The organism is Chryseobacterium amylolyticum (assembly GCF_051011775.1).
GTDB lineage: Bacteria > Bacteroidota > Bacteroidia > Flavobacteriales > Weeksellaceae > Chryseobacterium.
Window position 1 is genome coordinate 403,700 of sequence record NZ_JBPCHX010000004.1, and the last position, 103,754, is coordinate 507,453.

The window sequence follows — 103,754 nt, forward strand, 5'->3', positions numbered from 1 at the left end:
TACTATAGGTACTTTTTATGAATTTCAAGATGACAATTTACACGAAGCTGCAAAATTTTATAAATTAAGTTTAGAGTTACCAAATGCACACGGATATGCTGCATACCGCTTGGGAGATATTGCTTTAGAATTAGAAGATAATTTTGATGAAGCAATTAAATTTCATGAAAAGGCTATTTCCATGAAGTTTAAGTTATCATTAAATTCTTTAGGCGATATTTATGCCGAGAAAGGAGATTACGACAAGGCTATTCAATATTATAATGAAGCAATTACTGCCAAAACCGGGGCACCTTACACGCGTTTAGCACGATTGTTTACAATGACCAGAAAACCGAAGGATGCAGAAAAAATGCTTTTACTAGCAATAAAAGCTAAAGAGGAGCACAGTAAAATAAACCTTGGCAGATTTTACTATCTAAAGCCAAGACCAAATTACAGGAAAGCAGAATTAGAACTTAGAAGTGCAATAAACGAAGGAAATGACGATGGGTATGTAGAACTAGCTCGAATGTTCTTAAAGATGAATCAAACTGAAAAAGCTATTGAAGTTCTTGAAGAAGGTGTTGAAAAAGGAAATGCTGATTCTGTACATCAGCTAGCACATGTGCTAGCGATAGAAAAGCAATATGACAGGTCAGATTTCATGTTTGAAAAAGCAAATGAGATGGGTGAACTTGATGCATTAGGATGCTGGGCTGAAACGATATTTAATGAGTTTAGAAACGATAAGAAGCAGTATGCCTTAGAACTGATACAAAAAGCACTAGACACAGATTTAGAACCTTCACCAAAATTAACATTATTACATGCTAAAATATTGCTCTGGAATGGAAAAGTAAATGAGTCTCTAGAAGTTATAAAGGAACCAATTCATAAGCTGATTGATGATATTGATACAAGAAGGGGCGAAACATTATACAACAAAATATTTGCTGATTTTGTAACATATTTTCTGTTGTTAATTGTTAAAAAAGAAAATACTATTTTATTGAATCTATTCAAAGAAATAGAAGATCTTGAAATGATTTTCAAACCAATTTATTTTGTTCTAATGGAAAATGTACAGGATGATTTCCCGAACGAATATTTGCGAGCAGGAAAAGAACTAAAAGAAACAATATATGAACTAAAGGAAGAATTAAAAATTTTAAAAGAAAATTTAGAGTAGAATGATATAGAATATTAGAAAATAAAAGTCCAAGAAATTCTCACCCTCCTTGAACTTTTGTTAATCTCTCCGAGTTAAGATACCTTAGAGAAATTTTAGATTTGTTATATTATAACGCACAAATATAATAAAAATTGTGTTTAAACAACATTTATAATAATTTCTTTAAGAGGTGGACTCTGCCACTACTAATATTTCTAGCAGAACTTTTTGGAATTAATTATTAATATAAACAAGTTTATAACAATTTTTATGCAGAACGCAACAATAAAATATTATCCCGTAGGAAACGGAGATAATTCATTAATCACTCTTGAAGACAAAACAACTATTATTGTAGATTGTAATATCAGAAACTGTGTAGACGATATCTTTGATGTAAAGAAAGATCTTTTAAAAAATCTTCAAAAAGACAATGGAATTCCATTTGTTGATGTTTTTATATTAACTCATGGAGATCAGGATCATTGCAGAGGATTTAAAACCCATTTTTACCAAGGAGACCCAAGAGATTATTCAGATGAAGATAAAAAGAATAATTTAATCCGTGTTGATGCAATGTGGTTTTCACCAATGATTGCAGAAAAGCATACTAATGAAGATGAAGATGCATATCAAAAAGAAGCAGAGAGAAGATTAGAACTTCACAGAAAAGGCTCTCCACAAAAAGATAAGCCCGGTAACAGAATCAGAATCATTGGTTATGATGGAAATAAGGACTATCAGGACTTAAATCACTTAAGATCTACTCCCGGAACCGTTGTTTCTCGCTTCAATGATAAAGACCAGAAGTTATTTTCTGTTTTTATTCATGCACCTTTTAAAGAACACTTGGAATCAGAAGGGGATGACAAAAAGAATTCCACAAGCATTGTGTTTCAGGCAAGATTTAAAAACAATGAATATCAACAAGACTTTTCAACATTAGCAATGTTCGGAGGAGACTCCGATCATACATCATGGGATATCATCTTGGACAAAACCAAGAAACATAATAACAGTAAGGCCTTGGAATGGGATTTATTTCTTTCGCCACATCATTGCTCTTGGTCATTTTTTAATGATCGTCCTCAAAACGAAAATCCAACTCCTAAAAAGACTTCTTTAGAAGCGTTGGATTATAGAAGAAATAATGCTAAAGTTATCGCATCCAGTAAAAAAATATTGGATGACGACGATAATCCACCTCACTATGAAGCAAAAAGTGAATTTGTTAAAAAAGTGGGTTCTTCTAATTTTTTAAACACTTCTACATACGAACTTATTAATAAAGTTCCTCAGCCTATCGTTTTTGAAATAACATCGTTAGGAGTAGTTAAGCCTAAGCAAGGAGAAGGCACAGCAAAAGCTGCTGGAACTGCAGCATTAGGAATTGTAAATACTACATCTAAATATGGAAGTCATGACATATAGCAGCACCCTGCAAAAATATTCCGGAGAAATAGAGAATCCTTATTTAAAGGATTCTCTAGCTTCGCTGGCGCGTTTAGCAGGAAGAAATCTTGATATTTTAGACTGGGGAAATCAAAGAATTGCAGTTCCGTTCGAAATTAATGTTGATCTTCCAAGTTTGGGCACTTATGGAAATATTGACATCAGACACATTGAGCCAATATTAATCGTTTTCAACATTATGGATTATCCCGAAAAAAGCCCCAGTATTTATACGGATAGACTTGATTTTCCAAAAAATAGTTTAGCTCATTTATATATCGCAAATAACAATCGACCACCAGCAATTTGTTACGTTCGGGAAAATGCTGATGAGTGGTATGCAAACAAAAGAATTAATGACGTAATTATTCGGATTAGTAATTGGTTCAGAGCAGCTGCGGTTGGTGATCTAAGTGAAGATGGAGATCAGTTTGAACCTTTACGACTTGAAGCATATTATAGTACTATTTTGTATGATTATGATATGATTGTTAAAAAAATAATTGAACAAAATCCTTTTCCTGTAAGCCAGAATTTATCTATCGCACAGTTCGAACAAATTAATCATGAAAATAAAAGATCATATAAATTTATAAGTCAACTGACTCCATCAAACTTTAAGTCATTGTTGAACGAAATCCAAGAAAATCATGAAAAAAATAAGGAAGATAAATCAAAAAGAGACTTATGTCTAGCATTTGTATTATGGAATGATGAAAAAGACGTAAGTGCAAAATATGAAATTAATCTTCCAAGAACTTGGAAAGATTTTGTAGTATTTTGTCAAAAATACTACATTTCTTATGAGCATTTAGAAAAACTAATCACAGAAGGCCCTTTTTTACCTTTCCCAGTCATCGTAGGTATCAAACGTCCCAAATCAATTATAGGTTACGCTCATGATTTTGAACTGTTAAATTTTGAATTCAATATCTCTGAAAATGACATTGTAGATGGGAAAATTTCTGGAAATTTTTCAATAAATATTTTATCGCACAATCAATTTTTAACAATACAGCAAGCTGAAAAAATTTCAGATTTTAAAAATGATTTAGGAAGAAGTGTTGTGTTTGGGTGTGGTGCACTTGGGTCAAAAATAGTAATGCATTTAGCCCGAAATGGTATTATAAAGCTAACATTATTAGATCCTGACGATGTATCATCACACAATTTAGTTAGGCATGCGCTTTTCGCTGATAGTATTGGTGAAAATAAGGCAAACGCATTAAAAAAGAAGATTAACGAATTGTATCCAGATCAAGAAACAGAAGTACGTTCAGGAGTTTCATTTAAGGACGGATTAATCTACGAAAAAAAGACTTTCGAAAAGTATGAATGGGTTTTTGATTTTACAGCATCTGAAGCATTTTTCAATAAACTTTCAGTATTACGAAGTCTTTCATCCTGTAAAATTGCAAGTGCATCAATTACAGATCATGGAAATTTAGGTTTATTATACAAAGAGGGAGTAAATAGAAACCCAAGAATTGATGATCTTCAAGTCTATCTACATTCTAGTGCTAGTGATATACCTAAAATTTCTGAATGGCTCAATAGAGAACAATTCGAAAATTCTAATAATTTATTAGTAAGAGTTGGAATAGGATGTAATTCCGAAACTACATTATTATCAGATGAAAAAGTGTCATCTCATGGAGCCTACTTTACTGGAGTATTAAAAAGAGAAATCACTTCATACACTGAAGAAGGGAAGATCTATATTCATAGAATTACAGATGACAATCATTACAAAATTGAGACAGAAGAGATGAATATTAAACCCTTTGACGTTTATTCTGCTGTGAATAGTGATTGGGAGATTAGATTTAAAAATGAAATTCTTGATTATGTTAAAAAGCAGGCAAACAAAGCAGGAAAAAGTGAAACCGGAGGTGTTTTTCTAGGACAATGCAATCATAAAACAAAAACTATTTATGTAACAGATCTACTTGAAGCACCGTCTGACAGCAAAGGAAATTCTTCAATTTTCCTTAGAGGATTTAAGGACTTATCAAATGAAATTGATCTAATTAACAAAAAAACAGGTGGTCAGATCGGATACATTGGAGAGTGGCATTCACATCCTGAAGGTCCTGATTGTCTCAGTTCAACCGATATGCAACGTGTCGGGGAACACAAGATAGAGCTAGAATCATTAAGAACACCATTACCAGTATTTCTATCGATAATTACTCCAAATGGTTTTTACCCATATATTTTTTAATATGCAAAATGAAGTTAATTTAAAAAGTAAAAACACAACGTTATTGTGGGTGTTTTTAGCAGCAAACATTATAATTATTCTGACTTTAATTTTTCCAAAGTTTCTTGAAAAATTTGATGTATTATTATGGACAAAAACAATAGGAGCAAGTATAGCTCCTATTATATTATTTTTACTAAATGGGTTATTATCTAGTCATCAAAAAGCAATTATAATTTTTTGGAAACTACAAGATCCTTTACCCGGTTCAATGGCATTTTCAGAATTAAGTAAAAAAGATTCGAGAATTGATGCCAAACAACTAAAGAATACATTTGGAAACTTACCAAAAAAACCATCAGAACAAAACAAACTTTGGTATAAAATATACAGAAAAAATTCTACTAACGCAGTAGTAGTAGATAGCCATCGAGCTTTCTTGTTAGCAAGAGATCTGACATCATTAAGTTTTTTACTAATGTTTTGCATGGGAGCTTTAGCACTTTTTTTTATTCTGCCAGTATATAAATATTATTACATGCTATTTCTAATCATGCAATATTTTGCAAACTTGATTAATGCTCGTAATAGAGGAAAAAGATTTGTAACAAACGTTCTTGCAGTTGAATCGACTGTTTTGTAATTGAAAATTTTAACCTTTAGTTAATATATTGTAAATATTCTTTGAAACTTAATATAGAATACTGGTCTGTATTTTTTACAGCATCACTGATCGCCTTATCAGAAGAAACAAAATATAATTTGTTACAATTTATTGTTTTAATCCCAGTATTCAACATTAATTGTATATCCCAAAGAAAATTGCTTCGACTATCTTCAAACATATTAAAATCACTGTTAATAACATTTTCAAATACCTTTTTATATAAAGTTATATATGCCGGAAAAAATTTCACAAACTCTATTGACATATCTCTTAACGTATTAACATCTAAAGATGTTGTAATTATATTTTCTTGTTGTAAGAGTTTATGGACTATTGCAATATAACCTCCTGCCAACTCCAATGAAGTTTCTTCAGATCTAATTTTATTAAGTAGTTTTGTTCTTTTACTCTTATCGTTCTTAAAGATATTCCAATCAACACTATCTAGATCATTATGCTTAATAAAAGATAACATAGTATTTGCAAAAACATTTTCAGCTTCCAATACATGCATCTTAATAAGATTAAGATTTTTTTGAAATTTTGTGAATATATAATTCGTAGGTTCCTTCGCAAGATGAAAAGCAATTTGTACAAGAGCCTGATAAGATTGTTCCTGCCTAGGAAGCATTTTATTAAAAAAGGACTTTGCAATTAGCATTTCCGGTCCAGCTAACATTCTATATGTCTTACCTTCATCCTGACTACAATGTAAATCCATCGCCTTTATTGCTTTTAGGCACTTATCAAATGCTGGATCATTTTTATCAGCAACATGCGCAAGTAATTCTTTTGCAACAATTGGACTTAATAAAGTTCCTATACCCAATCGCCTCTCTTTACTTTTAATTTTTTCAATATAGTTATCTAAATCATTATAATTTTATCTTGAACAAGATATCGATAAGCATTGGTATCAAAAATAACATTTTCCAAATGATATAATATTTTTATATAAATTTATTATTACTATTTTTTAGTTGGGTTTTCCAAAGGATGAAAGGCTGCTACTCTACCTGTTTCTAATATATGAAGAGCATAGTGGTTTCCATTAAAATATAAACTTTTATCACCATATAATCTAAAATCCTTGCCCTCTTTTAGTCTTTCATTAATTTGTGGAGTAAGACGATCAATAGCAATCTTCAAGATCCTTTTGATATCTTCTTGAGTATATTGAAATTTAGTTTTGGTTTCGTGATGTCCTTCGATTGCAAGTTCATCACAATGTCTCAAGTAAATATGTAAGAAACCTTCATAATCCCAATATATTGGTTTTTCCATATGAAAATATACAAGGCTTTCATCCTGAAACTGTACAGTTGACTTCATCAATTCTTTATATATTTCAGGATATTCCGTTTCAAAAACTTCTAATTTTTTATTCGTTGATCTTTTAATTTCATATTTGATAGCTTCTATTCTTTGCTCTCTTCGAGATTTTAAAAGATCATTAAATTCTGATAGTTCTTCGGGTTTAATTATTTTTGAATTAAATTTAGCTTCTAATTCATAAAGTCTGACAATTGACTTTAATGAGCCATCTGGATTCAAACTGTGTTCTTTTATAATATCAACATTTTGGGATTCAGGATCAAAAAATATTGACAATGCACAAAATCTCGCCCATTCATCATCGATTAGCTGTTCACCATGTTTAACTTTTTGGCCATATAACCAGAAAAAAGCACTATTAGGATCAAAATCTGTGGGATCAAAATTTACCGTAATTGTATTAGGAATTTCTTTTCTTCCTGGTTGGTCATAGCTTTTTACTTTTGGTAGATTAGTTGTTAATATCTGATATACATCACTTGACCTAAATCCTAATTCTTTTAATTCTATCTTTTGTTGTATTGTTAAATCTTTTTCTTGATCGCAATCAATTTTTATCAAGCCATCAGTTCTCTGAGTAGTATTTTGAGTAAGTAAGCTATCAAATTGCTCTCTTTCAGATTTTAAATATTTAATTATGCCTGATATATTTCTTCCGAATTTTTTTGCGCTTTCAGAAAATTTGTGAAACTCAATTGAAATATATTTGTCGTACTGACCATACATTGCGTAAAGATCTTCAGATGAAAATTGAAATTTTTCTTTTAGTTGATCATTAATATCTTTTTGAAATTTTTCTGTTTCAACCTTATACCATTCTATTTTTGCTTTCAGCTCTAATTTTTTAATAGTTTCGCTCTCTGGCAATCTTTTCAATTCTTCAATTGCACTCAATGATAGCCCATCAATCATATCACTTAACAAGTATAATGATCCATCAGTTATTTTATGTTCAATTCCAAACATGCACTATAGTTTTCTGGTTAAATATCAAATTTATAAAATTCTATTAAAATCTTGCATAACCAAAGTACTAATTTTAAAGAGATTACATTAAATATTCATCATTGTAAAATTCTGTTATTTATTTTTATAATAAGCGGAACTTTAATGTAATCATAAATACTACAAAGTTCCAATTCTAATAAAAAATTAAGATACAAAGGGAAATTTGAAATAAGGAACAACGAACGACAAGCGTTTTGAAGAAACGAGCAGTCTGAGGAAGTGACGACTGAAAAATTTAATGTATAGTAAAAAGCTTTTAATAAATAGTAAGCATTAAATACTTAACAATCATTCAAAAGTTGTTTTTTTAAAAAATATGCTTACTTTTAACATCGAAAAAACAGGGTAAAGAAAATCTGAACAGCTTATTAAGCAGGGTTTTAAAAATCTGAACAGTTTTTTCATTTTGAGTTAGAATAAACTCGTAAAAATCCATCTCTGAAATTTTAGAGATGGATTTTTGAATTAGTATATTTTTATAGTTGATATCTCTTATTATGTAGATCTGATAAATAATACTGTCTTATTTTATTTCCTAATAGTAATTTTTTTAATCTCATTCTCCTTTTTACAATTATAGCAACATAGCTTATTCTGAAAACATTTAATAAATTATGATACTTTTTAAGCGGCTTTTCTTGATTATTAATTTTGGTAATTGCATCATCTATTAAGCTTTGTATATTATGATATTCTTTAAAAGGAATTCTCAAGATATTTATTCTATTTTTCAAAGCATATCTATTTGAGTTTTTGATTCTATAAATCGCTTCTATGGAATAAAGCATTTTAATTACAATAATAGAAGTTTGTCTAATTATAATATAGTTGGAGAAGGTCAGGAGAAGGTTAGATTATTCTTAACAATCTTGATTGTAATGATAACTTTCAGTATATTTATATTTACAATTACAACTAATGTACGACACTTTAATTGAATACATCAATTCCCGGGTCTCCAGACCCTTAGCAGCTAATGAAATTAACATTATAAAAAATAATTTTGTTCCTTATAAACTCAAAAAACGGGAATTCTTTTTGCATGAAGGGGATGTAAGCAGTTATATGGGATTTCTTGCTAAGGGTTCCATGAAAAAATACAGTACAGATATTAAAGGTACCGAACATATCATAAGTCTTTATATTGAAGGCTGGTGGGTGGGTGATCGTGAAAGTTTTTCAAAGCTTTCACCCTCTTCCTTCAATATTGAGGCATGTGAAGATGCTGATTTATTGGTCTTAACAAAACAAGCCGGAGAAGAAGTATTCACACTTCCTATCATGAATGAACTTACCCGTCATTTGGACCAAAATTATTCTTTCGCCACTCAGAAAAGAATCAATGCTGCCATAAGTATGACAGCAGAAGAGCGATATAATATGCTCATTGATAGCTACCCTGAGTTTTCGCAACGATTTCCACAGCATCTGATTGCATCATATTTAGGTATTACGCAGGAAACGCTGAGCAGAATTCGATCCCGAGCGGTCAAAAAATAATCATGCTTTATTGACAATAGGAATTACCTTTGTCCCAATTAACTCAATCGCCCTAAGCATATTATCTTGACTCAGTCCGGGATTATCCATCTGAAATGTAAATCTTGATATACCGCCTAACGCCTCACTATGCCGTAAAATCTTTTCTGCAACTTCTTCTGGATCGCCAATAACATAAGCTCCGGCAGGAGCAGCCTGAACTTCAAACATATCCCGTGTAGGAGCAGCCCACCCTCTCTCCTTTCCAATTTTACCCATCATTTCCTGGTAACCAGGAAAATAGATATTTTTTGCTGTAGTTGTTGTATCCGCCACGAAGCCCAGCGAATGTAATCCTACTTTAAGCTTTTCCCGAGGATGCCCGGCTTTTTCTCCGGCTTCATAATATAAGTCTATCAATGGACGAAAACGATGCGTTTCGCCTCCGATAACAGCCACCATTAATGGAAGTCCCAGGATTCCGGCCCGCATAAAAGATTGTGGAGTTCCTCCTACTCCTATCCAAACTGGCAATTGTTCCTGTACCGGTCTCGGATATACTGCCTGTTGTTTCAGTTCAGGACGGAATTTCCCGCTCCAGGTCACAGTTTCATTATCACGGATTTCAAGAAGCAATTTAATTTTCTCTTCAAAAAGAGCATCATAGTCCTGAGTATTGAATCCAAATAAAGGAAACGCATCAATAAATGATCCCCTCCCGGCTACAATCTCAGCCCGGCCTTTGGAAATAATATCCAATGTTGCATATTCCTGAAATACTCTTACAGGATCAGCCGCACTAAGTACTGTAACAGCACTTGTCAGCCGAATATTCTTAGTCCTCGCTGCCGCTGCTGCCAATATTACTGCCGGAGACTCATCCAAAAATTCTTTGCGGTGATGTTCTCCAAGCCCAAAGACATGTAATCCGGCCTGGTCTGCAAACTCTATCTTTGACAACAAATTTTCCATAGCTTCAATATTTTTCTCTGGACGCAATAAGCCATCATACGCACCGGTAGCAATGAAGCTATCTATTCCTATTTCCATTCTAATTGATTTTGTATTATGAAATTTCCCTTATATAAAATATGATCTAATTTCCATTTTTTGAAGCTTTAAAACGATGACCTATATCAAGAAAAGTCTGGTGCTGTATGGTTAAACATTTTGCTTCCCCTAATCCTTATCAATACAAAACTTCTACTACAAATTATGAAGCCACATAAACATAGGTTCCAAAGAAAAATAAATTTAAAAACTAAAAATCAAACACATACACTCAAAACATCATCCAAATCTGCAAAAAAATGATTTAATGTTCCAGCCAGCAGTTCACCAAAATCCAAACGGTGCCATTTTTGATTTTCAGAGGCTTTTGTTTTTAGTAAGTTAAAAAATTGCCTAATTAATAATTTCACACTTAAAAAGCTCAAGTCATAACAGATATAAGCGTATTTGAATACTCAATAAAAAAAAAAAGAGAAACTTTAATTCTCTTCTGTACCTGCAGATCCCTGAATTCTCTTAATAATCAATTTTCTTAACCGATCTTCGTGCTGATCACCCCACTGTCCCAAAGCACTTACAACAGGAATCAGACTTTCACCAAAATCAGTTAAGCTATATTCTACTTTTGGAGGAACAACGGGATAAATTTTCTTGGTAACCAGCTCGTGGTCTTCCAGCTCTTTTAGCTGAATGTTTAAAACCCTCCGTGATGCATCCGGGATCTTACGCTGCAATTCACTTGGTCTTTTATGTCCCTGATAAATAAACCAAAGCAGGCGTATCTTCCATTTGCCGTAAAGTACTTCACCAATCAGATCAAGACCGCAATTTAAGTTCGGAATTATTTTTCTCTCATACATAATGTAAAATTAAGCCTATGTTCCCATTTGCACAATAGGGGAATAATTTATCCCTATATGAATCGTAATTCCGTACTTGTCCGAGCTGTTTTTATACCTCAATTTTGTCCTATAAATAATTCTTAAAAATGGAACAATTTAATTACAACAATGAGTTATCAGGCAAAATTGCATTGGTGACAGGAGGTACAAAAGGCACCGGAAAATCAATAGCAGAAAGATTGCTGCAGGCTGGTGCAACGGTTATTATTACCGCAAGAAATGCACCTGAGCAGGAAAACAGCAATCTGCATTTCATTGCTTCCGACCTGAGCACAGCAGAAGGCTCACAAAAAGTAATCAGCGAAGTGCTTACGAACTACGGAAAACTGGATATCCTGATCAACAACCTCGGCTCTTCATCAACACCTGCCGGTGGATTCTATGCATTAAGTGATGAAGACTGGGAATCAACCCTGCAGGCCAATTTGCTTGCTCCGGTTCGGCTGGACCGAGGATTTTTACCACAGATGATTGAACGAAAAAGTGGTGCTATCATTCACATCGCTTCAATTCAGGGTAAATTGCCTCTTTATGATTCTACTTTGCCTTACGCAGCTGCAAAAGCTGCCTTGAGAAACTACAGTAAAAGCTTGTCCAACGAAGTTACCCCTAAAGGTGTCCGGGTGCTGACTGTTTCACCAGGCTGGATCAATACGACAGCTTCGGAAGCATGGCTGGGAGAAATTGCAAGAAATTCGAACAGTACGATAGAAGAAGCGCAGCAGGGTGTAATGGATGCATTGGGTGGAATACCTTTCGGAAGACCTGCCGAGCCGGAAGAAGTAGCGGAATTCGTCGGTTTTCTTGTTTCACCAAGAGCCGGCTATTTAACAGGAACTGAATATGTAATCGATGGCGGAACAGTACCAACAATTTAATCATCCCTAACAACAGAAAATATGAATTTACCAAAAGTAATCACCGAACTGGTAAGAGCACAGAACAATTTCGATAGTGCTGCCTATGCCGAATGTTTCACGGAAACAGCTGTAGTCTTTGATGAAGGCAAAATCCATAACGGAAAAACAGAAATTGAAAAGTGGATTGACAAATCCAATAAGGAATATAAAGCACGATGGAGCCGCTGGATTATATCGAAAAAGAAAATATCCTATCAGCGGAAATTTCAGGACCATTTCCGGGCAATCCGATCATTTTAAAATTTCATTTTGAAATTAATGACGGAAAAATTCAGCAATTAAAAGTGACAGATTAAAAGAGATTCTGTATCAGAAAATGACGTACTATAAGAATCATTTTCCTATTCTCTGAAATGATGTCCAATAAAGTATTGTTCATAAAAAGAGTCTGTTTCACGAGTTGTGAGACGGACTCTTTTTTAACTTAAATTATGAATTAAACAGTATATCCTTTCATATTCAGTCTTTCCTCCTGCAAATCCAATATTCTGAGATGTTTTCGGATGATATTTTCATCCAGTAACAGTTCTTCGCGGTTTTTATTGATAAGCCAGTTTCTTTGGGTGTCGAGAATGTCAATATAAATATGTCTGTATTCTTCGTAATTTAAAATAATTTCAGAACTGCTCAACTGATTTTCATATTTCTGTAACTGATCTTTTAACGCCGGAAAACTTTCTATTTTATCAGCATAGTCGCTCCGGATTTTATCAAGCGCTACTTTTGCCAGACTATTCTGAATGTCATAATCTATCTCTTTCGCACTTCTTATGAAATCGCGGTCTACCGGAGGAAATTTCTTAAGTAAAAAAGGAAGGGTAAGCCCTTGTAAAAGCAGTGTTAACAGGATTACAATAAATGTAATAAACAGGATCATATTTCTTTGAGGAAACGGAGACCCATCATCTAAAGTCATAGGAATGGAAAGTGCTGCTGCCAGGGACACTACCCCCCGCATACCGGTCCACCCAATAATCAGAGGAGTTTGCCAGCCCGGTGACTGAGGATCAGCAACGGTGATAAAATTCCTCATAATCAAGGTGGTCAACAGTGCTCCATATCCTGCCAAAATCCGGACAATAATCAACACTATAGTAACTGCAATTCCATACCCTATCGCAGTATAAATATCTGTATCACCTAGACCGGAAACAATTTCCGGTAAATCTAAACCGATAAGCATAAAAACAATCCCGTTCAACAGAAAACAAAGACTTTCCCATACCGTTACGGTACGTATTCGGGATGCACTGCTTAAAAAATCATGACTCCGGTAAGAAAGAAACAGTCCTCCGGTTACCACTGCCAGAACTCCGGATGCGTGCAGCTGTTCTGCAGCCAGATACATAGAAAACGGTGCAATGAAAGTCAGCAGAATATCTATATTTGAGTCGGTAGGTAACATTTTATGGATTTTCAGAAAGACATATGCAATCGCAAGCCCGATTCCAAGGCCTCCCAGGCACATCCATACAAAACTTCCTGCTGCTTCATGCCAAACAAACTGTCCGGTTGCAGCAGCAATCATAGCAAACCTGAAAATAATCAAAGAAGAAGCATCATTCAGCAAACTTTCACCTTCAAGAATGGAAGCCAGTCTTTTCGGAACCTTTACAAATTTCAGAATGGCTCCGGCGCTAACGGCATCAGGTGGAGAAACAATCCCGCCCAATAAAAAACCGAGAGCCAGAGAAAACCCCGGAATAAAATAATTGGCAAAAGCGGCAACCGACAATGCGGTAAAGAAAACAACTACAAAGGCAAAGCTGAAGATAATCCTGCGCCATCTCCAAAGTTCTTTCCATGAGGTTGACCACGCAGCTTCGTACAGTAATGGAGGTAAGAAGATGATAAATAGTAATTCCGGCTCTACTTTAATGGATGGCACCCCGGGAATAAAACTTATGATAAGCCCGGCCACGACCAGTAAAACAGGATATGCTACCTTAATCTTATTAGCCAGCATGATAAGCATCGTAATCAGGAAAACCAGGAACAGATAAAATTCAAAGTCTTTAAGCATAGGAAAAAATTTGGATACTTAAATATATATCAAATTTTAAAAACTATACCTTTACTTATCGCAGCCTCATCAGAAAAACTGTTATTTTTTTCGCTTGTACTGCAGCTGTACCAACCCGGTTTCAAATGTTTTTGCTGTAATAAATTCAATTGAGCTTTCAGGCCGGCCGTCTTTAAAAAGCTTTGTCCCGTTGCCTAATAACACCGGAATCACCGAAATAATAAATTCGTCTATCAGATCATGCTTCAATAATTCATTTATTATTTCAGCACCACCGTCACAATATATATTTTTTCCTTCACTGGATTTTAAATGGTTAACCAATTCTGTAATATCTCCTGTATAGAAAGTCGTTCTGCCCTCTTTCGGCCTTGCTGTTCTTGTGATTACGTATACATCCCGTTGCCCGTTGTCATAATGAGATGAGCCGATTTCTTTCAGTACATAATCATAGGTTTTTCTACCTATAATAATGGTATCAATTCCGGAAGTAAAGTCCGCATAACCGTAATCCTCACCTTCTTTTTCAACTATCTTCAGAAAGCTCAGGTCATCATTAGGTTTTGCGATGTAGCCATCTAAGCTCATTGCAATGAAAAGTGATAATTTTCGCATCGGTTTTGATTTTAATATTGAAGCAAATTTACTTCTATACAACGATCTGTACTTTGTAAAAATACGACACATTAAAGCAATGAGGGCGCAAGTCCAGTATTCTTCTTGATTTCATTGGTAAGATGCGAATGATCATAATAACCGCATTCAAACGCAATTTCCAATAAGCTCCGGCTTTGATTTGAATTTTTGATCAAACTCATAGCATGCTGAACCCTGATAATATTTGAATATTCTTTGGGTGATAATCCGATTAGTTTTTTAAAATTCCGCTCCAGTTGTCTTACCGTCGTAAAATGTATTTTGGCCAGCTCGTTACTCCTTATGTTTCCATTGCTTGAATGTATATGATTAAGTACTTCCTGCAGCCGGATATTTTTGCTTTTGAGTCTCCCGGAAAAGAACTGGTCAAAATAATGGAAAGGATTGTCAGATGTTTTATCAACATTAAAGGAATTGGCTTTTTCAAATTCAACAGTGGCATTTGTTAATTCATTTTGTGAGGCAAAGCTGTAAAAATTTGTAAAAGTGGCAGGTTTCAGGCATACTCCTGCTAAATGGGTTTCGCTGTCGATAAAGCTATCTTTAAAAGAATTCATGGCACCAACTACATAAGTTTTTCCATATTCCATTGAGAGCAATCCGTTATCCGTTAAGCATTTATTTCCCAAATTTATGAGTATACCCGCACAGCCATCAGGGAAAACCCTTTCCCATTGCCTCTCTATTTCATTTCCCCTCAATTCCCAATAGAAATGAATAAAAGGTTCTAATTCCTTACAAGGCTTTATTTTTTTGTACTGCATGGTTTATATTGTTTTTTCACAATAACACTCCGTTTTTTATAATTACTTCCGTACAAAAGCTTCAGGTTTCCGCTTCAATTTGTTTAGCTAGTGTTTGTTTTCTATTTCTTCAAAATACCTCATCACTTTTTCTTCAGTGTTGTTTTGCAAATGTACTTTACTGCCAAAAAGTTCTGCCCTTAGATCTCTATATAATGATACTGCGTTTCTCAAACTTTCCAATAAGGATTGTCTGTTATAATCCGGAATGGTAAGTTTCAATTTTTCAAGATCAGGAGTATCTAAAGCAGTTTCCACTTTTCTCACACCGCGAGGTAAATTTCCGTTTTTTATGTGGAGTAACGGCCCCAATACAATCATGCGCAGAAATCCCATAAAGTCATATGCTTCAAAATATTCTCCACGTCCTATTTTCAGTAATGCATAATGAATCCAGGTCCAAAAACGATCCTCAATCCACTGATAATCCGGATAGGGAAACCCGGCTTCTGTATGATGAATGATGTTCGCAAGTTGTCCACCCTTATCAATGAGAAGAGTTGGGGTTTCAATACGGCTCTGAAATTCTTCAGGGGTTAAAAACTTGATATCCACGTGCAAAAGCGGATTGTCATACAGGCATATCAATAATCTCGGCTCTCCCACGTGTTCTCCGGTAAACCCTGACAAAAAATCTCCCAGCTTTCTTGCATAGCCAAGCATTAAATTCTTATCGTCAGAAATTTTTTGTCGGGTTACAAGAATGAGATCCAGGTCTGAAAATTCATCTATTTCACCGGTAAGCCAGGAACCCGCAACAGCTAAGCCAATAACATTTTCGTCCGGTTCTAAAATCTCTTTTGCTCTGTTAGCGAATTCTTGTTGTATCATTTATTATCAGTTCTCTTTAAGTTACATGTAAGCATAAAACCAGCTTTTTGCAGTATATTTTGATGCCTTTTAAATATACAAAAATATCCCTTTTGCAGATTATTTCTAAGCCAAACACAATGATAGACTGTTCATGATCAATTTCAACGGCTGAAAAGATTCCGGTTTTTTCACAATTTCGGAAAGATAATCGGTTGGGGTTGGTCTATTGTAGGTGAAACATTTACTTCATAAGCAGCAATATCAATAGGTATTCAAAAATTCCGAAACCCTGTCTTAAAAATCCTTAAGCAATCAACTGCCGGGAAGTCTGAATGCGAATTGCCGTAATATTCTCCAGAGCAAAAGCTACACGGACATCACAGCCTTTACGCTACACTAACCCCAAAAATACGGCCCACCAATGCTGTAATTCCCATGGCAACAGTTCCCCAAAAACAAATCCTCAATACTGCGATTTTAATATTTGAACCTCCGGCTCTCGCAGAGATTGCTCCTAAAAGCATTAGGAATATGATTGAAAACCCATATTGGAAATACACCATTTGTTTAATAGGTGCCAAAAGGGAAACCGCAAACGGCAATAAAGCCCCTACCGCAAATGAACCGAAAGAAGCCATCGCCGCCTGCAAAGGTTTGGCCTGTGTGATTTCGTTTATTCCCAGTTCGTCGCGGGCATGTGCTCCCAGGGCATCATGTTCAGTAAGTTCAATTGCTACCTGCATGGCCGTTTCTTTGGTACAGCCTCTTTTTTCATACACTTTGGCTAATTCTCTGAGCTCTATCTCCGGCATTTGTTCAAGTTCAAGCTTTTCGCGCATCAGATCTGCTTTTTCCGTATCTTCCTGAGAGCTTACGGAAACATATTCACCTGCGGCCATAGACATTGCTCCGGCAATCATACCTGCCAGCGCTGCAAGGATAATAATATGCCGTTCGGGCTCTGCTGCCGCAACTCCAATAACAATACTTGTGGTGGACAATAACCCGTCGTTGGCTCCCAATACGGCAGCCCGGAGCCATCCTACCCTGTTTACATAATGTTTCTCCAGCTGATGATGCATAACTTTTTGTTTTGATAGCACGTTAAAGTTACCAAATGTTTCGTCAAGAATCGTTTTAAATTAAGGCATTTAGGATAAAGTCTTTATATTTTGAAAGACTTTTTTTGTGATACTGATCTTATTATAAAAATCCAGTAAACAATGAATGTTACTTCAAGAATAAAGTCTATCATATAAGTCCATCTGATTACGTCATGTATATAATAATAAAGATCAATTCCAGCGAGTCCGGCAGAACAGAGTATAATGACCAGCATAACCAAAGCACTCCGCCTTATTTTCAAAACATATAAAATAAGGAAAACATAAGGTAAAATCAGCAAGCTGACCGTTTTCACCAGCCATATATCCGTCTTGGGACCAGTAATTTTCAAAAAGCTTTCAAGGTGAACAAATGGCCATACTGCGGTAAGCAGAAAATAAAACATCTGAACATAGGCCACTAAATATTTCTTTTTCATGAAGCATGATATATTAGGTCCATTTTCAATACATAATCCCTTACCCTGGATCGTCTACTTATATCTGGGGCAATTCATCTGCAGATTTTCCGGCCGGTTGTTATCCGGTATATATTTCTCTCTGCGCTGTTTTTCAAGATCTTCATAGAATCTGTGAAGCTGGCTCAGCTCATCTTCTGTAAGGTTTTCTGTTTCCCTGTCCTTATCTTTACTTGCAGCCATCAGTTCATCAAGCTTATGCTGAAGCGTTTTTATTTCTTTATTCTGTGTATTCCGGATAAAAAGTACAGCAAGTCCTGCAATACCTAAAAAAGCACTTCCTTTAAAATACTCCCGCCAATCCGGCCATCTGTCTAAAATATCTTTTATCATAATTTTATTTTAAAAATTTATTTAAAAACAAGTCATACAGATTACTCCATATGACAAGTTTCAACATTAATCTATAAATCTATGCGAATCAGAAGAAGATCTTCCGGTTTTCAATTTTAACAGTATTATTTCCTTCCAGCATTTTTATTGTTCCTATGGCTGTTTCTACACAAAGCCCGCTGAAGTTGAGCAATTGTTGTATTACACGGCAATTACTGAATATTGTAACTTGTTATTTCATAATAGAGTGCCCACGCTGCAAACACGATGACAATAATCCATATCCAGAAAGGAATGGTTTGCGGTGTTTCACTCCCATTGATCAGGAAGCTTTTCTGGTTCCCTTTGTCATACGCATTGATCATCAGAGAAAGCGTACCATCTACCACATCTTTATTTTTAAGGCCTTCTATCCGTATTGCAGGGCCATTGGCAACGGTAAACTGTATGTTTCTGATACCTTCTCTTCCGGATGGCGAATGGCTTACGATCTTAAGAGTATGCTCTCCGTCAGTGAGCTTTTTGGTATCCAGATCAAAAACAATAGGGGTGTCCAGCTCTGCAATGGGAGCCGGATCGTCATCGATAAATAAAAAAACTTTGCTTTTATCTTTTGTCATGATCTTTAATTTTCACCTGAAAAAACGGAGTATTTAATATGGGATTTATCTTTTTCTCCTGGTTTGAACAAGTATTTTGCAGAAAGGATAAATGCCAGTACTGTTATCAATATGACAAATCCTACGATAAACCAGTCCCAGTTACTTTCCGGGCCGGTTCCGTGGGTAAAGTTTCTTGTTACTTCGGGCTGCTGAAGTTTACAGGCATCACAGGCAAATGCATAGACTGTAAAGAATATTCCAGACAGGACAGCTATCTTTTTTAAAACATTTCTCATTGTTATTTTATTTTATCCATTATTGTTTTTACTTCTTCAGCGGTTACCTTTTTGGCATTGTTTCCCCAGCTGGTCCGCTCATGGTTCATAATGGCAGCTACATCTTCAGGAGTGAAGTTGGCATTGGTACCCACAGGCGGCATGGTCGCAAATTCCGGCCTCGGATCATAGCCTTTCATGATGATGGTGACATACAACTCAAGGTCTCCTCCTGTAACCACAGGGCTTCCTTTCAATGGTGGAAATGCTCCCGGAACCCCTTCTCCGTTAGCCTGATGGCAGCTTGCACAATTGGCGGTAAAGAGCGAACCTCCATCCGGTAAATTAGCATTTCCTCCCTGTGCTGCGCCTTCTTCTTTTTTCTGTTTATAGAGGAATGCAGGAACAATAGATTTATCCGTATAATCCGTTTGTTTCAGGGATTTCAGATAAGCTACCAGCAGAAGGGCTTCAGGACCCGCAACAATTTTTTTGTACCTGGGACGAAATTTTTCAGGAACTTTCACCTCAACATCTCCAGGCTGAAGATAATCCCTCTCTATAAAAAGCCAGGGATAGGCAGGCATCACAGATTCTTCAACGGCAGCTCTCGGCTGATAGAGATGAATCAGATGCCATTCTGCACTGGGCTGTCTTTCCCCGATACTGGTGAGATCCGGCCCGGTTCTCTGGGTGCCCATCAGATTGGCTGTGTTTCTCCAGAAATCTGTCCGGGTATTGATGGCAAAATCCGCCGGTATGCTTGGTCTTTTTCCGAAAACATTATCCATTTCGACATTTCTGACCTGCTGGGTATGACAGGCAATGCATCCGTTATCTATATAAACCCTTTTACCGGCCTGCTCCTCTTTTGTCAGAATTTTAGACTGTCTTGGTAAAGGCTTATTGATCTTCTGGTTCTCCAAAGCAGGGAATATGGCAATGTAAAGGGTAAGTGAAACAAAAAGTAAAAGTGCAGAGCCGAAAAGGATTCTATGGTCGTTTAAAAATATCATGATGCTGATCTTTAAGTGTTAAACTCTGTATTTCCAAACTGTTTCTTTGCGGCCAGAATTTCTGCAGGTGTCCTGGGAACTCTTACCTGATTTTCTTTTCTTACCATCCTGTAAAAATTATAAGCGAAAATCAAATGGGACAGCCACATCAATGTTCCTCCGATAGCTCTCCAAAGCCAGAAAGGCGCCATATTGATCACCCCTTCAATGAAAGGTTTTTTCTTGATCCAGAGTTCTCCTGTCTGCGTTCCGCCAATCATTAAAGCAATAACATAAAACAACAGCCCGATCAGTGCAAACCAGAAATGGATTCCCACTAAAAGCTTCGGAGGTTCCTTTCCTGTAAGCCGGGGAACCAGCGTATAGAAAAATCCCCAAAGCATAAATGTGATGATTCCATACATGGTAAGATGTGAATGCGCTACAGTAAAATCCGTAAAATGCCAGAGGAGGTTGGTATACCTGAAAGCTTCCACCGTTCCCTGGAATGATCCTGTAAAATAAAATATGATCGCCATGAAGTAAAACGGAAGTGTGTAGCTTGTCCTCAGCTGATACCAGGCTCCATTAAATGTCAGAAGGAAGTTGGCTGTACCCGCCGCCACAGGAATCAGCATCCCTGCACTTGCAATGATAGCTGTTGTCTGCAGCCTCCATGGGATGGCACTGAAAATAAAGTGGTGGGTTCCGATCAGGGTATAGAAAAAGGTATGGGTCCAGAAAGCCAGCACGCCTAAGCTGTAAGAATAGATAGGTTTATTCAGCTGCTGTGGTAAAAAATAATACATCAGTCCCAGGTTGATCATCATGAACCACATTCCGATAGCCTGATGCATATAATATCCCTGAATAATGGTCTCTCCTACCCCGTCCTGCCAGATAGGAATATAAGCGATAACTATTACAATAACAATAAACATTGTCCCTGATACAATATACCAGTTAGATAAATAAATTTCTTTGGTTTTTCTGTGTGCAATGGGTTTAAAGAAATTATGCAGTGAGAGCGCCACTCCTATCCCGAAAGTAATCATGATCGGCCAGATATATTCCCGGTATTCTCCCCCGCCGTTATTTACTCCTGAAAGTACGGAAATTGTTCCGGCAAGAACAGCTGCATTGACCAGAATAAGAGAAAGATACCCCTGTTTTATATTAAATTTCTCAACATTGCTTACCCGCGGTATCACATAATGAGCGAAACCCAGCATCCCCAGAGATGCCCAGCCCCAGAATACAGCATTGGTATGACCCGGCCTAAGCCTTCCATAGCTGAACCAGCTTGTATGCTCTATATCCGGGGCGACCAGTTTTATACCTGCATATAATCCGAAGGTTGTCCCCAGCAAAAGCCAGAATATGGCTGTTCCCAGAAAATAAAGAATCAGGCGGCTCAGTTCAGGAGAAATATATTTCTGAAATGAAGATGTTCTCCTTTTGGTGGGAAATACCCTTAACTCTTCAACAGAATTGATGTTTTGTACAACTCCTTTTGTATCTGCAGGCGGCAGGGTACCTGAAAGACCATTTTCCGGAAGGCCGAAACTGAGCTCTTTTTCCCGTTGTTCATAATCTTCTACTTCTTCAGGAGAAAGATTTTCTATTTCTTTTTTTCTCTCAGTAAATTCTTTCCGCCTTAATATTTTAGCATAGATGGATAAAAACTTCAGAACCACAATGATAAGGCCGGCTACAATGACCATCAAAGTAAGCAATAAGGTAATCTGTATTCCTGTTTCTTTAAATAATGAGATATCTGCCATAACAATAGTATCATGGGTTAATAAGTCGTGATGTCCCGGTTTATATCTTAATAGAATTCTTTACTGATCTCTTTTTTAAAAGAAATCTATCCCGCTTTAAAACGTTAATGGCTGTAAATACGATTATTTACTTCTTTTAATAGAATCTACGTCATACGCAGAGCTGTCCACCGTAGGAGTTTGATCTGCCGAATCCGGTGAAATCTGGGCAGAGCCGGAGGTAAGACTGTCAGATGCCATAATGGTATCTGTATTGGTCCGTTGTGTCTGAGGTTCTTTTTTGCAGCCGACGACAAAAAGGCCGGCAAGCACAATGAATGATACAATGAATTTCATATAATTAAATTTTGTGGTGTGTGTAGGTTCAAATGTAGACAACATACTCCTAACGCTTTATGACTCAGATCATAGAACTCCCGGACAGTAGTGTTTTTCCCGGAAAATCCTATTTTCCTATCTTTGCAGCAATGAATTTATTATATATCAACTGGGACATCAATCCCGAAATCGTCAATATCCTGGGAATTCCTATCAAATATTACGGATTACTGTTTCTCGCAGGGCTTGTTTTGAGCCTGAATATCTTAAAACGCATCTATAAGAAGGAAGGTCTCAGCACGCAGGCCCATGAAGCTTTATTCTCCTATGCACTGATAGGAATTCTGGTGGGAGCCAGATTGGGGCATTGTCTTTTTTATGATTTTGATTATTATTCTCAGCATCCGCTTGAAATATTTTTACCCATTCAGAAAGGTCCGGACGGAAGCTACCACTTTACAGGATTTGCGGGTCTTGCCAGTCATGGCGGCGGTATCGGTCTGGTGATTATGCTTCTCATTTATGCGAGAAAATATGCTATCCCATTTATGACCGTTCTGGATGCAATAGCCATTGTACTTCCGTTGGGAGGTACTTTCATCAGGCTGGCCAATCTTATGAATTCTGAAATTATCGGAGTTCCTACTGATGTTCCGTGGGCTTTTATATTCCGTCAGACAGATGATCTCCCGAGACATCCGGCCCAGCTTTATGAAGCGATTTCTTATTTTATTATTTTCCTTGCTGTGTATTTCATTTACAGGAAGAATATCTTTAAAATCGGAAAAGGATTTTACTTTGGAATCAGTATCCTGCTGATCTTCATTATGAGAATTCTGATAGAGTTTATCAAGGTAGATCAGGTAGAATTTGAGCACGGAATGATCCTTAACATGGGGCAGCTTCTGAGTATTCCATTTGTTCTTCTTGGATTATTCTTTATTATCAAAAGTATACTGGAGAAGGGAAAGATTAAAACCGCTTGATTTATTATTTCTTTACAAATAAAAACTCACTGAAAGCTGTTTTCAGTGAGTTTTCTTTTTAATGGATTTTACAAAATATTATCTTGTTGTATATCCACCATTGGCAAAAATGGTCTGCCCTGTAATCCACCAGCCTTCTGTCACCAGAAATTCTACCAAAGGAGCAATATCTTTAATATCTGTCAATCCTCCCAACGCGGATGCTGATTTATGATAAGCTACGGCATCATCCGTTTCCTGCCCGTAGAAGAAAGGAGTATCCATTGGGCCGGGAGCCACTGCGGTTACGGAAATACCTCTGGCTCCAAATTCTTTGGAAGCTGCCCTTGTAAAATGCTCTACCGGTGCCTTTGCCCCTGCATATGTGGAATACAACCCGGTGTAAGCCGCCAGCAATGATGTAACGATCGTACAGATTTTCCCATGGTCATTCAGCTTTTTACCGGCTTCCTGCAAAAAGAAATAAGCGGATTTTGAATTGACATTGAACATGATGTCATATTCTGCTTCTGTAGTTTCTGAAAATGGTTTTTTAAGCACCATTCCTACAGTATTGATGGCAATATCGATTCCTCCGAAACGGGTAATGGTTTCATCAAAGAACTTTGTGATATGATCTACTTTGGTAAGGTCTCCCTGGAATAAAAATGCTTCTGCTCCCAGTGCCTGTACCTCAGCCAGTGTTTTTTCGCTTTCTGCTTTTGAGCTTTCACTGTTGTAATGGATGGCCAGTTTTGCGCCTTTTGCAGCGAAATCCCTGCTTAATAATCCTCCCAGGTTTTTACCGCCTCCTGCAATTAAAACAACTTTTCCTTTTACATTTTGTGTTGACATTGTTTTTATTTTTAAATGTTAATGAGACAAAGATGGATAATAAAAACGGCCTCAACATGGTGAAATTTTCGGAAATTTCATTTTCCTGTGCTATACAGAAAAAAACATTTACTATTTTTATGTAAACAATAGTTGTTCAATAGAATGCTATTTACCAGCCAGATACGTCCTGAGAGTATCTTTTTAATTTAAACACCCGGCTATAATTCCCAAACTCATATCAATTTTAGGCATAACATTTGATACCTTCCTCCCGTATCACGCACCACCACTTCATTTTTAATATATTTTTTTATAATCCTCAGGTTTCTGGGGATTTTTTTGTAAGATTATTACCACTTTACGGATACGCTTACATGTACAGCATAACGTATCCTGCAACACTATTTCTGATAATCAATCATTTAAAACCTGATTATTCATTTTATTGTTGTATATTTGTACGTAATAAACCGAGTCACTACTTTGTTTTCTGTAACGACGCGAATATTTTTATTCAGTCTTTGCCTTTTGAGCAGCCATATTTTTAACTTTTATTCTTCTATTAAGAACAATACTTGTCGCGAATTTTAAAGCTCTGTATGATTGAAATATCCAGGACAGGAAACATCGGCGGGCTTTATAGGTCTCATGCAGGCCAGATTGAACCGATTAATTTATAGAAACTAAATACTAAAAATAATTTATGGCAGATTCTTTTTCTAAAAAGGAAAATTTCAAGAAAAAAATTCAAAAGCAAAAAGAAAAGGCGCTAAGACGCGAAGAACGTAAAACGAACAACAACAAAGGGAAAGACATGGAGGATGTATTCATGTATGTAGATGAATTCGGAAGATTAACTTCTACTCCCCCTGAACAGAGACAGGAAGTAAACCTTGATGATATTCAACTGGGTGCAGCTCCTATCATTGAAGAAGATCCAAGAAAAACAGGAATTGTTACGTTCCTGAGTGAAAAAGGATATGGTTTCATTACTGAAGATAACAGCAAAGAAAACATCTTTTTCCACAACAATAACTGTGCAGAGCCGGTGAAAAAAGGAAACAAAGTATCTTTTGAAAAAGAGAAATCTCCTAAAGGATTTTCTGCTGTTGAAATACAGCTTGTTAAATAATACGTACCTGTAAAAATGTTTCTGTGTTAAAAGCAGATCCGTTTTAAACTATACACAGAGAGACTGTCCTTGCGGACAGTCTCTTTTTTTAGGGACATATAAAAGTTAGATTCTAACGCAATATTCTTGAATTATTTCAAATATCCTTACAGGCCCCGTAGAATACAGTGAAAATTTAAATATAAAAGAAGCTGCCATTTCAGGCAGCTCCTCTCATCGTAAAAAAAGTAAAAATTAATCCAGTTTTCCCCCCAGTGCTTTAAACAGCAGGACGTTATTTCTGGTATTCTGATGCTGGAACTGTAATAAGTCCAATTCAGCGGTTAGTTTGCTCTTCTGGGAATTGATCAGTTCAAAATAGTTGGCATACCCTGTAAGGTACAGATCATTGGAAACCTCAACACCGCGGTCCAGGAAACCTACTTCTTCTGATTTCAGTTTCAGAACACGTTCATAAATTTTTGTTTGTTTCAAAATAGACTGAAGTTCATTAAAAGCAGTGGTAATACTTTTCTGATAGTTTAAAAAAGCAATTTCCTGCTCTTTGCTGGCTACTTTAAATTCATATTTCAACTGTCCTTTATTGAAAACAGGAACCATCAATCCTCCCAACAGCTGTCCGGCCAGTGAACCTGGCTTAAAAAATGTTTCCACGGAAAAAGAATTCAGTCCGAAACCGGCTCCCAGGTCAATCTTAGGATAAAAAGCAGCTCTTGCCGCCTTTGCATCAGCCTGGGAAGCTTCTAAAACATAGTAATTCGCTGCTACATCCGGCCTGGAATGGATTACATTTTCCACGTTAATGGTTTTATTTAAAACATCCATATTGGTAGGCATTAATACTTTCCCCCGTTTCACCTCTCCGCCATAGCTACCTGTCAGGGTTGTGATCGCCTGCTCTACTGTTACGATTTCCACCCGGATATGTTCAATCTCTGCAAGCCAGTTATTGTTCTGTGCCTTGAACTGCTGTACTGCCAATTCGGTAGCTTTACCTACTTCTCGCTGCGCTAAAACAATTTCAAAGGCTCTTTGCTGAAGATTGTAGTTCTTCTGATAAATAGCAAGACGATTATCCAAAGCTACCAGCTGATAATACAGATTGGCAATATCGGTGAAAAGCTCTACCTGCAATAATCTTAATCCTTCTGTTGAAGCCAGATATTTCTTCTGGGCAGCAATCTTCTTATTTTTCAGTTTTCCCCATGCATCAATTTCCCAGCTGCTTCTTGCTCCCAGCCAGTAATTAGGCGTAAAATCCCTGTTAATTTTCTGGTCTTCCGTAATATTAGGTGAAAGATTGGTGTCATAATTTCCAACGCCTTCCATTGTATACTTTCCGTATCGGTTACCGGAAGCATCTATTCCGACTTCAAGGGAAGGCAACAGGTCCATCTTTGAACGTTGAAGAAAACTGTTGGCAATCTCCACTCTTTGCTGTGCAATCTGGAAATCCGGATTTGCCTGTACCACCTTATCAAAAAGCTGAAGCAGATAAGGATCCGTAAAATAAGCCTTCAGATTGATCTGCTGAAATTCATCCGGGTTTTTGTTTTTATCGGTTTTAATAAACTCCTCTGGTAATTCCTGAGCCTTTTTCAGTTCTGCTACTTTGGGAACAGCACATGAAACCAGGCTCAGAGAAGCAATCCCATACAATATATTTCTATGATTTAATCTTTTCATCTTTCTTCTTATTTTCAAGTTTTGCAAAGAATATATACAGTCCCGGAATCACCACCAGTCCGAAGATGGTTCCGATCAGCATTCCCCCGGCTGCAGCAGTTCCAATAGAACGGTTACCGATTGCCCCGGCTCCGGATGCTATACATAAAGGGATAAGTCCGGCTACGAAAGCAAAGGAGGTCATCAGGATCGGTCTCAGACGCTGTCTTGCCCCTTCAATGGCTGCAGGAATGATATCAAACCCCTGTTTGTTTCTTGCCACGGCAAATTCCACGATCAGGATGGCATTTTTAGCTAAAAGTCCGATCAGCATGACCAGGGCTACCTGTGCATAAATATTGTTATCCAGCCCTGCAGCCACCAATGCGATATAAGATCCGAAGATTCCTGTTGGAAGACTTAATAATACCGGCATTGGAAGAAGGAAACTTTCATACTGTGCCGCCAGTAACAGATACACAAACAAAAGGCAGATGGCGAAGATATAAACGGTCTGGTTTCCTGATAGGATTTCTTCCCTTGTCATTCCTGACCATTCAATATCAAATCCTCTTGGTAATGTTTCTTTGGCTACACGTTCTACTGCTGCAATGGCATCCCCGGAGCTGTAACCGTCTGCGGGTTCTCCGTTGATCATGGCAGACATATACATGTTGTACCTTGTAAGCACTTCAGGGCCGTATACTCTTTCGATGGTAATGAAGGTGGAGAAAGGAACCATTTCGCCTTTATCATTTTTTAAATATAAATTCAGAATACTTTCAGGGGTATCCCTGTGTTCAGGACTTGCCTGCACCATCACTTTATACATCTGGCTGAAACGGATAAAGTTCGTAGCGTAGTAAGATCCCAGCATAGTTTGCAGCGTAGACATAGCATTGTCTACCGATACACCTTTCTTCGCTGCCATATCATAATCCACATTGATCATGTACTGTGGGAAGGTAGCATCAAAACTGGTAAAACTGTTCTGCAGTTCGGGCGCTTCATTGAGTTTTTTAACAAAATCCTTGGTGATCTTATCTGTGTTTTCAATGGTTCCTCCGGTTCTGTCCAGCAAACGCAATTCAAAACCACTGGTATTTCCGAATCCGGGAACGGTTGGCGGCGCAAAGATTTCAATCTGGGCATCTGCAATACCTTTTGTTTTCTCTGAAAGTTCTGCAATGAGATCATTTACTGAAATACTTCTTTCTTTCCAGTCTTTAAGGTTAATCATCGCCATACCGTAAGATGAACCTGCAATTTCTGTTACGATACTGTATCCTGCCAGTGTGGTTACGTTTTCTACTCCTTTAATCTTCTTGGCAATCACCGTGACTTCATCCAGTACTTTTTCTGTTCTCTCTACGGTTGCTCCCTGTGGAGTGGTTACACTTACATATACCATTCCCTGGTCTTCCATAGGAATAAATCCGGTAGGCAGGAATTTACTGGTCACAAAAGTCAGTCCGATGAATAAAAACAGCAGTCCGAAAGTTACTGTAGTTCTTGTAGCAAATTTTGATAAAATACCTACATAACTATTTGTCAGTCTTTCGAAGCCAGTATTGAAACTCTGGAAAGCCCTGTCGATAATTGTTTTCTTCTTATTGTGGTCATGAGGCTTTAAAATAATAGCACAAAGCGCCGGAGTAAGCGTCAATGCATTCACCCCTGAAATCACAATACTGATGGCCAATGTTAATGAAAACTGACGGTAAAATACTCCAACAGGCCCATCCAGGAACGCCACAGGAATAAATACGGCAGACATCACGATCGTAATAGCGACTACAGCTCCTGCAATTTCTTTGGTGGCACTGATGGTGGCATCCAGCGCGTTCATTCCTTCCTCCATTTTCACATGGACAGCTTCAACGACGACAATGGCATTGTCAACCACAATTCCGATGGCAAGGACCAACGCAAACAATGTTAAAAGATTGACAGAGAAATCAAGCATGTCCATAAATGCAAAAGTTCCTACCAACGCCACTGGTACAGCCAGTACAGGAATTAATGTGGAACGCCAGTCCTGCAGGAAGATAAATACCACAATTCCTACCAGAATAAAAGCTTCAATAAGGGTTGTGAGTACCGCACTAATGGAAGCATCAAGGAATCGGGAAACATCATAAGCCATGTTATACTCCATTCCCGGGGGAAAGGAGGTGACTTTCAATTCTTCCATTTTTGCCTTTACACTTTCGATTACTTCAGAAGCGTTGGAACCCGGACGCTGTTTCATCATGATGGATGCAGAGGGTCTTCCGTCTGTTTTGGAAACCATTCCGTAGTTCATCGCCCCGAATTCAACTTTGGCAATATCTTTAAGCTTTAAAATGGTTCCGTCCACATCAGACCGGATCGGTACTTCTTCATATTGCTTAGGCTCAAAAAACTTTCCTTTATATTTAATGACATACTGAAGCTGGCTTGAGGTTTTACCAGAGGTTTCACCTACTTTTCCCGGTGCTGCGGAAATATTCTGTTTTTGCAGGGAAGTGATTACCTCGTCTGCGGAAATATTGTAAGCAGCCATTTTCTGCGGGTCCAGCCATACTCTCATCGAGTATTCCTTCTGTCCCATGATTTCTGCACGTCCTACTCCATCAATACGTTTCAACTCCTGAAGGACGTTAATATCCGTAAAGTTATAGATGAACTGCTCATCCTGGCTCGGGTCTGTACTTGTGATATTAAGGTACATCAGCATACTGTTCACCTCTTTTTCAGTAGTTACCCCGGCTCTGATCACCTCTTCAGGAAGTTCATCAAGAATGGTTGTTACCCTGTTCTGAACGTTTACTGCTGCCACATCAGGGTCTGTTCCTACTTCAAAGAACACCTGAATAAGGGTAAGCCCGTCATTGGAGGTTACCGTAGACATATATGTCATTCCCGGAACTCCATTGATTGCCCTTTCCAAAGGCAGCGCTACCGCATTGGCAGACACTTCGGCATTCGCTCCTGTATATTTTGCCGTAACGGTTACTGAAGGCGGTACAATATCGGGAAACTGGGTGATCGGCATTTTCAGCAACGCCATGATTCCCAGCAGTACAAATAATATGGAAATAACCAACGAAAGAACCTTTCGTCTTATAAACATTTCTACCATTGATTTAAAGATTATGAAAGGTTAATACTTCTTTTTGATTTTGATAATATCACCGTCTTTCAAAGACTGTGTTCCTTCATAAATGATTAAATCTCCTTTTTTAAGACCGCTTTCCACCATATAAGAATCTCTTAAGGTAGTTCCGATCTTAATGCTGGTCATTTTCACTTTATTCTGCTGATCCACTACAAAAACATAGGTCTTATCCTGGATGGAGAAGGTAGATTTCTGTGGAATAAGGATTGCGTTATTCTGCTGTTCGGAAATGATAAGCTTCCCGGAAGTACCGTGTTTGATGAGGCGGTCCGGATTCGGGAAAAGCACTTTATAACGGATAGAGCCTGTAGTTCTGTCGATTTCTCCTTCAGCTGTTTTTAAAGCACCGTTGAACTGATAATTGGCTCCGTTAGGCAGCATCAGTTCAATCTTCTGGTGGTTCCCGATCTTATCATTGGCCAGGAGCTCAAAATATAAGTTTTCAGGGATGGAAAAGTAAGCGTATACTTCGTTCAGTTGGGAAAGTGTGGTCAATAATGTTCCGTTTTCCACTAAACTGCCGTCTTTATGGGGAATCACGTCAATTACCCCATCAAAAGGTGCTGTGATCTTTGTAAAGCCTATTTTCTGAAGAACTGCCCTTTTTTCAGCATCGGCAAAAGCATGTTTTGCTTTCGCGGAAGACAGTTTTGCTTTTACCATTTCCAGCTCGTTATTGGCTACAAATTTCTTGGCATGAAGACTCTGAATCTGCTTCAGTTCCACTTCTGCGATGCGGACATCTGCTTCAGTCTGCTTTAATGCTGCATTGGCTTTCAGAAGCTCCATCTGCAATTCAGCATCATTGATTTTAAATAAAGCCTGCCCCTGGTTTACAAACTGGCCCTCGTTGACATAAATATGCTGTATAATACCTCCGATTCTGGAACGCATTTCAACATTCTTTTTGGCCTGGATATCTGTGACAAACTGGTTGCTCACCAATGTATCTTTTTCCTTGATTTCCAGTACGGGAACTTCTTTTTCTTTCTGATTGTTTTTTTCCTTGTCTTTACTGCATGACACAGCCAATAATGTTGCAAGAATGCAAATTATTACGTTTTTACAATACATTTTTAAATGTTTAAATTATAAGATTTCCGTTAAAAGTGATTTGGCTTTCAGAAATTTAAACTTAGTACAGCTGGAGGAGATGGAGAAAGGATTTAACCCCGCAAATAATGGAAACCGCAATTTCCGGAAGGGTAATTTTCGGAATAACTTTTAATATCCCTGAGAAGTCTGCCACTGCAGAATCATTTTTTCTGACTGAGTGTTTTACAATTTTTGAAGCAGCAGGCAGAGCATGCGTGTTCATATCTGCTTCTTCATAAACATCCAGAACATGAATATTCGTTACAGGAGGGACATGAGGAATATTCTGCAACGATTTTTCTGCCCAATTCGAATTGAAAAGGGAAAAAACCAGTATGATATAGAATAAGAAAAATGACCTCAGAGCTGCCATGTGAATCAGAATACTTTAGTTTTTCAGTAAAACGATAGTGGTGCAAAAATAGAGATTTTTACTGGAAAATCCGGCCATTGAACTGTTAAAAAAACTTAAACAATGAGTGAATAATCCTGCCCATTCATATTGGGATTCTACGGAATGACAAATAGAATGCGAAGTCTATTCATGCAGTCTGTCATTCCGAAGGAATCCAACTTCTAAAATTCCGGATGAAAATTGGCATTAAGTTTTGGCTAAAGCCAGATGAATTCTGATTTATTATTAACGGGCTAAAGCCCGTTTCTATTGAATTATTTTCTCATAGATTTCACACATTAAGTAGATTATTCTAAAGGCTTACCACCCAGTTTGTCATTCTGAAGAATATAATTGGAATCGTTAAAGTTTCGGCTAAAGCCAATGAAATTCTGGTTAACGTTTTTAAACGGGCTAAAGCCCGTTTCTATTGAATGACCAAAATTGTCTAGTTAGAACAATTTACTGAGTACTCTGAATCGGTAATCAAAAATATGTTCCAGTTTCTTTCTGACGAAAAGGCGATGGGCAATTTCTCCTAAAAATCCCATGGGAAGTTCATAATCTATGGTATCTCTCATCAGAACGCCTTCTTCATTAGGAATAAATTCATGATGGTGGTTCCACAATTTGTAGGGACCTTTTTTCTGAAAATCGATAAAGCTTTTACGGAAATCAACGTGGGTGATCTCAGTCTGCCATTGCATTTTGATTCCGAATAAGGGAGAAACATAATAATCGATGAGCATTCCTTCGTAGATTTCATCATCTTCCATTTCCGTCAATACAATAAAGCCCATGTCTTTCGGGGTAATTTCTGAAAGATTGCTGGCTGAGGAAAAGAATTTCCATGCTGTTTCTATATCACAGTTGAGCTGTTGTTCGCGGAAAAGGGTATGTTTCATAAGGCGGAACCGGTTAACCTGATTGTTACGAAACAAAGGTATAACAAAGATTTAATTATAGATCCACATCAGTACAGGTTTTCCAGACTTTTGAATCATCGGATCAATTTCCTTCATGGCGTTGTTGGATACAGTTGGGCAACCCCAGCCTTCCGGTGAACCTTTGGGGAACACTTCCTCATCACTCATCAGATTCCATGAATGAAAGACAATATATCTTTTTAAAGCATTACTGTTGGTTTCTTCAAGGCCGTGCATCAGGTATTTTACATTGATTCCCCAATCGCTGTACCCTCTTCCTTCCAGTTTATATTTTCCTAAAGAAGATAGATGGCTTCCGTCTTCGTTGCTGAATTCCGGATTGGCTTTAGAATCATCTTTACTCCATGAATTGGAGCCGCAGCCATGGCCTACCAGATATTTTTTTGAAATGTTATTGTTTTTAAAATCCCAGACAAAAAAACGGTTAACCCCGGAATGAAGGCTCATATCAATCAGAATACAGAAATCACGGTTAAGATTCTTTGAGGTACAAAATTCCAGGGCTTCTTCAGCCTTTATTTTTAGCCTGGAAAGATCGGCTTCAGGTTTCTTTTCGGCAGCAACAGGTGTGTCAACCGTCTGTATTGTATTTCTGTTTTTCTCCTGAGAGCATGAGCATATCCAAAAAACAACAAAAAACAGACAAATCCTTTTCATGAGTTATTTATAGTGCTGAAAAATTCCAAAATCTGTGGGTGTCCAAAGTGCTGCTTTTTGTCCGGCAGCTTTTAAAGCGTTATTTGACCAGGTATTACAGGTGTAAAGAAAGCTGTAAGTCCCTTTGGCATCATAAAAGGCATCATTATCACCATATACCGCATTGGTTGGAATTAATATGAAGTTACCGTTCTGGTCCCTGTCGAACTTATCTTCTACGTATTTCACCAGTTTCTCATACTGCCCTCTGCTGATCATAATCATCTTGCAGTCTTCACCTTCCTTCATTGTATTGTAGTAGGTACAATGCATGGCAGAATCACTTAACCAGAAGGCTGCTTTAACGGCTGTAGAAAACTTAAGGTCAGCCCATGTAGGGGTATCCAGGTAAAAACCTTTGTCTCCCCATCCTATTCCGATATACTGATAGTCTGTTTTTTTTGATTTCGTATTGGCAAAAGGAATTTTCCGGCTCCAGTCCTGAAGATCATTTGTCACCGGCATTACGATATCCGTATGCACTCCGTTGGTATAAATATAGATCGGGATTTCTTTCTTCTGTCCGTCATCTTTTGCTGAAACGGGAATATAAGGAATCAGCAGTCCAAGGATTACATAAATAATGACAATTCCCAAAATAACGCCCACCACTTTCAGGAGATACATTAAGATCATTTTCACAGTCATGTTTTTTAATAAAATTTAATCTGCAATTTTTGGTAAAAGTATTTGTTTTAATCGAAAAAATGGCTATATTTAGTTACGAAATATTTACAAATATGCGTAAAAATACCAAATCCCAAAAAAGATTTAAAATAAGAGTAAAAACTGCTCCTAAAAGAATACAAAAAAGACGTTGATTTTCGGTGAGATCTTGATCTCCTGAAAATCAATTTTCTTTATAGGAAAGGCTTTTCAAGAAACTTATTGATATAATCTTTTACCTCCTTAAAGCGGAAAATTTAAGGAATGGCCGGTTATCAGCTCTGGTTTGGAAATTCAAAAAATTCCAAAGGAGGAATTGTCACCGAAAATTCCGGAAAAATCAGTCAGACGACTTCTGTAAAAACTCAATATTTCTCTTGAGCCCTGCAAATTTGGTCCGTTTTACGGGAGATTTTCTGAAAATTTCAGAGAAAATTTCCTGGGTAAGCTCTTTCCATTCTCCTTTTTTGAAGTTTTTCAACGCTTCGTTTGGCTGAAAACGGCTTTGTTTATTGGGAGCTGAGAAGCGGTTCCATGGGCAAACGTCCTGACAGATATCACAGCCGAACATCCAGTCTTCCATTTTATCTTTAAAATAATCAGGAATTTCGTTTTTGAGTTCTATGGTTGCATAAGAAATACAGCGGCTTCCGTCAATAATTTTCTCGGAAACGATAGCATCTGTCGGGCAGGCATCAATACATTTCCTGCAGGTTCCGCAATGATCTGTGGTGGCATGATCCGGAATCAGTTCAAGATCACAGATAATTTCTGCCAGAAAGTAAAAAGAACCATTCTGTTTGGTAATAAGATTGGCATTTTTTCCTACCCAGCCAATTCCTGACTTTCTGGCCCAGCTTCGTTCCAAAACCGGAGCAGAGTCAACAAAAACCCGAAATCCGAACTCCCCTATTTCTTTCTGCAGTTCCGCTACCATCTCACGGAGAATTTCTTTGATTACTTCATGATAATCTTCTGCATAAGCATATTTTGAGATTTTATAATTCTCCAGTACCGGGATTTTCTCCTCAGGAAAGTAATTGTAAGAAAGTGAAATAACAGATCTGGACCCTTCTACCAGAAGACGCGGATCAAGTCTTTTGTCGAAATGATTTTCCATATACTTCATTTCGCCATTATAATTATTCTTCAGCCATTTTTCAAGATGAGGGGCATCTTCTTCCAGAAAATCAGCTTTGGAAATACCACAACTCTGGAATCCAAAACTTTTTGCCTTGGATTTTATCAGTTGGGAATATTTTTCGGCGCCGGCATTCATTAATTTCACACTGCAAAATTAAGATTATTTTATCAATCTGATCATTGACATCGAAGTTCCGCTTACGGCCGGCTTCCTATCTCTTATTTTCTGAAAAATTTATGTTTTAATTAGGATTTTTTTCAAAAAAAAATTGCGTAATTTCGTTTCTGATTTTAAAATAAACAACTATGTCTTTAATAGAAGTAATACAATCCGGAAACTATGAATTGATCGACGTTCGTGAGCCAATGGAGCTTGAAATGGACGGTAATATAGATGGAGCCAAGAATATTCCTCTGGGTGAAGTAGAAGATAGACAAGATGAGATTCTATCTATTGAAAAACCGGTAGTCCTGTTCTGCAGAAGTGGAAACAGAAGCGGAAAAGCATTGGATTATCTTAATGCTCAGGGATTAAAGGACGGTTATAACGGCGGAGGCTGGGCTGAGCTGAAGGCTGTTCTGGAAGCAAATCAGGGAACTTTTTAAAAGTTCCTTTTTTTATCCCTTTATTTCTATGAATCTGAAAAATCAATTTGAACAGCTGTGTTCTGCTTTTACAGAAGACAGACAGCTAATCAACAGTCTCTGGAATGAAATTGAAACCAGATATTCTGAAAAAAGCAGGTATTACCACAATCTTCTTCATCTTGAAAATATGTTCAGGGAGCTTGATGATGTGAAGGGTAACATTTCCGGTTTCACAGCAATTTCTTTCTCCGTATTTTATCACGACATCATCTATGATGTCACATCGAAATCCAATGAAGAAAAAAGTGCCGCTGCTGCAGAAAAAAGACTTACTGAACTTCATGTAAATAAAGATGATATTTCAGTGATTTCGGAACAGATTATTGCTACAAAATCCCATCAGCTGTCTGTTCATAACGATACCAATTATCTTCTGGATGCAGACCTTTCTGTGCTGGGTAAAGATTTTAAAACTTATATGGAATACACCAGGAATATAAGAAAAGAATATTCTGTTTATCCCGATTTTCTATATAAACCGGGACGAAAAAAAGTCCTTAAACATTTTCTTGAACTTGAAAGTATCTTTAAAACAGAATATTTTAAGGAAAAGTATGAGGCTCAGGCAAAAGAGAATATTGAAGCCGAGCTCCGGTTACTGTAACTGCAAAATGCAGGATCCTGTTTTGCATAAAACAAAGACATCTCAGTGATAAGATGTCTTTTTCTATTATGAATATTTATTGCAGGTAATTACCGATAAACGCTGTCGCTTTTTGCAGTACAAGCTCAGGAACTTCTTTATGCGGTGTATGTCCGGTCCTGGGAATAATATATTTCTCAGCACTTCCACTCACCTGAGTAACTGTTTTTTCTACCTGATCCAAGCTTCCGTATTCGTCTGTTTCTCCCTGAATGAATAATAATGGCGCCGTAATGTCTTTCAGGAGATATTCAATATTCCAGGTTCTGTAATCATCCCGTGTCCAGGTTTCTGTCCAGGCTTTGAATAGTGTTTCTACCTTATCACCATGATATTTCTGAAGCCGTTCCGGAAGATTTGTTGTTTTGTAGGCTTCCCACGCATCATAGATGCCTTTTAAAGTAATGTCTTCCACAAAAATATGTCCTGCTTCACAAATGACAGCTTTTATTCTTTCAGGATACTTTGCAGCCGTGATGAGAGCTATTGTCCCGCCATCACTGTGCCCAAACAGAATAACGCTATCAATATTCATTTCAGCCAGCAGGTCATTCAGCAAATCGGCTTCCAGCTCCATATAATTTACCGGTCTTTCATGAGTAGGCAAAGGGTATGATTTTCCATATCCTAACCGGTCATAAACAAGGGTATTGCACTGTACGGCTTCAGCGAGTTTTACAGGAAAATCTCTCCAAAGCTGCACTGAGCCTAATGAGTCATGCAGAAAAACAACCGTAGGCCTGTCTTTAAACTGATTATTATGTTCTATATATAATTTTTTATCCTTTACATCAATTATTCTTTCCTCCATTGAATCAATTATATTTAAAACGTTGGCATTTTTGTTTCTTCAAATTCTTTTAAAAGATGATTGAAAACAGTTTCCACCGGAAGAATCTCATCAATCAAAGCTGAGACCTGCCCTATTTCGAGTTCTCCGTCTTCCATATCTCCTTCGAACATCCCGCGTTTTGCTCTGGCTCTTCCTAATGAAGCGATTAAAGCATCTTTGTTTCTTCCGCTCTGATAGATTTCTTCCAGCTCATTAAAGAATTTATTTTTAACCATTCTTACCGGTGCCAGTTCTTTCAGGGTAAGATGCGTATCTCCTTCCTGAAGTTCCGTGATTTTCTTTTTCCAGTTTTCATGGGCGCTGGCTTCTGTAGTAGCAGCAAAACGGGAGCCTATTTGCACACCGTCTGCACCAAGAATCATCGCAGCTTTGATCTGTGAGCCCAGGGCAATTCCTCCTGCAGCGATTAACGGCTTAGAAATATGTTTTTTAACATTGGGAATAAGACAAAATGTTGTTGTTTCATCTCTTCCGTTGTGCCCTCCTGCTTCAAACCCTTCTGCCACAATAGCATCTACTCCGGCATCTTCACATTTCACAGCAAATTTGGTAGAGGAAACTACGTGAGCTACTTTTATTCCTTCTTTCTGAAGGGTTTCTGTATAGGTTTTAGGGTTACCGGCTGATGTAAAGACAATCTTCACTTTTTCTTCAAGAATGATCTGAATGATCTCCTCAATATTGGGATACAGCATAGGCACATTTACCCCGAAAGGTTTATCTGTTGCCTTTTTGCATTTCTGAATATTTTCTCTGAGGATATCAGGATACATACTTCCTGCTCCTATGATCCCCAATCCGCCACAGTTGGAAACAGCCGAAGCAAGTCTCCATCCTGAATGCCAGATCATACCTGCCTGGATAATCGGATATTTAATATTAAAAAGGTGTGAAATTCTATTTTGTGTCGCCTCCATCTCATGAAGTTTTTTTGCAGCGTTGAAATCTATAAAATTGCTCATGCGTAAAAATAATAAAAACAATGGTTTTCCGGGAAATATCTGTCAATATTTTCCATCACGGGTTTTTGTCTTTATAACGTTTAGTGATAAAAAAAACCTTCAGAAATTCTGAAGGTTTTGATTTTATTTTGTCATGGATTGTTTCTTCCAGTTCGACTTAAAGTTACAGCTGTCGTAACGCCCGTCAATTGAAATAAAAGTTGTCGGTAACTTGGAGTTGACAAACTTTTCAACCATTTCACTTTTCTTTTTATTCAGCGCCATCTGCTTGATTCTGCTGAAGTCTGTTTCCAGTGTAATCTGGTGAGAAGGAATCACATCTTCCACTTTGATGATCTTGATTTGCTTTCTCTTGTTTTCTTCGTCTTCAAAAGCAGTTGTGATATCTCCTTTGTTCAATCCGGCCAATTCATAGCTGATTGTTCCGGGGATACTTTCTCTTTCAATTTTATCAGAACCATCAGCTCCCGGAATTATTCCAGCGTTGAATTTTGTTCTTTTATCATCTGAGAATTTAAAAGCAGCATCTTTAAAAGTCATTTTACCATCTATAATAAGACCTCTGATACTGTCTAATTTTGCTTTTGCAGTTTTGATCTCTTCATCAGTTGGAGTGGCTTTTAACAAGATATGTCTTGCGTCATACACTTTACCTGATCTTTTCACCAACTGAATAATGTGGAATCCGAATTCAGATTCAACAGGATCTGAAATTTCATTTTCCTGAAGGTTCAGTGCTGCAGCCTCGAATGGCTTCACCATCTGTCCTTTGTTGATATTTTTATATAATCCACCGTTAGCAGCTGATCCTTCATCTTCAGAATAAATTCTTGCCTGGCTTTCAAAAGTTTCCCCGGCAAGGATATCCTGCTTGATTTTTTTCAACCTGTTGATAAGGTCTTGTTTATGAGCTTCTGTAAGGGATGGATAAATCATAATCTGAGCCAGAGTAACTTCATCTTTTACCTGTGGCAGCTGTGTTTTATACATATTGTAGAAGTCAGTTACCTCATTTGGAGTTACGTCTGCTTTATCAGTAACTCTCTGGTATTTCGCCTGCCCGTAGTACTGGTCTGTGTCTATCTTCTCGATAGCATTTTTCATCTCATAGGCATTTCTGAACTTATAAGCGGCCAGCAATGTCTTTTCATCCGGAAATTGAGAAAGCAACTGACGGTATTTTGCATTAGCCTGTTCTTTGATGGCTGCAGAACGGTTTTCAATTAAAGTATCTTTTTTTGCTTCGTATACAAGAAGCTTATTGCTGATAAGGTTTTCCAGGAACTCACATTTGTCTGTGTTGGCAGCTCCCTGCTGTTTACCATAATTCATCTGCTCGATTACATCAGATTCCAACACAATCTCATCTCCGATAACAGCTGCAATACCATCCACCAAATCTCCTTGTTTTAGCTGGGCATTCATCATATTTGAAGAGAATATCATGATGAAAATCCCAAGAAGAAAAGTGATTTTTAGTTTATTTGTCATTTTACTATTTTAACAAGTTGCAAATTTAGAATTCTTAACGAATTTCACTCAATTTTTTATTATAAATATTTCTTAAAAAGACTTATTTACTGCAGTTCAACATCAAATGTCGTTAATTCTTTGAATTGTCTCAATCTGCTGAACATATCTGCTTCATTTACTTCTTCTATTCTTTCAGTTCCGAATTTCTCTACGGTGAATGAAGCCATTGCAGACCCTACAATAAGGGCAGACTTCATCGTTTCGAAATCAATTTTTCCTTTTTTAGCAAGATATGCTGCAAATCCTCCTGCGAAAGTATCTCCGGCTCCTGTCGGATCAAAAACATCTTCCAATGGAAGCGCAGGGATAGCAAATACTTTATTGTCATGGAAAAGTAAAGCTCCGTGCTCTCCTTTTTTGATAATGACATATTCAGGACCCATTGTGTGGATCTTTTTAGCTGCTTTTACCAGAGAATATTCTCCTGAAAGCTGTCTTGCCTCTTCATCATTAATGGTAATTACATCTGTTTTGGCAATCATATCCATTAAGATATCCCAAGCAGAATCCATCCAGAAGTTCATGGTATCAAGGATAACCAGCTTAGGACGGTTGTTCATTTTTTCAAGTACAGATAACTGAACTCCAGGGTGTAGGTTTCCAAGTAACAAAATTTCGGCATCCTGCATTGAATCAGGGATCTTCGGATCGAAATTCTCAAGAACATTTACTTCTGTAGCCAAAGTATCTCTTGTATTCAGATCGTTGTGGTATTTTCCGGACCAGAAGAATGTTTTTCCTTCTTTCACGATTTCAATTCCTTCAATGTTTACATCCCTGTTGGTGAACATATCAAGATGTTCCTGTGGAAAGTCTCCTCCTACTACAGAAACAATTCCGGATTTAACGCCTAAAATTGATGAAGTGATCCCGATATAAGTGGCTGCACCTCCTAAAATTTTGTCCGTTTTACCAAATGGTGTTTCAATTGCATCAAATGCAACACTTCCTACAACTAAAAGTTTCATATATTTTTCAATGTATATTAAAAGTAATTATTTTTTCCATTCAAAAGTGTCCAGCAGGTGTTTCATATCATTTTTGATATAGTTCACTGCAGGGGCAAGAGAGTCCGGTTTCGGTCTCGTATTAAAGTATAAGTAAGCAGTTACGAAGTGTTTCGTACTGTCTGTAATGTAGAATTGAAGATTGGAAGCACTTTGTCCTTTCAGCTCGTAGAAGTTCCCGTATACTTTTTTTTCAGGGTATTCAAAGGATTTTGTATCTATGGAACTGGCTTTGATGGTATGCTCATATACCATTTTTTCAGCTTCCTTAATATGGTCTGCAAAGTCATTTTGTATCGGATAATAGGTAACGAAAATTTTGGCTTTCATTTTCGGATAGTTCAGGTAGAACCAGCAGGGCTTTTTGGCTGGTGCTATGGAAGCAAAGTCCGAATACTCGAAGGTATAGGCGCAATCGTTTTGAAACTTCTGGTATTTCGGTGCAGGATACTCAAGACGCAGTTCTCCATAAGGTTTTGGTGAAGGGTCTTTTCCACATGAAATTAAAAGCAGCGATACAAAAATAAAAATGACTTTTTTAATCATTTTGCAAAAGTACAAATTAGATTTCAGATTTAAGAAGACAAATTTCAGTCTTTCAGAGAGTTTTGAATGTAATTTTCCAAAGGTTTCGGAAAAGATTTTTCATGAGAGCCTTCAACATCTGTAATCAGGTATTGATTTTCAGCGATAAAATGATTCCAGATCTTTTCTGAAGTAACCTCAACATTCAATATTTCAATGCTTAAATTTTTGTGGGTCAGTTTATGGGTAACGGTTTTTGAACCTGTAACAAATGGTTCCATATCAGCAGAAATAGTGGCAGGAAATTCAAATAATTTCTTCCAGATAAAATCGTCCGCTCTCTGACGGATCAGGAACTTGCCGTTTCTGTGTACAAAATAATAGGTCAGAGCAAGATCTTCGGCTTTTACTTTTTTTGTTTTTACCGGATAATCTGAAATTTTCTGCAGGGAAAATGCCAGGCAGTCTTTATTGAGAGGACATTCTCCGCAAAGCGGATTTTTGGGCTTACAGATCTCTGAGCCTAAGTCCATCATAGCCTGGTTAAAATCTCCCACATTTTCCGGCATTACCAAAGCAGCCAGTTCAGAAAAATAGGTAAACGCTTTTGAATTCGAAATATCAAAATCATCAGCAAAAAGACGGCTCAGAACACGGTAAAAGTTTCCGTCAACAGCAGGTATTCTTCCACCAAAACAAATGCTTGAAACAGCTGCTGCAGTATATTTCCCTACTCCTTTTAATTTCAGGATTTCTTCGTATTGGTGAGGAAAAACTCCCTGATAATCATTCATGATCTGCCGGGCAGCCTTGTGGATATTGATTGCTCTTGAATAATATCCTAATCCTTTCCAATAGAGTAAAACTTCATTTTCTTCCGCTTCTGCCAGCGTTTTTACATCGGGAAATCGTTTAATGAAATTATTGTAATGATTCAGGCCCTGATTAATCCTAGTCTGCTGAAATACAATTTCACAGATCCAGATCTTATACGGATCTTTTGTCTGTCTGAAAGGCAGATTTCTCGCATTATTCCTGTACCATTCCAAAAGCCGGTTTCCTATATGAAGAAACTCTGAAGCCGTTTTATTTTTTTCCAAAAACCAATCTTGTTTTAAGTCATTGAAGAGATGCTCTCTCTTCATCTTATTTTCAATGCTGCAAAGATAGGTTTATTTTATTTTTTCTTTACATTGTATACCGGAGCAGCTTTTAACCATTGGTATTTAAGATTTCTGTCTTTGGCAATAAAGCGGTATCCTTCAAGCTTTTTCAGATAAACATACATAGAATCAGTGTTTTTTATCTTTAGTTTATATTCCGATAAAAACAGCATTGGCATTTCTACAGCAGAATCTCTTACTGTTTTCAATACTTTTCCTGATTTTACTTTATAAAGAAAAAATGATTTCCCACGCCCTTTCGAGCTGTCCGAGAGCTTAACCTCTGAACTTGCAATCACCAGCTCACTGCCATCAAAGCATTCATCTTCATTCATGACATATGCTTTTCCTTCCTGATGCTCATCTGCAAAAAGATCATTTTCGTAATGACCCGGGCTTTGGTATTTTTTTTCACAGCTCATCATAAGTACCATCAGCAGAACCGGTAAGATAAAGATCAGCTTCTTATTCATATTACATTTCATAGGTGTTGGTTGAAAAAAAACCGATGTAAAATTGCATCGGTTTTTGTTATATAAAATAAGTTTAATTCTACTCCTGAGTATATTCTGCATCCCATTCGTTACCATCATCTCCTTTGTGTCCGTCAAGTTTAATAACGAAACTTTTTGTAGGGAAATAAGGTGTCATACGGATATCCAGCCATACTCTGTCTTTGTTTACTCTATCCTGCTCGAAACGAACAATTTTGAATTTTTCGATCAGCTTGTCCGGTCCTTTGATATTGTCAAGGAACGTTACAATCTGTCTTCTTAAATCATCCTCATTTTTAGCATTCCAGTTTTCGAAGGCTCTTCTGTTCAGGAAGTCAAGCAATACTTTGGTTACATAGTCGAATACACGAACTACGGAATATGTCTGAAGACCGATATTGTCTCCTGTAAACAATGTCTTTGCAGAGAAAGCCATAATTTTTCCGTATTCGTTTACCATGGGTACAAGACCCATTTTTTCCAGCTGAGAAATTTCACTTTTCTTCAGTTCGAATTTTACTGCGTCTACTTCGTTGATATTACCATGCTTCTTACCTGCTGCTACCTGAGACATCAGTGTTTTATGGATTTTTCCTGCTAATGAAGTGGAAGGCGGAAGTTCTACGTTTTCCTCTTCTCCTACTTCTTCAGCTTTACCACGTCCTACAAGCCAGTTACACGTCATAATAACGTTACTTCTGTGAAGCTCACCTCCTGTAAGGTTTGCAGAGTGGAATAAGTCTACAACATCATCCGGTTTATCAAGGTTGGCAAAGTCTGTAACCATCATTACTTTGTTTTCGTTACAGATTTTTGCCCATTTCTCGATTACCTTATTTGATCCTAAATATCCTGGTATTGCAAGGATTGAATAGTTATCTCTAAGGTCAAGACGGTCATAATAATTTTTAAATTCTTCTGAAATGGCATCAATGAACAAAGGATTATCCAGATCGGAAACCTGCTCAAGGCTTGCATTTACGATACTTACGTTATCCACTTTATCCAATTCTGTATTTTTATAGAATTGTGCTACTGTTCTGTAGTTGGTTTCCAGCATACGAACAGCGTCCAGTGTATTTTTTAAGTTTTTCTTTAAGTTCTGATCGGCCTGCTGTGCTTTGGTTTTGCACGTTTCAGCCATTTTATCTGCTGATTCATTACCCTCTAAAAGGCTTACCCAAAGATTGATCTTCTGAAGAAGCTCTTTTCTTTCTTCTGCTTTATTGCTGTCATTCAGGAAGATTTCTTTTCTTGCCTTTCTTGTTGGGTTCATATTGGCAATACCGTCTACAACGGATTCAACAAAGCCAAATCCTCCCATTTTATTGAGCTCTGCAAGCGGGTTGCCCTTCGGCTGCCCTGCATGTTGCTGCTGCCCCTGCTGCTGGCTTTCTTGTGCCTGTAATTTGCTATCCATGATTTAATGTAAGTCTTTAATTATTTTTCAAGTTCTTGTGCCACTTCTTTCAATACTTCTATGAACGCCGCTCTGGTCTGATCGTTCTCCAGCATGTTGCGTAGAATTTTGTTGGTTTTCAGCTGACGTACTATTTTATTGTACTGCTCCTGTTCCATACTCAGCTGCTGCAGATAATCTGACTTCTGAGTAAGGCTCTTCGGAGTAAAGTCTCCAAGGTTTTGAAAACGGAATTCCTCTTCTACTATTCCACCATCTTCTGTTTCGTGCTGTACCGATACTGAAGGCTGGAAATGTCTGAAAACGTCTTCCACTGTTTTTAATCCTGTTACGATTTCAGGAGTATAAGACTCTTCTGTTGTAAGTTGGCTTACTATCAGTGATTTATTTTCCTGTATTTCCTGAATAGCTTCATTAGCGTCTACTTTTACCTCGTTTCCGCCAACACCATAATTAAACATTGCCATATTATTGTTATTTTGAGATTTACTATTTTGGTTTGGATCTGTCTTTGAGTAATTTACAGATGAATCGAATAAATTACCAATCCAATGTTTAAATTTAAAAAAAAACTGTAACATACAAAATTTTACTAAGATTTTTCTTGAATCATGTAAATTTATAAATATTTATTCAACATAAAATCACCATATTACGATATCACTAAGCTATGAAAAAATAAATAAACTCATTCAAGAAAAATAAAATAAAATTTCTGTTTGCTTTATTCCCTACAAATGTACCAAATGAATATTAAAATAAGAATTCCTCAGACATTACAAAAAATATTCTTTATATTTAAACAAAGTGAACCGTGTCATGAAAGATGTAAAAATTGCGTTTAGAAAGCCCATATTCCCTGTTTCAGAAGCATTACATCAATATCTGGAAAAATATAACAGAACCACTAAGATCAGATTTCTGTATGAAGACCTGCTGAGGTTCAGTGACAGTGTGAGCATTCTGGATAAAGACGGCAAAGATACATTGTGGCTTGGGGTACTGTATTCTGAATACGAGTTTAAAGAAATAGAAGCCAATTTAAATAAAATTTATACCCTCCTCCATTCTGATGGAGATACCGCTACGCTACCTTATCTGACAGTAGATACCATCGATTTTTGTACTTTCGGGAACTCTAAACCGTTCCGGATCAGGGTGAGAAATGTATTGAATGATAATTATACCTATTTTTATATTAAGCAGGCTGATGCCTCACGAATATTCGGGCTGGAATTTGAAGACCTGCTTTCTCCCAACCGGATTAATTTTCTGGTGTACAAAAACACGTTGATAGAAGAGCATATTTTAGGAATTCCGGGAGATGTTTTCATTCAGAAACATTTGGCTAACTGTTCCGAACTGGAAAAGGCACAGATTTCCAAAGAATTTGTGAAATTCAATGAGCGCTGCCTTATCGGGCTTCTTGGCGATATGCGTTCTTATAATTATGTGGTGATTCCCATACATGATTTCGACCAGGTTATTTACCGGATCCGTCCTATTGATTTTGATCAGCAGACTTATGAAGGCAATCTGAAAGTGTATCTTCCGCAGTATTTCAAGGAAAACAATCAGATGGTGAATATGGTTCTGGAAAAACTGAAACCCAGTTCAATAGAACAGTACCGCAAGGAAGTACGTTCGCAGATCGTAAAAAGGGTGACCAGCAGTAAAAACCGGTTTGATGAACTCATTGCTATCATGAAAAAAGATAGTATTGCGCCTGAAGCTAATGTGATAGAGCTAAGAACTGCTTTGCAAAAACTGACCTATGATGTCAATTTCAAGTATTGTAAAACCATGGGTGACATTATGGAAACCGGAATCAGGTTTGTGCTCCGGAATTATAAGAGAGAATATTAAAAGAAAACCCATCCCAAGCAATATGAAATGGATTTTTCTTTTCTAACAATTTAAGGTAAAATTACCAGATTTTTATTCTGTCCTGAGGAGCTTTATACATTTTGTCTCCCGGTTTGATATCAAATGCTTTGATAAATGAGTCCTGGTTTACCAGCGGACCGAAAGCCCTGAACATTCCCGGAGAGTGCGGATCTGTTTTAACCTGATTGATCATATACTGATCGGTAGCTTTTGTTCTCCAGACAGTTGCCCAGCTCATGAAAAACCTCTGATCCTGCGTAAATCCGCTGATTTTTCCAGGGTTTCCGTGATCTTTCAGGTACATCTGAAGAGCATCGTAGGCTACGGCTACTCCTCCTAAATCTCCAATATTTTCGCCACTTGTAAATTTACCGTTGACGAAGCTTCCTTTTACTGGTTCGTAAGCACTATACTGAGCTGCCAGCTGACCTACTTTTGCATCGAAGTTTTTACGGTCAGCATCTGTCCACCAGTTATTAAGATTACCATCTCCATCGAAACGGGAACCGCTGTCGTCAAATCCGTGAGAAATCTCGTGACCGATAACGGCTCCGATTCCTCCGAAGTTTACTGCTGCATCAGCTTTAGGATTATAGAAAGGCGGCTGAAGAATAGCTGCAGGGAATACAATTTCGTTATTTGATCCGCTGTAGTAAGCATTTACAGTCTGCGGAGACATGCCCCATTCTGTTTTATCAACCGGTTTTCCAACTTTATCCAGACTTCTCTGATATTGCCATGCTGCCACATTCTGAAGATTAGAATAAAGAGTGGCGCCTTCTTTAGGAGATTCTACTTTCAATTGAGTATAATCTTTCCATTTGTCCGGATAAGCAATTTTTACAGTAAACTTGGATAATTTTTCCTGAGCTTTTACTTTGGTTTCAGGAGACATCCAGTCGATATTGGCAATATGTGTTTTGAATGATTTTAAAAGGTAATCAATATACGTTTCCATCTGCTTTTTGGCTTCAGGAGTGAAATATTTGTCTACATACAGTTTTCCGAAAGCTTCTCCAAGAACACCGTTCACCAGGGTAAGCCCTCTTTTGTTCATCGGACGCTGTTCTTTTTGCCCCTGTAAATATTTAGCATAGAAATCGAATCTGATCTGCTCTAAGCTGTCATTCAGGTTGCTCGCATTTCCGTTAATGATATGATATTTCAGATAGTCTTTCAGTAATGGAAGGTTTTTCTGAGTAATGAACTGATCCATATTCTGGTAATATTTCAGTTCTCCGATGATTACTCTGTCTGTATTTACGCCTGCATCTTTAAGATATTTTGCAAGATCTACATTTTTAACAAGCCCCGATAATTCGGATACATTTTTAGGATTGTATCTTAAATTGGCATCCCTGTTCTGTTCAAGCGTCAGTAAGTAATTGGCTAACTGCTTTTCAAAGTCTACTACATTCTGCGCAGCCTGAGTATTATTTTTATATCCTAAAACTCCAAATAGTTTTCCAACATAAGTCTGATATTCAGCCAGTGTTTTAGTATTGGCATCATTTACCTTCTGGTAATAATCTCTTCCCAAACCAAGATCCGGACCGCCAAGATACACTGCATTCATATTGGAATTCTTCATATCTGCTCCCACTCTCCATCCGTAGAAAGAGTTGTCTCCTAATCTTGTGGCTTCCAGAAGGTATTTCTGAAGATCATTAAGGTTTTTGATGGCATCTACTTTGGCAAGATCTGCTTTGATAGGTGTCAGCCCTTCTGCATTTCTTTTATTGGTATCCATAAAAGAAGCATACAGATTCTGGATTTTCTGTCCTTCTGATCCTGCAGGATATGATTCTGTAAGAATTTTGTTCAAAATATCTAATGAAGCATCATCTACATTTTCTCTCAATGCATTGAAAGAACCCCAGTTTGCCTTGTCCGATGGAATCTGAGTAGTTTTCACCCAGTTTCCGTTCACATAGCTAAAAAAGTCATCCTGTGGGCGGACACTTGTATCCATATATGATAAGTTGATCCCCTCCTCTTTCACTTCTTCTTTTACCGGCTCAGCCACTGTTGCTGCAGCTTCGGTTTTATTCTCTGTCCCCGCAGTCTTAGCTGCACCACACGAATTGAGAAATACAATACCTGAAAGGGCAAGTATTCCAATATTTAGCTTTTTCATTAAAGATAATTTTTGATTTTACACAAACTTACCAAATATACAAACTTTAATGATATGTAGTGAATGGTAATTGATAATTCGGGATTTAAAGTTCAAGGTTTAAGGTTAGTGGATATGCAGACCACCCCGTCAAAAATTCTTTGAATGTCTGCCACCCCTCCAAAGGAGGGGAATGATGGAAGCCGTTATGACAAATAGGAGTCTCCTAATATCTAATATCTAACTCCTATCACCTGCTACCTATCAGCTGCCACCTACTTACTACCTAACATCTGCCACCTGCCACCTAAAAAACAAAACCGCCCATTGCTGAGCGGTTGTTATTTTTACCAGATTTTGATTCTGTCTTCCGGAGCTTTGTACAATTTGTCTCCTTTTTTCACGTCGAATGCTTTGTAGAAGGCGTCAACGTTAATAAGCGGACCAAAACTTCTGAAATATCCCGGAGAGTGCGGATCTGTCTTTACCTGATTCACCATATATTTCTCGCTCGATAATGTTCTCCAAACGGTTGCCCAGCTTAAGAAGAATCTCTGATCCTGGGTGAATCCACTGATTTTACCTGGATTTCCTTTGTCTTTCAGATACATTTGAAGGGCATCATAAGCGATGTTTACACCTCCTAAGTCAGCAATATTTTCTCCGTTTGTGAAAGTACCGTTTACAAAAGTACCTTTTACAGGCTCGTATTTATCATACTGGGAAGCAAGGGCTTTAGTTGCTTTTTCAAAGTTTGCTTTATCTTCCGGAGTCCACCAGTCTACTAGGTTACCGTCTGCATCGAACTGGGCTCCTGAGTCATCAAATCCGTGGCTCATTTCGTGACCGATAACCGCACCAATACCTCCAAAGTTTACAGCAGCGTCAGCATTCGGATTGAAGAATGGCGGCTGAAGGATTGCTGCAGGGAATACAATCTCGTTATTTACCGGGTTGTAATAGGCATTAACAGTCTGTGGAGTCATTCCCCATTCTGTTTTATCAACCGGCTTTCCTATTTTTGCTAAATCTTTGTTATACTGCCATTCCGTAATATTCTGAAGGTTCTTGTAAAGGCTTCCTCCTTTAGCTTCAGAAATAATATCTAATTTTGAATAATCTTTCCATTTGTCCGGGTAAGCAACTTTTACAGTGAACTTGTTCAGTTTCTGCATTGCTTTTTCTTTAGTGGTAGAAGACATCCATGCTAAGTTGTTGATATGAACAGCAAAGCTTTTCTTCAGGTAGTCAATCAGTTCCACCATCTGAGCTTTTGCTTCTGCAGGGAAATATTTCTCAACATATAATTTTCCGAAAGCTTCTCCCAAAGTTCCGTTGATCAATTCAAAACCTCTTTTGTTAAGAGCTCTCTGCTCCTGCTGACCTCTAAGGTATTTACCATAAAAAGCAAACTTCATATTTCCTAAGTTTTCACTTAAGTAAGAAGCACTTCCATGGATCATGTGGAATTTAAGATAATCTTTGATCACAGAAAGATCCTGAGCATTGATCAATTTATCAAAGTTCTTATAGAATCCTAATTCGCTGATAATTACCTTGTCAGTATTTACTCCTACTTTTTTAAGGTATCCGGGGATGTCCACCCCTTTTACCAACGCTGAAAGTTCAGCCATTGTTTTAGGATTGTACTGAAGGGTATTGTCACGGCTCTGCTCATTGGTCAGGTATGTATTCGCAATACTTTTTTCAAAGTTTACAATACCTTTTGCGGCCTCATCAGCATTTTTATACCCTAATTCTTTCAGCATTGAAGCTACATATTTCTGATATTCAGCAATAGCTTCTGTATTTTTTTCGTTTACTTTCTGATAGTAGTCTCTTCCCAAACCTAATGAAGCATTTCCTAAATACACAGCATTCATTTTAGAATCTTTAAGATCTGCGTCAACTCCCCATCCGTAAAGAATGTTCTCACCGTCTTTGGTTACAGAAATCAGGTAATTCTGAAGATCAGCCATATTTTTAATGGCATCAATTTTATTCAGGTTATCCTGGATAGGTTTGATTCCGTCTGCATTTCTCTTCTGCATGTTCATATAAGTAGCATACAGATCCTGGATCTTTTTACCTTCGCTTCCGTCAGCAAATTTATCTTTCAGAAGGGAGTTCAGGATGGTCATGGAATTGTTATCCGTATCCTCAGCCAGTTTGTTGAAGCTTCCCCATGTTGGTTTGTCAGATGGAATTTTGGCTGTTTTCATCCAGGTTCCACTCACATAGTTATAAAAGTCATCCTGTGGACGCACTGAAGTGTCCATCAGGCTAAGGTCTAAGCCTTTGTCTGTGTTATTTACTGCTACTTTAGCAGCTTTAGCTTGTGCGCTCATAGTCGTTTGAGTGCAGATCCCTGCTATTAAAAACAAAGAAAGCGTTATTTTTTTCATTATGATAACAATTTATAGAATATGTATGATTTATTTTGAATTTGTTACTTTTCAGAAAAACAAATTTAAATAAATAAGTTGGAAGCCGGAGGATGGAAGCTGGAAGTTATGGAAATCATAAAGAATGGTAATACGATCTCTACAATAACTTCTTGCTTTATTCTTCCCGCCTCCCGCTTTATCTAGGAAGTTGCTATCTCTTTTACATTTCCGGTTCTTTTCAGAAATCCCCAGGACTGCATTTCGCCTTTCAACGCTTTTCTTAAACTTTTAAATAATACAATATACATCAGCCATCTATACCCGAATCTCTGCGGAATAATATACAGCAGATTGATCAGCTTTTCCCGCTGCATAATGAATGCAATCAGCGCTAAGGAAGCATCCACTAAAAGGAAGATCAGATAATAGGTAAATATTTTATCTCCGTTTCCGGACAGGATTCCAAAGAACATAATCACATCTGCCAATGGCGAGAAAAATGGTATAATATACTGGAATAATAAAATATTCGGCATTGCCCAAAGCCCCAGTCCTTTATATGCGGGGTTAAGGAAAGTCTGTCTCTGTTTCCAGAACATCTGCATGATGCCGTATGTCCATCGGAAACGCTGTTTTAAAAACTGTTTTACGGTTTCCGGGGCTTCGGTTACTGCAACAGCTCTGTTTTCGTTGGCTACCATATATCCGGCTTTTAAGATTTTCACGGTAATATCACAATCTTCTGCCAGGGTATCGGATGAATAGCCTCCGGTTTCAATGATCACAGATCTCTTAAACGCCCCGATGGCTCCCGGAATTACTGTAATCGCATTGATATTGGCATAAGCAAGTCTGTCGAAATTCTGACTCGTCGTATATTCTATAGCCTGCCATTTGGTCAGCCAGTTTACTCTGTTTCCAACTTTCACATTTCCTGCAACGGCTGCAATTTTTTCTTCAGGGGCTGAATTTAAAAACCTTGCAATCAGATATTTTACGGCATCCTGCTGCAGTTTGGTATCTGCATCAATACATACTACATATTCGGCATCTGTCTGTGATATTCCAAAGTTCAGAGCTGTGGCCTTTCCTCCGTTTCCTTTGGTGAAAATTTTCAGTTTCGGGTGCTCAGGGAATGCTGCTTTTGCTTTTTCATAAGTGGAATCCTTACTTCCGTCATCCACCATAATAATATCAAAATTAGGATACGTCTGTTTCAATAAATTCTGCAGGGAAGACACAATATTCACTTCTTCATTGTAAGCAGGTACAATGATGGAAACTTTCGGATAGGATTCCAGAACCGGAAACTCTCCCAATTTTTTCTCTTTTTTTCTTTCTTTAAATGCCCAGTATGCCATCAGCATTAGTCTGATCAGTCCCAATACAATGAAAATAGTAAATAATGCTACGAGAAAATGACTCACTCCATAGATAACCGTAGCCAGCACAAGATTCAGCTGCATGATGTAATACGATTTCGTTTTAGGAACTTCAGGCATCAGCTCATTTCTGCTTTTGTGCAGAATGCTCGTAAGGTTGGTAAAATGATATCCCTGTTTCTGAAGAGCCGGAATCAGAATCTTTAAAGCTTTTACCGTTTCTTCCCTGGTATCTCCGCCTGCATCGTGAAGAAGAATGATATTTCCTCTCTCCTGTCTGATGCCGGCCATTACACGTTTTACAATTTCATCTGCTTTTATTCCCGGCTGCCAGTCTTCGGGGTCTATATTTTCCCCGATGTCCAGATAATTCTGCTGTCTGGCCAATGCCACCGGAATAATCTCTTCCGAAGTGGTAGGCTCTGAGTCGGCGTTGTAAGGTGCTCTGAACAGAATTGTACTGTGTCCTGTCACACACTCTATCAGCAGCCTTGTCAGTTTTAATTCAAGCAAAGCTCTTTCGGGACTTACTTTTGCCACATTTTCATGGGTGAACGTATGATTTCCTATTTCATGTCCTTCACGATAAATTCTTTTCACAAGCGGAAGGTTCTTTTCTGCATTTAAGCCTACCAGAAAAAAAGCTGCCGGAACATGATATTTGGATAATACATCTAAAACCTGCGGCGTATATGTTTCATCCGGACCGTCGTCAAATGTAAGCACAAGCTCTTTCTGAGGAGCACTTCCATATTTCTTCACTTCATAAGAACTTGGATAGGTAACATAGTTTTCGTCTGTGATAATTTTCTCTTTGGGATCAATTTCCAGCGCGATTTTCCCGTCATGGGGCGTATTCAGAACATCCAGCACTTCCCCATCCCCGATGTAATCCACCATGGTCTGTCCTTTTACATTTTCAAGCGTTTTTAAATTCAATTTGGAAAGGCCGGCAAATGTAAGGTCTTTATCATAGAAGTTCCATACCCTGCTGTCTTCACTTCCCAGCCTCCAGAGTGCAGTTCCTGCCAATGGATATTCTGAAGAGAAACGCATTGTATTGAAAATAGAAGCTGCATCATTGAAAAATATGGTATGGGTCAGATTTTTAGAATCCGTATAAGAGTAATTTAAATTAAACGTATTGTCATTAAAATCAATAACTGCTTTACTGGCACTGGCTTTGGTAATTGCCTGCATGTAAGTAACAGAAGTATTATCATCCGGATTGGAACTCCAGTCATACCCATAGGCTCCAAGGCCCAGGATAATTTTTTGTGGAGAGGTTTGTTTTACAATTTTACCTGTCTGTTCTTCGATCCATTTCTGAGAAGAAACCGGGCCGGCATCACTTCCTGCTGAATATTCATCATAAGCCATCAGCACAAAGTAATCTACATAGGGATTCAGTCCCGGAATATTGTAATCATCATTATCCGTCATGATATCCATAGTAACCAGCAGCTGATTCTTTTTGAAGGTTTCCGAAAGCTCTTTCATAAAGGCGATCAGGTTTTCATCAGAATTCAGATTCATATCCTCAAAGTCAATATTGATTCCTTTGAAGTGGTATTTTTTACATTGCCGGGTAATATTTTGAATCAGATGGGTTCTTTTCTGCGGATCATTAAGAACTTTTGCCAATCCTTCTGAGCGGAATTCCCTGTCGAAGTTGTTACTCAGCATCGGCATGGCAGCCACTCCTGTTCTTTTGATCACCTTGTACCCTTCCGGATCTACATTGGTTTTCAGATCACCCGTTTTAGGATCAAGGAAAAACCATTCCGGGAAAACAAGATTCACATGTCTGATATTTCTTTTCAGAGACATCAGCGACTGAGGATCCCATGCTACATAAAATGCGGAACGGATGCCTCCCGGAAACTGGGTCCAGTTTCTGTTCTGATTTTTATATCTTTCTGCTCTCGCCTTTTCAATTTTATCGAGATTGGTATGGATTGTTTTTTCAGAAATAAAGCTTCTGAAACCTTTATATTCTTTGGAAATTTTATTCTCCTGAAGATAAGGTTTATTGGCCGTGATAACAGCTTTATAATCTTCTTTAAAAGGAATTTTTGGACTTCTGTCCAGGGTCATCATCAGGCCTAAAGCAAGAAGAAGCAGTATTCCTATAAAAATAAAAACACGGCTTCCCCATTGTACGCTTTTCCAGCGTTTCTTGCTGCTGGTCTGAAAAATCTGTTTGGAATTTTCCACGATTTTGAAATTTATTGAATGGCTTTCAAAAAGTGTGAAAAACTGTATAAAAATTAATTAAAAAAAAATTAAAAAATAATCCTCTATCTAACTGTTTACAAGAAGGCTTACCAAATCCTGAATCACCTTCTGGGAAACAAAATTCATAAAATCTACTCTTTCCAGATGCGGCATGTATAATTTTGAGGTTACCTCCTGATCATTGATTCTGATCGTATAGTAAACTGTCCCAACATCTTTACCATCTTCTCCTTTTCCCGGGCCCGCAACACCAGTGGTAGAAAGGGAAATATGAGTTTCAAACAATTCCTGACAGCCTTTTGCCATTTCCTGTGCGACCTGTTCGCTCACCACGGTAAACTGTTCTACGGTCTTTTCAGAAACATTTAAAATTTTAATCTTTTTTTCTGTGGCATACGCAACCATTCCCCCAAGGAAATATTTTGAACTGCCGGAAACTGAAGTGATCATTTTTGCAAGTTCTCCTCCCGTACAGCTTTCTGCAGTGGAAATTGTCAGATTCCTTTCAGTAAGCATTTCCGCCAGAATTTTTTCAATTTTATCTTCAGATACTGCAATGACATGCCCTTCTACCAAAGGAAGCAGTTTCTGAATTTCCTCTTCTGTCTGTTGTTTCAGCAATTCTTCATTCTCACCGGAGGCTGTCAGACGAAGCTTTACGCGGGTGCCTACAGGAAGATAAGACAGTGCAATATTTTCGGGGAGCGCCAGCTCCCAGTCTTCAATTTTATCCGCAAGGATACTTTCAGGAATCCCTACCACAGAAACAATTCTGGTATGAATATAATGAAGCCTGAACCTTTTCTGCAGATAAGGAATAATCTGATCTTTTACAAGCGGTTTCACTTCATAAGGAACTCCCGGAAGGCTGTAGCACAATTTCCCGTCCTGTTCCATCATCATACATGGAGCCGTCCCGTAATGATTCTGAAAAACGATGGATTTGGTAGGAACGAAAGCCTGTTCCCGGTTTCTTTCAAGGATGTCTGCCCGTCCTCTCCTTTCCATATACCCCTTAAGATGACTGAAGGTCACCTCATCCAGAGCAATTTCATCATTGAAATATTCAGCCAGTGCTTTTTTGGTTTTGTCATCCCGCGTTGGCCCAAGCCCTCCTGTTGTAATGACTAAATCGCCGGCTTCAAAGGCTGTCCCCAATGCATTTTTAATGGTTTCAATTTCGTCTGAGATGGTAAGAATCTGGATAACTTTTATTCCTATATTTTTAAGTTCCGAGGCAATAAAATTAGAATTGGTATCTACCGTGTTTCCGGAAAGGATTTCATCGCCGATAGTAATCAGAACAGCTTTTTCCATATGCTTTTTGTTGAAAAAAATTCTATGCAAATGACGGAAAAATCTCTGGTCGCGGCAATATAAATTGATTTTTTCTATTTTTGACGGAATTTATCTAAAACTACAATAAGAATTATGTCTAAATATGATGATGCTTCATGGCATTATGGCGGTGATTTTCCGGAAGGACTTCCTCAGAAAAACGGAGCAACACACACAGGAATGTTCCTGAACTGGTGTATTTACAATAACCTTATCTCTGATGAACTGAAAGAAGATGCGGCAGAGGGAATAGAAAAAGTAAAACGAAGAGAAATAACCGGAGCTGAGTTTGTGATGGAGTACTGTGATGGTAAATTTTCTGAATATGACCTGAATGAACTCGGAAATCTTTTTGCAAAGGATTATTATGCAGATGATACCGTTTTTGGAAACAGATACAGTTCATTTGCTGATGATTATGTGAATATTTTTGATGCCAAGGCAGAGGAAAACGACTATGAATATGAAACGTTCTATCACATTGAGGATACCTATGAAAATTATGATCTGATGAAACAGGTTATAGATCACCGTTTTGAAGAATGGAAAGAATATATTAACAGCTAAAAGGCAAAAGGGTAAAATCGTAAAAAGAAAGATATCTTGGCTTTACGGTTTTACCCTTCCGTAATTTTGCTTTTTTAATTACTTCTCTCTATTGATTGTGCCTCACCCAGATCAACTCATCGGTATTATAACCGATTTTTTTTGCTTTCTGAATGAAACGCTGGCGGATGCTTTCAGGAATGCTGGTGGTGCGGGAAAGAAGCCAGAGATATTTTAAACTGCTTCCGGCAACGAGGGCATATTGATAGTCTTCATCAATATCTATGACATTGTAACCAGCCCAGATGGGTTTAAAAAATGAAACTTTGAGACGGGCTTCTTTCGGATCTTTCACAAATTTTGCTTCTCCGATGGATTCGTTCCATATTTTTTTAACGTAATCATACCCTTTGTTTCTGACCTGAACAGTCCCATCCGGATTCTCAGTATATTCTGCGGTCACATTATCCATATTTTTCTCGAATCTGTAATCAAAACGGGCTATTTCATACCATCTGCCCAGATATTTTTTCAGATCAAAATTCTTTATAGCAGATGCTCCCCTCGGAATTCTTACAGAACATGCATTGAAAATCATAAGCCCCAGGGCTCCCAACGAAACGGGAAGGATAATTTTATGAACGGTTTTCATGACAGAAATATTTTGATGGTTATTATTGAACGTCAAAAATAATGCCTTTGGTCTGTTAAGGACCCATAAATTCTATGAAAAGACTTTCAGGAAATTATCTTTAAAACTTCCTGAAACTTCTATTTCAGTATCGTCAGACAGCATTACTGTTCCGCTTTTATGATATGATTTTACAAATGTCGTGTTGATGATATGAGAACGGTGAACCCTCACAAAAGGGTTTTCCAGGAGATCATCAAAATGTTTCAAAAACCGACACACCATTTTCTTCGACCCATCGGTAAGGTATACCTGGGTAAAATTTCCATCTGCCTGAAGCCTTACGATATCTTCAGTTTTCACGACATCAAATCCCTGCAGGGTTGGCAGAATCAGCTGCTGTTTTTCAGGTTTCAACTTCAGATTTTCAAGAAGAATCTTATTCCGGTTGAGTTCTTCTTTTTTCTCAAGGCTTTCCGCCACTTTATTAACTGCCAGAATCAGCTCCTGAATATCAATGGGTTTTAAAATATAATAACTTGCCGATTTGTTTAAAGCCTGTAATGAGTATTGTGAAAAAGCTGTGATGAAAATGGTTTCGTAAGGTAATTCTTTAGTGGCTTCCAGCACATCAAAAGCGTTTCCAAAAGGCATTTCTACATCCAGAAACACCAGTTGGGGTTGTCTTTCGGTGATTAACGGAACTGCTTCTTTAATATTTTCAGCTTCGCCAAGGATTTCCACCTGCGGACAGTATTTGGTAAGATAGCTTCGTAAAACTTCTCTTGCTATGATTTCATCGTCTACAATTACGGCTTTTATTTTCATTGAGGTCAGATATTAGGTGGCAGGTAATACGTTGCAGGTGCAAATTAGGAATATTTAGCCAACTCTACAATCTTCAAAGAAACTTACAGAGTTATACACGTCCTTATTTACCCTAATTCATTAACAGCGCTTCAACCTCAATTCCGGCTAGTCAGATTGATTTGAATGGTCACCACAACACCCCTGTTATTTTCCCTATCCTGTACAGTGCAGGTAATATTTTTTTTATATAAATCATTCAGCAGATGAATTCTTTCCAGTGTATTTTTCATTCCTCTGCCCTCTCTTGTTTTCTGATGATGGGTTTTCTGTTTTTTACTTTCCTCGATTCCTATTCCGTTGTCTTCAATAAGGATTTTAAGATGCGATTCAGTTTTCTCAAAGCTTAATTTTAAAAAACCCTTATCCGTTCTGTAGCGGAGTCCATGCCAGACAGCGTTCTCAAGAAAAGGCTGTATAAGCATTCCCGGAACCAGAAGGCTCTGCATATTCAGACTTTCATCCACATCAATTTCGTAATCAAATTTATCTGCAAAACGTGTTTTTTCTAAAGCAAGGTAATTCTGGAGAAGGTCAAGTTCCTGCTGAAAAGGAATAAAATCTTCTGTAGAGTTCTCCATCACGCCACGCATCAGTTTAGAGAATTTTGTCAGATACTGATTGGCCTCCAGCTCATTATTGGTGGCTATAAAATGGTTAACACTATTTAAACTGTTAAAAATAAAGTGTGGATTCATCTCTCTGCGCAGCGACTGAAGAGCAATTTTCTTATTTTTCGTCTGAACTTTCTTCAGCGTTCTGAAAATGAAAATAATGAGTCCGGTGAGCAAAACCAATGCTCCTATCAGACTGTAATTAAAGACATTTTTCTTTCTGATAAGCTCATCTTTAAGCTCTTTTTCCTTTTCCAGCTGTGAGATGCGCTGTTCTGTATCTTCCAGAATTTTATTATCAACCAGGCTTCTGTCTTTGGAAACAAGATTCGGAAGTTTTCCCAAAAAGTCTCTGTACAGCTGCACTGATGCATCAATATTACCTGAAATTGCATACAAACTGTCCAGTTTTTTTACACTTCTCTGGGCTTCCAGCGTATGACCTTTGTCTAAGGCAATTCCATAAGCATTTTTCAAAAGATCTACCGCTTCCTTCGGATCGTTTTTCTTAATATAAATATCTGCCAGTTCCTGAATCTGATTGACTTTTTCCTGTGAATTTTCTTTTACGAAATCTTCTTTCAGCACTTTCTTTTTGGCTTCAATGGCTTTTTCAAAGTTTTTGTTTTCCACATAGAGATCTGCTAATTTCTGGTTGATAGCCAACGCCTGCTTAGGAGCTTCCTTCTTAGAAATTTTATAGGCTGTGTTCAGGTTTTCTTCAGCACTGGAAACATCTTTCTGCTTCAGATTAACATCAGCCAGCTGGCTGTAGCTTTCCGCAAGATCTCCCTGTTCACTCTCTTTTTTACTCAGGTTAATAGTATTCTGAATGGCTTCTGCTTTCAGTTCGGGTGTAGGAGAAGAAAGCCTTGCCACGTCATTAGAATTTACAGCCTTACTTTTTTCGCTGTAGCTTACCTGTGCAGCCATGCTGTAATTGCTTATGGCTGGTGTTATTTTATTCTGTTTCTCCTGTGACTGGGCTAATCTTCGGGCAGTTTTCTCAATATTAGGCTTGTCGTTGAGCTTTTCATACAGCTTTTTAGCTTTGGTATAATATTCTTCACTTTTCGGAAAGTTTCCGCTGTTAAAAAATGTTTCACCAATATTATAATAAGAATCTGCCTGTACAGGTTCATTTTTAGTATCCATTGCTTTTTTCAGCCTCTTTGTTTCTACCTGCACTTCTTCCACAGCAGTAGTGCTGCTGGCAGTAGTCTGGGAATATATGGTATTTCCCCAAAGCACCGGTAAAAAGATCATAAAGAGTGTAAGCATTTTCATAAAACAAAGATATACATATATATAGTCTGCTCAAAAACTATTCACCAAGTGAAAGTTCCATTTCACCAAGTCTCCCGTTTTCAGGCTTCTGATCTGTGTAATTTTACATCAGAATTAAAAATTTAAAAACAGGAAATTATGAAATTGAAACATTTTTTATTAATCGGAATTTTAACACTTGGAAGCTTTGTAAATGCTCAGGAAGTAAAGAAAAATGCAATTGAAGTAACAGGGGTTGCCGAAATGGAAGTAGAACCGGATGAAATTATCTTCAGCGTCGGAATAAAAGCAGATAATAAAAATGATCTGGCAGATAATGAGAAGAAATTATTTGATATCCTGAAAAACGCAGGTGTAAAGAACGAGGATATTAAGTTCAAATCAATGTATCAGAATATCTATTCTAAAGCAGCCAAGTTTTCTAAGAACTATCAGTTTAAAGCCAGTACAAAATCAAGTCTCAGTAAAATCTTTGAAGACCTGAATCAGAAATGGGTAAGCAGCCTGAATATTGCTGAAGTGAAGAATACTAAAATTGGAGATTTCAGAAAAACAGTAAAGATCAATGCTTTGAAAGCAGCCAAAGAGAAAGCAGATTATTTATTGGAAAGTATGGGTAAAAAGACAGGAAATGCACTTGAAATCATAGAAATAGAAGACTACACCAGTGATATGATCATGCCTGCAGCTTATAAAGCAAGAGCCAGCAATATCCAGCTGGAAATGGCCGATGCTCCGGTAGATTTTTCTTTTGATAATATTGAAAATATAAAGCTGAAATACAGCATTAAAACAAAATACGAAATCCTTTAAAATAACAGAAATAAAAAACAGTTCCTTAGGGAGCTGTTTTTATTTCATTACTTCTTCCCAACTCACCAAGTCAAATAGCAGCTTCACCCAGTTTCCTGACTTCAAGCCTTAAATAGGGATAATTTTACTTCAGGATTTTAAAATAATAGACAATAGAACGCTATTTCTTAATGACAAAGTTGTTTAAACTTTACAAACAGAAGTCATAAAAGGTTTCATTTTAAAACACCTGAGTTCACTTAAGTAAGTTTAAAGTGATAATGCAGAAAGTTCACATAAGATGAAAATCAAAGATTTTCACAAAACTTAGGTGTACTTGTTACGCTTAAGGTCCGGTTCTGAAAAACTGAAGTGTTTAAAACTTTTGTGCCTTTTGCGGCTAAAATAATGAATGTAAAAGTTTAACAACCTCTACAACAAATAACCCATAAAAAAATAACAATATGACAACGTTAAAAATCTTAGCACTTGCAGCGGGTACAGCTTTATTAAGCTCTGGAAACATTCCGGAAAACCGCTCTGTAAATAGTAATACTGACAGTCATTTACCGGTGCAAAAAACATCACTCATTCCGGTAACCTCAACTGTAAAAGACAATAAAATTCAGGTTGCCCTTTTACTGGATACCTCCAATAGTATGGACGGATTGATTGATCAGGCAAAATCCAGACTGTGGAATATCGTGAATACGCTGACGACCCTTAAGTATAACGGTAAGGCTCCCGAGATTGAAATTGCCCTTTACGAATATGGCAACGACGGAATCCGTGATGAAAATTATATCCGTCAGGTCACCCCTCTTACCCAGGATCTTGATCTTGTTTCTGAAAAACTGTTTGCGTTAAGAACCAATGGCGGCAGTGAATATTGCGGCGCAGTGATCCGTGATGCTTCTGCCAATCTGAACTGGGACAGCAATGATAAAAGTATGAAACTGATTTATATTGCAGGTAATGAAGCATTTGATCAGGGAAAAATAAATTATAAGGAGGTTGTTTCAAAAGCCAAAGGGAAAAATATTTACATCAACACTATTTTCTGTGGAAGCCGGGAAGAGGGAATCCAGACGTTCTGGCAAAACGGAGCATCATTGGGAGGAGGAAAATATTTCAATATAGACAGTGACAGAAAGGTACTTTATATTGAAACTCCTTACGATATCAGAATTTCTGAATGCAATGCCAAGCTGAATGATACTTATATCTATTACGGAAACCATGGTTCAGAATACAGACTTAAACAGATTACACAGGATAAAAACGCAGAAATGCAGTCTGCTTCCAACCTGGTGGAAAGAGCTGTTGCCAAATCTAAAAAGAATGCTTACAAAAATGATCACTGGGACCTGGTAGATAAGGCTGAAAAAGATGCGGGGTTTATTGCCACGGTAAAAGAAAGTGAACTCCCTGCAGAGTTGAAAGGAAAAAGCAAAGAAGAAATTCAAAAAATAATTGCGGTGAAATCTGCGGCCCGGGAAAAAATACAGAAAGAAATAGAGGAACTTTCCAAAAAACGTCAGACTTATATAGATTCCGAAATGAAAAAAAGAGGAACAGATGATTCTGACGATTTGGGAAAAGCTATTGAGAGTTCTATTCTTGAACTGGCAAAAAAGAATGGGTATAGTTTGTAGTTAAAGCGGGTCTCAACCCGCTTTTATGGTATCCGGCGCCTTTTGACAAAGTGATATTAATTTAGCTTAGATTCCTGTGGAATGACACCATTGAAATAATGATTTATCCATACAGTATGTCATTCCGAAGGAATCTAAGTAACCTTTTTTACATGAGGCATTCACAAACCTGGAGCTTAAAATATGTAAAAGATTCAAAATCTTTTGTGACTTTTGTGGTCAGTTTTTCCCCACAGATTTCACAGATGATTACTGTTAATATAAAAAATCAAAGATTTTAAAAACTTATGTGAACTTATTAAGCGCAAGGATATCTTCTAAAGCTTAATAATGTGTTTAAAAACTTTGTGACTTTTGTGGTAAAAAGATCATCTTCCAAACTTAAAATATCTTGATAACGGGTGCTTTTTGTTCTTCATAAATAAAGAAGCCATTTCCATTCCCGTTACGGAAAAAGTAATTCCGTTTCCTCCGAAGCCCAGCACAAAATAGGAATTTTTAAATTTTTGATGCTCACTGATATAAGGTAATCCGTCTTTTGTTTCTCCAAAAGTCCCTGCCCATACAAAATCAGGATAAAAATGGTAATCCGGTTTTATTTTCTTTAATGTTTTGATGATCTTTTTTTCTTTTTCATTTAAAATAGCATCACGTTGTTCTGCATTATAAAAGTCTTCATCTTCACCTCCCATCAAAAGCCTTCCGTCATCAGTCGTACGCATATAGAGATAAGGAGAATCGGTATTCCAGACTAATGTACTGCTGATATTTTTAAACTTGCTTTTATCAATTTCCGAAACGACAGCATAAGTACTTTTCAGGGTAACAAAGTTTTCCTGCAGCAGGTTTTTACTTTCGTAGCCTATACAGTAAATAATCTTTTTAGCTTTGATCTGATATCCGCTGTCTACCGTAACGAGATTAAACCCTTTATGCTCCTCTACTTCTACCATTTCGGTCTTATCAAATATTTTCAACCCTTTCTTTACATTATGCTGAAAAAGCTCATGTGCAAACTGAAAAGCATCGATACTTGCTCCTTGTTTAGATAATATCCCGCCGTAAGTATTTTCAAATCCGAATTGTTCCAAAATCTGATCTTCAGAGAGCCATTTCACTTCAAATCCTGCATTTTTTCTCGCCTCAAATTCTTTTTTCAGCCATGCTACATCTTTCTTTTTCGAAGCATAATATAGTGACTTCTTGCGTTTGAAACCTGCATCAGACCTTATGAGTTTTGCCAGCTTTTCTATTATTTCAATAGCGTCACTACAGGCTTTATAGCTTAAAACAGCTCCTTTTTTACCAATCTGTTCTATCAGTTCATAGAGCGGAACATCTATTTCGTACTGCAACATTGAAGTGGTGGCAGAAGTGCTTCCGTTACATATTTCCCGCTTATCAATAAGGATAGTATCATATCCGTCTTCTATCATCTGATGAGCGATCAGGCTTCCTGTAATACCACCTCCTACAATGAGAACATCACATGATTCATCTGATTTTAATGAAGGATAAGATGCTAACAGTCCGTTTTTTAAAAGCCAGAAAGGTTCATTTGATTTGAGATCCATATTAATATTTTACACTGAAACTAACAACATTTATACCTTTTTTAACAATTTTCTACTAAATTATGGTGTAATTATTGTTATTCTTTTAAACTGAACCACCATAAAATATTTATTATGATAACAATTATTCCAGAAGCCCCGGAGAATGTTGCGGCATTCAATGCAACGGGAGAAGTAACAAAAGAGGATTTTGAAAAACTGGTAATTCCGCGCGTAAAAGAAAAGGTAGAGCAGTTCGGTGAGCTGAATTATTTATTGTATTTGGATACCGATCTGGATAATTTTACCATGGGTGCGTGGCTTGAAGATTTGCTGCTGGGACTGAAAAATCTTACCAACTGGAATCGTTCGGCCATTGTTACGGATAAAGAAGGAATACGTAATTTTACCAGTATCTTCAGCGTTCTGATGCCGGGAGAGTTTAAGTCTTTCCCCAAAGAAAATTTATACAATGCCCTCTATTGGTGCAAAAACGGAGATGAAGTAGAGGCATAAACTTATTTTATACAAAAGAACCTGTTTCAGAGAGAAACAGGTTCTTTTTTTATTTGCAGTTATAATAACCGTACGCTTATTGATCACAGGAAACACATTCAGCAGCAGTTTCCTCTTTATTTTGGGTCTGAGCCCCGTACAGATACATATATCTTATACTTACAACCAGACCAATAAAGGTCATCCCCACTCCCACCAGTGAAGGATAATTGAATGAATACCCATATTCTAAAGGAATTCCACCCAGGAAAGCTCCCATTGCATTCGCAATATTAAAACCGGCCTGCATAAAAGCAGCGGCCATCATTTCACTTTTCGGGGCTGCTTTCATCATCATAATATTGATGGGTGATGCAATAGACATCGATAAAGCACCGCACATAAATGTCAGTACCAGAGCAATATTTTTATATTCTGCAAGAAAGAAAACACCTCCAAGAGAAATCATCATCAGGAAGATCAGGAGTACACAGGTTTTTTCAGGACCTAATTTATCTGAAACAACTCCTCCCACAAGATTTCCTACCACCATACCGGCTCCGGCAAGAACCATTACATAGGCCATCTGGCTGCTTTTGATTCCGGCAACAATGGTCATTAGGGGGGTAATATAACTTAACCATGTAAAAAGTCCTCCAAATCCGATTGCTGTAATAGTAAGCACCAGCCATGACTGTTTATTTTTAAGGAACTTCAGTTCTTCCATGAAATGAGTATTCTGGTTGGATTCCAGATTCGGAAGCCACAGTTTTAAAAATAAAATGGCAAAAAGGCCAATCACTGCTACGATCGCAAAGTACAGTCTCCAATGGAAGGTATGTCCGATATAAGTAACCAGAGGAACCATTGCGAGATTGGCAACCGTAAGCCCGGTAAACATCATGGATATATAAAACGCTTCTTTTCCTTTTCCGGCCATTCTTGAAGCAACCACCGTTCCTACGCCGAAGAACGCCCCGTGAGGCAGTCCGGACATAAAACGGATGACCAGCATACTGTTATATCCCGGAGCAATTGCAGAAAGAGCGTTAAACAGCGTAAAAAGGATCATAAAGGCCATCAGTACTTTTTTAGGTGGAAATTTTACAGAATACCCAATCAGAATTGGAGCTCCGATAACCACCCCCATGGCATAAGCAGAAATTAAATGACCGGCCTGCGGTATTGTAATCTGTAATGTTTTTGCTATATCCGGCAACAGTCCCATTACCGTAAATTCCGTAGTTCCTATTCCCAAACCACCGATAGCCAGTGGTATTATTCTTTTATCAATCTTCATCGTATCTAAATCTTTTCTGAATTAATTTTTCTTAATCATTTGATCATTTCTGTTTTGAAAGTGCAAAATTCGAAAGAAATTTTGAAATTCACTTCTCTTTGAATGATAAAAATTTGCTCCATATTAACCTTTTTATTTAATTTTAAATTCAGAAACAATCAAAACAGAACAAGATGAAAATCCAGAAAGAAATTATTGAATTTGAAAAAGGGAAATCATTCAAACTGTTTGCCCCTTCCCTGAAAAACTGTTTTTTCTGGCATTATCATCCGGAAATTGAACTGGTATATGTAGAAGCAGTGAATGGCATCCGGCATGTTGGGAAAAATATTTCAGGTTTTACAGACAGTGATCTTCTGCTGATAGGCTCCAATGTTCCCCATCTTAATTTTGATTACGGTATTCAGACCGAATGCAAACAGCTGGTCGTACAGATGCGGGAAAGCTTTCTTCAGGATGTCATTCTTCCTGTTCCTGAATTTGAAAATATTAAAGTGCTTTTAGAACGTTCCTATCTCGGACTGTCATTCTCCGGAGAAACCAAAAATACAGTTATTGAAAAGCTGCAGATCATTAAAGATAAAAACTCTTTTGAGTCTTTGATGGGACTAATAGAAATTTTACAGATTCTTGCAGATTCAACGGAAGTCAAAGAACTTAATAAAGAAGATACCAGAATCAAATGGTTTCTGAACGATAAAATCAGAATGGGGACCATCTACGATTATATTCACGAAAACTACGACACGAAACCTAATGTGAATGAAATTGCAGAAATTGTGAGTCTGAGCACACCGGCTTTCTGCCGTTATTTTAAAAAGCAGACCAATATGACATTTACAGATTTTGTCAACAATTACAGAATCAATCAGGCTAAAATATTTCTGCTGAAGGATCAGTCTGTAACAGAAGTCTGTTTTCAGGTAGGTTTTGAGAGTCTTTCTTATTTTAATAAATTATTCAAGCAGCATACAGGAGAAACTCCTTCTGAATTTAAGAAAAAGCATTTCAGACCTATTGAGATCAATGGAAAAATTGCTCCTATTACGAGGGAAACGGTTTGTAATAAGTAGGTTTGGCTAAAGGCGATTGATGATGTAATAGTTTAGAGCGGACTAAAGTCCGCTTCTGTTGATATGTACTTGACCACCCCGTCAAAAATTCTTTAAATTTTTGCCACCCCTCCAAAGGAGGGGAATAATGGATGCCGTTATTATATGGATTGCCGATCCTAATTCCCTAATCCCTATCATCCATAATCTGCAATCTGCAATCTGCAACCCACCACCTGCCACCTGAAAAACAAAACCGCTCATTGCTGAACGGTTTATATTTTAATGAATATGTTTTTCTGCGTGGTAAGAACTTCTTACAAGAGGAGAGCTTTCAACGTGTCTGAACCCTAAGCTTCTTGCAAAATCTCCGAACTCATCAAATTCTTCCGGAGTAATGAATTTTTTTACAGGAAGATGTTTTTTAGTCGGTTGCAGATATTGACCCAGTGTAATTACATCTACATTGGCATTTCTGATATCTTCGATAGTCTGGAAAACCTCATCTTTGGTTTCGCCTAATCCAAGCATTACTCCTGTTTTTGTTCTCCTTTGCCCGGCTTCTTTCAGATATCTTAATACTTCAAGGCTTCTTTCATATTTTGCCTGGATTCTCACTTCTCTGGTAAGACGTTTTACTGTTTCCATATTGTGGGAGATCACTTCAGGAGCTACATCTACTAATCTGTCAAGATGTTTTGTAATTCCCTGGAAATCCGGAATCAGGGTTTCCATTGTTGTTCCCGGAGAAATTCTTCTGACCGCATTTACTGTTTCTCCCCAAAGAATAGATCCCATATCTTTCAGATCATCACGGTCTACAGATGTAAGAACGGCATGTTTGATCTTCATTAATTTGATGGATCTTGCTACTTTTTCAGGCTCATCCCAGTTAACATCGAGCGGTTTACCTGTTTTTACACCACAGAAACCACAGCTTCTGGTACAGATATTTCCTAAAATCATGAAAGTAGCCGTACCTTCACCCCAGCATTCTCCCATGTTCGGGCAGCTTCCGCTTTGGCAAATGGTATTTAATTTATATTTATCAACCAAAGTTCTCAGCTCTCTGTAATTCTTTCCGGTAGGAAGTTTTACGCGGATCCATTTTGGTTTTTGAACGGTAGTGTCTTGAACTGAATTTTCCATTTCTAAAATTGAAGTTCAAAGTTAAGGATTTTTTAATGGAAACCATCAACCGGAAATATTGATGAAACTGATCATCCGAAATTCATTTGTATATTTATGGCTCCAAAATATTCTTATGAGAACAATATTCCTTCTTTTATTCGTGGTGTGTGGGACATTCTGTTTTGCTCAGGAACAACTGCAGCCGGCAGGATCTACGGTTATTGAAACAGCAGACGGCGATCTTGATGGTGACAAAATTCCTGAAAAAGTAATTGTTTACAATACAAAGGACACTACAGATATGGGAAACATCCGTGAAATTCAGATTCTGAAAAAAGTAAACGGAAAATGGACGATCCTGGAGAAATCAAGAAATGCAGTGATGGAAAGCCGTGCAGGAGGTATGATGGGTGATCCTTATGGAGAAACCAAAATTGAAAAGGGAATTCTGATCATTTCACAGAATGGAGGAAGCAGCTGGAAATGGGATGTAACGGACAAATACAGATTTCAGAACGGACATTTTGAATTAATAGGAACATCTTCTACCTCAGGAAGACCGGGAGATTACTGGAAGGATATTGATTTCAACCTTTCAACAGGACAGCTGAACTTTTCAAAAGAAGTAGAAAACACGGCTGACTATGGGAAGTCTTTAAAAGAAACCTATATTAAAAAAGGAATAAAGATCAATCTGCAGAATAGAAACCAGGAAAAACAGCAAAAGATAGTTCTTCCGAAAACAAAAGAAGAAGTGTATTTCTAAGTAATAAGTTTTGGCTAAAGCCTCTGTTGAATTTATATTTTAGTGAACGGGCTAAAGCCCGTTCCTATTGAACAGAATTGACTTTTCTGATATTTAATTATCGTCAAACTCATTATTCTTCAACAATTCGGCTAAGACTTTTTTAGCGCGCATTACCCGTACTTTTGTATTGGCTACTGAGATACCCAGTTCTTCAGCAATTTCCTTGATACTTTTTTCTTCAAAAAACCTCAATTTGATAATATCCTGATAATTGGCATCCAGGGATTCTATGGTTTTGATGATTTTTTTTTGCTCTTCTTCAGAGATCAGAAGTTCTTCCGGAGATTTTGCGTATTGGTTTTTGACCTCATCGAGATTTTCCACGGCATCTTCGGTGTCACGGTTCTTTTTTCTCCAGAAATCAATTACGGTATTCTGGGCAATGGTCAGCACCCAGGTTTTAAACTGAAAATGAGGATCAAACATATCCAGTTTTGAAAGCACTTTTGAGAAAACATTGACGGTAATTTCATCAGCATCATTTTCATCTCTCACTTTCTTCATGACAAATGAGAAAACGTCCACCCAAAAAATATTAATGAGTTTCGTCTGGGCCTTCTGGTCTTTATCTTTGGCCTTCTGGATGAGCAGGAATAGCTGTTCGTCGTTCATTACTAACAAATATAGATTATTTGGAACGAAAAACAAAGGATAGGAAAGGTAAAATGGTAAAAAGGCAAAATAGCAAAATGGCAAAATGGCAAAGCGGCAGATTAGTCATTTATCAGCACAATATCAAGATTGTTCAACTACAGCTATAAAAACCGCTTCACAATTTTACCGTTCCTCCTTTTTGTCTTTTCGCTTTTTTACCCTTAATACTTCTGAATTTATTATCTTTGCATCTTAAAATTTTAAAGTTAAAAATCAATGAATTCCTTTATAGAAGAACTGAAATGGCGTGGTCTGTTTGCCGATATGATGCCAGGAACCGATGAACAACTGAATAAAGAGGTAACTACTGCATATATTGGTTTTGATCCTACTGCCGATTCTTTACATATCGGAAGTCTTATCCAGATAAAAATCTTAGCGCACTTCCAGCAGCACGGCCATAAGCCTATTGCTTTGGTAGGAGGCGCTACGGGAATGATTGGGGATCCATCAGGAAAATCAGCAGAGAGAAATCTTCTGGATGAGGAAACCCTTTTACATTATGTTGACTGTTTAAAAAAACAGCTTTCAAAATTTTTAAATTTTGAAGGAAACGAGCCAAACAAAGCAGAGCTGGTTAACAACTACGACTGGATGAAGAATATTTCTTTCCTTGATTTTGCTAAAAATATCGGAAAAAATATCACCGTCAATTATATGATGGCTAAAGATTCTGTAAAGAAAAGATTTTCAGGAGAAGGCGGTGCAGACGGAATGAGTTTTACAGAGTTCACCTACCAGCTCATCCAGGGATATGATTTCCTTCACCTGTACCAGAACAACAATGTTAAGCTGCAGATGGGAGGTTCTGACCAATGGGGAAATATCACGACAGGAACAGAACTGATCCGTAGAAAAGCGCAGGGTGAAGCATTTGCATTAACGGTTCCTTTGATCACAAAAGCCGACGGTTCCAAATTCGGAAAGTCTGAGAGCGGAGAAAACTACTGGCTGGATAAAAAGAAAACATCTCCTTATAAATTCTACCAGTTCTGGCTGAACGCCACTGATGAAGATGCTGAAAGATTCATCAAGTTCTACACTTTCTTAGGAAAAGAAGAAATTGAAGCTTTAATTGAAGAGCACAAAACAGCTCCACACGAAAGAAAGTTACAGAAGAAACTTGCGGAAGAAGTAACGGTTTGGGTACATGGAAGAGAGGAATATGAAAAAGCATTGAAAGCTTCTGAAATTCTTTTCGGACGTTCTACTGCTGAAGATCTGGTAAGCCTTGATGAGGAAACATTCCTTGAGGTTTTTGACGGGGTTCCTCAAAAAGAAATTGCAAAAGCAGATGTTTTGGGAGTAAGTATTGTTGATCTTCTTTCTGAAAAATCAGGGTTCTTGAAATCTAAGAGTGAGGCACAAAGAGAGATTAAAGGAAACGCCATCTCTGTAAACAAACAAAAAGTAAATGATACTTTTACAGCCAATGAAACAGATCTTATTGATGGTAAATTCTTATTATTACAAAAAGGTAAGAAAAGTTACTTTATTGTAAAGGCTCAATAAATAAAGATTTCATTATATAAAAAAAGACTGTTTTACACAGTCTTTTTTTTGTTTACAGTCTATACAAAAGCCGTGAAAGAACTTCACGGCTCAGTTGAGAAAGCTACCATTTTTAAAACTTACTGTCATTGCTGACATCGTATAAGAGCTATGAAAAAACTGATTGATATTGAAAATAATTGTATTGTCCGGTTTATTAAAATTTATAGGTAAGTCCTGCCTTTCCTCCTGAAGCTACCGTTCCTCCACCCAGTTCTACATGCACTGCAAGGTTTTGGGTAAAGAAATACCTGCCTCCGATTTGCCCTGCAAAACCTACTCCTGAAGACTTGCCATCAAAATAATCGAAATCTGATCCGTTATATTTATAGGAAAATGAATTGTAGGCCAGGGTAGCTCCTGCATATACATCCCATTTGTTCGGAATTTTAAGTAAGGTATTAAAATGATAGTTACCATTGGCTCCTACGCCAAACCAACTTCCCTTAACATCTCCTGAATAATTTTCAGTAGCATAGCTCCCTTCAACTCCTACTGTAATATCATTGTGTATGGCGTAATCTACCCCCACAGAAACAGGCAGCCCCCATCCGTTTGCTACTCCTATATCCACATTGATCTGTGCTTCTCCTTTCTGTATTCTCTGTGCATGCATACTTCCGAAAAGTAAGATCATTCCCAGCATAACGATTCTCTTTTTCATTCTTAATAGTTTATTTTTTGTTATTGTCTGCCTGCAAAACTATAGGGCAGCATAACAGGATACAACCCTTAAAAAAACGTATTTTTTTCTACTGATTTTTAGGTATTTTCCTGTCCCGAATTTTTAATTATCTTCACATTTAATAAAAAACTATCCTACCAAACACGAAAATCAAAACAATGAAGAGATTATTCTGTCTTCTCTATCTTTTAATCCACTTTACATTACAGGCCCAGGGATTGTTTCCGCTTAATGAAAAGAAATATATTGACAGCCTGAAGATTTCTGTGAATAACACATCCGATAACACCTCTAAGGCCAATGCTTACTTTTTATTATCCAGCTATTATAAAATCACAGATACCACCGTAAGCAAAAAGTACCTGGAAAACGGTAAAAAACTTAGGGGAAAAGATCCCTTCACCGAAGCTATTTATTATTATTACGAAGGGTTGTACGAACAGGATCTGAACAATGAAAAGGCATCAGCATTATTTCAGAAAGCTATTACGGCATTATCAAAACTTAAAGGCCAGAAACCGGCTATGTACAGGGCTCTGTGCTGGTATAATTATGGCATTTTACAGAAAAATAAAGAAGGATACCCTTTTCTGATTAAAACTATGATTGAAAAGAGTATCCCCACTGCTGAACAGTACGGTGAAGGCAAAATATTGGGATTTCTCTATGCCCAGCTTGCGCTGATGTTTACCTATAATGCTGAGTTTGAAAAAGCAGGAAGATACAATGAAAAAGCACTTCAGATTCTTGAAAGGAAAGAGCCCAACTCTACTGAGCTATTCTATGCCTATCTTAATACAAGCAGTAATTATTGTTATCAGGCAAAATGCAGTATGGGAAAACAATTTCTGGATAAGGCAGGAAATATGGTTCGTTCTTATCCCGATTCTTCGTCAAATACTTTCTATTATTATAACAGAGTATTATATTTCATTGGTATTCAGCAACATGAAGAAGCCCTGCAGACTATTGAAAAAGGATTATTTTATGCTAAAAAATTTCATCAGAAACTGCAGATGCAGATGTTTTATTTTCATAAATATGACATTTTCAAAAAGCTGAAAAGATATGCCGAAGCCAAGAATCTTTTAGAAGAAATTCTGGCAGAAAAAACGCTTGCACGGGATCTTAACAACCGGAAAACCATTTACAGTCATCTTTCAAGCATCAATGAAATTATGGGAAATCTCGATGAGGCTTTATCATGGGAAAAAAAATATTCAACATTAAATGACAGCCTGAATGCTGAAAATGTAAAGCTGGAGATCAATAAACTTGAAACCAGGTTCAATACCTCTGAAAAGGAGAAAAAAATAGCTTTCCTAAATGCGGAAAAGAATCAAAAGCAGATGGAAGTGAATCAGAAAAATTCTTATCTGTGGCTACTGAGCCTTGTTCTGCTTCTTTTTTTGAGTCTTCTGATCTTCCTGTTCATCATTTACAGAAAAAACAAAAACCTGTCTGAACAGAAAGAAATCAACCTTCAGCAGAAAATAGAAGATATTAAACAAAAAGAAGAGCTCTCCCTTACCAAAGCAATTCTTGATGGTGAAGAAAGGGAAAGAGAACGTATTGCAAGGGATCTTCACGATGGTCTGGGCGGCATGCTGGCCGGTGTAAAGATCAATTTTTCTACCTGGTCCTCCAATCACCTGCATCCTGAAAAAGATCAGGAGTTTTATAAGATTCTGGGGCAGCTGGATAACTCTGTCAGTGAACTCAGGCATGTAGCAAGAAATTTAATGCCTGAATCATTGCTTAATTTTGGTTTGGAAACGGCAATCCATGACCTTTGTGAGTTCTACAGCAGAAAAAACCTTGAAATTGATTTCCAGGCTATTGACATTAATAAAACATTACCTTTAAACATCCAGCTTAATATTTACCGGATTGTACAGGAATTATTGGCCAATGCCGTAAAGCATGCTGAAGCCAGCAGTATTTTACTTCAATGCTCGCAATCCGGCGAAAAATTTCTGATTACCATTGAAGATAACGGGAAAGGATTTGATAAGAATATAAAAAACACTCCCCAAAGTATGGGCCTCCGCAACCTGAAAAACAGAGTTAATTACCTTAAAGGAAAAATGGAAATCAATTCCGATGATCAGGGAACAACAATTAATATAGAACTCAACATCAATGGAGAATGAAAAAATAAGTATTATCATCGTAGACGATCACCCTATCGTCATTGAAGGACTCAGAATGATGCTCAAAAGCCAGCCTTTTTTTAATGTAGCAGGAAGCTTTACAAGCGGAGCAGAAACACTTGACTTTATCCGGTCACAAATGGTGGATATTATTCTCCTGGATATTACTCTACCCGATGGCAATGGCACGGAACTCTGCAGAGAAATAAAAAAAATATCCCCTAATACTTCGGTCATTATGTTCAGTAACCGCTCAGAAAGGAGTATTATTATGCAGTCTATTCAAAACGGGGCAAGTGGTTATCTTCTCAAAAATACTTCTATTGATGAGCTTGTGATATGCATCAGAGGAGCACTTTCGGGTGACATTGTTTTCTGTAATGAAACCAAACAGATCATCAGCCGCCTTTCCCAGAATGATCTGCCTGTTCCCAGACTGACTAAAAGGGAAAAACAAATTCTACAGATGGTGGCACAGGGAAAAACCAGTAATATGATTGCTGAAGAACTGTTTTTAAGCCCTCTTACTGTAGATACCCACCGTAAGAACCTGCTTCAGAAATTCCATGCCAAGAACTCTACAGAATTGATCAGCCGGGCTATACAGCAACGGATGATTGAAGAATAAAAAAGACCGCTTTAAAGCGGTCTTTTTATATAATGTTAAAGTAAATTTTATGGTTCCAGGAAGCTGTAATCGATTGAAGCAACCAATACACCTTTACCTTTCTTCTTCACTGTTCTTGCCACTTCTCCATCAATATACAGGGTGATTGTCAATTCAGAATTATCATCCGGCATTGAAGCATTGGCATCAAGATTCAGCTGTGCCTGGCTGGAGTTCACAAAGAATTCTCCACTTGTCCAGGGTGAATTTACCGGTGTCTGCGGAGTATTGTAAATCGTATTCTGAGTTGTACCTACCTGGGTTACAACGCTTATAATATCTCCTCCTGCAGTTGTTTTCACTTCAAACTGAACCACATGATCTTTAAACTCCTCATCATCATCTTTTTTACAAGAACTGACAACGGTGATTACAGAAAATAATAAAACGAATAAAAAAGAAAGTCTAAGTAAACTTTTTGAATTGTAAAATTGCTTCATTTCTCCAAATAGATTTTTTAATGTTTCAAATATAAGTTTTTTATTAATATAAAAATAATTTTTATGAAAAATTTCCAATAAAGATTTCCAAATAATATCAAATCAATAAAAAGAAAAATAACCGGAAAAATTCAAAAATACAGCACAAAGAATCAATCATTATACATAAATCATCCTGCGGCTGAAGTTCATTGTATGAATAATAAAAGTTAAGATCCTGCATGTAATTTAATTATATTTGCTGTATGAATTTAGATTATCTAGTAAGAGAGCCGGAAAATATTACATCCAACACCCCTATTCTTTTTATGCTTCATGGCTACGGCAGTAATGAGCAGGATCTTTTCAGTTTCAGGGAAACGCTTCCCTCTGACTGGATTATTGTCAGTTTCAGAGCTCCGCATGATACTCAATTTGAAGGATATTCTTGGTATGACATCAATTTTAATGATCCTGAAAACTTTATCAATGTTTCCCAGGCAAAAGAGTCACTCAATGCAGTTCTGGAAAGCATACTAAAAATCATCAACCATTATGGGCTGATGGAAAGCAAAGCCCATCTGTGCGGCTTCAGCCAGGGAGGTATATTATGTTATGCTTTAGCCTTACAACATCCTGAACTTTTCAACCGCGTTGCCTGCCTGAGCAGCTATCCCGAGGATAAAATTCTTGACGGTATTGTAAAAGATAAAAAGAAACTGGAAGGGCTCCGTTTCTTTATTTCGCATGGTACTGATGACGCTGTGATTCCATTGGAATGGGGAAGAAAGGCTGCAGACCTCCTTTATGATCTTAGCTGTTATTTCTCTTTCAGAGAATATATGAGCGGACATGGCGTGAATCAGAAAAATTATATGGATCTTATGGATTTCTTTTCCAAATAAAGAAAGTGAACTTTAAAATAAATTCAACAAAAAACAGCACTTTATTGTAGTCTATATAAACATTCCAGCTTTTGGAATGTTTTTTTATTATCATATGGATAAATTTACTAAATTCAGTAAATGAAATTTAAATTGCTTTTACTGGGATTATTTCTATGCATTTTTGTAAATGCCCAAAACTCTTTTGAGCTGATCAATACTAAAAAAGCAGTTATTCCTTTTAAGTTTATCAACAACCTTATCTTTATTCCCATTACTGTCAACGGTGCGGAACTTACCTTTCTGCTGGATACGGGAGTCTCAGAAGCCATTCTTTTTAGCCTGGAAAATAAGGAACTCAAACTGAGCAATGTTGAAAAAGTTAAATTTTCCGGCCTTGGAGGCAGTGTAAGTATTGATGGTTTAAAATCCGAGCGTAATATGGGCAAAATAGGAGATAAGATTGTGAATACTTCTATGTCTCTCTATATTATCATTGATGAAGAATTTAATATTTCGCCTCACGTAGGAATTCCTGTAAATGGAGTAATCGGCTATCATTTTTTCAAAGACCATCCTATCTATATAGATTATGCATCCAGGAAAATAACGGTGTATGAAAGTGCTGATCTTTTAAAAAAGAAAATCAAAAGGTTTGAAGAATTCCCAATTACAATTGAAAAGGATAAGCCTTATTTATACGCCGGTGTAGAAATGACGAATGAAAAAAAAGATTCAAAATTACTGATTGACCTTGGAAACAGTGATGCCATATGGCTTTTCCCTACGCTTATTAAAAATTTCGTCTATAACAGACCTAATATTGATGATTTCCTTGGCCGTGGTTTCAACGGAGATATTTATGGAAAAAGAAGCCGTATTCATAATTTTTATCTTGGAGATTTTAAATTTGAAAAGCCGCTTACCGCTATGCCGGATGAATTTTCTATCCAGCACGTCAATTTAGTAGAAAACAGAAAAGGGTCTGTAGGCGGAGAAATTATGCGTCGTTTTACGGTTATTTTTGATTACCCTAATAAAAAACTATATCTGAAGAAAAACAGAAATTTTGATGATCCTTTTCATTTTAATATGAGCGGACTTGATTTTAAACAAGAAGGACTAGAATGGGAACAAGACAGAGTAAAAATTGAAACAGAAAAGTCAGTTTCTGTAGTTAATGTAATCTATAATGATTCTTTTCAATATAAATTCAGTCTAAAACCCATCTTTTCAATTGCGGGAGTGAGAAAAGATTCTCCTGCATTTAAGGCAGGACTTCAAAAAGGAGATAAAATTATCAGCATAAACGGATCCAGAACTTCAAATATGACTCTGGAAACAATGGTAGAACTTATGAAGTCTAATGAGGGACGAAATATCACTATAATTGTCCAAAGAAAAAATGAAGAACTGACATTCCGCTTCATGCTTGAAGACCCAATTCCTTATCAAGAATAAAAGTATGAAAACTGAAGAAACCACCTTAGACAGAATAAGGACCAGGCCAAGATTTAAAATGTTTACTCACCTCACCAAGGAAGAGTATGCTGAAAACCTGAAAAAATATATGGAAGAGCATAAAGATGAATTTTCCGGTAATATCAATAAAGAAGTTGCCACGATCTGGGTCACAACAAAGGACGACAGTTATTGGAAACCACGGCTTGCCTTACGTGTAGAAATTGAGGATGAGCATACCGTAATACGTGGAATATTCGGGCCTAGTTCTGCGGTGTGGACATTTTTTATGTTCCTGTACTTTTCTTTTTCTATTTTCTGGATGACTTTTTTCACCATGTATTACGTGGAGAAACAAATAAAAAGCGCCGAATACCCATGGGCATTGAGCGCTTCTTTTGTTATGTTGTTTTTTATTCTTCTTACTTATATCGCTGCGAGATTCGGGCAGCATAAAGGTAAAGATGAGATGCTTAAGCTGCGAAGGTTTGCTGAAGAATCTACTTTACAGTTTGAAAAGAAAATTAATTAGACTGAGATTCCACAGGTTTTTCATTCTGAATGGGTACCGCCATCGCTTTTGCTGCTTTGATAGAATCCACTACTTTTTCTCTGTTGCTTTGCTCTTTCAGCATTTTCGGAACTTCAGGTTCCAGAAGTTTTGTAAGTTCTTCAACAGATATATTATTGGCATTAGGATCATCCAGCAGATTTCTCCATGGTTTTCTTCCGCCCCATTTATAATCTCCGAATACCATTACTGCTGTACCTTTTGCTTTGGTAGTAGCTCCGCCGGGATTCAAAATCCAGGTATCAGCATAAGAATACAGCCATTGGGCATCTTTCCTCAGTAATCGCAAGCAGGAATGTGAAGCAGGATATCCGGGAAGGGTATATTCATGCCATCCAATTCCTCCGATATTATGAATATTGAAGTTATAAGGAAGTTTCCATTCGGTGCTCACTGTAGAAATAGCCAGTTTCTTCTTCCAGTTGGCGAAAGTAAGCCCTCTTGTGGTCTGAGCAGCTTTTTTACCCATACTGGTAGGTCCCCATTTTACAAGACTTCCGTTAGAATAAACTGCAAAAGCTTGTATAGGATATGAGAAGATGACAAACTTTTTCACCCCGCTTAATACATCAAGCTGCATAGGAAATGGTGAATAGGCCATCAGAGTTGTATCTATTTTGGCAGGAACTACCAAGGTATCAGCATTCCATTTGCTTTTAGAATCTAATCTGTTTAAAGCTAAAATAGCGGTTCGTTCTTCTACACTATATTTCTTGCTGAATTCTGCATACACAGAATCACGCATTTTTTTATCTTTTGGAAGAACAAAAGCATTATAGAACCCATTTTCCTGCATTACAGGAGGAACAGATTCTTTCTTTACCACGGGAACAGAATCTTTCTTTACAGAATCTTTTTCTGCCTCCGGCGTTTCCGAAGCAGAAACAGTATCTTTAAAAGTATCGCTTATTTTTTCTATTTCTTTTTTACATGAAACAAGGAAAACAGCGCATAAACATGCATAAAGAAAGGATTTTTTCACAGATATGTTTTTCATAAATAAATCGGCCGTTTAGTTTGGCTACCCAGTACAAATATCAGACCTAAAATTGAATCATAAAAGAGATTGTTAAAAATACCGTAAAAAAACGGTAATTTCAGACATTTAATAGAATATTATTCATCTTTCTGTTCTTTAATACTTACCATTCTAAAGTTCCGTTTTTATTAAAACGGTAAACATCTGATGCCCTCTCATTCAGCCCCGGCAAGCTGTCTTCAAAAACCGGCTATCTTATTTGTAATAGTAAATCCAATATACAACCTGCACCCAATAGAAAATAAATAAAAACTGAAAAATCACCGAAGCTGATCAGAATTCATCCTTAGCCGCGATTCTGCTTATGACCTGATATTTAATAATTTGTTAAAGATACCATGCTCATATTATCTATAATTTTGGCAAAATATCAGTTATCATGCTATACATCATTATGGTAGTTGTACTACAGGCACTTATCACTCTTACCCTGCTTATGTCCCTTATCAGAAACAGAGAATCTGTACTGAATATGCTTCTTCTTTATATTGGAGTGGTTACACTGGATATGGGATATGAATATTTTATCATTCAAAGGTTCGGCTATGAATCTGTTCTGTATGAAATTCCCGGAAGTCTCCGTGTTTTCAAAGGTCTTATTTTCCTTTACATCACCACCCATTTAATTCATGCAAAATGGAGAGATAAACTTAAGTACCTCATTGTTCCGTTAACGCTGGTCGTTATTCATCATGCTATTGCGATTTCTGCAAAGATGCTTGACCTTTCCTGGGCTGACCTGGCTATCAGTTCCTATAAATCTTATTTTGTCTACTACAGTTATTACTGGCTTACCAGCCTTATTTTATGTATTTATTTACTGACAAAATACCGCAAAAATATTACTCATCCTGCAGCAGGTAATTTCCGTTATCTGGTTTGTTATGTATTACTGGGTGTGCTGGTATTCTGGGCAGTTTATAAGCTGGGCTGGAATACTTTGATCTATCAGAAAATCTACAGTCTCCTGTTTCTTTTTCAGTTCGGGTGGATTTTGTACGTTTATATTGTAACGTACCAGCATAAGCCGCAACAGCAAAATACAGCCAATCTTTCTGCTCCCAGAGAAACCTATCTGTATAAAGATCTTTCAAAAATTGATTTTGACGCGGTACAAAATGCCATTATCTCTTTCTACCAGGAGAGTCATGATTATCTGGATGAGGAATTTACTTTAGACCAGCTTTCCGGCCATCTGAAAATAAGCAAGGCAGATCTAAGCATCACTTTTAATAAGTATCTTCATTCCAATTTTCACGAATACACCAACAGACACCGTATTCAGCACTTTAAGCAAATCTTACAGGAAGATCCTTCGGCCAGTGTAACAGATCTTGCATTTCAATGTGGTTTTAAGTCAAAGTCTACCTTTTATAAATATTTTAAAATGGAGTTTGACTGTCTTCCTTCTCAGCTTGTTCATTAGTTACAATTATTTAACATTAGCAACTCACTGGTTTACAATGCAGTTCACCTCGAACTCGAGAGAAACAGTTGGATAAAATTTAAATGAACCAAAACTTTTGCAGGAGCCGGCATCTTTGCATCAAACTTTATAAGGATGTCACAAGAAAGACTTTTTTTAACAAAAGCAGCATTTTTTCTTCTTGGGCCTTTGGCCTTTGCACAAACTACCGTTCACGGAACAGTAGTAGACAGCCAGGGAAATCTTCCCAATGCCCTGGTTTATATTGAAAACAGCGGACAGAAAGTAACTTCCGATACTGATGGTTCCTTTGTTCTTAATAATGTTTATGACGGCAGTTATAAACTTGTTGTAGAATATAAAGGATATGACAGTGTTTATATTCCTTTCACCGTAACGGATAAAAAGGAAGTGAATATCGGATTGATTAAATTCGGAGCTAAATTCAAAGAGAACAATCTTCAGGAGGTAGTTGTCACCAGTGTATACAAAGCATCACAGGCCAGAGCGATTACCATGAAAAAAAATTCCAACACCATTACGGAGGTACTTTCTGCCGATGCCATCGGGAAACTGCCGGACCGTAATGCTGCGGATGCCGTACAGCGGATGCAGGGAGTATCTATTGAAAGGGATATGGGTGAAGGACGCTTTGTAGCGGTAAGAGGTACACCTATACAATGGACTGCTTCTACCCTGAATGGAAACAGAATGCCAAGTGCCAGCGGTGATAATGCCAACCGGGGTATTCAGATGGATATCTTTCCCTCGGAACTTATTCAGAATGTACGTCTATCTAAGGCTCTTACTCCTGACCTTGACGGTGATGCCATTGGCGGAAATGTGGATTTTATCACGAAAACTTCCCCCAACAAAGAAACACTTGCCATCAGTATGGCTTCAGGCTACGTCAACATGTCCAAATCCCCCGCCTACAATACTTCCATCGTCTACGGAAATAAAATCACTGATAAGCTGAAATTCATTACCTCAGCAGTGATCTGGGAGCGTTCTACAGCTATAGATCAGATGAGAAATATTTACAATTATGGACTGAAAGATAAAACCGCTTCTTATTCTATCAACCAGTTACAGCTTCGTGATTATCTGGCGAACCGTAGAACTTTGGGATTCAATTTAGGATTGGATTATGAGATAGACAGCAGAAATAAATTATATGCAAAAGGCTTATACAGCCAATATAAAGACGGCCAGTCCGTAAGGGAAACCTATTTCAACTTTGACAGTAAAAATGTGCTGCTTCAGGCCCGTCATGCAGATTATCTTACTGATTTATATTCTATGCAGCTGGGAGGAAATCACCAGGTGGGACAGCGTATGCAGGTGGATTGGTCTTTGTCTAAGGCGCGTTCTGAGTTTAAATTTAACTCTCCGGACAACCTTGACCCTTATGAAAGAGGATATCCTATGGTGAATTTTATACAGCCAATGACCTATGGAAATTTATCTGCTGACGGAAGAAAGTATATGGCAATGGATGCGCCGGACGGGATCGGGGATACGGGAAGATATACCCTGCCCTATAACCAGCAGGTTATCTCAGCAGATAAGCTCAGACTTAACCAGATTATCCTGAGCCAGAACCGCAACAGTGAAACGGATCTTAGAGGACAAGTTGATATTAAATATAAAGTTACCAATAATTTTGAGCTAAAAATCGGAACAAAATACAACAACAAAAATAAAATTGTGAACAGTTCCCTGCTTGTCTGGATGCCTAAGTCATCATTGGGAATTCCCGGCGCTCCGGTCACTTATCTGAATCAGCTTGAGCGTGAAAATTTCCCATATAAAGGAGGTTTCATGAATCCTTTAGGTAATCCTTATAATGCTGTGATCATTGATCAGATAACAAACGGACAGATTGATCTGATGTACAGCCCAGCCACACAAAACAGCTTAGGACTGATGCAGGTGAGCAGTAAGGAAAGCAACTCCAATATTACCAGCTCCTACAAAGGTACTGAAAACGTATGGGCAGCTTATCTGATGGGAACCTGGAAAATTTCAGATCAGATCCAGGTATTGGGAGGATTCAGAAATGAATATAATGACGTTACCTTCTGGGGTAAAAAAGTAGTTTCTGATAAAAACAACAAAACCGAAGATATTAAAGACACAAAAACCTACAACGTAGTCCTGCCAATGATAAATATGAAATGGAATATCAGCAGTGACCGCATTCTGAGGCTGGCTTATACCCGATCTTTTGCAAGACCAGATTTCAATGACCTGAATCCCGGAACCATTGTGAATGATATTACCAATACCATTACCCAGGGAAATACCCGGCTTGATCCTACATTTTCAAATAATTTTGATCTTATGTTTGAGAATTACTTCGGAAAACTGGATCTGATAACAGCCGGGGTATTTTATAAGGATATCACCAATCTTATCTATAAAGACCAGTCTGTGGCAGATCTTGCAGGAAGAACCTATACATTCACAGCCCCTAAAAACCTGGAAGGAGCAAAGCTTTTTGGTTTTGAGTTCGGGATATCCAAACGTTTTGAAAACCTGCCCGGCTTCCTGAAAAATATTGGCTTTGAAGGAAATTACACGTATATCTCTTCCAAAATGAATATGCCGGTCTATGAAAACGGGCAGCAGACAGGAACCATGACGACCACTATTCCTAATCAGGCCAAACATATTTTCAATACCATTCTCTTCTATGAAACGAGTAAGCTTATGGTCCGCCTGGCCGGAAATTATAAAGGAAACTATGTAAGTGAAATCAGGGCGGCTGCAGGTGCAGACCATTATCAGTATTTTGATAAAAACTTTACGGTAGATCTTTCCACTTCTTACAGCCTTACAAAGAAAGTCCGCCTTTTTATTGAGCTTAACAATATCTTCAATGAACCCAACCGCTATTATATGGGCACTAAAGACCGCGTAGAAAATATTTCTTACTCAGGAATACGCGGACAGCTGGGATTCAATTTCAATTTTTAATTAAAAATTTTTATTCATATGAAAAAGTATATATATGGAGCTGCATTTTGTATGACAGCACTTGTACAGGCACAGGATAAATGCCAGGATATAAGAATCAACCAGCTGCAGGTTGTAGGAACGCATAATTCATACGCCCAGCCGGCAGATCCCAGAGTACTGGAACTGGTGACTCCAATTATCAACGGGATGATGCAGAAATACAGCAGTATGATGTCTGAGGAACAAAAAGCCAGGTTTAAAGAATATCATCCCTACGGAATGGATTTGAAAGAAGGGCTAAATTATAATCATCCCGGCTTCACAGAGCAGCTCAATGCCAACCTGAGAGGGCTGGAAATAGATGTTTATTATGATCCGGAAGGCAGCAGATTCAGCCATCCTGCAACGTATGAGATGCTAAAAGCTAAAGGATTAAATGACCTGGCTCTATTGAATAGCAAGGGACTGGATCAGCCGGGATTCAAAGTACTCCATATGGCAGACATCGACTTCAGGACACACTACCCTACTTTAAAAGATGCCCTTATCGCTCTTAAAACATGGTCTGACCAGCATCCCGGACACACCCCCGTTTTTATGATGATTGAAGCCAAAGACTCCGGTTTCCCCATTCTTGAAAACAGTACAAAAGTTCTTCCATTTGATAAAAAAGCTTATGATGAACTGGATGAAGAAATTGTAAAATATCTGGGAAAGGATAAGATTATCACCCCAAAGGAAGTGCAGGGTAATTTCAAAACGCTGAAAGAAGCTGTTACCCACAACAACTGGCCAAAGCTTAATGACAGTAAGGGAAAATTCATTTTTATGCTGCTTCCCGGAAGCGCCGGAACTCTTTCTTCCAAAAATAATCCTTATTTAATTGATGGCTCATTAAAGGAAAGAATTATGTTCCTTAACAGTGAACCGGATGATTCTTTTGCTGGATTCATATTAAGGGATAATGCTATTGTAAGACAGAAAGAGATACAGAATCTGGTAAAACAAGGTTATATGGTAAGAACCAGATCTGATATTGAAACGTACGAAGCCAAAACCAACGATTTTACAAGATCCAAAGCAGCTTTCAGCAGTGGTGCCCAGATTATTTCCACCGATTTTTTCCGCTCTGGAAACAGCTATGGAACATCCTATTTTGTACAGCCTCCTCAGGGAAAAGCTTATCTTAATAATCCTTTAAATTCTTCCTGCAGATAAATATCAAGATTCTGACGAATCTCTTATTACAAAAAAAGTCTTCTATTTCTAGAAGACTTTTCGCGATCCGGACGGGACTCGAACCCGCGACCTCCGCCGTGACAGGGCGGCATTCTAACCAGCTGAACTACCGGATCAATTAAAAATTGTTGTTTTTAACTGGCGCAAATATATAGCTTTTTTTAAATTTTCCAAAGAAACAGATTTCTTTTCTTTCAAAGCTATCTGTAAAATACACATTTTCAAATATAAAAATTTAAGATATATCTGCTATTAAATACCCTTTTACCAAATTTTACTTAGAAAATTCAAGAAAGCCGATTATAAAAACACACACAAAATCAACATTCTTGTTACTTTAAATTCTAAGATGATAAGTTCTTCGTACTATGTAAGGATATTCTTTTTGTTCTTATCCTAAAACTGAATGTTCTTTTTTATTTGGAAATACCTCGATCATAACTTTTTCAATTCTTTCTCTCTCCTCATCAGATAAATTAGATCCTGAAGGCAGACACAGGCTGTTTTCGAAAAGAGTTTCGGCTACTTTTCCTCCATAGTATGGTGCATCTTCAAATACAGGCTGCAAATGCATCGGCTTCCAGATAGGTCTGGATTCGATATTATCTTCCAGAAATGCCAAACGTAAATCTTCACGGGATTTTGATGTTTTTGTTCCGTCTATTGTAATGACAGACAACCAATGATTACTGTAAAAATCAGAGTTTGGTTCCGAAAGTAATTCAACCCCTTCTATTTTTTTACAAACTTCAGCGTAAAAATCGTGCATTTTTCTGCGCCCTTCTACTCTTTCTTTCAATACTTCCATCTGCCCACGCCCAATACCGGCACTGATATTACTCATTCTATAGTTATACCCGATATGTGAATGCTGATAATGTGGAGCTTCATCTCTGGCCTGTGTGGAAAGAAATACAATTTTATCCTTATCTTCCTGGGAATGGCATACCAGAGCCCCGCCTCCAGATGTCGTAATTATTTTATTACCATTGAATGATAAAATACCAAAACGTCCAAAAGTACCACATGCCTTTCCTTTATACTGAGAGCCTAATGATTCTGCAGCATCTTCAATTAAGGGAATGTCGTATTCTGCAGCAATTGATAAAATTTCATCCATTTTCGCCGGCATCCCATAGAGATTGACAACAATAATAGCTTTTGGTTTTTTACCTTTTGCAATTCTGTCCTCTATGGCCTCCTTCAACGCTGCCGGGCACATGTTCCAGGTATCTTTTTCAGAATCTATAAACACGGGAGTAGCTCCTAAATAAACAATAGGATTGGCAGAAGCTGAGAATGTCATAGACTGACATATTACTTCGTCACCATAACCAACATTGCATTCCACTAAAGCCAGATGCAAAGCAGCAGTTCCTGAGGAAAGTGCAGCTACTTTAATTTTTTCATTTAAGAATTTCTCCAAATCCTTTTCAAAGCCATCAACATTTGGTCCTAAAGGTGCGATCCAATTGGCGTCAAACGCTTCATTAATATACTTTAATTCATTTCCTCCCATATGGGGGGAGGACAACCATACTCTTGATTTCATAATCTTAAATTTTTAAACTTCTACTTTTTATTATTCTTCCGGGATTGCCTACAACAGTACAGCCATCCGGTATATCACTGATAATAACCGCTCCGGCTCCAATGGTGCACCATTTCCCGATTGTTATACCCTGTATTACACTGGCTCCGATTCCTATGTGGGTTCCTTCCCCTACATATACATTGCCTCCCAATGCCGCATTTGGAGAGATGTGCACAAAATCTTCAAGGATACAATCATGGTCAATTGAGGCATTTGTATTGATGATACAGTGTTTTCCTATTCTTACTAATACATTAATAGTAGCACCGGGCATCACGATAGTCCCTTCCCCTATCTTTACTCTTTTGGATACAATTGCTTTAGGATGGGAAAGTGTAACATAATTGAACAGCTCTCCCTGCTCAACTATTCTTTTCCGTATCTTGTTGTTCCCTATAGAAATAACGACATCTATGCCATGTGATGGAACCTCGTTAAGAACAGGATAGTTTAATACCTTCTCTTTCATTAAATTTTCATCAATAAAAGCCTCAATATTATAACCACTCTCTTCAGCCACTTCAGCCACAACCTTACCATGACCACTTGCTCCGTATAAATACATGCTTGTCTACTTTTTTAATTAATTATTCCCTTTAAAAGCTTCTACTGTAGCTTGATCTACCTGGTTTATTCCTTCTCTTATCATTACTTTTTTTATCGTAAGAAGGATCACCTTACAATCTATTGCCAAAGACAGATTATCCACATACCATACATCCAGCTCAAATTTCTTTGTCCAGGAGATTGCATTTCTTCCGTTCACCTGCGCCCAACCTGTAATCCCGGGACGTACCGTATGCCTGCGCCTCTGAGTTTCGTTATATAAAGGCAGATATTGCGGCAACAAAGGGCGTGGTCCTATAATTGCCATATCTCCTTTCAATACATTGATCAATTGCGGAAGTTCATCCAGAGAAGTTTTCCGTATGAAACTTCCTACAGGCGTTAAGCGTTCCACATCTGGCAAATAATTTCCATTAGTGTCTTTTTTATCATTCATAGTCTTAAACTTAATGATATTGAATATCTTTTCATTTAATCCCGGTCTTGCCTGAACAAAAAACGGTTTACCCTGATTGGCAAAGTACAATAAGACCATTACAATTATAAAAATGGGTGCCAGCATGATAAGCGCTGTTAACGCTATCAAAAAATCCAAAAGCCGTTTCAAAAAAAACTTATACACGATATTCTCTCTCTTTAATCAATTTGTTGTATTCGCTTAATATAGCATTCCAGATCACAGACTGCTCGAACCTATCTTCAATCATTGGCCGGGCATTCTTTTTTAATGCCTCATAAAAATCTCTGTCTGAGATCATTCTTTCCATTTCTTTTTGAAGCCTTTCACTATCTTTTACCGGAATGATTACTCCATTCTGGTTTTCTATAATAATTTCATTGCATCCGTTGATATCAGAAACAATACTTGGCAATTCCATTGCTCCGGCCTGCATCACCACATTGGGGAATCCTTCACGATAACTGGGAAAGACCAATGCATCAGAAATCGCAAAATAAGGGCGCACATCTTTTTGAAATCCTACAGAGATGACATCCCGGTTAGTTTCAATTTCTTTTAACGTATCCGGAGATAGCGGATCCAATTCCTGTTCCAATGGACCAACCAGTAATAATTTTGAACGCTGCCGGTTTTCGTTTTTATTTAAAGCTGAAAAAGCTTTTATCAGTTCATTAATTCCCTTATCTCCTACCAAACGTCCCACAAAGACAAAAACAAAATCCGAGTTTTCTATTTTTAATTCTTTTTTCAGTAGAATTTTCTGATCTTCTGAAACTTGTTCAGGCGAAAAGTAATTCAGATCAATTCCATTTACATTTCCGTTAGCAATTACTTTTAAGGGTTTTGACGTTATTTTGTAATCAATCAAATCCTTTTTAACGCCATGACCTTCAGGATAAATATGGGTAGCAGACCTGCAAAGCAACCGGTCCATTCCTATAAGCAGTTTCTGTACAACACCTTTTCTGGTAGGAAAAATAAGTCCGGTAAAGGTATGAATCCGGATAGGAACACCGGCAATTTTACCTGCCAGCATAGTCAAAAGACCAGCTTTAGGAGTAATAGAATGTACAATAACCGGTTTTTCTTTTTTTAAAATCCTATATAGCCGGTAGAGAGAGGCAAGATCTTTAACGGGGCTGATTCCTCTTTCCATGTCTACACCAATAGTCTGTATTCCTTCCCTTTGCCTTACTTCGTCAAGCAACTGACCTTCAGAAGAAATCCCTACGATTTCATAGAATTCGCTTAAGAATTTCAATTGTCCTTTCAACAATACGTTTAAAGACAGTGGTATGGTTGATGTCCGAATAATTTTCATATCAATTAATATAGAGATTGAATATCTTTTATTAATCTGTTTCTACTCTCTGTAACCAATCTCATAGACTGATCCAGCTTTGATTTTATCTGATCGTATTCTGAAATAGCCTTATCAAACATTTTAATCAGCAGTTCCGGCTGTACATCCTGAATCTGAACAACATAATCATCAAGATTAAAATCTCCCATGATTCCCAAAGCTTTGTTACCTCCGTATCCTATAGCAATGGATGGTACCAGAGATGTTAATGAGAATATAATGGAATGAAAACGTGTACCCACGAAAAAGTAGAAGTTGGAATACACTGCTTTCAGCACATCGCATGATAGATTTTCATTAATCCAGATCATATTCGGATCCTGAACTATATTGAGCAGATCCCTGATTGCGTTACGGTCATCTTCATGGGAGTTAGGCCCCAAAGACTGATTACATAAGGCCACTTTATAACCTTTATCCAATAGGTGTTTTGTAAGTTTTGCCACAGAATCAATATATTTCTTGTACAAAACTTCCGGATTGGAAAGCCCTGGAAAACGCCAAGGACGAATCGTTATCCCAACAATTTTATCTTCTGCAGACAGATTATATTTCTGTAATATTTTTAATGCTTCATCCTGACTGCCTTTTTCCAGAAAAAATCCAAGGTCCATTTCTACAGGAATATTTTTTTCAAGTAACTGACCTAAGCTTTTTGCAGAAACATTTTCACGGGCGTATACCAGATCCAGCCTGTTGAATACAGAACGTACCTGCTGCTTCACAGTAAGTCCTATAAAAGGTCCGTATGAGTTGGGTAAAAAGACTACTTTTTTCCCCAATGCTTTAGCTAATCTTACATAGAACAGAAAATACCACATCAGGTAAGGCGCCGTTTTTTCTCCATAGGCATGAATAAAACCTCCTCCTTTTACAAAAATAGTTTTCGCATCGTGAAACTGTTTAACGGTCTGGTACGTTTTATCATCAAAGGATTTCTTTACTTTCTCAAGATCATTGCATATCTTAATTAAATATCTTGTATTTTTAAAATCTATACCGGCATTTCTGATCTGCTTTAAAAGTTCAAGCTTGGATTCTTTTATATGCTCATCAGATTTATGCTGTCCTCTGCGGGGGTGTTTCAGGATGTTATCCAATAGCTTAAAGCCATGCTCCTCAGATTGTTTACATAGTAATTCTCTTTCTTCAGCGTTCTCTCCTGCATCCAATATATATACCTCATCATAAAGCCCGGTATCTTTGGCCAATCTCCAGCTTTCCCAAACGAGAGCCTGGTCACCTTTATTTAAATCTGTTACTCCGGGTACTATTATAGCGTTCATTCTAATTTAATTTTCCTTGTTTAATCCTGTTCGTATTTTGCTTTACCTTATAGTTGATATAGACATTCAAGGCTATACCAAAAGGGATGGCAATGAATGTGTATAGCTTATTGGGTGAGCCCTTGAAAAAATTCCATTTCTTGGCAAAAAGGCTCGATGATATATAGTGTATTGAATTTTTCAGTATTACTTTTTTATTGATCCCATACTTCATTTTTACTTTTCTGTATTCCATGAATGAGTTGGGGCTGTTTTTATATCTTTTATACAGCCCATTGGACAGTCCGTCCTGCTGGTACTCTATAATACAGTATACTTCATCTGAAAGGAGAAATTTATAATCCTGATCAATCAGCGTAAATATCCAGCTTACTTCATGAAAGATTTCATTTTCAAAATATGGATATGGCAAATACTTTTTATAAACCTCTGTATCGAAGATGTATTTCTTATCTCCTTTAATTTTATAATAGTCTACCAGCTCTGAATAGGTAGATTCTTTGATATCCGGTAAATATTCTCCTGCCACACTACCGTCCTGGTAAGCATCCAAACCTATAATTCCCGCCGAATTGTTTTTTTTATTCGTCTTCCAGAACTTCAGTATTTTTTCTACAGCATCATGCGGCATATAATCATCAGAATCTATGCAGGTAAACAACTCTGTGTCAATATAATCCAAAGCCAATATCTGTGCCGCCAGCTTGCCTTTGTTCTTCTGATAATAATACTGGATATCAATCTTATTTTCTTCAATCCACATTTCAACTTGGGCACGTGTATTGTCACTTGAACCATCATCTACAATAATCCATTTAAAGTCTGAAGAACTTTGCCCGCATAAGGACTCATAAAGCCTGACAAGGGTTTTTGCCCTATTGAATGTCGGTGTAAAAACCGTTATTGCCTTCATATGTTCCCTAGCTTTTTAAAAATTTTATCAAACTCTTCTACCTGGTTTTTCTTATCATAATTATGAACAATAAGACTTTTCCCATTATCTGCGATGAATTGATACAGTTCTTTATCATTATAAAGTTTATGAATCGCATCATAATAATCATCCACGTGATTATGTGTAGCAATATACCCTGTAAAATTGTTCAGAATATAGTCTGTAACTCCTCCAACAGGGTTGGCAATAACAGGCATTCCAAATGCCAGAGCCTCCATAATGACACGTGGCAATCCTTCTGTATCAGAAGGGTGTATAAGGATATCACTGTTCTTAAAAATACTGTACGGATCTTTCTGATTAAGAAGAATCTCTATGTGGTCATCCAGCTTATATTGAGCAATATCATTTCTGATTTTCTTCAGAAAATTATCTGAAACCGGTGTATCATACACAGCTCCCATCAGAATCATTTTAAAGTTGATCTGGTTCTCTTTTAATTTCTTAGCCAGTGAAACAGATAGATCCTGACCTTTTGCTGGTAAAAAGCCCCCGCAATGCAAGATCACCATTGGATCGCCCTCTTTTCGTACTTCTCTTTCCTTTTTATACTGATCTACTTTGATTATATCAATAGCGTTAGGAACTACAAAAATTTTCTCCAAGGGCGCAAGACCACCTGTAAAAATAGCCTGCCTGGTAGACTGCGAAACCCCGATAAAATAATCAGAATTATATTTAAACATCAGCTTTTTAAGGAAGCCGATTGAATTATATGCAAACCAGCCTCTGGCAAAATAAGCAATCTTGTAATCTTTTCCTTTCTTTAAGATTGAGTTGGTTTTGATATTATTAACAATAACCACATCTGGTTTAAAAGTATTTTGAAATTTCTTAAACTCTTTCTGCAGCCTGATCCAGTCCAATAAAAACAAAATGATGTTTATACCTATTTTAAAAGGATTTTTTGAGCTAAAAATAGCAATAGGACTATCATTTTTCTTTAAAATATGTATCGGGATTTTATTGGCCTGTACATCTTCAACAAATTCACTGCAACTTCCCCAGAAATCTACAATTGCCGAATTATGCCCCTCTTCATTCAGTCGTCTTGCCAACTCTATAGTACTTTTACGAGCACCACCATGGATTTGAACGGCTTCAAGGAAAATTATATTCATTTTATATCACTTTCATTATTACTATATAATAAAAATTGAGTTATAAGTTTTTAAAGCTAACCTGATCAACAAAATAATTACAGTATTATCTCAGACTACGTCAGAATATATTGTCATTATTTTAATAAAAAAAGGATTTTTTTTCAGATCTGTGTGTTCAGTGACCAAATGCGACAAAGTAAATTTATCTTTAAAATAATATATTTATGCAAACAAATAATTACAATAATTATATTATGGATAAGTTTTTCACTATATATAACAAATATACAAAATTTTAATATGTCACAAACGTTTGAATCAAAGTTAACATTAATTTATAACTACTTTAAGATTATCAATCTTAAAAATTTTTTAAAAAACACTGTACGATTTCATATTCCAGATTGACCTTATCTTCATGCCATTTCAACTCAGCATCATAAAAGCCCTGGCAACGGTCATAGACAAACGGCTGAAAGCCATAGCTTATTTCTACCATCAAAGGTTTGTCTTCTGAGTCGAATATAAAATCATAGGCAACACTTACCATATTCAGCTTTTGGGCTGTCTTGAAAGCAATATCCACTGCTTCCAGATTAAAATCCCCAGGAGTAAACTCAAGCATCCCACTGCCTGAAGCCCTGAAATCATTATCTCTTGTATTTCTTTTCAGATAATAACATTTATCGCCAATTACAATAAGTCTTATATCATATTTCAGCCCCGGAATAAACTCCTGAAAATACACATAGTTTCTTTGCTTTGGAAAAACTTTGTATTGTTTATCTACAAATATTCCTTTAAATCCCCACTTGATAATTCTAAGAAAATTATGCCAGGTTTTCTGTCTTCCAAACCTTTCGATAGTATCGGTAAAGACAGCCCAAGAATCATAAGCAGCAAATCCTCCGTTAAATGCTTTATCTACAAGCTTTTTTGCCTGATGTTTTGTTTTCACCAGCTTTACATTAATCGAACCTGCACCTCCCTTCAGCTTAAAAACTTTAGGAAATGAAGTTTTTTCTATATAATTTACAGCTTCACTTTTATGGTAGAAAACATCCGCTTTTACAAGTGGTACGTCTAATGCTTCCAAAAGATATTTCTGTGCTACTTTATCGTCAAAGTGCCAGTAAGACTCTTCATTAGGATATGTTTTGACACCTATTTGGTTGATAGACCTGAACAACGATTTGGCATGCAGCATATCTTCAAAATAATTCTGATTAAAATGCCACATAAAGTGAGTTACCCTATTTTCTTTAATCTGTTTAACAATATCATTATCAAAAGCATTTACCAACAAATAAGGTATATTCTTTTCTTCCAAATATTCGATCCATCGGTCGGAAAAACTTCCTTTACGATGGTGTATTGCTACTTTCATTCTATTCATATTGTTTAATCACTTTAAACGAATCTGTTCCGTATATGCTTTTTGCAGGAACTTCCCCTTTTACAACACTTCCGGCCATAATCACAGATCCTTCTCTGATAATGGTTCCTCCCAGTATGGTTACATTTGATCCAATCCATACATTATCTTCCACAATGACCTGCTTTCCTTCATCAGCGATTGTAAGCCTGTCAATGGGATGATCCATGGCAAGGATATGTCCGTTCGAATCTATAATATTGGTATTAGCTGCAATCAGACAATTATTACCAATATGAATTTTTTTTACCGCATGAATGCATGTGCCATGTATTCTACAGTTTTCGCCAATAATGATCTCAGCCTGAGGTCTGTCTGCCAATAGTTTACAGGCAGAATGCATGTTGATGTGATATTTCTTTTTTGACGAGTTTATCAATGTATTTTTTCCTATTACTATTCTGGCATCGTGATGTTTAAAAATCACAGGCTTACCTTTAAAGTGCACTTTTCCTAAAAAATTAATTCCTTTTAATTTTTTATAATAACTGCTTAAAAACAGGTTAAGGAGCTTATTATTAATTTTTTGTAGTATCATTTTTCAACCATTTAAAAAACAGGCTTGAGCCTATTAAACATCGTACCAGGCTCAGACTGATCGCAGAACCAAAAATTGTGAAGTATCTGATCAGTGGGATGGTAATAAAAAAACCTATAACTGAAAAAATCAGAGTATTCTTCATCACTAATTTATCCTGACGATGAACAATAAAGTAATTAAGCCCGAAAATATTATACAGTGTATACCCAAACAGTCCTAATGACAGGATCGTTAGAATCCAAAAAGCATTTTCATAACTGATATGCAGATACCAGAAAATTAATTTATTGAAAATTAATACTCCGGCTATCATTACACTTATGGTAATCAGCATCATGTTCTTATACCAGTTAAATGCATCTTTCTTTCGATTAAGAAAAGGGAAAAACACGCGGGAAAGGATTTCAATTAATGTCACAATCAGATTTACCACAGTCAGAATAGCCTGATAAATCCCCACAAGCTTTGGAGTTCCCAAGATCCCCAGCAGGAATGTACTCGTATTGTTGTATAAAGTAGGAACAAACTGATTTATAAAAATCGGTGAATTGATTTTTATTGTCTTGACAATCAGTTTGTAAGGCAGAAAAATAAACTTCAGTTTGTATTTTTTTACAAGTAAATATTGTCCTACCAGACCTGCTCCAACATATCCTGCACTCTGCAGCAATGGATAAATCCAGAAATCACTTTCTTTTTTAATAAAAATAAAAACACATAATGTAAAAAAGAGTTTAATTCCTAGATTCAGATACGTAATATAGCGCATTTGCTCAATTCCCTGGAAAAACCATTCCGGAAACAATACATATCCTAACAGGAGTAAGCTTGTGTAAAAGTATATTTCTCTGTTTTCATAGAATGGCGGATACACATACACAGCAATACCAATGATAAGCCAAGAAAGAAGTAGGAAAAGCGCCTTAATTGTTAGAACCTTACTATAAATAATATTAAGTCTTTTCGGACTGTCTCTGTAAATAGCCACGTCACGGGTCGCTGTAATTCTGAAGCTGAAGTCCGTTAAAGATGTAAAGTAGGCAATAAGTGATGCTGAAAAAACAATGATTCCGTATTTTTCGAACCCTATTACTCTTAAAATATAAGGAAGGGTAACTAATGGCAACAACATTCCAACCAACTGCAGAGCAGATAGTGAAATAAAGTTCTCCAGCAAGGCTTTCTTATCTTTAGTATTGAAAATCTTCTTTATTTTATTGATCATTATTTCAGCGTAATCGTTTCTGCATTATTCTTTAATTTCTGACCATATCCCACCGCACTTCTGGAAGCCGGGCTCAGTTTTCCGAAATCCATCTTTACATTAACCTGGTGAGAAGCTCCTTTAAATGATCTGAATTTGGCAGTCGAATTATTTTGTGAAGAAAAGTTATTGATAATAATATTTCCGTTGAGCTGAGGAAATTGCGTATTGGGCTTATCTCTGGTAACAGCTAATCCAAGGCCTATTTTAGAACCGTTATCCTTAAAGTTGTTTATAGTAATTGAAATATCTTTCAGATTTTTCCCAACCATATTTCCTGGTGAAATAATGATTCCGTAGTTTCCGTTTTTTTCAGTTTCAATATTATTAAGTTTAATATTCTTGACATCATAGAAATTACTGTCTGGCTCTACATCTATTCCTGCCTGAGGATTTGTTCCTGTAGTACCGGCAATGTAAGCATTTTCCAACAGCAGATTACTTACTCCTCCGATTGTAATTCCGTTTCTGCGGTTATCTTTCAGGATGACATTCTTTATGGTAATTCCTGAAGAGCTAATGTTGTTTCGTCCTCCGATACATATCCCATCCCCCCAAAAGCTCTCAATATATGAGCCAACGATATTAACATTGGTGGATGATAGTATATAAATCCCCATCCCCCATTCTCCACTAGTGGAAAGATGTTTATGCTTATCTCCTGTTATAGAAGGGTAATACAGATCTACATTTTGGATACCAAAGAGATTAAGCATTCCATTTCTGTCTTTACTGTTAGGCTTCATGATCAGCTTTGAATTCTTCTGAAAAAGAATTTTCTGATTTGATTTTAATGCCAATCCATTTTCATTAATAAGAATCGGAAAATCAGGCATTATAATGACTGAATTCTCATTGATTCCTTGCTGTATATAAGAAGTATAATCTGTACCTCCATCTTTGGAGTATCCTTTTGGCAGATAGCCCGTAAGGTCTTTTGCATTTGCAAAATATTGGCTTTTAACCGTATCGAATCCTGAGAAACGGTCTCTAACATATTCCTGACAACTTCCCAAAAAACTAAGTAATACTAAACATAAGAAAATCACTTTTTTCATTTTGACAGATTTAATTTGTTAATCATTGTGAAAAATGGTATAAACACAACTAAGTTGATAAATAATGTAGCTGAAAGGGAACCAATATTGATCATCATTGATGTTGAACAGCCAAAAGCCAGAATGATATACAAGAAGAACAGAACTGGTGAACTGGTCGTGTAAGCTTTTGTTTCAAACCTAAAGGCTAAAATGGATAAAATAAATATATAGATATAAAAAAAATATTTTGAAAAATGATAAAGTCCGGCAACAGATACCGGTACAATCTGGTCTCTGGACCTACCTGCTCCGTAAATATGGTTATTAAATTTTATGTTGGTTTTATAGTTGTCATTGGAAAATTTTGATAATAGTGGAATATTTTGTGTAACATCGGAGATAAAATAATAATACTTATCAAATGGATTTACCATATTTTTTTGATAAGAATCATATCCTATAGCATAGTTGGCAACTCCACCGAAATAAGCATTCAGCTCGTGCAGACTGAAGAAGCCTCCTACGTCTGCCTTTTTTGTATTGCCGGAAAATTTTGTCAATGAAGCCAATAACAAAATAGCGACAAAGAAAACTGATGAGTAGGTAACCACTTTTCTTCTGTAATCCGGATAAAAATAAATAAGCAAAAGAACTAAAGGAAAAGAAGCATATACAATACTAAATCTGGAAACACCAATAATAATAGTTGCATTAATCAACACTACAAGTATTGAAAGCATCAGCTTTGTAATCTGCTTTATTTTAAAAGAATTTATAACGGAAAAGATGAAAAGAACAATATATGCCCGCATTACGGGAAACATAATACTTACCAACGGCGAAACACTTTCCAGATCTCCGGAAACTTTAAGCTTTAAATAAGTAGCAATGTCCCATACAAAACTTAATTTATGTAAGAAATTTCTGTTCGATGCAATAATCAGTATAAAAAGAAAAAACAATCCCGTTGTAACGGTATTGAGTGGTAAGAAGTCTAATTTCCCTCTCTTAGGCTTAACTTCTTTTGAAGACATACAAATATGGTAAGCAATCAAAATAAACAATAATTCAATGAGCATCATCGCTACCGCATAAGCTTCATTAATTGTAATGCTGCCAAATCTTAATTTATCACCGGTTATAAAAAGAAAGGGTATGATAATGTAACGGATAATCTGCTGAATTGTTATAATCCAGAAGATAAAATACGATTTTAGCTTTATAAAGATATTAGAAATAAGTAAGGTAAAAAAACCCAAGCCTATAGGCAGAAAATAAACATCCTGATAGGAAGTATTGCTTACTTTGCCATAGATAAAGAAACCTATAGAGAAAAACAAAAAACTTAAAGTGAATAAAACTAATTTATATGATTTATTTACCTCCATGCTCAATAGGATTCTTACTTCTTAATTTAAATAAATAGTATAATACGGTACAAAACATTTCAAACCGGACAAATCCGGAAAAGCGAAGAGGAAACACAGCATCATTCTGTTTTCTCTCTTCACTTATTTTTTATAATCTGGAATCACATTCCTCCAGCACTCCCTTCACATCATAAACAATTCCTCCCTCCTTCAGATAATTATTCAGGTTCAATCCCATGAATTCTTTGTGAGCAACTGTAAGAATAATTGCGTCAAATTTCTCTTCCGGAATTTCATTGACAACGGTAAGATTGTACTCATGTTTCACTTCTTCAGGTTTAGCCCACGGATCAAAAGTTGTAACATGTAGAGAATAATCTTCAAGCGCCTGAATAACGTCTACAGCCTTCGTATTACGTACATCCGGGCAATTCTCTTTAAACGTTATTCCTAAGTTCAATATTCTGGCTCCATTAATTGAGATCTTCTTTTTGATCATCGTTTTTACAAGCTGTGAAGCCACATATTGCCCCATAGAGTCATTAAGACGGCGTCCTGCCAATATAATCTCCGGATGATACCCATTCTCCTGGGCTTTCTGGGCCAGGTAATATGGATCTACTCCAATACAGTGGCCACCTACCAATCCTGGTTTGAACGGCAGAAAGTTCCATTTGGTTCCTGCCGCTTCCAATACCGCATGGGTATCAATTTCTAAGAGGTTGAAAATTTTAGCCAGCTCATTGACAAAAGCAATATTGATATCTCTCTGTGAGTTTTCAATTACTTTAGCCGCCTCTGCAATTTTGATCGTTGGAGCCAGGTGAGTTCCGGCTACAATCACAGATTTATATAAAGTATCTACCACTTTTCCGATTTCCGGTGTAGAACCTGATGTAACTTTCAGAATTTTCTCTACCGTGTGCTCCTTATCACCTGGATTGATTCTTTCCGGTGAGTATCCTGCATAGAAATCCTGATTGAATTTGAATCCTGAAACTTTTTCCAGAACAGGAATACATTCTTCTTCTGTAGCTCCCGGATATACCGTAGATTCATAGATAACAATGTCTCCTTTGGACAGTACCTTACCTACAGTTTCTGAAGATTTGTATAATGGAGTAAGATCCGGACGGTTATGCTTATCTACAGGGGTAGGAACTGTCACGATATAGATATTGGCATCCTTAATATCATTGATGTCTGCTGAGCAGTACAATCCCTTCTCTCCGTTCTGATTAAAAGGGCTCTGGTGTTTTAAAACCGCTTTCAGTACCTCGTTTTCTACTTCCAGAGTACTGTCAGTACCCGTATTTAATTCTTCAATCCTTTTCTGATTGATATCGAAACCTACAACCGGATATTTTGTTGCAAATAATCTTGCTAAAGGCAGACCTACATATCCTAATCCGATTACGGCAATTTTATATTGTTTTTCCACAAAGAATCAATTTAAGCTTGTTTATTTTAAATTTTCCCAATACCAGCTGATAGCTTCTTTTAATCCTTTTTCTATCGTATGGCTTGGCTTATAACCTAATAATTTTTCTGCTTTTTCAACAGATGCCAGAGAGTGAGGAATATCTCCTACACGGTTTGGACCATGAATAACCTCCACTTCACCAATCTTCTCATCGAATTCACTTAAATACTTTTTAAGATACCCCACCAGATCATTCAATGTGGTACGGTCTCCTACTGCTGTATTATAAACGGTATTTATTGCTTCGGGATTTTCAGTAAGCATAGCCAGCTCATTCATCTGAATAACATTATCAATGTAGGTGAAATCACGTGAATAATCCCCTGTTCCGTTTATTGTAGGAGATTCATGGTTGATTAACTGTTTTACAAACAAAGGAATTACAGCAGCATAAGCTCCGTTCGGGTCCTGTCTGCGACCGAATACATTAAAATATCTAAGGCCGATGCATTTCATGCCGTAAGTTTTCCCAAATACATCAGCATATAATTCATTGACATATTTAGTGATGGCATAAGGAGATAAAGGTCTTCCGATCACATCCTCCACTTTAGGCAATGATTCAGAATCTCCGTAAGTAGAAGATGAGGCAGCATATACAAAACGTTTTACGTTAGCATCCCGGGCTGCAACCAGCATGTTCAGAAATCCTGATACATTTACATCATTACTTGTGATAGGGTCCTTAATAGACCTTGGAACTGAACCGAGTGCTGCCTGGTGCAGAATATAATCTACATTTTGTACAGCTTCCCGACAAACTTCCAAATCACGGATATCCCCTTCAATGAGTTTATAATTTGGATTTTCAAGGAAAGGTTCAATATTATGACGGTGTCCTGTTGCAAAATTATCCAGGCACACCACGTAATAGCCTTTGTTTAAAAAATACTCTGTTAAGTTAGAGCCAATAAAACCCGCTCCACCTGTAATTAAAATTTTATTCATTTTTATGATTTGAAAATTTTACTCCACCAACTTTTCTTGGCTTTAGTCTGGCTGTATCCATAACCATAGCTATAGTTGTATCCATATCCGCCTGCACGTTTTGATACGTCATTAATTACAAAAGACACATTGGAAAGTTTTGAATCTCTTACCAGATCATTTGCAAAATCAATCAGGATATTTTTTGATACTCCTGACCTTACCACATATAATGTTGCATCTGCGGTATCAGCAATACTTAACGTGTCTGAAACCAGCATCAATGGTGCAGAGTCAATAATAATATAAGTATATTGAGAAGACATCTGCTCAATAAGCTTCTGGTAACGCCCGTTGGAAAGTAGTTCCTGAGGATTTGGAGGAATAGCTCCTGCATAGATAACATCACATGAAGGATTGGTCGTTGAAGTATGAATAAGCTCTTCCACTTTTACAGATTCATCATATAAAAATTCTGTAAGACCTTTTCTTTTAACAGGTTCATTATCATATCTCTGAATCTGGGGATTCCTGATATCAGATCCAATCAGAAGAGCTCTTGCGTTTTTATTTGCGATGGTAAGTGCGAGATTCACAGATACCAGGGTTTTTCCTTCTCCTTTCACGGAAGAAGTAACCATAATAACTTTAGCTGAATCCTTTACCGGTAATACAAATTTTAAATTGGAAACAAGAACCCTGAAAGCTTCTGCCAGTTCTGAAAAGTCGTTTTTCTGTACCAAATGATTCTCCGAATCTGTAAGTGAAGGAATATCTACTAATACACCTAATCCTGAACGCTCTTTAATATCTTCTCTGCTATAAATTTTATCATCCAGCAGGAATAATATATAGAAAACAGCAAACGGAATTAATATTCCAAGCAATACTGCCCCTGGAAGAATAATATCTTTTTTAGGTGATACTGCAGCATCTTCTGTGAATGCCGGATTTACGATTTTTGCTTTCGGAACATCTACAGAAAGATTGATTGCATTTTCCTCTCTTTTTTGAAGAAGGAATAGAAATAATTGTTCTTTAAGGTTTTGCTGACGTTCAATTCCTCTGTATACTTTAGATTGTCCGGGAACCTTTTCGATCATATTATTATTCGTATTGATCTGGTTCTGAAGCTGAGAAATACCTGTCTGGACCGTTTGCTTCTGCTCACGGATATTATCACGGATAACTTCCTTTAAAGAGGCAATTTCCCTGTTCATTTCTATAACAGCAGGGTTTTCATTGGTAGCCTGTTTAAGGGTTTTATTTCTACTGATGATTAATGAGTTATATTGAGCAATAGACTGTTCCAATGAAGGATTGAGCCCAAGATTGGATGGCATAAGCTGATTATTGCCTTTCGAAGCTTCTCCTGAAAGTGAATTCAAAAGATCAAGCTGAGCCTGCTGCTGAAGAAGGAGCTTGGTATTATCACTTGTATTCTGTAGTGCCAGTTCAGCTTGTGCCTGAAGGTCTACAATACGGTTACGGTTCTGAAAATCCTCTTTCTGATTTTCTACTCCTGAAAGATCTTTGGTAATTACTTCCAGCCTTTTGTCGATGAACACCTGTGTATTCTGAGCCTGTAGATTCTTATCTCTCTGTCCATCCAGGTTATACTGCCTGGTAACTTCATTAAGGATAGCTTCGGACTTTTCAGGAAGGGAACCTATAAGACTGATATCCATCAGCATAGCTTTCTCATCCGGTAAATTCACCTGAATCGTTTTTTCCAGCTTTTTTACTTTTTCAATAGGATTTGAAAAGACAATTTTGTAATCCGATTTCACAGTATAACCCGGATTTTTCTGGAATATCACTGTACCGAAATCTAACAGTACAGGAGTATTAAATTTACCCTTAACAACATTCTTTTTCTTCTCACTGTGAATGTTAAACTCATCTCCTTTTATATCTGTTAATGTATAAGCAGCGGAAACAAATTTTCCTTTCGTATAGCTTAATATCCTTGCAGTAATAGGTGCTTTGCTGAATAGCTGGGAATCTTTAATTTCTCCCGCACTGAAATATTCTACATTCAGATTTAAGTTCTTTACAACCTGCATCAATATAGGACGCGAATTCACTACAGCGGCTTCACTTTTCAGCTCATCGGCATTCCCTAGTCCAATTCCAAGATTATCAAGATCCGCAAGAGCTGAAGAAAGGTCGTTTTGTTTTTTATCAAATTTAAGGGTAGTTTTTGTCTGATACTTAGGGACACTGTACCTAAGATAAATGTAAGCAACCGCTACACATAGAATAATGGAGGCTATAAACCATGGCCATTTATATAAATACTGTGAAATGGTTTTCTTTAAATTTAATTTCTCCTCCTTGGGTTGAAGTTCTATCTGCTGCATATTTTATCGTCGTGTTAAAGCAATAATAAGTGTACCAGCTGTCAGTAAAGCACCAATGATCTGGAAAGTAAGGGCTCTGTTAGGGTTGGAGTTGGCTTGGACTTGTTTATTTTTGTCCGGCTGTACATACAATATGTCATTTTGCTTCATATAATAGTACGGCGAACTCACAATATCGGATCTGGTAAGGTCCACATTAACAATCTGGTCTGTTCCATCCTCCCCTGTACGGATAAGCTTTACATTGGTACGATCTCCGAAATCTGTCATATCACCTGCAAGCCCGAGTGCCTGAAAAATATTGATTTTTTGAGAAACACTTTCTTTCTGCCCCGGTTCCTTTACCTCTCCTAAAACACTTACATTGAAATTTTTAAGGGTAATGGTCACCAATGGATCAGTTAGATACCTCTTAAGACGGGATTCCAGCTCCTGTTTTAGCTGCACCTGTGTCATTCCTTTGGTATATATATTTCCTAAAACCGGAAAAGAAATATAGCCTTCTTCATTAACAAGGTATTCACTTGGTTGTACATATTGATTTATTCCTGTACCGCTTTCGCTCCCTACTTTATTTACAGTATTAAGATTAAAAGGTTTTACAGCAATTTCGTCAAGTGCAGATACAAGAATCAGGAGGACATCTCCTTCCTGAATATGTAAGCCCTGAAACTTGGCTTTTGCAACCTCCTCTTCCATATTATGCTTTGACATATATACCATGTTCTGCTTCGGTCTGCATGACAATAAAGTAACCGATAACAGTACTATATATGCAATAATAGTTTTATTCATATGTTATTATTCTTATCTACTTGTGTTATTATTTAGGTTTACAGATTGATTTCAATCTTATTTAAATATAATTACAGTAAAGCTTACCGTATCATTTAAACATTTTAAAGTGTACTTTAAATTCCCCATGTTGAAATCAATTCTTTCTCTAGCAATTTTCATTCCGTTTAAAAACAAAATGGCGAAATTATTATTTTAATATTATTTTTTTTATTTATTTAATTCCTTAATTTTAATTATATACTTCATTTTCAGACATTCCGTTATTCCTTGTTAATTAATGACTACAACAGTTATTTTCTTATAATTCATGAACTCAGTTTCCTCAATCAAACTCTGATATCATTATTTTCTTATGAGAGGGATTATTCTCATAGATTTTCCCGTAAAAAATCTGGTTGTGGTTCCGAAAAGAATATCAGAAATACTAAGAAAAAGAAAAAAAGAACAGAAAATAAATAAACAGGTTTATCCAATGCAAATTCTGATATAAGACTCAATCCCGGAAATACCACAAAAGCACTTACAGAAAACCACACAATTTTAGATAAATCAAAAGAAACAAAGTGTCTTATAATTCCCTTTTCTGTTTTGAGCAAGAGTACAAACAGAATAGTAACCGTTATCACAGAAAATATTTTTTCATTTTGATTTCCGATCAGATCAACTTTCATGTTCAGAGTATTCAGGAAAAAATATAGAACAGAAACAACTGAAACATCGATAAGAAAAGCCAGCCACTTAGGCATATACCTTAAGACTTTGATTTTAAAAATATTCCCCATATACAATAAATCTAAAATTCCATTTTCATTAATTCAACAACTGGTGGCTTTTATTATTGAGCGAAGGTAACAATTATTATTAATATTTTTAATGCTATATGTTAATTTTATTTAAAATATAAGCTTTGATATCGTAATGTTGTGAAAGTACATTTTGCAAAGTTTTCTTATTCGGGATTATAAAAACTCAACACAAAAAAAATACTGCAAAAATTATATTTTACAGTATTTTATACTACTTTGATATCATAGCTGCGATCCGGACGGGACTCGAACCCGCGACCTCCGCCGTGACAGGGCGGCATTCTAACCAGCTGAACTACCGGATCAATTTTTTAAAAAGAAATTGAGAAAACTTCCGCGATCCG

At 37.1% G+C, this 103,754-nt stretch carries 91 protein-coding genes and 2 tRNA genes (1 of these 93 cut by a window edge); 27 read left to right on the plus strand and 66 right to left on the minus strand.

Going from position 1 to position 103,754, the window contains the following annotated elements:
• The 4 genes from ACR1PO_RS13730 to ACR1PO_RS13745 all read left to right on the plus strand — a co-directional run.
• Positions 1–1,171, plus strand: the end of a protein-coding gene (locus ACR1PO_RS13730; protein ID WP_433987114.1) for a tetratricopeptide repeat protein. Its footprint begins 1,568 nt before the window's first position; 1,171 of the gene's 2,739 nt are visible here — the last part of the coding sequence; its start codon lies beyond the left edge, outside the window; the stop codon is at positions 1,169–1,171.
• A 252-nt stretch (positions 1,172–1,423) separates the two neighbouring features.
• Positions 1,424–2,584: an anti-phage 6A-MBL system MBL-fold protein gene (gene mblB / locus ACR1PO_RS13735; protein ID WP_302712836.1), complete on the plus strand. Its 1,161-nt coding sequence runs from the start codon at positions 1,424–1,426 to the stop codon at positions 2,582–2,584.
• The gene (cap2-3, locus tag ACR1PO_RS13740) at positions 2,565–4,829 is read left to right on the plus strand and encodes an anti-phage 6A-MBL system cap2_3 protein (protein WP_433987115.1); all 2,265 of its coding nucleotides are present in this window, start codon (positions 2,565–2,567) and stop codon (positions 4,827–4,829) included. The genes mblB and cap2-3 overlap by 20 nt, the downstream gene beginning before the upstream one ends.
• A 1-nt stretch (position 4,830) precedes the next feature.
• A complete protein-coding gene (locus ACR1PO_RS13745; RefSeq protein ID WP_433987116.1) occupies positions 4,831–5,451 on the plus strand; it encodes a hypothetical protein in 621 nt (206 codons plus the stop codon).
• Positions 5,452–5,467: 16 nt separating this feature from the next.
• Here ACR1PO_RS13745 and ACR1PO_RS13750 read toward each other — a convergent pair whose 3' ends face one another.
• Entirely contained in the window at positions 5,468–6,304 is an 837-nt protein-coding gene (locus ACR1PO_RS13750) for a hypothetical protein (RefSeq protein WP_433987117.1), read from the minus strand.
• Positions 6,305–6,444: 140 nt separating this feature from the next.
• Positions 6,445–7,776: a hypothetical protein gene (locus tag ACR1PO_RS13755; protein ID WP_433987118.1), complete on the minus strand. Its 1,332-nt coding sequence runs from the start codon at positions 7,774–7,776 to the stop codon at positions 6,445–6,447.
• Between the two features lie 960 nt (positions 7,777–8,736).
• On the opposite strand from ACR1PO_RS13755, the gene ACR1PO_RS13760 reads away from it, so the two are divergent.
• The gene (locus ACR1PO_RS13760; protein WP_332385910.1) at positions 8,737–9,318 is read left to right on the plus strand and encodes a Crp/Fnr family transcriptional regulator; all 582 of its coding nucleotides are present in this window, start codon (positions 8,737–8,739) and stop codon (positions 9,316–9,318) included.
• Here ACR1PO_RS13760 and ACR1PO_RS13765 read toward each other — a convergent pair whose 3' ends face one another.
• A complete protein-coding gene (locus tag ACR1PO_RS13765) occupies positions 9,319–10,347 on the minus strand; it encodes an LLM class flavin-dependent oxidoreductase (RefSeq protein WP_433987119.1) in 1,029 nt (342 codons plus the stop codon).
• Between the two features lie 440 nt (positions 10,348–10,787).
• Complete coding sequence (locus tag ACR1PO_RS13770; protein ID WP_332385913.1) at positions 10,788–11,168, minus strand: winged helix-turn-helix transcriptional regulator; 381 nt, start codon at positions 11,166–11,168, stop codon at positions 10,788–10,790.
• Positions 11,169–11,296: 128 nt separating this feature from the next.
• On the opposite strand from ACR1PO_RS13770, the gene ACR1PO_RS13775 reads away from it, so the two are divergent.
• Together ACR1PO_RS13775 and ACR1PO_RS13780 are read left to right on the plus strand one after the other, a co-directional pair.
• Positions 11,297–12,088: an SDR family oxidoreductase gene (locus ACR1PO_RS13775; RefSeq protein ID WP_433987120.1), complete on the plus strand. Its 792-nt coding sequence runs from the start codon at positions 11,297–11,299 to the stop codon at positions 12,086–12,088.
• A 21-nt stretch (positions 12,089–12,109) separates the two neighbouring features.
• Positions 12,110–12,370: a hypothetical protein gene (locus tag ACR1PO_RS13780; RefSeq protein ID WP_433987121.1), complete on the plus strand. Its 261-nt coding sequence runs from the start codon at positions 12,110–12,112 to the stop codon at positions 12,368–12,370.
• Positions 12,371–12,566: 196 nt separating this feature from the next.
• Here ACR1PO_RS13780 and ACR1PO_RS13785 read toward each other — a convergent pair whose 3' ends face one another.
• The 12 genes from ACR1PO_RS13785 to ACR1PO_RS13840 all read right to left on the minus strand — a co-directional run bounded on the left by ACR1PO_RS13785 (position 12,567) and on the right by ACR1PO_RS13840 (position 22,333).
• Positions 12,567–14,153 carry a Na+/H+ antiporter gene (locus ACR1PO_RS13785; protein WP_433987122.1) on the minus strand — a complete coding sequence of 529 codons (1,587 nt, stop codon included), beginning with the start codon at positions 14,151–14,153 and terminating at the stop codon, positions 12,567–12,569.
• A gap of 81 nt (positions 14,154–14,234) precedes the next feature.
• On the minus strand, positions 14,235–14,768 hold the full coding sequence (locus ACR1PO_RS13790) for a dihydrofolate reductase family protein (protein ID WP_433987123.1): 534 nt from the start codon (positions 14,766–14,768) through the stop codon (positions 14,235–14,237).
• Positions 14,769–14,839: 71 nt separating this feature from the next.
• Positions 14,840–15,574 (minus strand): DUF6597 domain-containing transcriptional factor, encoded by a 735-nt coding sequence (locus tag ACR1PO_RS13795; protein ID WP_433987124.1) that lies wholly within the window; start codon positions 15,572–15,574, stop codon positions 14,840–14,842.
• Positions 15,575–15,661: 87 nt separating this feature from the next.
• Positions 15,662–16,444 carry a hypothetical protein gene (locus ACR1PO_RS13800; protein WP_433987125.1) on the minus strand — a complete coding sequence of 261 codons (783 nt, stop codon included), beginning with the start codon at positions 16,442–16,444 and terminating at the stop codon, positions 15,662–15,664.
• Positions 16,445–16,812: 368 nt separating this feature from the next.
• Entirely contained in the window at positions 16,813–17,508 is a 696-nt protein-coding gene (locus ACR1PO_RS13805; RefSeq protein ID WP_332385919.1) for a VIT1/CCC1 transporter family protein, read from the minus strand.
• An 83-nt stretch (positions 17,509–17,591) separates the two neighbouring features.
• Entirely contained in the window at positions 17,592–17,969 is a 378-nt protein-coding gene (locus ACR1PO_RS13810; RefSeq protein WP_433987126.1) for a hypothetical protein, read from the minus strand.
• A gap of 54 nt (positions 17,970–18,023) precedes the next feature.
• Positions 18,024–18,341 (minus strand): low affinity iron permease family protein, encoded by a 318-nt coding sequence (locus tag ACR1PO_RS13815; protein ID WP_433987127.1) that lies wholly within the window; start codon positions 18,339–18,341, stop codon positions 18,024–18,026.
• Positions 18,342–18,553: 212 nt separating this feature from the next.
• The gene (locus ACR1PO_RS13820; protein ID WP_332385922.1) at positions 18,554–18,961 is read right to left on the minus strand and encodes a cytochrome C; all 408 of its coding nucleotides are present in this window, start codon (positions 18,959–18,961) and stop codon (positions 18,554–18,556) included.
• Between the two features lie 5 nt (positions 18,962–18,966).
• Positions 18,967–19,239, minus strand: coding sequence for a hypothetical protein (locus ACR1PO_RS13825; RefSeq protein ID WP_332385923.1), 273 nt, complete (start codon positions 19,237–19,239; stop codon positions 18,967–18,969).
• 2 nt (positions 19,240–19,241) lie between these two features.
• A complete protein-coding gene (locus ACR1PO_RS13830; RefSeq protein WP_332385924.1) occupies positions 19,242–20,234 on the minus strand; it encodes a cytochrome c in 993 nt (330 codons plus the stop codon).
• 11 nt (positions 20,235–20,245) lie between these two features.
• Entirely contained in the window at positions 20,246–21,997 is a 1,752-nt protein-coding gene (locus ACR1PO_RS13835) for a cbb3-type cytochrome c oxidase subunit I (protein WP_433987128.1), read from the minus strand.
• A gap of 123 nt (positions 21,998–22,120) precedes the next feature.
• Positions 22,121–22,333 (minus strand): hypothetical protein, encoded by a 213-nt coding sequence (locus ACR1PO_RS13840; RefSeq protein WP_332385928.1) that lies wholly within the window; start codon positions 22,331–22,333, stop codon positions 22,121–22,123.
• A gap of 131 nt (positions 22,334–22,464) precedes the next feature.
• On the opposite strand from ACR1PO_RS13840, the gene lgt reads away from it, so the two are divergent.
• Entirely contained in the window at positions 22,465–23,301 is an 837-nt protein-coding gene (lgt, locus tag ACR1PO_RS13845) for a prolipoprotein diacylglyceryl transferase (protein WP_332385929.1), read from the plus strand.
• 78 nt (positions 23,302–23,379) lie between these two features.
• Here lgt and ACR1PO_RS13850 read toward each other — a convergent pair whose 3' ends face one another.
• A complete protein-coding gene (locus ACR1PO_RS13850; RefSeq protein ID WP_332385930.1) occupies positions 23,380–24,135 on the minus strand; it encodes an SDR family oxidoreductase in 756 nt (251 codons plus the stop codon).
• A 685-nt stretch (positions 24,136–24,820) separates the two neighbouring features.
• Here ACR1PO_RS13850 and ACR1PO_RS13855 point away from each other — a divergent pair.
• Positions 24,821–25,249 (plus strand): cold shock domain-containing protein, encoded by a 429-nt coding sequence (locus ACR1PO_RS13855; protein WP_002981005.1) that lies wholly within the window; start codon positions 24,821–24,823, stop codon positions 25,247–25,249.
• Positions 25,250–25,483: 234 nt separating this feature from the next.
• Here ACR1PO_RS13855 and ACR1PO_RS13860 read toward each other — a convergent pair whose 3' ends face one another.
• The 8 genes from ACR1PO_RS13860 to queG all read right to left on the minus strand — a co-directional run bounded on the left by ACR1PO_RS13860 (position 25,484) and on the right by queG (position 35,151).
• Entirely contained in the window at positions 25,484–26,935 is a 1,452-nt protein-coding gene (locus ACR1PO_RS13860; RefSeq protein ID WP_433987129.1) for a TolC family protein, read from the minus strand.
• Entirely contained in the window at positions 26,916–30,038 is a 3,123-nt protein-coding gene (locus ACR1PO_RS13865; protein WP_433987130.1) for an efflux RND transporter permease subunit, read from the minus strand. Before ACR1PO_RS13865 ends, ACR1PO_RS13860 begins: the two co-directional genes overlap by 20 nt.
• A 21-nt stretch (positions 30,039–30,059) precedes the next feature.
• Positions 30,060–31,148 (minus strand): efflux RND transporter periplasmic adaptor subunit, encoded by a 1,089-nt coding sequence (locus ACR1PO_RS13870; RefSeq protein WP_433987131.1) that lies wholly within the window; start codon positions 31,146–31,148, stop codon positions 30,060–30,062.
• Positions 31,149–31,209: 61 nt separating this feature from the next.
• The gene (locus tag ACR1PO_RS13875) at positions 31,210–31,542 is read right to left on the minus strand and encodes a hypothetical protein (RefSeq protein ID WP_332385934.1); all 333 of its coding nucleotides are present in this window, start codon (positions 31,540–31,542) and stop codon (positions 31,210–31,212) included.
• A gap of 473 nt (positions 31,543–32,015) precedes the next feature.
• Positions 32,016–32,468: an SRPBCC family protein gene (locus tag ACR1PO_RS13880; protein WP_433987132.1), complete on the minus strand. Its 453-nt coding sequence runs from the start codon at positions 32,466–32,468 to the stop codon at positions 32,016–32,018.
• 51 nt (positions 32,469–32,519) lie between these two features.
• Entirely contained in the window at positions 32,520–33,167 is a 648-nt protein-coding gene (locus ACR1PO_RS13885; RefSeq protein ID WP_332385935.1) for a murein L,D-transpeptidase catalytic domain-containing protein, read from the minus strand.
• A 3-nt stretch (positions 33,168–33,170) separates the two neighbouring features.
• Positions 33,171–33,848 carry a TIGR02117 family protein gene (locus ACR1PO_RS13890; RefSeq protein ID WP_433987133.1) on the minus strand — a complete coding sequence of 226 codons (678 nt, stop codon included), beginning with the start codon at positions 33,846–33,848 and terminating at the stop codon, positions 33,171–33,173.
• Between the two features lie 364 nt (positions 33,849–34,212).
• Entirely contained in the window at positions 34,213–35,151 is a 939-nt protein-coding gene (queG, locus tag ACR1PO_RS13895; RefSeq protein WP_433987177.1) for a tRNA epoxyqueuosine(34) reductase QueG, read from the minus strand.
• 170 nt (positions 35,152–35,321) lie between these two features.
• Here queG and ACR1PO_RS13900 point away from each other — a divergent pair, with 170 nt between their 5' ends.
• Entirely contained in the window at positions 35,322–35,621 is a 300-nt protein-coding gene (locus tag ACR1PO_RS13900) for a rhodanese-like domain-containing protein (RefSeq protein ID WP_433987134.1), read from the plus strand.
• 28 nt (positions 35,622–35,649) lie between these two features.
• Positions 35,650–36,267 carry an HD domain-containing protein gene (locus ACR1PO_RS13905; protein WP_433987135.1) on the plus strand — a complete coding sequence of 206 codons (618 nt, stop codon included), beginning with the start codon at positions 35,650–35,652 and terminating at the stop codon, positions 36,265–36,267.
• Between the two features lie 76 nt (positions 36,268–36,343).
• Here ACR1PO_RS13905 and ACR1PO_RS13910 read toward each other — a convergent pair whose 3' ends face one another.
• The 9 genes from ACR1PO_RS13910 to ACR1PO_RS13950 form a co-directional block, all read right to left on the minus strand.
• A complete protein-coding gene (locus tag ACR1PO_RS13910) occupies positions 36,344–37,117 on the minus strand; it encodes an alpha/beta fold hydrolase (protein ID WP_433987136.1) in 774 nt (257 codons plus the stop codon).
• Between the two features lie 14 nt (positions 37,118–37,131).
• Positions 37,132–38,121 (minus strand): NAD(P)H-dependent flavin oxidoreductase, encoded by a 990-nt coding sequence (locus ACR1PO_RS13915; RefSeq protein ID WP_433987137.1) that lies wholly within the window; start codon positions 38,119–38,121, stop codon positions 37,132–37,134.
• Between the two features lie 123 nt (positions 38,122–38,244).
• Positions 38,245–39,612, minus strand: a complete 1,368-nt coding sequence (locus ACR1PO_RS13920; RefSeq protein WP_332385940.1) for a peptidylprolyl isomerase — start codon at positions 39,610–39,612, stop codon at positions 38,245–38,247.
• An 86-nt stretch (positions 39,613–39,698) separates the two neighbouring features.
• Positions 39,699–40,622 carry a PfkB family carbohydrate kinase gene (locus ACR1PO_RS13925; protein ID WP_110009163.1) on the minus strand — a complete coding sequence of 308 codons (924 nt, stop codon included), beginning with the start codon at positions 40,620–40,622 and terminating at the stop codon, positions 39,699–39,701.
• A 27-nt stretch (positions 40,623–40,649) separates the two neighbouring features.
• Positions 40,650–41,207 (minus strand): gliding motility lipoprotein GldD, encoded by a 558-nt coding sequence (gene gldD / locus ACR1PO_RS13930; RefSeq protein ID WP_374463707.1) that lies wholly within the window; start codon positions 41,205–41,207, stop codon positions 40,650–40,652.
• A gap of 44 nt (positions 41,208–41,251) precedes the next feature.
• Positions 41,252–42,286, minus strand: a complete 1,035-nt coding sequence (mutY, locus tag ACR1PO_RS13935; protein ID WP_433987138.1) for an A/G-specific adenine glycosylase — start codon at positions 42,284–42,286, stop codon at positions 41,252–41,254.
• A gap of 77 nt (positions 42,287–42,363) precedes the next feature.
• Complete coding sequence (locus ACR1PO_RS13940; protein WP_433987139.1) at positions 42,364–42,822, minus strand: hypothetical protein; 459 nt, start codon at positions 42,820–42,822, stop codon at positions 42,364–42,366.
• 79 nt (positions 42,823–42,901) lie between these two features.
• Positions 42,902–44,263: a DUF5458 family protein gene (locus ACR1PO_RS13945; RefSeq protein ID WP_002981023.1), complete on the minus strand. Its 1,362-nt coding sequence runs from the start codon at positions 44,261–44,263 to the stop codon at positions 42,902–42,904.
• Positions 44,264–44,283: 20 nt separating this feature from the next.
• Complete coding sequence (locus tag ACR1PO_RS13950; RefSeq protein ID WP_332385944.1) at positions 44,284–44,730, minus strand: hypothetical protein; 447 nt, start codon at positions 44,728–44,730, stop codon at positions 44,284–44,286.
• Positions 44,731–45,082: 352 nt separating this feature from the next.
• Here ACR1PO_RS13950 and ACR1PO_RS13955 point away from each other — a divergent pair, with 352 nt between their 5' ends.
• Complete coding sequence (locus ACR1PO_RS13955; RefSeq protein ID WP_332385946.1) at positions 45,083–46,129, plus strand: hypothetical protein; 1,047 nt, start codon at positions 45,083–45,085, stop codon at positions 46,127–46,129.
• A gap of 61 nt (positions 46,130–46,190) precedes the next feature.
• On the opposite strand, the gene ACR1PO_RS13960 is transcribed toward ACR1PO_RS13955, so the two are convergent.
• The 4 genes from ACR1PO_RS13960 to ACR1PO_RS13975 all read right to left on the minus strand — a co-directional run bounded on the left by ACR1PO_RS13960 (position 46,191) and on the right by ACR1PO_RS13975 (position 55,590).
• On the minus strand, positions 46,191–48,287 hold the full coding sequence (locus tag ACR1PO_RS13960; RefSeq protein ID WP_332385947.1) for a M13 family metallopeptidase: 2,097 nt from the start codon (positions 48,285–48,287) through the stop codon (positions 46,191–46,193).
• A gap of 326 nt (positions 48,288–48,613) precedes the next feature.
• Complete coding sequence (locus tag ACR1PO_RS13965; RefSeq protein ID WP_433987140.1) at positions 48,614–50,671, minus strand: M13 family metallopeptidase; 2,058 nt, start codon at positions 50,669–50,671, stop codon at positions 48,614–48,616.
• A gap of 182 nt (positions 50,672–50,853) precedes the next feature.
• On the minus strand, positions 50,854–54,252 hold the full coding sequence (locus tag ACR1PO_RS13970) for a trifunctional glycoside hydrolase family 18/polysaccharide deacetylase/glycosyltransferase family 2 protein (RefSeq protein ID WP_433987141.1): 3,399 nt from the start codon (positions 54,250–54,252) through the stop codon (positions 50,854–50,856).
• Between the two features lie 87 nt (positions 54,253–54,339).
• A complete protein-coding gene (locus ACR1PO_RS13975) occupies positions 54,340–55,590 on the minus strand; it encodes a CinA family nicotinamide mononucleotide deamidase-related protein (RefSeq protein ID WP_433987142.1) in 1,251 nt (416 codons plus the stop codon).
• A 114-nt stretch (positions 55,591–55,704) separates the two neighbouring features.
• Here ACR1PO_RS13975 and ACR1PO_RS13980 point away from each other — a divergent pair, with 114 nt between their 5' ends.
• Positions 55,705–56,178, plus strand: a complete 474-nt coding sequence (locus tag ACR1PO_RS13980; RefSeq protein WP_332385952.1) for a DUF7832 domain-containing protein — start codon at positions 55,705–55,707, stop codon at positions 56,176–56,178.
• A gap of 88 nt (positions 56,179–56,266) precedes the next feature.
• Here ACR1PO_RS13980 and ACR1PO_RS13985 read toward each other — a convergent pair whose 3' ends face one another.
• The 3 genes from ACR1PO_RS13985 to ACR1PO_RS13995 all read right to left on the minus strand — a co-directional run bounded on the left by ACR1PO_RS13985 (position 56,267) and on the right by ACR1PO_RS13995 (position 59,550).
• Positions 56,267–56,809 carry a lipocalin family protein gene (locus tag ACR1PO_RS13985; protein ID WP_433987143.1) on the minus strand — a complete coding sequence of 181 codons (543 nt, stop codon included), beginning with the start codon at positions 56,807–56,809 and terminating at the stop codon, positions 56,267–56,269.
• Between the two features lie 72 nt (positions 56,810–56,881).
• On the minus strand, positions 56,882–57,616 hold the full coding sequence (locus tag ACR1PO_RS13990; RefSeq protein WP_332385954.1) for a LytR/AlgR family response regulator transcription factor: 735 nt from the start codon (positions 57,614–57,616) through the stop codon (positions 56,882–56,884).
• A 137-nt stretch (positions 57,617–57,753) separates the two neighbouring features.
• Complete coding sequence (locus ACR1PO_RS13995) at positions 57,754–59,550, minus strand: tetratricopeptide repeat-containing sensor histidine kinase (RefSeq protein ID WP_433987144.1); 1,797 nt, start codon at positions 59,548–59,550, stop codon at positions 57,754–57,756.
• A 144-nt stretch (positions 59,551–59,694) separates the two neighbouring features.
• Between ACR1PO_RS13995 and ACR1PO_RS14000 the strand changes: the two genes are divergently transcribed.
• Both ACR1PO_RS14000 and ACR1PO_RS14005 read left to right on the plus strand, forming a co-directional pair.
• On the plus strand, positions 59,695–60,369 hold the full coding sequence (locus ACR1PO_RS14000) for an SIMPL domain-containing protein (RefSeq protein WP_433987145.1): 675 nt from the start codon (positions 59,695–59,697) through the stop codon (positions 60,367–60,369).
• A gap of 443 nt (positions 60,370–60,812) precedes the next feature.
• Entirely contained in the window at positions 60,813–62,003 is a 1,191-nt protein-coding gene (locus ACR1PO_RS14005; RefSeq protein WP_433987146.1) for a vWA domain-containing protein, read from the plus strand.
• 368 nt (positions 62,004–62,371) lie between these two features.
• On the opposite strand, the gene ACR1PO_RS14010 is transcribed toward ACR1PO_RS14005, so the two are convergent.
• Positions 62,372–63,577 carry an NAD(P)/FAD-dependent oxidoreductase gene (locus ACR1PO_RS14010; protein ID WP_433987147.1) on the minus strand — a complete coding sequence of 402 codons (1,206 nt, stop codon included), beginning with the start codon at positions 63,575–63,577 and terminating at the stop codon, positions 62,372–62,374.
• Positions 63,578–63,691: 114 nt separating this feature from the next.
• Here ACR1PO_RS14010 and ACR1PO_RS14015 point away from each other — a divergent pair, with 114 nt between their 5' ends.
• The gene (locus ACR1PO_RS14015; RefSeq protein WP_002981039.1) at positions 63,692–64,072 is read left to right on the plus strand and encodes a SpoIIAA family protein; all 381 of its coding nucleotides are present in this window, start codon (positions 63,692–63,694) and stop codon (positions 64,070–64,072) included.
• A gap of 76 nt (positions 64,073–64,148) precedes the next feature.
• Here ACR1PO_RS14015 and ACR1PO_RS14020 read toward each other — a convergent pair whose 3' ends face one another.
• Positions 64,149–65,351, minus strand: a complete 1,203-nt coding sequence (locus ACR1PO_RS14020; protein WP_433987148.1) for an MFS transporter — start codon at positions 65,349–65,351, stop codon at positions 64,149–64,151.
• Positions 65,352–65,524: 173 nt separating this feature from the next.
• Between ACR1PO_RS14020 and ACR1PO_RS14025 the strand changes: the two genes are divergently transcribed.
• Positions 65,525–66,424: an AraC family transcriptional regulator gene (locus ACR1PO_RS14025; protein ID WP_332385960.1), complete on the plus strand. Its 900-nt coding sequence runs from the start codon at positions 65,525–65,527 to the stop codon at positions 66,422–66,424.
• A 261-nt stretch (positions 66,425–66,685) separates the two neighbouring features.
• Here the strand turns inward: ACR1PO_RS14025 and lipA are convergent, their stop codons facing one another.
• Complete coding sequence (gene lipA / locus ACR1PO_RS14030; protein ID WP_076596790.1) at positions 66,686–67,552, minus strand: lipoyl synthase; 867 nt, start codon at positions 67,550–67,552, stop codon at positions 66,686–66,688.
• 115 nt (positions 67,553–67,667) lie between these two features.
• Between lipA and ACR1PO_RS14035 the strand changes: the two genes are divergently transcribed.
• Positions 67,668–68,300 (plus strand): hypothetical protein, encoded by a 633-nt coding sequence (locus tag ACR1PO_RS14035; RefSeq protein WP_433987149.1) that lies wholly within the window; start codon positions 67,668–67,670, stop codon positions 68,298–68,300.
• A gap of 93 nt (positions 68,301–68,393) precedes the next feature.
• Here the strand turns inward: ACR1PO_RS14035 and ACR1PO_RS14040 are convergent, their stop codons facing one another.
• Complete coding sequence (locus ACR1PO_RS14040) at positions 68,394–68,954, minus strand: RNA polymerase sigma factor (protein ID WP_374463689.1); 561 nt, start codon at positions 68,952–68,954, stop codon at positions 68,394–68,396.
• Positions 68,955–69,212: 258 nt separating this feature from the next.
• Between ACR1PO_RS14040 and tyrS the strand changes: the two genes are divergently transcribed.
• The gene (gene tyrS / locus ACR1PO_RS14045; protein ID WP_433987150.1) at positions 69,213–70,508 is read left to right on the plus strand and encodes a tyrosine--tRNA ligase; all 1,296 of its coding nucleotides are present in this window, start codon (positions 69,213–69,215) and stop codon (positions 70,506–70,508) included.
• Between the two features lie 196 nt (positions 70,509–70,704).
• Here tyrS and ACR1PO_RS14050 read toward each other — a convergent pair whose 3' ends face one another.
• Positions 70,705–71,211, minus strand: a complete 507-nt coding sequence (locus ACR1PO_RS14050) for an outer membrane protein (protein ID WP_433987151.1) — start codon at positions 71,209–71,211, stop codon at positions 70,705–70,707.
• A gap of 179 nt (positions 71,212–71,390) precedes the next feature.
• On the opposite strand from ACR1PO_RS14050, the gene ACR1PO_RS14055 reads away from it, so the two are divergent.
• The gene (locus tag ACR1PO_RS14055) at positions 71,391–73,385 is read left to right on the plus strand and encodes a sensor histidine kinase (RefSeq protein ID WP_433987152.1); all 1,995 of its coding nucleotides are present in this window, start codon (positions 71,391–71,393) and stop codon (positions 73,383–73,385) included.
• Positions 73,375–74,013, plus strand: coding sequence for a response regulator (locus ACR1PO_RS14060; protein ID WP_433987153.1), 639 nt, complete (start codon positions 73,375–73,377; stop codon positions 74,011–74,013). Before ACR1PO_RS14055 ends, ACR1PO_RS14060 begins: the two co-directional genes overlap by 11 nt.
• A gap of 47 nt (positions 74,014–74,060) precedes the next feature.
• On the opposite strand, the gene ACR1PO_RS14065 is transcribed toward ACR1PO_RS14060, so the two are convergent.
• On the minus strand, positions 74,061–74,492 hold the full coding sequence (locus tag ACR1PO_RS14065) for a hypothetical protein (RefSeq protein WP_332385971.1): 432 nt from the start codon (positions 74,490–74,492) through the stop codon (positions 74,061–74,063).
• A gap of 245 nt (positions 74,493–74,737) precedes the next feature.
• Here ACR1PO_RS14065 and ACR1PO_RS14070 point away from each other — a divergent pair, with 245 nt between their 5' ends.
• The 3 genes from ACR1PO_RS14070 to ACR1PO_RS14080 all read left to right on the plus strand — a co-directional run bounded on the left by ACR1PO_RS14070 (position 74,738) and on the right by ACR1PO_RS14080 (position 77,348).
• Positions 74,738–75,376 carry an alpha/beta hydrolase gene (locus ACR1PO_RS14070; RefSeq protein ID WP_131438361.1) on the plus strand — a complete coding sequence of 213 codons (639 nt, stop codon included), beginning with the start codon at positions 74,738–74,740 and terminating at the stop codon, positions 75,374–75,376.
• Positions 75,377–75,496: 120 nt separating this feature from the next.
• Entirely contained in the window at positions 75,497–76,816 is a 1,320-nt protein-coding gene (locus tag ACR1PO_RS14075; RefSeq protein WP_433987154.1) for a retropepsin-like aspartic protease, read from the plus strand.
• 4 nt (positions 76,817–76,820) lie between these two features.
• On the plus strand, positions 76,821–77,348 hold the full coding sequence (locus tag ACR1PO_RS14080) for a hypothetical protein (RefSeq protein WP_233332734.1): 528 nt from the start codon (positions 76,821–76,823) through the stop codon (positions 77,346–77,348).
• On the opposite strand, the gene ACR1PO_RS14085 is transcribed toward ACR1PO_RS14080, so the two are convergent.
• Positions 77,341–78,384, minus strand: coding sequence for a L,D-transpeptidase (locus tag ACR1PO_RS14085; protein ID WP_433987155.1), 1,044 nt, complete (start codon positions 78,382–78,384; stop codon positions 77,341–77,343). The two genes, ACR1PO_RS14080 and ACR1PO_RS14085, sit on opposite strands and share 8 nt — an antisense overlap.
• A gap of 421 nt (positions 78,385–78,805) precedes the next feature.
• On the opposite strand from ACR1PO_RS14085, the gene ACR1PO_RS14090 reads away from it, so the two are divergent.
• The 3 genes from ACR1PO_RS14090 to ACR1PO_RS14100 all read left to right on the plus strand — a co-directional run bounded on the left by ACR1PO_RS14090 (position 78,806) and on the right by ACR1PO_RS14100 (position 84,034).
• The gene (locus ACR1PO_RS14090) at positions 78,806–79,852 is read left to right on the plus strand and encodes an AraC family transcriptional regulator (protein WP_433987156.1); all 1,047 of its coding nucleotides are present in this window, start codon (positions 78,806–78,808) and stop codon (positions 79,850–79,852) included.
• Positions 79,853–79,987: 135 nt separating this feature from the next.
• Positions 79,988–82,834 (plus strand): TonB-dependent receptor, encoded by a 2,847-nt coding sequence (locus tag ACR1PO_RS14095; protein ID WP_433987157.1) that lies wholly within the window; start codon positions 79,988–79,990, stop codon positions 82,832–82,834.
• Between the two features lie 18 nt (positions 82,835–82,852).
• The gene (locus tag ACR1PO_RS14100; RefSeq protein WP_433987158.1) at positions 82,853–84,034 is read left to right on the plus strand and encodes a phosphatidylinositol-specific phospholipase C domain-containing protein; all 1,182 of its coding nucleotides are present in this window, start codon (positions 82,853–82,855) and stop codon (positions 84,032–84,034) included.
• 63 nt (positions 84,035–84,097) lie between these two features.
• On the opposite strand, the gene ACR1PO_RS14105 is transcribed toward ACR1PO_RS14100, so the two are convergent.
• The 18 genes from ACR1PO_RS14105 to ACR1PO_RS14190 all read right to left on the minus strand — a co-directional run bounded on the left by ACR1PO_RS14105 (position 84,098) and on the right by ACR1PO_RS14190 (position 103,715).
• Positions 84,098–84,171 (minus strand) — tRNA-Asp (locus ACR1PO_RS14105).
• A 275-nt stretch (positions 84,172–84,446) separates the two neighbouring features.
• Complete coding sequence (locus ACR1PO_RS14110; protein WP_433987159.1) at positions 84,447–85,607, minus strand: DegT/DnrJ/EryC1/StrS family aminotransferase; 1,161 nt, start codon at positions 85,605–85,607, stop codon at positions 84,447–84,449.
• Positions 85,608–85,611: 4 nt separating this feature from the next.
• Positions 85,612–86,214, minus strand: a complete 603-nt coding sequence (locus ACR1PO_RS14115) for an acetyltransferase (RefSeq protein WP_332385979.1) — start codon at positions 86,212–86,214, stop codon at positions 85,612–85,614.
• An 18-nt stretch (positions 86,215–86,232) separates the two neighbouring features.
• Entirely contained in the window at positions 86,233–86,838 is a 606-nt protein-coding gene (locus tag ACR1PO_RS14120; RefSeq protein WP_433987160.1) for a sugar transferase, read from the minus strand.
• Positions 86,831–87,997: a glycosyltransferase family 4 protein gene (locus ACR1PO_RS14125; protein WP_433987161.1), complete on the minus strand. Its 1,167-nt coding sequence runs from the start codon at positions 87,995–87,997 to the stop codon at positions 86,831–86,833. Before ACR1PO_RS14125 ends, ACR1PO_RS14120 begins: the two co-directional genes overlap by 8 nt.
• Before the next feature lie 5 nt (positions 87,998–88,002).
• The gene (locus ACR1PO_RS14130) at positions 88,003–89,325 is read right to left on the minus strand and encodes a polysaccharide pyruvyl transferase family protein (protein WP_332385981.1); all 1,323 of its coding nucleotides are present in this window, start codon (positions 89,323–89,325) and stop codon (positions 88,003–88,005) included.
• A gap of 1 nt (position 89,326) precedes the next feature.
• A complete protein-coding gene (locus tag ACR1PO_RS14135) occupies positions 89,327–90,238 on the minus strand; it encodes a glycosyltransferase family 2 protein (protein ID WP_332385982.1) in 912 nt (303 codons plus the stop codon).
• Positions 90,235–91,401 carry a glycosyltransferase family 4 protein gene (locus ACR1PO_RS14140; RefSeq protein ID WP_433987162.1) on the minus strand — a complete coding sequence of 389 codons (1,167 nt, stop codon included), beginning with the start codon at positions 91,399–91,401 and terminating at the stop codon, positions 90,235–90,237. Before ACR1PO_RS14140 ends, ACR1PO_RS14135 begins: the two co-directional genes overlap by 4 nt.
• Positions 91,402–91,744: 343 nt before the next feature.
• Positions 91,745–92,770, minus strand: a complete 1,026-nt coding sequence (locus ACR1PO_RS14145; protein WP_433987163.1) for an ATP-grasp domain-containing protein — start codon at positions 92,768–92,770, stop codon at positions 91,745–91,747.
• 1 nt (position 92,771) lies between these two features.
• A complete protein-coding gene (locus ACR1PO_RS14150) occupies positions 92,772–93,356 on the minus strand; it encodes an acyltransferase (protein WP_433987164.1) in 585 nt (194 codons plus the stop codon).
• Positions 93,337–94,584, minus strand: coding sequence for an oligosaccharide flippase family protein (locus tag ACR1PO_RS14155; RefSeq protein WP_433987165.1), 1,248 nt, complete (start codon positions 94,582–94,584; stop codon positions 93,337–93,339). Before ACR1PO_RS14155 ends, ACR1PO_RS14150 begins: the two co-directional genes overlap by 20 nt.
• Positions 94,584–95,681: a right-handed parallel beta-helix repeat-containing protein gene (locus tag ACR1PO_RS14160; RefSeq protein WP_433987166.1), complete on the minus strand. Its 1,098-nt coding sequence runs from the start codon at positions 95,679–95,681 to the stop codon at positions 94,584–94,586. Before ACR1PO_RS14160 ends, ACR1PO_RS14155 begins: the two co-directional genes overlap by 1 nt.
• On the minus strand, positions 95,678–96,697 hold the full coding sequence (locus ACR1PO_RS14165; RefSeq protein WP_433987167.1) for a hypothetical protein: 1,020 nt from the start codon (positions 96,695–96,697) through the stop codon (positions 95,678–95,680). The genes ACR1PO_RS14160 and ACR1PO_RS14165 overlap by 4 nt, the downstream gene beginning before the upstream one ends.
• 484 nt (positions 96,698–97,181) lie before the next feature.
• Entirely contained in the window at positions 97,182–98,474 is a 1,293-nt protein-coding gene (locus ACR1PO_RS14170; protein WP_433987168.1) for a nucleotide sugar dehydrogenase, read from the minus strand.
• Between the two features lie 21 nt (positions 98,475–98,495).
• On the minus strand, positions 98,496–99,464 hold the full coding sequence (locus ACR1PO_RS14175) for an SDR family oxidoreductase (RefSeq protein ID WP_433987169.1): 969 nt from the start codon (positions 99,462–99,464) through the stop codon (positions 98,496–98,498).
• A 2-nt stretch (positions 99,465–99,466) separates the two neighbouring features.
• Positions 99,467–101,806 (minus strand): GumC family protein, encoded by a 2,340-nt coding sequence (locus tag ACR1PO_RS14180; RefSeq protein ID WP_433987170.1) that lies wholly within the window; start codon positions 101,804–101,806, stop codon positions 99,467–99,469.
• Positions 101,807–101,809: 3 nt separating this feature from the next.
• Complete coding sequence (locus ACR1PO_RS14185; protein WP_332385994.1) at positions 101,810–102,520, minus strand: polysaccharide biosynthesis/export family protein; 711 nt, start codon at positions 102,518–102,520, stop codon at positions 101,810–101,812.
• A gap of 1,121 nt (positions 102,521–103,641) precedes the next feature.
• A tRNA-Asp gene (locus ACR1PO_RS14190) sits at positions 103,642–103,715 on the minus strand.
• Positions 103,716–103,754: the final 39 nt, after the last annotated feature.

Excerpts from the sequence above, each read along its gene's own strand:
- mblB (WP_302712836.1), top strand. The coding sequence starts at position 1,424 with ATGCAGAACGCAACAATAAAATATTATCCCGTAGGAAACGGAGATAAT.
- cap2-3 (WP_433987115.1), top strand. The coding sequence starts at position 2,565 with ATGGAAGTCATGACATATAGCAGCACCCTGCAAAAATATTCCGGAGAA.
- ACR1PO_RS13745 (WP_433987116.1), top strand. The coding sequence starts at position 4,831 with ATGCAAAATGAAGTTAATTTAAAAAGTAAAAACACAACGTTATTGTGG.
- ACR1PO_RS13755 (WP_433987118.1), bottom strand. The coding sequence starts at position 7,776 with ATGTTTGGAATTGAACATAAAATAACTGATGGATCATTATACTTGTTA.
- ACR1PO_RS13760 (WP_332385910.1), top strand. The coding sequence starts at position 8,737 with ATGTACGACACTTTAATTGAATACATCAATTCCCGGGTCTCCAGACCC.
- ACR1PO_RS13765 (WP_433987119.1), bottom strand. The coding sequence starts at position 10,347 with ATGGAAATAGGAATAGATAGCTTCATTGCTACCGGTGCGTATGATGGC.
- ACR1PO_RS13770 (WP_332385913.1), bottom strand. The coding sequence starts at position 11,168 with ATGTATGAGAGAAAAATAATTCCGAACTTAAATTGCGGTCTTGATCTG.
- ACR1PO_RS13775 (WP_433987120.1), top strand. The coding sequence starts at position 11,297 with ATGGAACAATTTAATTACAACAATGAGTTATCAGGCAAAATTGCATTG.
- ACR1PO_RS13780 (WP_433987121.1), top strand. The coding sequence starts at position 12,110 with ATGAATTTACCAAAAGTAATCACCGAACTGGTAAGAGCACAGAACAAT.
- ACR1PO_RS13785 (WP_433987122.1), bottom strand. The coding sequence starts at position 14,153 with ATGCTTAAAGACTTTGAATTTTATCTGTTCCTGGTTTTCCTGATTACG.
- ACR1PO_RS13790 (WP_433987123.1), bottom strand. The coding sequence starts at position 14,768 with ATGCGAAAATTATCACTTTTCATTGCAATGAGCTTAGATGGCTACATC.
- ACR1PO_RS13795 (WP_433987124.1), bottom strand. The coding sequence starts at position 15,574 with ATGCAGTACAAAAAAATAAAGCCTTGTAAGGAATTAGAACCTTTTATT.
- ACR1PO_RS13800 (WP_433987125.1), bottom strand. The coding sequence starts at position 16,444 with ATGATACAACAAGAATTCGCTAACAGAGCAAAAGAGATTTTAGAACCG.
- ACR1PO_RS13805 (WP_332385919.1), bottom strand. The coding sequence starts at position 17,508 with ATGCATCATCAGCTGGAGAAACATTATGTAAACAGGGTAGGATGGCTC.
- ACR1PO_RS13810 (WP_433987126.1), bottom strand. The coding sequence starts at position 17,969 with ATGAAAAAGAAATATTTAGTGGCCTATGTTCAGATGTTTTATTTTCTG.
- ACR1PO_RS13815 (WP_433987127.1), bottom strand. The coding sequence starts at position 18,341 with ATGATAAAAGATATTTTAGACAGATGGCCGGATTGGCGGGAGTATTTT.
- ACR1PO_RS13820 (WP_332385922.1), bottom strand. The coding sequence starts at position 18,961 with ATGACAAAAGATAAAAGCAAAGTTTTTTTATTTATCGATGACGATCCG.
- ACR1PO_RS13825 (WP_332385923.1), bottom strand. The coding sequence starts at position 19,239 with ATGAGAAATGTTTTAAAAAAGATAGCTGTCCTGTCTGGAATATTCTTT.
- ACR1PO_RS13830 (WP_332385924.1), bottom strand. The coding sequence starts at position 20,234 with ATGATATTTTTAAACGACCATAGAATCCTTTTCGGCTCTGCACTTTTA.
- ACR1PO_RS13835 (WP_433987128.1), bottom strand. The coding sequence starts at position 21,997 with ATGGCAGATATCTCATTATTTAAAGAAACAGGAATACAGATTACCTTA.
- ACR1PO_RS13840 (WP_332385928.1), bottom strand. The coding sequence starts at position 22,333 with ATGAAATTCATTGTATCATTCATTGTGCTTGCCGGCCTTTTTGTCGTC.
- lgt (WP_332385929.1), top strand. The coding sequence starts at position 22,465 with ATGAATTTATTATATATCAACTGGGACATCAATCCCGAAATCGTCAAT.
- ACR1PO_RS13850 (WP_332385930.1), bottom strand. The coding sequence starts at position 24,135 with ATGTCAACACAAAATGTAAAAGGAAAAGTTGTTTTAATTGCAGGAGGC.
- ACR1PO_RS13855 (WP_002981005.1), top strand. The coding sequence starts at position 24,821 with ATGGCAGATTCTTTTTCTAAAAAGGAAAATTTCAAGAAAAAAATTCAA.
- ACR1PO_RS13860 (WP_433987129.1), bottom strand. The coding sequence starts at position 26,935 with ATGAAAAGATTAAATCATAGAAATATATTGTATGGGATTGCTTCTCTG.
- ACR1PO_RS13865 (WP_433987130.1), bottom strand. The coding sequence starts at position 30,038 with ATGGTAGAAATGTTTATAAGACGAAAGGTTCTTTCGTTGGTTATTTCC.
- ACR1PO_RS13870 (WP_433987131.1), bottom strand. The coding sequence starts at position 31,148 with ATGTATTGTAAAAACGTAATAATTTGCATTCTTGCAACATTATTGGCT.
- ACR1PO_RS13875 (WP_332385934.1), bottom strand. The coding sequence starts at position 31,542 with ATGGCAGCTCTGAGGTCATTTTTCTTATTCTATATCATACTGGTTTTT.
- ACR1PO_RS13880 (WP_433987132.1), bottom strand. The coding sequence starts at position 32,468 with ATGAAACATACCCTTTTCCGCGAACAACAGCTCAACTGTGATATAGAA.
- ACR1PO_RS13885 (WP_332385935.1), bottom strand. The coding sequence starts at position 33,167 with ATGAAAAGGATTTGTCTGTTTTTTGTTGTTTTTTGGATATGCTCATGC.
- queG (WP_433987177.1), bottom strand. The coding sequence starts at position 35,151 with ATGAATGCCGGCGCCGAAAAATATTCCCAACTGATAAAATCCAAGGCA.
- ACR1PO_RS13900 (WP_433987134.1), top strand. The coding sequence starts at position 35,322 with ATGTCTTTAATAGAAGTAATACAATCCGGAAACTATGAATTGATCGAC.
- ACR1PO_RS13905 (WP_433987135.1), top strand. The coding sequence starts at position 35,650 with ATGAATCTGAAAAATCAATTTGAACAGCTGTGTTCTGCTTTTACAGAA.
- ACR1PO_RS13910 (WP_433987136.1), bottom strand. The coding sequence starts at position 37,117 with ATGGAGGAAAGAATAATTGATGTAAAGGATAAAAAATTATATATAGAA.
- ACR1PO_RS13915 (WP_433987137.1), bottom strand. The coding sequence starts at position 38,121 with ATGAGCAATTTTATAGATTTCAACGCTGCAAAAAAACTTCATGAGATG.
- ACR1PO_RS13920 (WP_332385940.1), bottom strand. The coding sequence starts at position 39,612 with ATGACAAATAAACTAAAAATCACTTTTCTTCTTGGGATTTTCATCATG.
- ACR1PO_RS13925 (WP_110009163.1), bottom strand. The coding sequence starts at position 40,622 with ATGAAACTTTTAGTTGTAGGAAGTGTTGCATTTGATGCAATTGAAACA.
- gldD (WP_374463707.1), bottom strand. The coding sequence starts at position 41,207 with ATGATTAAAAAAGTCATTTTTATTTTTGTATCGCTGCTTTTAATTTCA.
- ACR1PO_RS13940 (WP_433987139.1), bottom strand. The coding sequence starts at position 42,822 with ATGAATAAGAAGCTGATCTTTATCTTACCGGTTCTGCTGATGGTACTT.
- ACR1PO_RS13945 (WP_002981023.1), bottom strand. The coding sequence starts at position 44,263 with ATGGATAGCAAATTACAGGCACAAGAAAGCCAGCAGCAGGGGCAGCAG.
- ACR1PO_RS13950 (WP_332385944.1), bottom strand. The coding sequence starts at position 44,730 with ATGGCAATGTTTAATTATGGTGTTGGCGGAAACGAGGTAAAAGTAGAC.
- ACR1PO_RS13955 (WP_332385946.1), top strand. The coding sequence starts at position 45,083 with ATGAAAGATGTAAAAATTGCGTTTAGAAAGCCCATATTCCCTGTTTCA.
- ACR1PO_RS13960 (WP_332385947.1), bottom strand. The coding sequence starts at position 48,287 with ATGAAAAAGCTAAATATTGGAATACTTGCCCTTTCAGGTATTGTATTT.
- ACR1PO_RS13965 (WP_433987140.1), bottom strand. The coding sequence starts at position 50,671 with ATGAAAAAAATAACGCTTTCTTTGTTTTTAATAGCAGGGATCTGCACT.
- ACR1PO_RS13975 (WP_433987142.1), bottom strand. The coding sequence starts at position 55,590 with ATGGAAAAAGCTGTTCTGATTACTATCGGCGATGAAATCCTTTCCGGA.
- ACR1PO_RS13980 (WP_332385952.1), top strand. The coding sequence starts at position 55,705 with ATGTCTAAATATGATGATGCTTCATGGCATTATGGCGGTGATTTTCCG.
- ACR1PO_RS13985 (WP_433987143.1), bottom strand. The coding sequence starts at position 56,809 with ATGAAAACCGTTCATAAAATTATCCTTCCCGTTTCGTTGGGAGCCCTG.
- ACR1PO_RS13990 (WP_332385954.1), bottom strand. The coding sequence starts at position 57,616 with ATGAAAATAAAAGCCGTAATTGTAGACGATGAAATCATAGCAAGAGAA.
- ACR1PO_RS13995 (WP_433987144.1), bottom strand. The coding sequence starts at position 59,550 with ATGCTTACACTCTTTATGATCTTTTTACCGGTGCTTTGGGGAAATACC.
- ACR1PO_RS14000 (WP_433987145.1), top strand. The coding sequence starts at position 59,695 with ATGAAATTGAAACATTTTTTATTAATCGGAATTTTAACACTTGGAAGC.
- ACR1PO_RS14005 (WP_433987146.1), top strand. The coding sequence starts at position 60,813 with ATGACAACGTTAAAAATCTTAGCACTTGCAGCGGGTACAGCTTTATTA.
- ACR1PO_RS14010 (WP_433987147.1), bottom strand. The coding sequence starts at position 63,577 with ATGGATCTCAAATCAAATGAACCTTTCTGGCTTTTAAAAAACGGACTG.
- ACR1PO_RS14015 (WP_002981039.1), top strand. The coding sequence starts at position 63,692 with ATGATAACAATTATTCCAGAAGCCCCGGAGAATGTTGCGGCATTCAAT.
- ACR1PO_RS14020 (WP_433987148.1), bottom strand. The coding sequence starts at position 65,351 with ATGAAGATTGATAAAAGAATAATACCACTGGCTATCGGTGGTTTGGGA.
- ACR1PO_RS14025 (WP_332385960.1), top strand. The coding sequence starts at position 65,525 with ATGAAAATCCAGAAAGAAATTATTGAATTTGAAAAAGGGAAATCATTC.
- lipA (WP_076596790.1), bottom strand. The coding sequence starts at position 67,552 with ATGGAAAATTCAGTTCAAGACACTACCGTTCAAAAACCAAAATGGATC.
- ACR1PO_RS14035 (WP_433987149.1), top strand. The coding sequence starts at position 67,668 with ATGAGAACAATATTCCTTCTTTTATTCGTGGTGTGTGGGACATTCTGT.
- ACR1PO_RS14040 (WP_374463689.1), bottom strand. The coding sequence starts at position 68,954 with ATGAACGACGAACAGCTATTCCTGCTCATCCAGAAGGCCAAAGATAAA.
- tyrS (WP_433987150.1), top strand. The coding sequence starts at position 69,213 with ATGAATTCCTTTATAGAAGAACTGAAATGGCGTGGTCTGTTTGCCGAT.
- ACR1PO_RS14050 (WP_433987151.1), bottom strand. The coding sequence starts at position 71,211 with ATGAAAAAGAGAATCGTTATGCTGGGAATGATCTTACTTTTCGGAAGT.
- ACR1PO_RS14055 (WP_433987152.1), top strand. The coding sequence starts at position 71,391 with ATGAAGAGATTATTCTGTCTTCTCTATCTTTTAATCCACTTTACATTA.
- ACR1PO_RS14060 (WP_433987153.1), top strand. The coding sequence starts at position 73,375 with ATGGAGAATGAAAAAATAAGTATTATCATCGTAGACGATCACCCTATC.
- ACR1PO_RS14065 (WP_332385971.1), bottom strand. The coding sequence starts at position 74,492 with ATGAAGCAATTTTACAATTCAAAAAGTTTACTTAGACTTTCTTTTTTA.
- ACR1PO_RS14070 (WP_131438361.1), top strand. The coding sequence starts at position 74,738 with ATGAATTTAGATTATCTAGTAAGAGAGCCGGAAAATATTACATCCAAC.
- ACR1PO_RS14075 (WP_433987154.1), top strand. The coding sequence starts at position 75,497 with ATGAAATTTAAATTGCTTTTACTGGGATTATTTCTATGCATTTTTGTA.
- ACR1PO_RS14080 (WP_233332734.1), top strand. The coding sequence starts at position 76,821 with ATGAAAACTGAAGAAACCACCTTAGACAGAATAAGGACCAGGCCAAGA.
- ACR1PO_RS14085 (WP_433987155.1), bottom strand. The coding sequence starts at position 78,384 with ATGAAAAACATATCTGTGAAAAAATCCTTTCTTTATGCATGTTTATGC.
- ACR1PO_RS14090 (WP_433987156.1), top strand. The coding sequence starts at position 78,806 with ATGCTATACATCATTATGGTAGTTGTACTACAGGCACTTATCACTCTT.
- ACR1PO_RS14095 (WP_433987157.1), top strand. The coding sequence starts at position 79,988 with ATGTCACAAGAAAGACTTTTTTTAACAAAAGCAGCATTTTTTCTTCTT.
- ACR1PO_RS14100 (WP_433987158.1), top strand. The coding sequence starts at position 82,853 with ATGAAAAAGTATATATATGGAGCTGCATTTTGTATGACAGCACTTGTA.
- ACR1PO_RS14110 (WP_433987159.1), bottom strand. The coding sequence starts at position 85,607 with ATGAAATCAAGAGTATGGTTGTCCTCCCCCCATATGGGAGGAAATGAA.
- ACR1PO_RS14115 (WP_332385979.1), bottom strand. The coding sequence starts at position 86,214 with ATGTATTTATACGGAGCAAGTGGTCATGGTAAGGTTGTGGCTGAAGTG.
- ACR1PO_RS14125 (WP_433987161.1), bottom strand. The coding sequence starts at position 87,997 with ATGAAAATTATTCGGACATCAACCATACCACTGTCTTTAAACGTATTG.
- ACR1PO_RS14130 (WP_332385981.1), bottom strand. The coding sequence starts at position 89,325 with ATGAACGCTATAATAGTACCCGGAGTAACAGATTTAAATAAAGGTGAC.
- ACR1PO_RS14135 (WP_332385982.1), bottom strand. The coding sequence starts at position 90,238 with ATGAAGGCAATAACGGTTTTTACACCGACATTCAATAGGGCAAAAACC.
- ACR1PO_RS14140 (WP_433987162.1), bottom strand. The coding sequence starts at position 91,401 with ATGAATATAATTTTCCTTGAAGCCGTTCAAATCCATGGTGGTGCTCGT.
- ACR1PO_RS14145 (WP_433987163.1), bottom strand. The coding sequence starts at position 92,770 with ATGAAAGTAGCAATACACCATCGTAAAGGAAGTTTTTCCGACCGATGG.
- ACR1PO_RS14150 (WP_433987164.1), bottom strand. The coding sequence starts at position 93,356 with ATGATACTACAAAAAATTAATAATAAGCTCCTTAACCTGTTTTTAAGC.
- ACR1PO_RS14155 (WP_433987165.1), bottom strand. The coding sequence starts at position 94,584 with ATGATCAATAAAATAAAGAAGATTTTCAATACTAAAGATAAGAAAGCC.
- ACR1PO_RS14160 (WP_433987166.1), bottom strand. The coding sequence starts at position 95,681 with ATGAAAAAAGTGATTTTCTTATGTTTAGTATTACTTAGTTTTTTGGGA.
- ACR1PO_RS14165 (WP_433987167.1), bottom strand. The coding sequence starts at position 96,697 with ATGTCTTCAAAAGAAGTTAAGCCTAAGAGAGGGAAATTAGACTTCTTA.
- ACR1PO_RS14175 (WP_433987169.1), bottom strand. The coding sequence starts at position 99,464 with ATGAATAAAATTTTAATTACAGGTGGAGCGGGTTTTATTGGCTCTAAC.
- ACR1PO_RS14180 (WP_433987170.1), bottom strand. The coding sequence starts at position 101,806 with ATGCAGCAGATAGAACTTCAACCCAAGGAGGAGAAATTAAATTTAAAG.
- ACR1PO_RS14185 (WP_332385994.1), bottom strand. The coding sequence starts at position 102,520 with ATGTCAAAGCATAATATGGAAGAGGAGGTTGCAAAAGCCAAGTTTCAG.